Below are 112,158 nucleotides of genomic sequence, written 5' to 3'. Positions count from 1 at the left end.
GGCGGCCTCGACCGCCTCCGTGTCACCGCGACGGGCCTCCCGTCGCGTCAGGTCGTCACGGCCGGGCTCAGCCGGCCTTGACCGCCGCCGCCACGCCGGCCGCGATCCGGGCCACGTCGGTGTCGTCGCAGACGTACGGCGGCATGGTGTAGACGAGGTCCCGGAACGGGCGCAGCCACACCCCCTCGGCCACCGCGGCGGCGGTCGCCGAGGGCAGGTCCACCTCGTGGTCGAGCTGCACCACGCCGATCGCGCCGAGCACCCGCACGTCGGCCACCCCCGGGGCGTCGCGCAACGGCGCCAGGCCGGCCCGCAGCCCCTCGGCGATCCCCGCCACCCGTCCGGCCCAGTCACCGGCCCGCAGCAGGCCCAGGGAGGCGTTGGCGACCGCGCAGGCGAGCGGGTTGCCCATGAACGTCGGCCCGTGCGCCAGCACCCCGTCCGCGGAGATCGCGGCGGCCACCTCCGCGGTGCACAGCGCCGCGGCGAGGGTGAGGTAGCCGCCGGTGAGCGCCTTGCCGACGCAGAGCACGTCCGGCGTGACGCCGGCGTGCTCGGCGGCGAACATCCGCCCGGTCCGGCCGAAGCCGGTGGCGATCTCGTCGAAGACCAGCAGGATGCCGTGGCGCCGGGTCACCTCGCGCAGCACCCGCAGGTAGTGCGGGTGGTGGAACCGCATCCCGCCGGCGCCCTGCACGACCGGCTCCACGATCACCGCGGCCAGCTCGTCGGCGTGCCGCTCGACGGCGTCGCGGAGCGCCGCCTCGTACGCCGGGTCCGGCGGTGCGTCGAAGCCGGCCGGCGGCAGCGGCGCGAACACCTGCCGGGGCAGCACGTCGCCCCAGAGGTGGTGCATGCCGCCCTCCGGGTCACAGACGCTCATCGGGTGGAACGTGTCGCCGTGGTAGCCGCCTCGCCAGGTGCCGAGCCGGCGACGCTCCGGGCGCCCCACGGCGCGCTGGTGCTGGAGGCACATCTTCACCGCGACCTCGACGCTCACCGACCCGGAGTCGGCCAGGAAGACGTGCTCCAGGCCGTCCGGGGCCAGCTCGACGAGCGTCTCGGCCAGGCGTACCGCCGGCTCGTGGGTGAGCCCGCCGAACATCACGTGGCTCATCCGGCCGAGCTGGTCGGTCACCGCGGCGTCGAGCACCGGGTGCCGGTAGCCGTGGATCGCCGCCCACCACGACGACATGCCGTCGACAAGCTCCCGCCCGTCGGCCAGCCGCAGCCGTACCCCCTCGGCGCTCCGCACCACGAGCGGCGGGCTGGCCGGCGGCAGCGCCGCGTACGGGTGCCATACGTGCCGGCGGTCGGCGGCGAGGATCTCCTCGGGCGTCACGTGTGCTCCTTCGTGGGGTGCGCCCGGCCCGGTCAGCGTCCGGCGACCGCCCGGACGGCCGACCGGACCAGGGCCGGGCCCCGGTAGATGAATCCCGTGTAGAGCTGGACCAGGTCGGCGCCGGCGTCGAACATCCGGGTCGCGTCGTCCGGGTCGAGGATGCCGCCGACGCCGATCACCGGCAGCCGTCCTCCGGTCTCCCGGTGCACGAACCCGACCAGTTCCCGGGCCCGCCCGGTCAGCGGCCGGCCGGACAGGCCGCCGGCCTCGGCGCCGCGTGCCCGGTCGGCGGGGGCGAGCCCGTCGCGGCCGAGCGTGGTGTTGGTGGCGATGACGCCCGCCGCGCCCCGGTCGAGGCAGACCTCCAGCAGTTCGGCGACGGCCGCCTCGGTCAGGTCCGGGGCGATCTTCACAAGCACCGGCTTCTCCCCGACCAGCGCGGCGAGCAGCGCGTCCAGATGGGACCGGTCCTGAAGCGACCGCAGGCCCGGGGTGTTCGGCGAGGACACGTTCACCGCGAAGTAGTCGCCGTGGCCCGCCAGCGCCCGGTAGGAGGCGAGGTAGTCCTCGACGGCGTCGTCGAGCGGGGTCACCTTGGACTTGCCGAGCGAGATGCCCAGCGGCACGCCGAGCGGGCGCGGCAGCGCCGCCAGCCGGGCCGCCAGGGCCGCCGCGCCGGCGTTGTTGAACCCCATCCGGTTGACCACGGCCTCGCTGTCGCGCAGCCGGAACAGCCGCGGCCGGGGGTTGCCCGGCTGGGCGTGCGCGGTCACGGTGCCGACCTCGACGAAGCCGAAGCCAAGCGCCGGCCAGGCCGGCAGCGCGACCCCGTTCTTGTCCATCCCGGCCGCCAGCCCGACCGGGTTCGGGAACCGCACCCCGAACACCTCACGCGGCGAGGCCCGGAAGTAGACCCGCCGCAACCCCGCCAGCACCGCCGGCCGCCGCGACGCCCGGGCGAGCCGCCCGAGTGTCCACTCGTGCGCCACCTCCGCATCCCCGCCCCCGAGCGCGAACAACCGAGGCCGCACCACCTTCTCGAACATCACCCCGCGCCCTCCGGTCCGTTGATCATGAAGTTGACGGCGGCGGTGGAGATCCACATCGCCGCCAACTTCATGATCGACGCGGACGTGTGGGTGGTCACTCGTTGGCCCGGAGGGCGGCGTTCAGGTCCTGGAGGGGGCGGACCTGGAGGTCGCCGTTGATCCGCGCCTCGATGCCCATCACCGCCGCCGCCGCGCCGGGGACCGTGGTGACGCAGGGGATGTCCGCCGTGACGGCGGCGCTGCGGATCTCGTAGCCGTCCGAGCGGGCGCTCGCGCCGGAACCCTGCGGCGTGTTCACCACGAGCGCCACGTCACCGCCGAGGATCAGCGAGACCGCGTCCGCGCCCTCACCCGCCTCGTAGTGCTTACGGATCTGCTCGCAGGCGATGCCGTGCCGGCGCAGCACCTCGGCCGTGCCGGTGGTGGCGACGATCTCGAAACCCAGGTCGGCCAGGCGCTTGATCGGGAAGATCATGCCGCGCTTGTCCCGGTTCGCCACCGACACGAAGATCTTCCCGGCGGTGGGCAGCGACCCGTACGCGGCGGCCTGCGACTTGGCGAACGCCTGACCGAAACCGGTGTCGATGCCCATCACCTCACCGGTGGAGCGCATCTCCGGGCCGAGCAGCACGTCGATGCCCTTGCCCGACGGGGTGCGGAACCGCTTGAACGGCAGCACCGCCTCCTTGACCGCGATCGGCGCGTCCGGCGGCATGACGCCGCCGTCCCCGGTCGGGGGCAGCATCCCCTCGGCGCGCAACTCGGCGATGGTGGCGCCGAGCGCGATCCGGGCCGCCGCCTTGGCCAGCGGCACCGCCGTCGCCTTCGAGACGAACGGCACGGTACGGGAGGCGCGCGGGTTGGCCTCCAGCACGTAGAGCGTGTCGCCCTGGAGCGCGTACTGGACGTTGAGCAGGCCGCGTACCCCGACGCCGCGGGCGATCTCCTCGGTGTAGCGGCGCACCTCGGCCAGGTGCGAGCCGGCAAGCGTGATCGGCGGCAGCGCGCACGACGAGTCGCCGGAGTGGATGCCGGCCTCCTCGATGTGCTCCATCACGCCGCCCAGGTAGACGTCGCCGTCCGCGTCGACGAGCGCGTCCACGTCGATCTCGATGGCGTCGTCGAGGAAACGGTCCACAAGCACCGGGTGGTCGGGCGAGATGTCGGTGGCCCGACCGGTGTAGTCGCGCAGCGTGGGATCGTCGTAGACGATCTCCATGCCCCGGCCGCCGAGCACGTACGACGGCCGGACCAGCACCGGGTACCCGATCTCGTCGGCGATCGCCTTCGCCTCGTCGTACGAGGTGGCCATGCCGTGCGCGGGCGCGCGCAGCCCGGCCCGGGCCAGCACCGCGCCGAACGCGCCCCGCTCCTCGGCCAGGTGGATCGACTCCGGCGAGGTGCCGACGATCGGCACGCCCGCGTCCTTGAGCCGTTGGGCCAGGCCGAGCGGGGTCTGACCGCCGAGCTGCACCACCACCCCGACCACGCCGGGACCACCGGCCGCCTTGCCGGAGGAGTCCTCGGCGTACCAGACCTCAAGCACGTCCTCGAACGTCAGCGGCTCGAAGTAGAGCCGGTCGGCGGTGTCGTAGTCGGTGGAGACGGTCTCCGGGTTGCAGTTGACCATGACGGTCTCGTAGTCCACGTCCCGGAGAGCCTGGACCGCGTGCACGCACGAATAGTCGAACTCGATGCCCTGACCGATCCGGTTCGGTCCGGACCCCAGGATGAGCACCTTCGGCCGGGCCGAGGGCGCCACCTCGGTCTCCGCGTCGTACGTCGAGTAGTGGTAGGGCGTGGTCGCCTCGAACTCGGCCGCGCAGGTGTCCACCGTCTTGTAGACCGGCCGGATCCCCAGCCGGTGCCGCAGCGTCCGGACCCCGTCCTCGGCGGCCAGCTCGGGGCGCAACGCGGCGAGCTGCCGGTCGGACAGGCCGGTGCGCTTGGCCCGCCGCAGCAGGCCGGCGTCGAGCACCGGCGCGTCGACGATCTCCGCGCGCAACTCGACGAGCGCGGCGATCTGGTCCAGGAACCACGGGTCCATCCCGCCGGACGCCTCGGCCACCTCGGCGATCGACGCGCCCAGGCGCAGCGCCCGCTCGACGGTGTAGAGCCGGCCGTCGTGCGGCATCCGCAGCGCGGCAAGCGTGTTCTCCTTCGTGGCGCCCGCCGGGTCGGGGACGGTCCAGAAACCAGATGATTTGGTTTCCATCGAGCGCATCGCCTTGTTCAGCGCCTCGGAGAAGTTGCGGCCCAGGCTCATCGCCTCCCCCACCGACTTCATGGTGGTGGTCAGCTCCGGGTCGGCGCCGGGGAACTTCTCGAACGCGAACCGGGGGATCTTCACCACCACGTAGTCGAGCGTCGGTTCGAACGCGGCGGGCGTCTTGAGCGTGATGTCGTTGGGGATCTCGTCAAGCGTGTAGCCGACCGCGAGCTTCGCGGCGATCTTGGCGATCGGGAAGCCGGTGGCCTTCGACGCCAGCGCCGAGGAGCGGGACACCCGAGGGTTCATCTCGATCACCACGATCCGGCCGTCGACCGGGTTGACCGCGAACTGGATGTTGCAGCCGCCGGTGTCCACCCCGACCTCGCGCAGCACCGCGATGCCGAGGTCGCGCAGGTTCTGGTACTCCCGGTCGGTGAGCGTCATCGCCGGGGCGACCGTGACGCTGTCGCCGGTGTGCACGCCCATCGGGTCGACGTTCTCGATCGAGCAGACCACCACCACGTTGTCGTGCCGGTCGCGCATCAGCTCCAGCTCGTACTCCTTCCAGCCGAGCACGCTCTCCTCGATCAGCACCTCGTGCACCGGGCTCGCGGCCAGGCCCGCGCCGGCGATCCGGTCGAGGTCCGCGTCGGTGTGCGCCATCCCGGAACCGAGGCCACCCATGGTGAACGACGGCCGGATGACCACCGGCAGGCCCAGCTCGCCGACCGTCTCGCGCACCTCGTCCATGGAGTGGCAGACCCGCGAGCGCGGCACCAGCGCCGCCGGGTCGTCCAGACCCAGGCGTACGCCGGCCTTGGCCACGATCTCCTTGAACAACTGCCGGTCCTCGCCCCGGTTGATCGCGTCGATGTTGGCGCCGATCAGCTCGACGCCGTACTTCTCCAGGACGCCCGCGGAGTGCAGCGCGACCGCCGTGTTCAACGCGGTCTGCCCGCCCAGGGTGGGCAGCAGCGCGTCCGGGCGTTCCCGGGCGATGACCAGCTCGACGAATTCCGGGGTGATCGGCTCCACGTACGTGGCGTCGGCGAACTCCGGATCCGTCATGATCGTCGCCGGGTTGGAGTTGACCAGGCTGACCCGGATCCCCTCGCTGCGCAGCACCCGACAGGCCTGGGTGCCGGAGTAGTCGAACTCGCAGGCCTGTCCGATCACGATCGGCCCCGAGCCGATCACCAGGACGTGCTTCAGATCGGTCCGCTTGGGCATCACTTACCGCCTTCGATGAGCTCCGCGAAGCGGTCGAACAGGTAGTCCGCGTCGTGCGGGCCGGCCGCCGCCTCCGGGTGGTACTGGACGGTGAAGGCGGGCACGTCCTCGGCCCGCAGCCCCTCGACCACGTTGTCGTTGAGGCAGACATGGGAGACCCGGACCCCGCCGAAGTCGGTGTCGACCACCTGGTCCGGCACCACCGCTCCGTCTCCGGCACCCGGCACCCGCACCGCGAAGCCGTGGTTGTGGCTTGTCACCTCCACCTTGCCGGTGGCCCGGTCGAGCACCGGCTGGTTGATGCCGCGGTGGCCGTACCCGAGCTTGTAGGTGCCGAAGCCGAGCGCCCGGCCGAGGATCTGGCTGCCGAAGCAGATGCCGAACAGCGGGATCCGCCGGGTGAGCACCTCCCGCGCAAGTGCCACCGGGGCGTCGGCGGTCGCCGGGTCGCCCGGGCCGGGCGAGAGGAACACCGCGTCCGCACCGGTGGCGAGCAGGTCCTCGATCGTCGAACCGGCGGGCAGCACGTGGGTGGTGACGCCACGCGCGGCGAGCCGGCGCGGCACGTTGCGCTTGATGCCCAGGTCCAGCGCGGCCACCGTGAACCGGTGCTCGCCCAGGGCCTCGACCACGTACGGCTTCGCGGTGGTCACCTCGGCGGACAGGTCCGCGCCGACCATCGACGGCGCGCGGCGGACCCGCTCCAGCAGGGCGTCCGGATCGTCGTCGACGCTTGAGACGCCGACCCGCATCGCGCCGCGCTCGCGCAGGTGCCGGGTCAGCGCCCGGGTGTCCACCCCGCTGATGCCGACCACGCCCTCGGCGGCGAGCCGGTCCTCCAGGCCGCCGGTGGCCCGCCAGTTGGAGCCGATCCGGGCCGGGTCGCGCACCACGTAGCCGGCCACCCAGATCCGGCCGGACTCGTCGTCCTCACCGTTCACACCGGTGTTGCCGATGTGCGGCGCGGTCTGCACCACCACCTGGCGGTGGTAGGAGGGGTCGGTCAGGGTCTCCTGGTAGCCGGTCATGCCGGTGTTGAAGACCGCCTCGCCGAAGGTCTCCCCGACGCTGCCGTACGCCTCGCCGTGGAACGTGCGCCCGTCCTCCAGGACGAGAATCGCGTTTCTCCGCCTACTGCTCACTGCGCCCGCCTTCCGTTCGCGACTGCGGGACTCCGCTGCGCTGCGTTCCTCGCGCTCACTTGACAGCCTTTCCGTCCAGGACCGTCGGCTCGCCGCGCAGGAAGGTCGCCACGATGCGACCCGGCAGCGTCATGCGGGCGTACGGGGTGTTGCGACTGCGACTGGCCAGCTCGGCCGGCTCGATGACACGCCGGGCGGCCGGGTCGACCAGGGTCAGGTTCGCCGGCACGCCGGGCGCCGGGTCGAGCCCGTGCCCGTCCAGCCCGGCGATCCGGGCCGGGACGCGCGACATCCGCTCGGCGATGAGGTCCCAGCGCGGGCCGAGCACGTCGAGCGCGATGGAGAGCGCGGTCTCCAGGCCGAGCATGCCCGGCCGGGCGTACGCCCACTCGCACTCCTTGTCCTCCACCGCGTGCGGCGCGTGGTCGGTGGCGATGACGTCGATCACGCCCTCGGCCAGCGCGGCCCGCAGCGCGGCGATGTCCGCGGCGGTGCGCAGCGGCGGGTTCACCTTGAAGACCGGGTCGTAGCTGCTCGCTGGGCTCCAGTTGTTCGCGAGTGCGGGGCTCGCAAGCTCACTCCTCCCGCTCACGGCCTCGTCGGTGAGAAGAAGGTGATGCGGCGTCACCTCGGCGGTCACCCGCACCCCGCGCGACTTGGCCTGCCGCAGCACCTCGACGCTGCCGGCGGTGGAGACGTGGCAGACGTGCAGCCGGCTGCCCACGTGCTCGGCGAGCAGCACGTCCCGGGCGATGATCGCCTCCTCGGCGACGGCCGGCCAGCCGGTCAGCCCGAGGCGGGTGGACACCTCACCCTCGTGCATCTGCGCGCCCTCGGTGAGCCGGGGCTCCTCGGCGTGCTGGGCGATCACCCCGTCGAACGCCTTGACGTACTCCAACGCCCGGCGCATCAGCCGCGGGTCGGCGACGCAGTGCCCGTCGTCGGAGAAGATCCGCACCCGGGCCGCGGAGTCGGCCATCGCGCCCAGCTCGGCCAGGCGCTCGCCGGCCAGCCCGACCGTGACCGCGCCGATCGGCTGCACGTCGACCAGGCCGGCCTCCCGGCCGAGCCGCCACACCTGCTCGACCACGCCGGCGGTGTCGGCGACCGGCGACGTGTTCGCCATCGCGCAGACCGCGGTGTAGCCACCGAGCGCCGCCGCCCGGGAGCCGGACTCGACCGTCTCGGCGTCCTCCCGGCCCGGCTCGCGCAGGTGGGTGTGCAGGTCGACCAGGCCGGGCAGCGCGACCAGGCCGGTCGCGTCGACCACGACGGCGTCGGCCGCGCTCAGACCGGCGCCCACCTCGGCCACCACGCCGTCGCGGATGAGCAGGTCGGTCGGCTCGCCGCCGACCGGGCTGACGTTCTTGACCAGGTACGCGGTCACCGGTTGTTCCCTCCGAGCAGCAGGTAGAGGACGGCCATCCGCACGGAGACCCCGTTGGCGACCTGTTCGACGATTGTGGAGCGGGGCGAGTCGGCCACCTCGGGCGTGATCTCCATGCCCCGGTTCATCGGGCCGGGGTGCATGACGATCGCGTGCTCGGGCAGCCGGCGCATGCGCGGCCCGTCCAACCCGTACCGGCGGGCGTACTCCCGGGCCGACGGGAAGTAGGAGTCGCTCATCCGCTCCCGCTGCACCCGCAGCATCATCACCACGTCCACATTCGGTGCAACGGTGTCGAGGTCGTAGGAGACGTCGATGCCGGGGGCGAGCGCGGGCGCGATGTCGACCGGGATGAGCGTCGGCGGGCCGACGAGCGTGACCTTCGCGCCGAGCGTGCTGAGCAGCAGCACGTTGGAGCGGGCCACCCGGGAGTGCAGCACGTCGCCGACGATCGCCACGTGCAGGCCGGCGAGCCGGCCCAGGCGGGAGCGCATGGTGTACGCGTCGAGCAGCGCCTGGGTGGGGTGCTCGTGGGTGCCGTCGCCGGCGTTGACGACCGACCCGTCCACCCAGTCGGCCAGCCGGTGCGGGGCGCCGGAGGCGGGGTGCCGGACGACCACCGCGTCCGCGCCCATGGCCTGGAGGGTGAGCGCGGTGTCCTTCAGGCTCTCGCCCTTGGCCACGCTTGAGCCCTTGGCCGAAAAGTTGATCACGTCGGCGCTCAGTCGCTTGGCCGCCGCCTCGAACGAGATCCGGGTCCGGGTGGAGTCCTCGTAGAAGAGGTTGACCACGGTGCGTCCGCGCAGCGCGGGCAGCTTCTTTACCTCGCGGCCCGCCACGGTGGCCATCTCGGCGGCGGTGTCGAGCACAAGCGTGGCGGTGTCCGCGTCCAGGTCCGCGCCGGAGAGCAGGTGCCGGATCATGAGAGGGCCCCTCCGTACAGCCGTACCTCGTCCGCGCCGTCGGTTTCGGCGAGGGTGACCTTGACGTTCTCGGCAAGCGCGGTGGGGATGTTCTTGCCCACGTAGTCGGCGCGGATCGGCAGCTGGCGGTGGCCGCGGTCGACAAGGACGGCGAGCTGCACGGAGGCCGGGCGGCCGACGTCGCTGAGCGCGTCGAGCGCGGCCCGCACGGTGCGGCCGGAGAAGAGCACGTCGTCGACGAGCACGACCCGCCGGCCGTCGATCCCGCCCGGCGGCAGATCGGTCGGGCCGACCGCGCGGGTGGCGTGCCGGCGCAGGTCGTCGCGGTAGAGCGTGATGTCGAGCACGCCGACCGGGACGGTCACGTCCTCGAACGTGCTGATCCGGGCCGCGAGGCGGCGGGCCAGGGGCACGCCCCGGGTGGGGATGCCGAGCAACACGGTGTCGGCGGCGCCCTGGGTCTTCTCCAGGATCTGGTGGGCGATGCGGTCGACCACCCGCGAAACGTCGGGTGCGGCGAGGATCACCTTCACCGAGGGTTGTCGCGGCGGCGACGGATGGGCAGCCGGTGGGTAGGCCACAGCGGACCTCCTTCCCCGCCTCACGGGACGGGTCGTTAAAGGACGTCTATCGACTCCGGGCGGACCCTCGACGGGCCCGGACCGGGGCTTCACGCCACGTTACCAGCGGTCATCGGACCCGCCGTCGGCGGTCCTGACCTGCCGGTCAGCCCGGAGAAATGCGGACAAGCCACACCGGTGCCCGGACCTCGTGGACCGTAACACTTGACCACGTGTCGCAATCCCCGTACCGTCACGCTCCGTAGCGATAGCTGGGAGAACCCCGAGCAGCACTGGGAGTGTCCGAATGCCCTCTGAATACGCCAAGTCGCTGGGCGCCCGCCTGCGCTCCATCCGCCAGCAGCAGGGCCTGTCCCTGCAGGGGGTGGAGGAGAAGTCGAACGGGCGGTGGAAGGCCGTGGTGGTCGGCTCGTACGAGCGCGGCGACCGCGCCGTCACCGTGTCCCGCCTGGCGGAGCTGGCCGACTTCTACCGTGTTCCCGTCTCCGAGTTGCTGCCCGACGGCAGCGGGGTGCGCCACGAACCCACCAGCAAGATCGTGCTGGACCTGGAGCGGCTCTACGACGAGGCCTCCGAGGACCTCGCGTACGTCGCCAGGTACGCCCGCGCCATCCAGCAGCAGCGCGGTGACTACAACGGCCGGGTGCTCTCCATCCGCGCCGACGACCTGCGTGCCCTCGCGATCGTGTACGACGCCTCGCCGTCGGGCCTGATCGAGCGGCTCACCGAGCACGGTGTGCTTGTCGCCGACCCGCGCGCGTTCTTCGCCTCCTGACGACGCCCGCTGCCACGAAGGGTCCGTGCCGTCCGGCACGGACCCTTCGTCGTTCCTGCCCGCGGCGGCGCGGCCCCGCCCGGAACCTCAGCGGGTGGCGTACTCGGCGATCCGGCCGAGGATGCCGTTGAGGAAGCGGGGCGAGTCGTCGGTCGACATCTGCCGGGCCAGCTCGACGGCCTCGCTGATCGCCACCGCGTCGTCGATCTCGTCGACGTAGAGCAGCTCGTACACGGCGATCCGGGCCAGGTTGCGGTCGACCACGGGCATCCGGTCCAGCGTCCACCCCTCGGCGTAGCTGGCGATCGTCTCGTCGATCCGGTCGAGGTGCGCCGCGACGCCCTCGACCAGCCCGACCGCGTAGCCGATGTGGTCGGGGCGGGGCTGCTCGATCCGCTCCAGATAGCCGGCGAGCACCTCGACCGGAGGGCGGTCCCGCAGGTCGGCCTCGAAGAGCACGTCAAGCGCCCGCTTGCGCGCCTTGCGACGCGCCGGCATCTGCTGCTTCGGACCCTCGGCCATCAGGCTCGGCCGAGGTAACGGCCGTCGCGGGTGTCGACCTTGATTTTCTCACCGGTGGTGATGAACAGCGGCACCTGCACGGTGGCGCCGGTCTCGACGGTGGCCGGCTTGTTGCCGCCGGTGGACCGGTCACCCTGCAGCCCCGGCTCGGTGTAGGTGACCTCGAGCACCACCGAGGTCGGCAGCTCGATGTAGAGCGGCACGCCCTCGTGGGTGGCGACGGTCGCCTCGGCCTCCGGGAGGAGGTAGTTGGCGGCCTCACCGACGGTGCCGCCCATCACGGGGATCTGGTCGAACGTCTCCAGATCCATGAAGACGTAGTCCTCACCGTCGGCGTACAGGTATTGCATGGTGCGCTTGTCCACGGTCGCGGTCTCGACCTTGGTGCCCGCGTTGAAGGTCTTGTCGACCACCTTGCCGGACAGCACGTTCTTCAGCGTGGTGCGCACGAACGCACCACCCTTACCGGGCTTGACGTGCTGGAACTCGACGACGGCCCACAGCTCGCCGTCCAGGTTGAGTACCAGGCCGTTCTTCAGGTCGTTGGTGGAGGCCATTTCCTGCCTTGATCATCAATTGGCGGACGGACCTGGAAAGTCTACTCGCTGTGTCGAATCGGACTCGCACGCTGCGCCAGATGGTGCAGCGCCAGCCGGTAGCCGTCCACCCCGAGCCCGCAGATCACCCCGGTGGCCACCGCCGAGACCACCGAGTGGTGCCGGAACTCCTCCCGGGCGTGGATGTTGGAGATGTGCACCTCGACAAGCGGGCCGCGGAGCATGGCGCAGGCGTCCCGGACCGCGATCGAGTAGTGCGACCAGGCGGCCGGGTTGAGCACCACCGCCGCCTCCTCGTCCGCCGCCGCGTGCAGCCAGCCCAGCAGCTCGTGCTCGGCGTCGGTCTGCCGCACCACCACGTCCAGCCCCAGCTCGCGCCCGGTCCGCTCGCACCTGGCCACCAGGTCGGCGTAGCTGGTCACCCCGTAGACGTCGACCTGGCGGGTGCCGAGCCGGCCCAGGTTCGGCCCGTTGAGCACGTACACCCTCACGAGCTGATCTCCCGGTAGGCGGCGGCCAGCAGGTCGTCCGGCGGCGCCTCGAGCATCGCCGGGCGGGCGAGACCGTCGAGCACCACGAACCGCAGCCGGCTCCCCCGGGCCTTCTTGTCCACCCGCATCGCGGCGAGCAGCTCCGGCCAGGCGTCCGCCCGGTAGCCGGTGGGCAGGTCCAGCGCGGCAAGCACGCTCCGGTGCCGCCGGGCGTCGTCGGCGTCGAGCCGGCCGGCCAGCCGGGCCAGGGTCGCGGCGTAGACAAGCCCGACCGCGACCGCGTGGCCGTGCCGCCACCGGTAGCCCTCCACCTTCTCGATCGCGTGGGCGAGCGTGTGCCCGTAGTTGAGCACCTCGCGTACCCCGGACTCGCGCAGGTCCCCGGCGACCACGTCCGCCTTCACCCGCACCGCCCGCTCCACCAGCTCGCGCACCACCGGGCCGGTCGGGTCCAGCGCGGCGGCCGGGTCCCGCTCGACCAGGTCGAGGATCACCGGGTCGGCGATGAAGCCGCACTTGACCACCTCGGCCATCCCGGCGGCAAGCTCGGCCGGGGGCAGGCCGTCGAGCGTCGCCAGGTCGCAGAGCACGCCGGCCGGCGGGTGGAACGCGCCGACCAGGTTCTTACCGGCGGTCGTGTTGATGCCGGTCTTGCCGCCGACGGCGGCGTCGACCATGCCGAGCAGCGAGGTCGCCACCGGCACCCAACGCACCCCGCGCAGCCAGGTGGCCGCGACGAAACCGGCCAGGTCGGTGACCGCGCCGCCGCCCACCCCCACCACCGCGTCGGTACGGGTGAAGCCCGCCGCGCCGAGCCGGTCCCAGGCGGCGGCGGCCACGTCGACGTGCTTGCCCGCCTCGGCGTCCGGCACCTCCACCAGCAGCGGCGTCACGCCGTCGGCGCGGGCCCGCTCGGCGAGTCGCTCCGCGAGGGCCTTGAGCGGCGCCGCGTGCAGATAGGCCACCCGCTCGGCGCCGGGCAGCAGCGCGGGCGGCGGGTCGAGCAGGTCACGTCCCACAAGCACGTCGTACGGCCGTTCGCCGCCGACCGGGATCCGGGTCACCTCGTCCATCGCCGGCAGCCTAGTCCAGCGCCCGGCCGCATGCGGCGACTGTCCACTCCGTGATCGGTGCGGCTGGCGCTGCTCGGCGCGTTCCACCGCCGGTCAGGGCTTGAGCAGCGCGGCGATCTCGTCCGCCAACTCCTGCGGCGACCGCCCGTCGGTGACCACGGTCGCGGTCGCCACCTCGGCGTAGAGCGGGCGGCGTTGGTCCAGCAGGTGCTTGAGGGTGGCGCGCGGGTTCAACGCCAGCAGCGGCCGGCCGGCGCCCAACCCGACCCGCCTGATCGCGTCCGGCAGCTCCACCGACAGGTGCACCACCGTGTGGCCGATCAGCGCGGCCCGGTTCTCCTCGGCCAGGACCGCGCCGCCGCCGAGCGCCAGCACACCTGCGTGCGAGGCAAGCGCCGCCGCCACCGCGGCCCGCTCAAGCGTACGGAAGTGGTCCTCGCCCTCGTCGACGAAGATCTCCGGGATGGGTTTGCCGGCGAGGCGCTCGATGTCGGTGTCGGTGTCCCGGAAGTCGACGCCGAATGCCTCGGCGAGCGCGGCGCCCACCGTGGTCTTGCCCGAGCCGGGCGCCCCGACCAGCACGACCACCGGCCTGGTGCTCACTTGCGCCGCCCTTCGTTCGCGACTGCGGGACTCCGCTGCGCTGCGTTCCTCGCGCTCACTTGACCACCAGGCTGTCGAGGTAACCGGACAGGTTGCGGCGCATCTCGGCGATCGAGTCGCCGCCGAACTTCTCCACCGCCGCCTCGGCCAGCACCAGCGCGACCATGGCCTCGGCGACCACGGCGGCGGCCGGCACCGCGCACACGTCGGAGCGTTGGTTGATCGCGGTGGCCGGCTCACCTGTGGTCACGTCGATCGTGGCGAGCGCGCGGTTCAGCGACGAGATCGGCTTCATCGCCGCCTTGACCCGCAGCGGCTCGCCTGTGGTGATGCCGCCCTCCAGGCCGCCGGCCCGGTCGGTGATCCGGCGGACGCCGGTGGCGGTGGGCATGATCTCGTCGTGCGCCTCGGAGCCACGGGAGCGGGCCTGCTGCCAGCCGTCACCGATCTCGACGCCCTTGATCGCCTGGATCGACATCAGCGCGGTGGCCAGCCGGGCGTCGAGCTTGCGGTCCCACTGCACGTGGCTGCCCAGGCCCGGCGGCACGCCGTACGCGAGCACCTCGACCACGCCACCGAGCGTGTCGGCGGCCCTCTTCGCGGCGTCCACCTCGGCGACCATCCGCGCGCTCGCCTCGGCGTCGAGGCAGCGCAGCGGGTCGGCGTCGATGCGGGCGGCGTCCTCCGGCGTGGGCCGCAGGCCCGGCTTCACGGCCACCGGTCCCAGCTCCACCACGTGGGAGACGATCTCGACGCCGAGCGCCTGCCGCACCAGCGCCTTGGCGACCGTGCCCACGGCGACCCGGGCGGCGGTCTCCCGGGCGCTGGCCCGCTCCAGGATCGGCCGGGCGTCGGTGTGCCCGTACTTCTGCATGCCGGCCAGGTCGGCGTGTCCGGGGCGGGGACGGGTCAGCGGGGCGTTGCGGGCCTGGCTGGCCAGCTCGTCCGCGTCGACCGGGTCGGCGGCCATCACGGTGCGCCACTTCGGCCACTCGGAGTTGCCCACCCGGATCGCCACCGGGCTGCCGAGCGTCACCCCGTGCCGCAGCCCGCCGATGATCTCGATCTCGTCCTGTTCGAACGCCATCCGGGCGCCCCGGCCGTAGCCGAGCCGGCGGCGGGCCAGCTCGCCGCCGATCTCGGCGCTCGTCACCTCGATGCCGGCGGGTACGCCCTCCAGCATCGCAACGAGGGCGGGTCCGTGCGATTCACCTGCAGTCAGCCAGCGCAACACAGCGGTAAGTGTGTCACGGCGGGTGGTCACCGCCGTACGCCGGCCGCCGCGTCCCGCCCTGCGGACATGGTCGTCCGCGCATCGGCCGCCGTCTCGCTCCCGTCACGTCGCCGGCCACCCCGCGCCAACCGCCGGCCCCGCGAAGCCGCGAGGGTGTTAAGCGGGGGCCCCGCCTCTACCGGAGGCGTTAATAGGGGGCCCCGCCTTACCCTCAAGCGCGGCGCGCATCGCGGCGCGGGGGGCGGGGGCGCCGGTGAAGCGCTCGAACTGGCCGAACGCCTGGGCCAGCAGCAGGTCCAGCCCGGAGATCACCCGGCAGCCGGCGGCAAGCGCGCCCGCCGCCAGCGGCGTCGGCCACGGGTCGTAGAGCGCGTCGAAGAGCACCGTCTCCGGCCGCCAGTCGAAGTTCTCCGCGAGCGGGTCGGCGACCCCCTTCGGCACCGTGGAGATCACCAGGTCGGCCCGGGCGTGCGCGGGCGCGCCGTCCCACTCCGCGCCGGCAAGCGGCACGCCGGCGGCTGCCGCCACCGGACGCAACTCCTCGACCGCCTCGGGCCGGCGGGCCACCACCGTCACCTCGGCGGCGCCGATCCGGGCCGCCGCCGCGATCGCCGCGCGGGCGGTGCCGCCGGCGCCGAGCACCGTCACCACCGCCCCGGCCACGCAGCCGGCGCCGGTGAGCACCTCGACCATGCCTGTGACGTCGGTGTTGTCCGCATACCAGGTGCCGTCGGGTCGGCGGACGAGCGTGTTGGCGGCGCCGACCGCGGAGGCGACCGGCGAGACCTCGTCGGCAAGCGCGAGCGCCGCCTCCTTGCCGGGCATGGTCACCGACAGCCCGGCCCACTCCGGGCCGAGGCCCGCGACCAGGCCGGGCAACTCGTCCGCGCCGGCCTCGATCCGGGTGTACGACCAGTCGGTCAGCCCGGCCGCCGCGTAGCCGGCGGAGTGGATCGCCGGGGAGAGCGAGTGGGCGATCGGCCGACCCACCACGGCGGCCCGCATCAGGTGCAGTTCTCCCCGGTGAGCACCTTGTTGTCGCACATCTGCCGCTGCAACTTGCGGAAGTCGGCGTCGTCGGAGCCGTAACCCATGGTGCCCTTCTTGTCCACCGTCATGAAGAAGATCCAGTCACCGGGCGGCGGCTCCAACGCGCCCTTGAGCGCGGCCTCGCCGGGGTTGCTGATCGGGGTGGGCGGCAGGCCGGCGACGTTGTGCGTGTTGTACGGGTTCTTCAGGTCGTTGATCTCACTCTGGAGCAGGTCGTCGGAGTCCTTCGGGTCCTTGCCCTGCAACCGCAGGTAGTAGTTGATGCCGCTGTCGATGCCGAGGCAGTTGCACCCGATCTTGCCGCCGTAGACCCGGTTGTAGATCACCCGGGAGACCTTCGGCAGGTCGACCGCGTTGACCGACTCCGCCTCGGCGATCGAGGCGGTGATCAACGCCTCGTACGGGGAAATCTTGCGTTCCTTCTGCGCCCGGTCGACGAAGTCGAGCCCCTTGGTCACGCTGAGGAACTGCTCCACCATCAACGACAGGACCTGCTCGGCGGTGGCCTTCGGCGGGATCTCGTAGGTCGACGGGTAGAGGAAGCCCTCCAGGCTCTTCGCGCCCTTCTTGCCGTCCTCGCGCTTGAACCAGAAATCCGGGACGCCCAGCTTGACCGGGTCCTTCGCCGCCGCCTGGAACTCCTTGACCGGAATCTTGGTCTCTTCCGAGAGCTTCTGGTAGATGTTCAGCGTGATGGCGCCCTCGGGGATCGTCACGCCGTTGACCACCCGGCTCTTCGGATCGAGCATCAGGGTGATGACGTCCGCGGCCTTCATCTCCTTGCGGACCTTGTAGCGGCCCACCTGGATGTTCTTGCTGCGGGTGTTCGCGTCCGCGGCCTCCACGAACGCCTTGGTGCTCTTCACCACACCGGCGTCGTAGAGCGTGTTGCCGATGTCGGTGAGCGACTGGCCCGCCTTCACCTCGACCAGCGCCTCACCCGTGCCCGGGCCGCTGTAGTCGGGAGTGACGAAGTGATTACGGATCCGGTCGAAACCGACGTAGGCGCCGCCGCCGATGCCGCCCAGCAGGACGAGCGCCATCAGGAGCGCGAAGATCGTCTTGCCCTTGCCGCCGCCGGACTTGCCCTGCCGGCGGAGCACGGCGCCGCGCCGGTGCCGGCCCTTCTCACCCCTCTCCGCCTCGTCGAACCCCAGGTCAAGGTCGTCGATCATGCGTTCGCCTCCGCTGCGCGTCCAGCCAGCTCTGCAGAATCTCCACCGCGGCGGCCTGGTCGACCACCGCTCGTTGGCGCTTTCCCCGGACGCCCCGTTCAGCCAGCCTACGACTCGCGACGACGGTCGACATCCTCTCGTCCGTCAGCGTCACCGGAATCGGCCCCATCACATCCGCCAAACGGGTGGCGTAGGCGGAGACGTTCACCGCCGCCGGGCCGTGCTTTCCGGCGAGGTTGACCGGCAGCCCGACGACGATCCCCACCGCCTCGTGCTCGGCGGCCAGCCGCACCAGCTCGACCATGTCGGCGGGCACCGCGTCCGCCTCGGCGGTCAGGTCGCGGGCCAGGGTGACGAGCGGGGTGGCGAGAATGCCGTGCGGGTCGGACCGGGACACCCCGACCCGCACCTGGCCGACATCCACCCCCAGCCGGACACCACGCGCGAACTCAGCCATCTACCGCCACCCCTCCGGGAGGTACGGGCCAGGGCGGACCGGCAGGTCCGCCCTGGCGTCGAATCAGTACGCTCATGCCGTGCCAACCGGGCATGCCCTCACGGCCCTCGCTCCGCTCGGTGCGTTCGCTCATGCCGCGTCGGCGACCGCTTTCTCCACGGTGACCAGCAGGTTCGGCGCCTCGGTGGCGGGCAGCCCGCCGCCCTGGGCCAGGTCATCGCTGCCGCCGCCCCGGCCGGAGAACGCCGCCTTCACCAGATCCTTCGCGCTCAGGCTCCGCCCCCGGGCGGCCTGGTTGACCGCCACCACCAGGGACGCCTTGCCGTTGGACCGGGCGGCCACCGCGACCACCGCCGGTCGGGCCGCGTCGATCCGGCCCCGGATCTCCTGGGCCAGGGTCCGCACGTCGTTCGCCGCCGCGCCCTCGGGCGCCTCGGTGCCCACGTACGCGACCCCGCGCACGTCCTTGGCCTGCGCCGCGAGCGCGCCGGCCCCGCCGAGCACGAGCTGGGCGCGGAGCTTCTCCAACTCCTTCTCCGCGTCGCGCAACTGGGTGACGGTCTGCTCCACCCGGTCGGCGACCTGCTCGCCCGGCACCCGGAACATCTCGGCCAGGCGCGACACCAGCAGGTGCTCGCGGGCCAGGAAGCCGAACGCGTCCATGCCGACGAGCGCCTCGATCCGGCGTACCCCGGAACCGACAGACGCCTCGGAGAGGATCTTGACCAGGCCGAGCTGGGCCGACCGGGCCACGTGGGTGCCGCCGCACAGCTCCCGGGCGTAGTCACCGACCTCGACCACCCGGACCCGCTCGCCGTACTTCTCGCCGAACAGCGCCATCGCGCCGATCCGGCGGGCCTCCTCCTGGCTGGTGACGAACGCGTGCACCTCCAGGTCGGCCAGGAGCACCTCGTTCACCTGCTGCTCCACGTCGTGCAGCACGCTCGGCGCCACCCCGGTCGGGGTGTTGAAGTCGAACCGCAGCCGGCCCGGCGCGTTCAGCGAACCCGCCTGGGTCGCCGACTCGCCGAGGAAGTTACGCATCGTCTGGTGCACCAGGTGCGTGGCGGTGTGCGAACGCGAGATCGCCCGCCGGCGGGACACGTCGATCTCGGCGTACCCGGTCTCCCCGGCCCGGACCTCACCGCGTACCACCCGGGCCCGGTGCACGATCAGGCCCGGCACCGGCTGCTGCACGTCGAAGACCTCGACCTGACCGCCGCCGACCGTAATCAGGCCCTGGTCGGGCTGCTGGCCTCCGCCCTCGGCGTAGAACGGGGTGGTGTCGAGCACCAGCTCGACGGTGTCCCCCTCGACCGCCGCGCCGACCGACGCGCCGCCGGCCAGCAGCGCGCGCACCCGGGACTCCCGGTTCAGCTCGGAGTAGCCGGTGAACTCCACCGGCCCGCCGCCGTCGAGCACCGACCGGTACGCCGACACGTCGGTGTGCCCGGTCTTGCGGGCCTGCGCGTCGGCCTTGGCCCGGCCGCGCTGGTCGGCCATCAGCCGTCGGAAGCCGTCCGCGTCGACCTGTAGGCCCTGCTCGGCCGCGATCTCCAGAGTCAGGTCGATCGGGAAGCCGTACGTGTCGTGCAACTGGAACGCCTTGTCACCCGAGAGCGCCGGCCGCCCGGCCGACTTCGTCTCCGCGATCGCGGTGTCCAGGATCGTGGTGCCGGCGCGCAGCGTGGCCAGGAAGGCGTCCTCCTCGGCGTACGCGTACTGCGAGATCCGGCCGAAATCCTCGGCCACCTCCGGGTACGACGGCGCCATGCAGTCCCGCGCCACCGGCAGCAACTCCGGCAACGCCCGATCCTGGTAACCCAACAGCCGCACCGACCGGATCGCCCGGCGCATGATCCGGCGCAGCACGTAGCCACGCCCCTCGTTCGACGGGGTCACCCCGTCGCCGATCAACATCAACGCGGTGCGCACGTGGTCGGCGACCACCCGCAGCCGCACGTCGTCCGGATGCGACTGGTTGGCCGCGTGCCCGGAGTGCGCGCCGTACCGCTTGCCGGTCAGCTCGGCCGCCCGGTCCAGGATCGGCTTGACCTCGTCGATCTCGTAGAGGTTGTCCACGCCCTGCAACAGCGAGGCCATCCGCTCCAGGCCCATGCCGGTGTCGATGTTCTGCGCCGGCAGGTCGCCGAGGATCGGGAAATCCTCCTTCCCGGCGCCCGGACCGCGCTCGAACTGCATGAACACGAGGTTCCAGAACTCCAGGTAGCGGTCCTCGTCGACCTCCGGACCACCCTCGCGGCCGTACTCCGGGCCACGGTCGTAGTACAGCTCCGAACACGGGCCGCACGGGCCGGGGATGCCCATCGACCAGAAGTTGTCCGCCTTGCCCCGGCGCACGATCCGCTCCGCCGGCACGCCCGTGGCACGCCAGATGTCGTACGCCTCGTCGTCGTCGAGGTAGACAGTCGCCCAGATCCGCTCCGGGTCCAGCCCGAAGCCGCCCGCCTCGACCGACTTCGTGGCCAGATCCCAGGCCAGCGGAATCGCCCCGGACTTGAAGTAGTCACCGAAGGAGAAGTTGCCGTTCATCTGGAAGAACGTGCCGTGCCGGCTGGTCTTGCCGACCTCGTCGATATCCGGCGTCCGGATGCACTTCTGCACACTCGCCGCCCGCTGGTACGGCGGCGTCTGCTGGCCCAGGAAGTAGGGCACGAACTGCACCATGCCCGCGTTGATGAACAACAGGTTCGGGTCGCTGATGGCGGGCAGCGGAGCGGACGGCACCACGGCGTGCCCGTTCGCCTCGAAGTGGGCGAGGAACCGCCGCTTGATCTCCGCCGTCTTCATCGCTGGTGCTCCTCCGGGAAACTCTCTCGGTCACCGATCCGCGGGTCCTCCCGCAGCTCGGCGAACTCGTCGTCGTACGCCTCGCCGCGGGCGAAGGCCTCGTGGATCTCCTGCTCACGCTCGGCCATCGAGACCCGGACGTCGTCCACGAAGGCACGCACCGACTCGACCAGGCCACCGGCGGACTCGGACAGCCCGCTGGCGATGCCCGCCGGGGTGTACGCCTGCGCCGTCCGGGTGGCCTTGCGCACCACCAGGACGCCCACGGCCAGGCCGATGCCCAGCCAGAACAACCGCCTCATGCTCTCATCCTCCCGCGTACGCCGGTCGGGGTCAGCGGTTGCCGCGCTTGGCGGCCCGACGCTGCTGCTTGATGGTGTCGCGCACCTCGCGCTCGGTCTCGGCGTGCCGGCGCGCGGAGGCGGCCTTGCGCACGCCGTAGCCGAACGCGGCCACCTTCACCAGCGGGTTCGCGGCGGCGGCGGAGACCACGGTGGCCAGGTTCGCCACGTTCGCGGTGACGTTCTGCGCGTGGCTGGTCATGGTGTCGACCTTGGCGAGCTGGAGGTTCACTCCGTCCAGCGAGGTCTGCACCTGTTCCAGCGCGGTGTTGACGTTCTTCACCGTGGTGTTCACGTCACCGAGCAGCGGCCCGGTGCGGTCGTTCAGGTCACCGATCATGCGGGTCGTCGCGTCCACGGTGTGTCGCAGCCGCAGGATCGGCACCGCCAGCACGAGCACAAGCATCAGGAACGCACCGGCCGCGATCAGCGCAGCGATCTCTCCACCACTCACGCGTATGTCCTCCTCAAGCAGTGTCCCGGGACACGACGTCCCGGAACGCGCGACCGTTCCTACCCTTTTCGCGCCACACCGACCCGGTCACCGGGCGCGGGCGGGCGCGCCAGCCCCAGACCCTACCGTCCGTGATGGAAGTCGGCTCATGACGGTGAGGGGGTCGGCTCGCCGAGGGGGTCGTCGGTCAGGGTCGGGTACGGATCCTCACCAGTGAGTGACGGATCGGTGGTCGGGGTCGGCCCGGTGCGCTCGTCGTCGATCGCGTTGCGCACCTTCACCGACACCAACGAGCCGGCGCACGTCCCCGCTTCGGTCGCGGGCGGCGCGGACGGCGCCGGTTCCCCGTCCACCGGCGGCGGCGTGCAGGTGGGGTCGCGTACCCACAGGTCGAGCGTGAGTTCGTCCCGACGCCAGCAGGTGTAGCTGCCCTCGACCTTCTCCTCCGGGCAACGGTCGACCTTCCAGCGCCGCCAGCCGTCCTTGGCCAGGGCACGGTCGTAGACGGCGACGGTCTGCTTCCACCCCTGCTCGGACTCGACCGCGCGTTCCCGGAGCCGGCAGTCCTGGAGGCACCAGCGGCTGCCACTGACGTTGTCGACAGTCTTCGTCGCCGCCCAGGACGGCACGTCGAGCGCGTCGAGGGTGTCGAAGACCGGGTCGTGGCTGAGCGTCCGCATCCCGAAGTAGAGCGGCACCGCGCCCAGCAGCACGAGGCTGACCAGGGCGAGGACACCCATCCGCAGCCGACGTCGCTCCCGCATCTGCCGCCGCAGCTCGGAGCGGGCGCCGCGCGGGCCGTCCGCCTCCGGCTCGTCCTCGGCCACTACCGGGCCGGCCGGTCGCGGCACCGGCCCGTCGCCCGCGTCGGGCCGTGCCCCCACCGGCTCCCCCGGCGGTACGACCGCAGCCGCCCGCGCCACCACCGGCGCGCCGCTTGTCGGCGCTCCGGCAGCCGGCGCACCGGCGGCAGCGGGCCGGCCCGGCTCCGCCGTGGGCGGGACGGCCCGCCCGGTCGTCCGCTCGTCCGGCGCGGCCGGACGCGCCACGCCCGCAGCCGCCCGGGCCACCACCTGCCCGGCAGCCGCGCGCGGCCCCGGCGCTGCCGCCGGCCCGGGTGCGCCACCGGGCGGGACGCCGCCGTCGGGCCTGGCCGGACCACGCCCGTCGCCGGTGGGCCGTACCGTGGCGGCGCCCTGACCAGGTGCGGCACGTCCGGCGGCGGGCGGGCGACCGCCGGCGCGCGTCGGGTCGTCGGCCGCGCCGTGACCACCGGGGCCACCGCCGACCGGCATGCCACCGCTGCGTTCCGGGTCGCCGTGCGGCCCGAACCCACCGGGGCCCATCGGCGGTACGCCGGCACGAGCCGGACCACCACCGGCACGGTCACCACCCACCGGCGGCACGCCGGGGCGCGCCGCGCCTCTGGCCGGGCCGGGCTGGCCGGCTCGGACCGGCGGCACGGCCGGGCCGGGCTGCTCGGGGCGTACCGGCGGCACGGCGGCGCCGGCCCGGGCACCCGGACCGCGGTTGGCGCCGCTCGGGCGTCCGGCCGGCTCCTCGACCGGCGGGCCGGACGGACGGCGAGCGGCCGGCATGGCGGGATCGGTGTGCGACGTGCGGCCGGCCTGCCGCAGCCAGTCAGCGGGGCGTTCCGGCCGCTGCGGGCGGGATTCACCCGCCTCGTCGACCGCCCGGCGCGGAGTCCGGGCCGGGTCGGTGGCGGATTCGGCCTCGCCAGGCGCGGCCCCGCGACCACGGGCCGGGGCGCGGCGCGGCGCGGGCGAGCCCGCGCCCTCCACCTGGCCACCGGAGACGGGCGCGGTGGCGCCGGGAAGGGCCGGGGCATTTCCGCTGCGCGGCACGACCACCGGCCGGTCCGGCTCCACGGCGGCTCGATGGCCGGCGCCCGGACCAGGCCGGGCGGGGTCGACCGCGCCGGCCGGCGAACGGTGACCACCGGCGGGCGGCGCCTCGTCGGGCCGGGACCGCCGACCAGCGTTCATGCCGGCCGGCGCATCGTCCCGCCGTGCACGCCGACCCACCGCCGCACCCGGCGGCATGCCGGCCGGCGCATCGTCCGGCCGCGCGCGCCGGCCCGCTCCGGAAACCGGCCGGATGCCACCGGAGTCGTCAGAGGCGTCGGGCCGCGCACGGCGTCCACCGGGGCCAGGCCGGACCGCCGGGTCGACCGCGGCCTGGTGCGCGTCCGTCGCCTGCGCGCCGTGCCGGCCGCGCGGGGTGGGTGGCGTCGCCACCCGGGTGCCGTCCGCATCACCGGCCGGCGGCCGACCCGGAGCCGGGTCGCCCGGGCCGCGGTCGGGCACAAGCCCTCCGGAGCCCGGACCGCCCGGGGGCGTGACCCGGGGACCGGCCGGTCGGCCGGGGACCGGCGGTTGCTGGCCGGTGGGGCCGTCCGGGCCGCGGCGGGGCGGCGGACCACCCGGCCGGGGCGCCTCGGGCACTCCGGGCCAGGGGCCGTCCACCGGACGACGCGGGCCGGTCGGATCGGAGCCTGCGGGGTGGCCGGGCGGGGACCCCTCGGGGCCGCGCCGTGCGACCGGGGCACGGGGGTCGGCGCCCGGAGGCGTCTGCGGGCCGGAACGACCGGCGCCCGGAGGAAGATCCCCGCCGGGACGGCCGACGCCCGGAGGCATCGCGGCTCCGGGCGGCATCGCCGCCCCGGTACGACCGGGGGGCGGCCCCTCGGCACCGGGACGGCCGCCGCCCGGGGGCGGCGCCGCGCCGCGCCGACCCACCTGTGGCATCGTCGCCTCGGGTCGGCCGGTGGGCTCTGGTCCCCCCGGGTGGGGGCGGCCGGGAGCCTGCGGCGCGGGACCGGCCTGGCCGGCCGCCGGCGACGGACCCGGGCGGCCTCCCACCGGAGGCTGCGGACCCGGCCGAACCGGTCCCGGTGGCTGCGGACCCGGCCGAACCGCCGCCGGTGGCTGCGGACCCGGCCGGACCGCCGCCGGCGGGTGCGAACCTGGCCGAGGCTCGGCCGGTGGGTGCGGACCTGGCCGACCGGGGGCCGGAGGCGGTGGGCCCGGCCGACCGGCGGGCGGGGGCTGCGGGGCTCGCCCGCCGGTTGCCGGTGGCACACCGGGGCCGGGCCCGGGCGGGCCCGCCGGCGCCGCGTCCGGGCGGGGCGGACGGCCCGGCTCCGGCGCGGGGGCACCGGGCCGTGGCGACGGGCCGGCCGGCGCTTCCCCGTCCGGGCCCAGCTCGCCGCGCTGCTGCTTGGCCGTACGCAGGTCGTCGATCCAGCCGAACTCCTCGCCCGGCACCGCCTGCTCCGGCTCGGCCTCGCCCCGACCGCGCCCCCACCGCCGGCCCTTGGCCCGCGGGTCACGCCGCTCGTCGGGGCCGTCCGCCGACCGATCCGGACCACGCGCCATCACTGCTGACCCCCCTCGGCGGCGTCGCCGCCGCCCTTGTTCGCCCCGCCGGCCGGCTCGGTGCCGTCCGCCCGCGCCCCGGTCGCGGCTGCCGGCGCGCCGGCCTCCCCCCGCGTCACCGGTGCGGGCAACCCGCGGACGATCCGGCGCAGCACCGGCAGCCGGGTGGCCACCGTCCGCTCCGCGCCGTGCCCACTGGGCCGGTAGTAGTCGGTCCCGACGAGATCGTCCGGAGCGTACTGCTGGGTGACCACCCCCCGGTGGTCGTCGTGCGGATAGCGGTAGCCCGCCCCGTGCCCGAGGCCGCGCGCTCCGGCGTAGTGGGCGTCGCGCAGCCCACGCGGCACCGGACCGCCGCGACCGGCGCGTACGTCGGCGACGGCGGCGCCGATGGCGGTGGTGGCCGAGTTCGACTTCGGGGCGGTGGCCAGGTGGATGACCGCCTGGGCGAGGTTGAGCTGCGCCTCGGGCAGGCCCACGTACTCGACCGCGTGCGCGGCGGCGGTGGCCACGGTCAGCGCGGCGGGATCCGCCATCCCGACGTCCTCGCTGGCGAAGATCACCATTCGGCGGGCGATGAACCGGGCGTCCTCGCCGGCCACGAGCATCCGGGCCAGCCAGTGCAGCGCCGCGTCCACGTCCGAGCCGCGCATGCTCTTGATGAAGGCGCTTGTCACGTCGTAGTGGGCGTCGCCGTCCCGGTCGTAGCGGACCGCCGCCACGTCGACCGCCTGCTCGGCCACGGCGAGGTCGATCCGCCGGGCGCCGGTGGCCGCCGCGGTGGCCGCCGCCGCCTCCAGCGCGGTGAGCGCCTTGCGGACGTCGCCGCCGGCGAGCCGGACCAGATGGTCCTCCGCCTCCTCGGTCAGGACCAGCGCGCCGTCGAGCCCACGCTTGTCGGTCACCGCGCGGCGCAGCAGCCCGCGGACGGCGTCGTCGTCGAGCGCCTGGAGCGTGAGCAGGACGCACCGGGACAGCAGCGGTGAGATGACCGAGAAGTAGGGGTTCTCGGTGGTCGCCGCGAGCAGCGTGACCGTGCGGTCCTCGACGGCGGCGAGCAGCGAGTCCTGCTGGGTCTTGCTGAACCGGTGCACCTCGTCGATGAAGAGCACGGTCGGCGGACCACCGGAGCGGCGCTGTCGGCGGGCGGTCTCGATCACCGCGCGAACGTCTTTCACACCAGCGGTCAGCGCGGACATCGCCACGAAACGCCTGTCGGTGGCGCGGGCCACGAGGTGGGCGATGGTGGTCTTGCCGCTGCCGGGCGGACCCCAGAGAATGACCGACATCGGTGCCGCACCCTCGACCAGCTGCCGCAACGGCGCGCCGGGGGCGAGCAGATGGTCCTGCCCGACCAGCTCGTCGATGCCGGCCGGCCGCATCCGCACCGGCAGCGGAGAATCCGCCCGGGTGGCGGTGAACCCGTCGCCGCCGCCGAGAGCCGCGGGCGCGTCGGGCGCTCCGGCGGGCTCGCCGAGGGTGAAGAGGGCGTCGGATTCCATCACGAGAACAGTACCGGGCCGGGCCGACGACGCCGGAATCGCGCCGCCGACCCGGCCCAGGTGGTCGTTTCCGGTCAGCCGCGACCCGGACGGCGACCCCGGTACCAGCGGCCACCACCACCGCCGCGCGGGCCGGAGCCGACCCCGGCCAGGTAGAGCGAGAGCAGCAGGAAGCCGATCAGCATGAGGGTTGAGGTGCTGAACAGATCGGGGGCGCCGAGGTCGGTGTTCATGAAGTCGAGAAGCAGCGCGAAGCCGAACACGATGGCCGCGAGAATGGCGAGCATGTCGTTCCTCCGGTGGGGGTTCCCATTGGGTCGGCGACGGATGTACCCGATCGGTCTGTTCGTCAATCTCCACGGTGGAACGGGTCGGTGGCGAGAATCGCGTACCGCGCCGAGTCCCGCCAGCGACCCCGCACGAGCAGGTGGTCGCGACTCACCCCCTCCGGCCGCAGGCCGGCCTTCTCCAGCACCCGCCGGGACGCGGCGTGGTCGGGTCGGGTGGTCGCCTCCAGCCGGTGCAGGCCCACCCGGTCGAACGCGAGACCCAGCAGCAGTCGCGCGATCTCCGTGCCCAGGCCGGTGCCCGAGCTTGCGGTACGCACCGCGTAACCGATCTCACCGCGCCGGTGCTCGACCGATGTCACGGTCAGCACACCGAGGCCGACCAACCGGTCGCCGTCGACAGCCGCGAGACGGTACGCCGGGCGCGGGTCGCCGCCGGCCGTCTCCCGCCACGCCGACAGCGCGGCGCGAACCGCGTCGAGGGTGGGCGTCTCGTCGTCCAGCAGCCCGTCGGCCACGGCCGGCTCGGTAAGCAACGCGTACAGGGCGGGCGTGTCCGCGTCGGTCCACTCGCGCAGCACGCAGCGTGGTCCGGGCAGGCGGACCGCCCGGACGGAGCGGATGGGGGTCATGACCTCTCCTCTCGTAGGCTGGCGGCATGATCGCTGCCGACCAGGTGCTGGCCGGACGGGACGAGCTGCTCGCCGCGACCGGCCACCACCCGTACGTCCGGCACGCGCTCCGGCGCGACCAGGCCGTGCGGGGGTGGCGACACGGGGGCGCGGTCGGTTGGCTGCTCCCGCCGGGTGAGTGGTCGGCCGGCGGCGCGGTCGGCACGCCCGGCCCGGCCCTGGACCTCTTCGCCGCCCTGTGGGCGGACGGGACGCTGCGGCCCGGCCAGGCGGTGAACCTGCCACGCGTCACGGCCGCCGAGGTGGCCGCGCGTCTGCCGGTGAACCGGACGGGCGAGTGGGACTTCCTCTGGACCACCGAGCCGCCCGCGCGGCAGCCGGGACAGGATCGGGTGGTCCGGCTCACCGAGACCGACCACCCCGCGCTGGCCGCGCTCGTCGAGGAGGCGTTCCCCAGCACCACCTCCCGGCCGGGCGATAAAGGCATCGTCGACTGGTACGGCATCCGGGACGGCGACCGCCTCATCGCCTGCGGCGCCGACCGCAGCCGGGGCGACATCGGCTTCCTGGCCGGGCTGACCGTGACGCCCGGGCATCGCGGCCGGGGCCTGGGCGCGGCGCTGACCGCCGGGATGACGCACGCCCTGTTCGCCCGGTACGACCGCGTGGCGCTTGGCGTCTACACCGTCAACGTGGACGCGATCCGGCTCTACCGTCGCCTCGGCTTCACCGGCACCGCGCCACGCACCACGGTCTACCTGGGCTGAGGCCCGCCACGCCGGCGCGCGGCTCGACGGCGCGCGGCGGGAACCGGTTGGCGACGTGGCAGCGGACCGACGAACGGGGTGAGGTGACGCGACGGAGGCCGCCGGGTAGGCGTGCGTGTCGCTACAAACTTGATGGCACGGATGGATCGGGCGCTGCCCGCTCCCCCGGTGCCTGGCGTGAGTCGTTCGTGCCATCAAGTTTGTAGCCTCCGGTGACCTCGTCGCCCCGGCGGCATCCGTCAGCGGGACCGGCCTGCGGCCCCAGCCCCGGCCCCAGCCCCGGCCCCAGCCCCGGCTCCGGCTCCGGCCCCGGCGTCAGTCCCCGTCCCGGCGGATGGTGCCCTCGCTGGAACGGCAACCGGACCGGGCCCGGCGGGACTCCCGTCGGGACCGGTGGCGAGGACCGGACCTACCCCGGGCCCGGCAGCCTCGGACTCGGCAACCCCGGGTCCGGCAGCCCCGGGTCCGGCAGCCCCGGGTCCGGCAGCCCCGGGTCCGGCAGCCCCGGAGCGCGCGGCGGCCCGGCTGGCGCGCCAGGCCGGCAGGTAGAGCGGCGCGGCCACGGCGAGCATCACGGCGCCGACAAGCATGGCGACGCTGATGCTCGTGGCGTCCGCCAGCGCGGTCAGCACCACCGCGCCGAGCGCTCCGGCCGGCTGGGCCATCATCGAGTTCAGCGACAGCACGCTGGTCCGGTACGGCCCGTCGACCTGGCGGTGCAGCAGCCCCATGTGCAGCGGGTTCGACGCGCCGTGCACGGTGTAGCAGGCCAGGTACGCGATGAGCACGCCGACCGGCCCGGCCAGCAGGCCCATGCCGACCACTGTCACGCCCTGGAGCACGCGCATCAGCGCGGCGGCCGGGGCGGCGCCGAGGCGGCGCAGCAGGAACGGGGTGAGCGCGGCGCCGGCCGCGTTGGCCAGCCAGGCGGCCGAGCCGGCGGGGCCGAGCAGCGCCGCCGCCCGGTCGGCGTCACCGAGCACCTCGGACAGCCGGACCGGCAGCAGCGACTCGAACGTGACCATGCCGAAGCCCCAGAACAGCTCGACCGCGACCAGGGCAAGCAGGACCCGGTTGCGGCGCAGCAGGCCGACGGCGTAGCCGACCATCCGGGGCGCCTCCACCACCGAGGCGCGCAGCGCGGCCGAGCCCGAGGCCGGGCGCTGCTCGGCCATGAGCGCCAGCAGCGCCACGATCGAGACCGCCTGGAGCACGACTGCGACGAGCACCGGCAGGGTCAGCGCGCTGATCGGACCGATCGGGCCGAGCGCGACCAGGCCGCCGCCGAGCAGCGCGCCGGCGCCGATGGCGACGCCGATGACGGTGCCGGCCCAGCCGAGGCCGCGCTCGTACTCGGCATCCGGGTCGGCGGCAAGCGTGGCGTCGACGTACCAGGACTCCAGCGGGCCGCTGTCGAGCGCCCGGTAGACCCCCTGCAACGCCCAGACCAGGAAGAACATCCAGAACGAGTCGGCCACCGCCATCAGCGTGAGGGAGGCCAGGGCGACCACCCAGGCGACAAGCAGCACCGGCTTGCGGCCGAGCGCGTCGGCGAAGCCGCCGGTGGGCAACTCCAGCGCCAGCACGACCAGGCCCTGCGCGGTGGCGACCAGACCGATCTGGGACAGCGTGAGCCCGCGCTCCTGCATCAACAGGATCATCACGGTCATGAGCAGGCCGCTTGGCAACCAGCGCAGGCCGTAGAGGGTGAGGTAGCGGAACCGGATCTGGCGTACGGACAGGACGCTCACGGCTTCTCCTCGGTGGTCGACATGACCGGGCCCAGCGGGAAGGCGGCGAGGTAGAGCTGCACCAGCTCGGCGTCGGGATCGTCGGGGTCGGTTTCGTCGCGGTGGCGCTCGAAGACCGCGAAGACCTCCGCCTTGATCGCCTCGAGGCGGGTGGCCGGTATGCGCATGAAGAAGTCGCCCATGCCGAACGCGTCGCGCCAGTCCGCCGACCACTCGTGCCGCCGGGCGGACCACCGCTCGGCGTGGTGCGCGAAGAAGCGGAAATAGTCTGCCTCGATCCACTCGATCGCGGCGCGCGCGTCCGGGTCGTCGTCGAAGTCGCTGCTCTCCCAGTTGGTCACGTCGTGCGCGGCCCGCCAGAACCGCTGCCGCGCGGTGCCCAGATTCGGGTCTTCGACCACCATGCCCACCTCGGCGAGCTGGCGTAGGTGGTAGCTGGTCGCGCCGGTGTTGGTGCCGAGCAGCTCGGCCAGCCGGGTCGCGGTGGCCGGCCCGTTCACACGCAGCGCGCCGACCAGGCGCATCCGCATCGGGTGGGCGAGCACCCGGACCTGTTGGTGGTCGAGCCGCACCTGACGCGGCTCGGGCTTCTCCGCACGTTCCATGAGTGCACAATAACTGTGCACACTTTCTGTGCACAAGACTCATGCAAAGAAATTGTGCAACCAGGGTCGGTCAGGCGAACAGCTCGGCGACGCCGCGCAGGCGGGTCCGGAGCAGGCCGGCGGCGCGGGTCGAGTCGAGGCGTACCTCGACCGGGCGGCGCAGGCCGGCGGCGACCGTGGTGGTGGTCCGCAGCCCGGCCGGGTCGACGCCGAGCCGGCGGGCCAGCAGCCGCCCGATGTCGGCGCGGCTGGCCTCGTCCGGGCCGGCCACGTTGAGCGGGCCGGCCAGGTCGGTCGGCAGCAGCTCCAACACCGCCGCGGCCAGGTCGGTGACGTCGACCGGGCAGCGGATCTCGTCGCTGAACAGCGTCGCCCGACCGACGAGCGCGTCCCGGCACCGCCGGATCTGCTTGCTCCCCTCCCCCAGGATCAGCGAGGTCCGCACCAGCAGCCCGCCCGGGTCCACCGCCCGCACCGCCGTCTCGGCCGCCGCCTTCGCCGCCCCGTACGGGTACACGGGCGTGGGCGCCTCGTCGTCAGCGTACGGCTCGGGCCGCCCGGCGTGCAGCGCGTCGCTTGACAGGTGCACCAGCCGCGCGCCCACCTCGGCGGCGGCGGACGCGACATGGGCCGCCCCGTCGGCGGTGACGGCCCAGTCGTCGAAGCGGTACGGGGTGCTGACCACCGCGTCGGGGCGTACCCCGGTCAGCAGCGCGCGCACCGCGGCCCGGTCGGTGACGTCGAGCCGGCGCGACGCGACGCCCGCAACCGCGACGGCGGCCGAGTGGTGGGTGCCGACCACCCGGTGCCCGGCGGCGACCGCCTGCCGGCACACCTCCCCGCCCAGGAACCCGCTGGCGCCCACCACGAGCAGGCGCATCAGGTCGGGTCGGCCACCGGCGCGGCCGGACCGGCGGTGCCGGCGTGCGGGGCGGCCGGGGCCTTCGGCTTGGCGTCGATGCCGGCCTCGGCGCGCTGCTGCCCGGTGATCGGGGTGGGCGCGCCGGTCAGCGGGTCGAAGCCGCCACGGGTCTTCGGGAACGCGATCACCTCGCGGATCGAGTCCGCGCCGGCCAGCAGCATGCAGACCCGGTCCCAGCCGAACGCGATGCCGCCGTGCGGCGGGGCGCCGTACTTGAACGCCTCAAGCAGGAAGCCGAACTTGTCCTGCGCCTCGTCGGCGGTGATGCCGAGCAGGTCGAACACCCGCTGCTGCACGTCGCCCCGGTGGATACGGATCGAGCCGCCGCCGATCTCGTTGCCGTTGCAGACGATGTCGTACGCGTAGGCGAGCGCCCGGTCCGGCGCGGACTCGAAGCGGTCCACCCACTCCGCGTTCGGCGAGGTGAACGGGTGGTGCACGGCCGTCCACCCACCCGCTCCGCCGTTCTCCTGGTCGGAGGTCCGCTCGAACATCGGCGCGTCGACCACCCAGCAGAACGCCCACGCGCTCTCGTCGACAAGCCCGGCCCGCTTGGCGATCTCGACCCGGGCCGCGCCGAGCAGCTCCTGCGCCTCCCGCGTGTTCGTGCCGGCGGCGAAGAAGACCGCGTCGCCGGGCTTCGCGCCGACCGCGTCGGCCAGGCCGGCCAGGTGCGCCTCGGAGAGGTTCTTCGCCACCGGGCCGCGCGCCTCGCCGGTCTCCGCGTCGAGCACCACGTACGCCAGGCCGCGCGCGCCGCGCGCCTTGGCCCAGTCCTGCCAGCCGTCCAGCTCCTTGCGGGTCTGCGACGCGCCGCCCGGCATGACCACCGCGCCGACGTAGCCGCCCGCGTCGATCGCGCCGGCGAACACCCGGAACGCGGTGCCGCGCAGGTAGTCGGTCAGCTCGGTCAGCTCGACGCCGTAGCGCAGGTCAGGCTTGTCGGAGCCGTACCGGGCCATCGCGTCGTGCCAGGTGATCCGCGGGATCGGCCGGGTGATCTCGTGGTCGGCCAGCTCGGACCAGAGCTTCGCCACGATCGCCTCGCCGAGGTCGATCACGTCGTCCTCGGTGACGAACGACATCTCGATGTCGAGCTGGGTGAACTCCGGCTGCCGGTCGGCGCGGAAGTCCTCGTCCCGGTAGCAGCGGGCGATCTGGTAGTAGCGCTCCATCCCGCCGACCATGAGAAGCTGCTTGAACAGCTGCGGGGACTGCGGCAGCGCGTACCAGCTGCCCGGCTGGAGGCGCACCGGGACCAGGAAGTCGCGGGCGCCCTCCGGGGTGGAGCGGGTGAGCGTCGGGGTCTCGATCTCCAGGAAGTCCCGCTCGTGCAGCACCGTGCGGGCGAGCTGGTTGGCCCGGGAGCGCAGCCGCATCGCCTTCGCCGGGCCGCCGCGGCGCAGGTCGAGGTAGCGGTACTTCAACCGGATGTCGTCGCCGGCCTCGACCTGGTCGTCCACCGGCAGCGGCAGCGGCGCGGCCTCGGAGAGCACCTCCAGCGCGGCGGCGGTCACCTCGACCTCGCCGGTCGGCAGCTCGGGGTTCTCGTTGCCCTCGGGCCGGCGGGTCACCTCGCCGGTGACCTTCACGCAGAACTCGTTGCGCAGCGCGTGCGCGTCCTCCTCGCGCAGCACCACCTGCACGACGCCGGAGGCGTCGCGCAGGTCGACGAAGACGACACCGCCGTGGTCGCGCCGGCGGGCCACCCAGCCGGCGAGCGTCACCGTCGAGCCGGCGTCCGCGGCGCGCAGGCTTCCGGCATTGTGGGTACGGATCACGGCTGGTGTCTCCTCATCGTTGGGCTGCCCCCGCATTCTGTCAGCTCCGCGGAGCGCCCCCCGCGCCACCCGCCGATCATCGCGGCTCGGCCGGAAGTAGGTGGTTGACCCGGATGTCGTCCTCGGCGAGCGCCCGGGCCCGTTCCTCCACCACCCGGTCCCCGCCGGTGAGCCGGCCGCCGTGCTGGCGCAGGTGCTCCTCCCACGTCGGCACCTGATAGACCTCGACGAAGCCGTGTGCCCGCTCACCGGCCCGGAACAGCCCCCAGCGGATCGCGCCGGTGCGCCGGCGGGACCGGCCGACCGCCCGCATCGCCTCGACGAACTCGGCCTGCCGCTCCGGGCGCACCGTGTACGAGACGGTGACAAGCACCGGGCCGTCACGCGGCGGCGCCTCCAGCACCAGGTGCGGCTCGGGCCAGAACATCGCCGGGTCCCGGTTCACGCTCCGGGTCTCCCGCAGCGGCCAGAGCAGCACGCTCAGCGCGCCGGCCGCCATCACCACGGCGGCCACGGTGAGCGCGCCGACCAGGCCGGTGACCTCACCGAGCGCGCCCCACGCGACCGCGCCGAGCGCCTGCCCGCCGGCGAAGACCATCTGGAAGACCGACAGGCCGCGGGCGCGTACCCAGCCGGGCAGGAACAGTTGCATGGCCGCGTTCACGCTCGACAGCACCGTCATCCAGGCCAGCCCGGCGGGCAGCAGCGCGACCACCGCGACGGCCGGCACCGGCACCAGCGCGAGCACGGCGAGCACCGCCGCGTAGAGCAGCCCGGCCAGGAGCAGCAGCCGGTTGTTGGTGAGGGCCAGGCGGATCCGGGGCAGGACCAGCGCGCCCGCCACCGCGCCGACGCCGAGCGCGCCGAGCAGCACGCCGTACCCACCGGCGCCGAGACCGAGCCGGCGGCTCGCGACGAGCGGCAGCAGCGCCCACAGCGCGCTTCCCGGCACCACGAAAAGGGCCGCCCGCAGCAGGATCCGGCGGACCACCGGGGAGTGCCGCACGTACCGGCCGCCGGCGCGCAGCGCCGCGGTGAACCGCTCCGGCGTGGCGTCGCGGTCCCGGCGTTCCGGGCGCCAGCGCAGCAGCGTCACCGCGAAGACGGCGAACGTGGCCGCGTTGACCGCGAAGACCACAGGCACGCCGGCCTGGGCCACCAGCACACCGGCCACCGCCGGCCCGACCGAGCGGGCCAGGTTGACGCTTATCGAGCCGAGCGCCGAGGCGGAGACGATCTGCGACCGGGGCACCAGCTCGGGGATGACCGCCTGCCAGGCGGGCAGCGTGAGCGCCTGCCCGACGCCGAGGCCGAAGGTGAGGGTGAGCAGCAGCGCCGGCGGCATCCGGCCGAGGGCGGTCAGCACGGTGAGCAGCGCCCCGACGGCGGCCAGGAAGCACTGCACGGCGATCAGCAGCCGCCGCCTGTCGAACGTGTCGGCGAGTGCGCCGGCCGGCAGCGCCAGCATCAGCACCGGCAGCATGCTTGCGGTCTGCACGAGCGAGACGAGCGTCGCCGCGCCGGGCCGGTCGACGAGCAGCCACTGGGCGCCGACCGTCTGCATCCAGATGCCGATGTTGCTGGCCAGCACCGCCAGCCACAGGCTGCGGAACGCGGCCGACCGCAGCGGCGCCCAGGCGGACGGCTGCCGTTCGCCCGCGTCGCCCGCGTCGCCCGCGTCGGTCACGTCGGTCGGGGAGGCGCTCACCGGCCGGTACCTACCCTGTTCACGGCCACACACTCCCACCCACCTTCCGGCCCGGTCCCACCCGGGTCCCTCACACCCGGGTCCGGTACACGCGGAACGGGCCGCCGGTCACCCGGCGGCCCGTTCGTGAGGTGCGGATCAGAAGACGCTCACGCCGTAGACGCTGAGCGGCTCGGTGACCGGCTGGAAGTAGGTCGTGCCACCGGAGGAGCAGTTGCCGCTGCCGCCGGAGGTGAGGCCGAGCGCGGTGGTGCCGCTGAACAGCGAGCCGCCGCTGTCGCCGCCCTCGGCGCAGACGTTGGTGCGGATCAGGCCGGAGACGCTGCCCTCGGCGTAGTTGACCGTCGCGTTGGTGGCCGAGACGGTGCCGCTGCGCAGGCCGGTGGTGCTGCCGGAACGGCGGACCGACTGGCCGACGTAGGCGTTACCGGCCGAGGTGATGTCCTGGTAGCTGCCGTTGTAGAGGTAGACGTTGCCGGCCGCGTTGGCCGAGTTGCTGTGCCGGACGATGCCGTAGTCGTTGCCCGGGAAGCTGGTGCCGGCCCGGGTGCCCAGGACGGACGTCTGTCCGGAGTTCGAGTACCAGGTCGAGCCCAGGTTGGTGCAGTGCCCGGCGGTGAGGAAGTAGTAGGTCGAGCCGCTGCGCACGTTGAAGCCGAGCGAGCAGCGGTAGCCGCCGGTGTAGATGGCCTGGCCGCCGGAAATCCGGGTGGTCAGGGTGCCGGCCTCGGCCTCGATCCGGACCGCGCCACCGGTGCGGGCGGCGGCGGCCTTGACCCGCTCCAGCTTGGCGCCGGTGACGGTGCTGTCCACCGAGACGACGACCTGGTTGGTCACCGCGTCGGTCCACCAGGCGGTGCCCGGGATCTTGGCGGAGCGCTCCAGCTCGCCGGTGGCGGCCTTGAGCTGGTTGGCGCCGCGGGTGACGAGCTTCGGGGTGGCGCCGGCGGCGTGCACCTGGCGGGCGGCAGCGGCGTCGGTCACCGTGACGACCATCTTGCCGCTGGCGTCGGCGTACGTGCCGGCGGCGCGGTCGCCGAGCGTGGCGGCGAGGGTGGCGGCGGCGTCGGGCGAGGCGGGGGCGGGGGCGGCCTGGGCGGGCGCGCCGAGCAGGGAGCCGGTGACCAGGGTTCCGGCCACGGCGACGGCGGCGGCGCGACAGAGCGTGGACCTCGTGGGTCGCATGTGACAACCTCCGAACGGGGGTGAACGGGCGCTGTGATGGGGACACGCCCGAGGACAGCCCGGCCGACCTGGGGAAACCGTCCGGGCTGACCAAAGTATTCACATATTTAAGATCGTAAGCAAGACGCAAGTTTGCCCGGATTCGCACCGCCACCCGATGTAACGCCAAAGCAACAACATCGTCACCAGGTGTCAGACCCCCGCCACCCCGACCCCCGCACCACACGGGTGATCATGAGGTTGGCGGCACCAGCAGAGATCAACACCGCCGCCAACCTCATGATCACCGGATTGCCTTCGGGGGTTAGCGGGTGGGGGTCAGGCGGGCGGCGCGGGCGGCGCGGCGCTCCTCGAACCGGGACGCCTGGGTCTCCAGCGTGTCGAGCTGGGCGGCGATCTGCTCGCGGGCGGCCTCGCCGTCGCCGTTCAGACCGGTCACCTCGAACAGGTTCCACTGGCGCAGCACCGGCACCACCACCTCGTCCCGGTGCTGGCGCAGGTCGTAGATGCCGGCCAGGGCGATCGCCACCGACTTGCGGGCGAAACCGTCGATGCCCACCCCGGGCATCTGGAAGTCGGCGAGCACGTCGGCGACCGCCCGCATGGCCTGGCTGGGCGCCAGCTCGAACGACGCGGTGAGCAGGTTGCGGTAGAAGACCATGTGCAGGTTCTCGTCCGCCGCCACCCGGGCCAGCAGCGCCTCGCAGGCCGGGTCGCCGGTGGCCCGGCCGGTGTTGCGGTGCGAGATGCGGGTGGCCAACTCCTGGAACGACACGTACGCGAGCGAGTGCAGCACCTCGTCGTCGTGCACGTTGTGGTAGCCGGCGGACATGTGCACCATCCGGGCCCGCTCCAGCGCCACCGGGTCCACGGCCCGGGTCACGGTGAGGTAGTCCCGGATCGCGGTGCCGTGCCGCCCCTCCTCGGCGGTCCACCTGTGCACCCAGGTGCCCCACGCGCCGTCCCGGCCGAACAGCGTGGCGATCTCGTGGTGGTAGGAGGGCAGGTTGTCCTCGGTGAGCAGGTTGACGATCAGCGCGGTGCGGGCCGCGTCGGGGATCGTCGAGTCCTCCGGCGACCACGCCTCGCCGCCGAGCGGACCGTCGAACGTGCGACCGGCGCTCCACGGCACGTACTCGTGCGGGAACCACTCCTTGGCCAGCGACAGGTGCCGGTCGAGGTTCTTCTCCACGACCGGTTCGAGTTCGGTGAGCAGAGCGGTCTGACTGAGCACGGACACGACGTTCTCCCTACGGTGGCGTAACTTACGCCACCGTAGGTGCAATCGGCGTCAGACGCCAGTTCCGGCGACCAGCGGCGCGAGGTCCGCCCGGGGCGGGGTCCACTCGCCCGCCGCTGCGGGCGCCTGCGCACCGGACCGGATGTCCTTCACCTCGTCGCCGTCCGCGCCGGGGAACCAGACGTACGGGATGCCGCGCCGCTCGGCGTACCGGATCTGCTTGCCGAACTTCGCCGCGGACGGCGACACCTCGGTGGGTACGCCCCGCGAGCGCAGCGCCGCCGCGACCGCGTCGCTTGCCGCCCGGTCCTCCTCGGCGGTGACCGCGACGAGCACGCAGGTCGGCACCGACCGGGACACCGACAGCGCGTCGGCGCCGAACAGCAGGCCGAGCAGCCGGGTCACCCCGATCGAGATGCCGACGCCGGGGAAGCGGACGTTGCCGGAGCTGGCCAGGTTGTCGTAGCGGCCACCGGAACAGACCGAGCCGAACCGCTCGTAGCCGACCATCTGCGTCTCGTAGACGGTGCCGGTGTAGTAGTCCAGGCCCCGGGCGATCCGCAGGTCGGCGACGCAGAGCCCCGGCGCGTGCGCGGCGGCGGTCTCCACCACCGCGGTCAACTCGGCGATGCCCTCGTCGAGCAGCGGATCGCGCACGCCGAGCGCGCGCACCGCGTCGGCGAAGGAGGCGTCCGGCGCGGAGATCTCGGCCAGCGCGAGCACCGCCTTGGCCTGCGCCTCGCTCGCTCCGGCGGTCTCCGCGAGCAGCTCGGCCACCTTCGCCGGGCCGACCTTGTCGAGCTTGTCCACGGTGCGCAGCGCGGCCTCCGGGTCGGTCAGCCCGATGCCCCGGTAGAAGCCCTCGCAGATCTTGCGGTTGTTCACCTGGATCCGCACCGGCGGGATGGGCAGCGACCGCAGCGCGTCGCCGATCACCAGCGGCATCTCCGCCTCGTAGTGCGCCGGCAGCGTGTCCCGGTCAACGATGTCGATGTCGGCCTGGAGGAACTCCCGGTAGCGCCCCTCCTGCGGGCGCTCCCCCCGCCACACCTTCTGGATCTGGTAGCGCCGGAACGGGAACTGGAGCTTGCCGGCGTTCTCCAGCACATAGCGGGCGAACGGCACGGTCAGGTCGAAGTGCAGACCGAGCGAGTCGTCCCCGGCCGGCCCGTCGGCGTCGGCCTGCAACCGGCGCAGCAGGTAGACCTCCTTCGAGGTCTCCCCCTTGCGCAGCAACTGGTCGAGCGGCTCGACCGAGCGGGTCTCCAGCGGCGCGAAGCCGTACAACTCGAACGTGGCGCGGATCCGATCAAGCACGAACTGCTCGATCATCCGCTGCGCCGGCGTCCACTCGGGGAAGCCGGAGATGGGCGTGGGCTTGCTCATGGCGTACTCCTTGGAAACCCGCGCGGCGCGCGGGCCGGGCTAGAGGCCTCGGGTGGGCGCGGCCGGGCGCGCGGACCCCGCCACCTCGACGAGGTACGGGTTTGTCGCGCGCTCGCGGCCGACTGTGGTCGCGGGGCCGTGGCCGGGCAGGACGACTGTGTCGTCGGCGAGCGGGAGGACCTTGTCCCGGAGGCTCGCGAGCATCCGGGGCATGTCGCCGCCCGGCAGGTCGGTGCGGCCGATCGAACCGGCGAAGAGCACGTCACCGGAGAGGCAGATCTGCTCCGCCTCCCAGGGCGAGCCGGCGCCGGGCAGCCGGAACAGCACCGACCCGCCGGTATGGCCGGGAGCGTGGTCGACGGTGATCTCCAACCCGGCCAGCGACAGCGTCGCGCCGTCGGTCAGCTCGGCCACGTCGTCCGGCTCGGTGTACGGCAGCCGCCCGCCGAACAGCGCGGTGAGGTCCATGGAGAGCGCCTTGGTCGGGTCGGCGAGCATCTCGCGGTCCGCCGGGTGCACGTAGGCGGTGATGCCCCGCGCGCCGCAGACCGGCGCGACCGAGAAGGTGTGGTCGAGGTGGCCGTGGGTGAGCAGCACGGCGGCCGGATGCAGGCGGTGCTCGGCGAGCACGGCGTCGAGCCGGTCGATCACCCCGATGCCGGGATCGACCACCACGCACTGCTCCCCCGGCCCGGTCGCCACCACGTAGCAGTTGGTGCCGAAGGCGTCCGCGGGAAAGCCGGCCACGAGCACGTCCGTCCCCTCTCCGTCCGGTCGTCGTCGTCGCTCAGCAGCCTAGTCGCACCGGCGAGCGGGTTTCTGCCGCCACCGGCCCCGGGCGTCCCAGCGATCCCAGTGACAACATCCGATAAGCACGGGCGGACCTCGTACACCACATTCACAGTCGCTACCCGTACACTCTGGCGGGCGTGTGGCGTGGCGCACCCCGATCAGCAGCGCGGGCGGTGCCGGCGACGCCGACGACGATCAGTGCAGAGGAAGGGGAGCACCTGTGGCTTCCAGCAGGGACCGGCAGCGCAAACTGGCGCGGGCCAAGCTCGACCGGCAACTCGCCCGGCGGGCCGCGACCGCGAAGCGTCGCCGGCAGATCCAGGCCGGGGTGGGCGCCGCGGTGGTGCTCGTGCTGATCGTGGCCGGCTCGGCCTGGGCACTCGGCGCGTTCGACTCGGAGCCGGACAAGCAGGCCGCCGAGGACACGTGCCTCTGGACCCCGCAGAACGCCGCCGGGAACGCCAACCTCAAGGACGTCGGCACCCCGGCCACCCGGGACCTGCCCACCTCGGGCACCCGGCCGATGACTGTCACCACGAACCAGGGTGGCCCGATCACCGTCGAACTGGACCAGGCCGCCGCCCCCTGCGGCAGCGCGAGCCTCGCCCACCTGGCCGGCCGGCAGTTCTTCGACAACACCAAGTGCCACGAGATCACCACCGAGGGCGCGCTGCGCTGCGGCGACCCGAGCGGCACCGGGATCGGCGGGCCGACCTACACGTTCTACGACGAGAACATCCCCACCGCGCCCGAGCCCAGCCCGTCGGCCTCGCCGGCGCCGGGCGAGCCGCCGGCGTACCCGAAGGGCACGGTCGCCCTGGTCGGCAACCCGCCGGGCACCAACGGCAGCCAGTTCCTGATCTTCTTCAAGGACGCCAACCCGGCCAAGCCGGCCTACAGCATCGTCGGCAAGGTCACCGCGGGGCTCGACGTGGTGGAGAAGATCGGTGCCCTGCCGACCGTGGACAATGGCAGCGGCGCCAAGGTCAAGCCGAAGACGGACGTGGTGATCCAGAGCCTCACCGTCGGCGAGCCGAACGCCTCGCCGCCCGCTCCGAGCGAGCCGGCGAGCAGCCCCAGCGCCGGATGACCCGCCGTTGAGTGGGCGTTGATCCACCTTTGACTCGGCGGCGCCCGACGCCGTCCCCCCGAACATCCAGCAGGTGAGGAGTGACCGTGACGTCCACGAGAGACCGCCAGCGGGCGGCGGCGCGGGCCCGGCTCGAACGGGAGATGGCCGAGCGGGCCGGAAAGGCCCGCAAGCGCCGGCAGACGCAGGCGATCGTCGGCGCCGCGGCCGTGCTTGTGCTCGTCGTGGCCGGCACCGTATGGCTCGCCACCTCGCTCGGCGACGACGACGACAAGCCGGGCGGCGAGGCCGCCGCCGGCTCCGCCCAGTGCGCCTACACCGAGGTGCCCAAGGAGGGCCGGCCGGCGCAGATCAAGGACGTCGGGCTGCCGCCGGCACAGCAGGCGAACAAGGGCAGTCAGACGATGACGATCGACACCAACCTGGGTCCGATCACCGCCAAGCTCGACCGTGCCGCGGTGCCCTGCACCGCCGGCAGCTTCACCCACCTGGCAAGCAAGGGCTTCTTCGACAACACCAAGTGCCACCGGCTTGTCACCGAGGGCATCAAGGTGCTCCAGTGCGGCGACCCGAGCGCCACCGGCAAGGGCTGGCGGGACACCGACGGCACCGGCGGGCCGAGCTACAACCTGGCCGAGGAGAACCTCCCCACCGACAAGCGCCCGCCGTACCCGGAGGGCGTCATCGCGATGGCCAACTCCGGCCAGCCCGGCAGCACCGGCAGCCAGTTCTTCATCGTGTACGGCGACAGCCAGCTCGACCCGAACTACACCGTGCTGGGCACCATCACCGGCGGCATGGACGTGGTGAAGCAGGTCGCCGCCGCAGGTGACGACGGCGCCTTCGCCAAGCAGGCAGGCGGCGGTCACCCGAAGAAGGAGATCGTCATGACCAAGGTGACGATGAGCGACATCGAGGGCTGACCCGGAGTCGACGAGAAACGCCCGCCGGTCGGACCGGCGGGCGTTTTCCGTGCGCGGGCTCTCAGGCCCCGGAGGTGACCCGGTACGCGTCGAAGACCCCGTCGACCCTGCGCACCGCGGCCAGCAGGTGCCCCAGGTGCTTCGGGTCGGCCATCTCGAAGCTGAACCGGCTGACCGCCACCCGGTCCCGGGTGGTGGTCACCGTCGCGGAGAGGATGTTCACCCGCTCCTCGGAGAGCATCCGGGTGACATCGGCGAGCAACTTGTGCCGGTCGAGCGCCTCCACCTGGATGGCGACCAGGAACGTGGAGGCAGATGTGAGCTTCCAGCTCACCTCGACCACCCGCTCGGTCTGCGCCCGCAGGTCCTCGGCGTTGGCGCAGTCGTCGCGGTGCACGCTCACCCCACCGGAGCGGGTGACGAAGCCGAACACCGAGTCCGGCGGCACCGGCGTGCAGCAGCGGGCCAGCTTGATCCAGACGTCGCTGACGCCACGGACCACCACGCCCGGGTCGGCGCTGCTCTGCCGGCTACGCGGCGGCCGGGTGGCGACGGCGGTCTCGGCGATGTCCTCCGCCGCGCCCTCCTCGCCGCCGTAGGAGGCCATCAGCTTCTGCACCACCGACTGCGCGGAGACCTGACTGTCGCCGACCGCCGCGTAGAGCGAGGCCACGTCCGCGAGGTGCAGGTCCCGCGCGATGGCCATCAGCGCATCCGAGGTGAGCATCCGCTGCAACGGCATGCCCTGCTTGCGCATCGCCTTGACGATCGCGTCCTTGCCGGCCTCGATCGCCTCCTCGCGCCGCTCCTTGTTGAAGTACTGCCGGATCTTCGTCCGCGCGCGGGGGCTCTTGACGAAGCCCAACCAGTCCTGCGTCGGGCCGGCCGTGTCGGACTTCGACGTGAAGATCTCGATCACGTCGCCGTTGGACAGCGTCGACTCCAGCGGCACCAACTTGCCGTTGACCCGCGCGCCGATGCACTTGTGCCCGACCTCGGTGTGCACCGCGTACGCGAAGTCCACAGGCGTCGACCCGGTCGGCAGCGGGATGACGTCGCCCTTCGGCGTGAAGACGTACACCTCCTGGCTGGACAGGTCGAACCGCAGCGCGTCCAGGAACTCGCTCGGGTCGGCCGCCTCGCGCTGCCAGTCCAGCAGTTGCCGCAGCCAGGTCATCTCGTCGATGTGCGCCGGCGGGCCCACCACCTGGGTGCCCTTGTGCTCCTTGTACTTCCAGTGCGCGGCGATGCCGAACTCGGCGGTGCGGTGCATCGCGTAGGTGCGGATCTGCATCTCCACCGGCTTGCCGGTGGGCCCGATGACAGTCGTGTGCAACGACTGGTACATGTTGAACTTGGGCATGGCGATGTAGTCCTTGAACCGGCCCGGCACCGGCTGCCAGTTGGCGTGGATGACCCCCAGCGCCGCGTAGCAGTCGCGCACCGTGTCGACCAGGATCCGCACACCCACCAGGTCGTAGATGTCGTTGAAGTCGCGACCCCGCACGATCATCTTCTGGTAGATCGAGTAGAGGTGCTTCGGCCGGCCGGTCGTCTCCGCCTTGATCTTGGCGGCCTTCAGGTCGGTCGACACCTTCTGCGTCACCTGGCGCAGCAGCGCCTCACGCTGCGGCTGGTGCTCCCCGATCAGCCGGTTGATCTCCTCGAACCGCTTCGGGAACAGCGTGCCGAAGGCCAGATCCTCCAGCTCCCACTTGATCGTGTTCATACCGAGGCGGTGCGCCAGCGGCGCCAGGATCTCAAGCGTCTCCTTGGCCTTCTGCTCCTGCTTGGGGCGGGGCAGGAAGGTGAGCGTCCGCATGTTGTGCAGCCGGTCGGCCAGCTTGATCACCAGGACCCGGGGGTCCTTCGCCATGGCGACCACCATCTTGCGGATGGTCTCCGCCTTGGCCGCGTCGCCGAGCTTGACCTTGTCGAGCTTCGTCACGCCGTCGACGAGCAGCGCGACCTCGCCGCCGAAGTCGGCGCGCATCGCGTCGAGGGTGTACTCGGTGTCCTCGATCGTGTCGTGCAGCAGCGCCGCCACGAGCGTGGTGGTGTCCATGCCCAGGTTGCCGAGGATGGTCGCCACGGCGAGCGGGTGGGTGATGTAGGGGTCGCCGGACTTGCGGTATTGCCCCGAGTGCCAGCGCGCGGCGGTGTCGAAGGCGCGCTGAAGCAGCCGGGCGTCGGCCTTCGGGTGGGCATCGCGGTGGGCGGAGATCAGCGGCTCCAGCACCTCGCTCACCTGCGAGGTCTGCCAGGGCGCGTTGAACCGGGCCAGGCGGGCGCGCACCCGCCGGCCGGTCGGCGCGTTGGAGAGGGCGAAACCGCCGCTTGTCGAGGGGTCACCGTCGGTCGGGAACGGCACCACCACCCCGTCGTCGTCGGCCGTCGCGTCAGGCGTGCCGCCGTTCGCCCCGGCGGGCGTGTTGCCGCCGTGCTCGGTCACCGAGCCGTCCGCGTCGCCTGTCGGGTGCACCGTGCCCTCCACCGGAGGGACGACATCGTTGGACACCGGCCTCCTCACCGTTCGCCGGGGATGCGCCGGCCGTCCGGCCGACGTCTGGTCCAACCGACCCGGGGGTCGGTGTTGTTCCGCGCCGGCCACCGGGACTGCGCCCCGGCGGCTTCGCCAACCGGACGGTCACCCACCCGGTCAGGCAATGGGCAATCCTACCGGTACGCAGGGTGCGCCGCCGCTCCACCGGACGCCCCGTACCGGCGGACCGACCGGGTGCCGGCGGCTCAAACGGTCAACAGGGCATGGACCGGGCGTGGGGCGAGCCGCTCCCGGCCCTTGAGGAAACCCAGCTCCAGCAGGACGGTGAAGCCGGCGACCGTGCCGCCGGCGCGCTCCACCAGGTCGAGCGTCGCCTCGGCGGTGCCGCCGGTGGCGAGCACGTCGTCGAGCACCAGCACGCGGTGGCCGGCGGTGAACGCGTCCTGGTGGACCTCGAGCGTCGCCTCGCCGTACTCAAGCGCGTAGAAGGCCGAGTGGGTCGCCCGGGGCAGCTTGCCGGCCTTGCGCACCGGCACCACGCCGACCCCGGTGGCGTACGCGACGGCCGCGGCGAGCACGAAACCGCGCGCCTCGATGCCCACCACGGCGTCGAACGAGTCGGGCCCGTGGTAGGCGATGATCCCGTCGATCACCTCACGGAACGCCACGCCGTCGGCGAACAGCGGCATCAGATCCTTGAACATGACCCCCGGCTTGGGGAAGTCCGGCACGTCGAGCGTCCGGCTGGCGACCAGCCGGGCGACCTCCGGGCCGCTGTCTCCCCGTACGCCTGCGGTGTGGGTCTCCGTCACGGTACGTCCCATGTCCTCTCGAAACGACGACGGCGTCCGCCATGCCGTGACAACAGCATGACGGACGCCGTCCGGTCGGTTCCGTCCGGGCTGTGCGGTCAGCGGCGCTTCGCGCCACCCGGCCGGTTGCCTCCGCCGGGGCGACCGCCCCGGGCGCCGCTGGGGCGCTTGCCGGCCGGCCGGGAGCCGACCTTCGGGGCGGCGCCGGCCAGAGCCGGGTCCGCGTCCGTCTCGACCGGCTGGTCACCGGCCGGCGCGGGGCGCGGGGCGCCCTTCGGGGCGACCTCGCCCCGGGAGACGGCCGCCCGGCGGGCGTGCACCCGCTTGTTGTGCGCGCTGATCCGCGGGTCCTGGTTCTTCAGCAGCACCAGCAGCGGGGTGGCCAGCAGGATCGAGGTGAGGAACGCCACCGCCATGCCGACGAAGAGCACCAGGCCGAGGTCCTTCAGGGTGCCCGCGCCGAGCAGGCCGGCGCCGATGAACAGCAGGCCGCCGACCGGGAGCAGCGCCACCACCGAGGTGTTGAGCGACCGCATGAGGCTCTGGTTGAGCGCCAGGTTCGACGCCTCGCCGTAGGTGAGGTTGTTGTTCGCGGTGATGCCCCGCGTGTTCTCCTGCACCTTGTCGAAGACCACCACCACGTCGTAGAGCGCGAAGCCCAGGATGGTGAGGAAGCCGATGATCGTCGACGGGGTGACCTCGAAGCCGACGAGCGAGTAGATGCCGGAGGTGAGGACCAGGTTGGTGAGCAGCGAGATGATCGCGGCGACGGCCATCCGCCACTCGAAGCGCAGCACCAGGTAGACCGTCACCACGGCGAGGAAGATCAGCAGACCGAGGAACGCCCGCGAGGTGACCTGACTGCCCCACGCCTCGGAGACCTGGCTGCCGCTGATCTGGTCGGGCTGGATGCCGAACTCCTCCGCCATCGCGGTCTTGGCCGCGTTGGCCTGCTCCTGGCTGAGCTGCCCGGTGCGCATCTCGTAGGTCTCGCCGCCGGCGCCGCCGACCTTCTGCGCGGTGACGACCTCGACGCCGGGCGCCTCCTTGGCCAGCGCGTCGTCGACGACCTTCTCGGCCCGGTCCAGTGTGCCGACGCTTGCCGGCACCTGGAACGAGTTGCCGCCGGCGAACTCGATGCCGAGCTTGAAGCCGTTGAGCGCGAAGCTCAGCACGGCGATCAGCACAAGCGCGCCGGCCACGCCGAACCACAGCTTGCGCTTGCCGACGATGTTGAGATCGGCCTCGCCACGGTAGAGCCGGGCGGCCAGACCACTCTTAGCCATCTCAGGCCTCCTTGACGCGCGGGTTGCGGGCGGCGCCCGACTCGGCCGACCGGGCCGGCAGCGCCCGGCCCAGACCGCTGACCCGCGGGGACATGAACGCCCGGGTGCGGGCGAACATCGTCATGATCGGGTGGCGGAAGAGGAACACGACGACCAGGTCCAGCACGGTCGCCAGGCCGAGCGCGAAGGCGAAGCCCTTCACCGCGCCGACCGACACGATGTAGAGCACCACGGCCGACATCAGCGTGATGGCGTTCGCCGAGATGATCGTCCGGCGGGCCCGGATCCAGGCCCGCGGCACCGCGCTGCGCGGGCTGCGGCCCTCGCGGATCTCGTCCTTGAGCCGTTCGAAGTAGATGACGAACGAGTCCGCCGCCACACCGAGCGAGACGATCATGCCGGCGATGCCGGCGAGCGTGAGCGTGAACCCGATCGACCGGCCGAGCACCACGAGCGCGCCGAAGACAAGCAGCGCGGAGAGCACCAGGCTGAGGAAGATGACCGAGCCGAGCAGCCGGTAGTAGAAGAACGAGTAGATGATGACAAGCAGCATGCCGATGCCGGCCGCGAGCAGGCCCGCCTTGAGGTGGCTGTCGCCGAGCGTCGCGGTGACGTTCTGGCTCTCCTGCGGCTCGAACGTCACCGGCAGGGCGCCGTAGCGGAGCTGGCTGGCGAGCGCGTTCGCCGACTTGTTGTCGAAGCTGCCGGTGATCTGCGAGTCACCTGTCAGCACGCCCTGGATCTCCGGCGAGGAAACGATCTCGTTGTCCAGCACCACGGCGACCCGGCACTTGCCGTCCTGGCCGAGCGCGGTCTGGTCGCACGCCTGACCCTCGTTGTTGAACGACTCGCGGGTCAGCGCGGTCCACTTCTCCTGACCCTTGCCGGTGAAGTTGAGACTTACCACCCAGGAGCTGGTCTGGTCGAGCTGGGCGGAGGCGTTCTTGACGTCGGTGCCCAGCACCTTGGCCACGTCGAGCAGGTATTTCGCGCCGGACTCGCAGGCCACCGCCTTCTGCTTCTCGTCCTTGATCGAGGCGGCCGGCCGCTTGTCGAGCTGGGCGCAGGTGATGGTGGGGACGTTGAACTGCATCTCCACCGGCAGCACCGCGACCTCCTGCGGGGTCAGCGTGCCGAACGGCTTGAGCTTGTCCCCCAGGGACGGGTCGGTGGCGAGGTCGGCCGGGGCCTGGAGGCCCGAGGCGGCGGTCCACGCGGCGGCGCCCACCTTCTGCTGCACGGCCTGGCGCTGCTGCTCGATGCTCTGCGGCACCGGCTCGGCGCTGGCGCTCGGGCTCGGCGCGGCGGCGCTCGGCGAGGCAGACGGCGTGGCGCTGGCGCTCGGCGCGGGGGCCATGCCGCCCTGCCCACCGGCGCTCGGCGACGCGCTGACCTTGGCGCTGCCGGACGGCTTCGGCGAGGCGCTGCCGGACGGCTGGGCGCTGCCGGACGGCGCCGGGGTGGCGCTCGGGCTCGGCGGCGGCGCGGCAGCCGCGCCGCTGCCGTCGGTCGCCTTGAGCACCTTGCGGAAGCGCAGCTCGGCGGCGCTGCCCACGTCGGTCAGGTCACGGTTCTCGCCGGGCAGGGAGATGACGATGTTGCGGTTGCCCTCGGTGACCACCTCCGCCTCGGCCACGCCGTAGCCGTTGACCCGGCTCTCGATGATCTGGCGCGCCTCTTCGAGGTTCTCCGAGGTCGGCGGCTTGCCGTCCACCGTGTTGGTGGCCTCCAGCGTCAGCCGGGTGCCGCCGATGAGGTCCAGGCCGAGCCGGGGCTCCAGCCGATCCTTCCAGCCACCACTGGCGCCACCCGAGAAGAACACCAAAAGATAGAGGACGACGAAGATGAACCCGAGCACGGCGAGCTGCCGTCCGGGGCGCATCTGTCCCTGAGGTGGTGCCACGGCTGTCCTGTCTCCCTGTACGGTCGCGCCGCTTCCACGGCGGCGACACCTGTCGGGCCGGGGGTGTCCGCCCGACTGCTCCGGCGGGCCGGGGCCGGTGACCGGCACGCCGACCCGAGCGCGACGCGGGGGCATCGCGCGGGCCTGGCCGCGTGCCGGCGTCGGACGCCGACCCAACTATCCACTTGTGGGGGTGTTTCCGCTGCCCCGTTCGGGGCGGATGGTCAGTCCTTGACCGACTCGGTCTCGTCGCTGATCGTCTCCGCCTCGGGCGCCTCGGCCCGCTTGACCACCCGGGCCACGGCGGGGCGGGCGTAGCGGGTCTGCACGCCCGGGGCGACCTCAAGCAGGACCGTCTCGTCCTCGATCGCGGTGACCGTGCCGTGCAGGCCGCCGATGGTGACCACCTCGTCGCCGGGGGCGAGGCCGGACTGCATCTGCTCCGCCTCGCGGCGGCGCTTCTGCTGCGGACGGATCATCATGAAGTACATGACGACGAAGAGCAGAGCGATCATGAGGATCGGCGTCAGACCGCCGGCTCCCCCGCCACTCGCTGCTGCGTAAAGCACGGTGTCGACCTTCCGGTTGGCCTCCGCCGACCCCGGGGGGCGCCGCAGCGGAGGCGGATTCTCACGTCCTGTACAGACCGCGGCGAAGTCTAGTCCCTGCTCCTGAGAAGACCGAATGCGACACAGATCACGAACGGATCACGCCTGGTCGGTCTGCGTCGAGAACAGGTCGGGCCCCGGAGGGGTGTCCGCACCAAATGTACCATTCGGGGGAATGCGGCCCAGATGGTGCCAGGCGGCCCCGGTGGCCACCCGGCCCCGGGGCGTACGGGCCAGCAGACCGGCCCGGACCAGGAACGGCTCGCAGACCTCCTCGACCGTGTCCGGCTGCTCCCCCACCGCCACGGCCAGGGTGGAGACCCCGACCGGGCCACCCCGGAACGAGTCGACGAGCGCGGTCAGCACCGCCCGGTCGAGCCGGTCCAGGCCGAGCGCGTCCACGTCGTAGACGGTGAGCGCGGACCTGGCGGTCTCCACCGTGACCACCCCGTCGGCGCGCACCTCGGCATAGTCGCGGACCCGGCGCAGCAGCCGGTTGGCGATCCGCGGCGTGCCCCGGGACCTTCCGGCGATCTCCGCCGCGCCGTCGGGCGTGATCGGCACGCCGAGGATCCGCGCGGACCGGTGCAGCAGCGTCTCCAGGTCGGCCGGCGAGTAGAAGTCGAGGTGCGCGACGAAGCCGAACCGGTCCCGCATCGGCCCGGTCAGCAGACCGGCGCGGGTGGTGGCGCCGACAAGGGTGAACGGCTCCACGTCGAGCGGGATGGCGGTCGCGCCCGGCCCCTTGCCCACCACCACGTCGACCCGGAAGTCCTCCATGGCGCTGTAGAGCAGCTCCTCGGCCGGCTTGGCGATCCGGTGGATCTCGTCGATGAAGAGCACGTCGCCCTCGGCCAGGCTGGTCAGGATCGCGGCCAGGTCGCCGGAGCGCTCGATCGCCGGGCCGCTCGTCACCCGGATCCCCGAGCCCAGCTCGGCGGCGACGATGTTGGCCAGGCTGGTCTTCCCGAGGCCCGGCGGGCCGGACAGCAGGATGTGGTCGGGTGGGGAGCCGCGCCGCATCGCGCCCTGCAACAGCAGGTCGAGCTGGTCGCGGACCCGGTCCTGGGCGATGAACTCGGCGAGCCGCTTCGGCCGGACGCTCGCCTCCGCGTCCAGGTCGGTGTCGCTGACGTACGCCGAGACCAGGTTGTCACCACTCATCGGGTGCGGCCCAGGAGGCGGATCGCCTGCTTGAGCAGGACCGGCACCGGCGGGGTCGCCCCGTCGACGGTCTCGGCGACCGCGACCACCGCCTGCTCGGCCTGGGCGGCCGACCAACCGAGCCCGACAAGCGCCTGACGCACCTGCTCCGGCCAGGCCCCGGCGGTCACGCCGCCCGCGCCGTCCGGGCCGATCGCCACCGGGCCGATCCGGTCCCGCAGCTCCAGCACAAGCCGCTCGGCGCCCTTCTTGCCGATGCCCGGCACCCGGGTCAGCGCGGCGAGGTCGGCGTTGGCGATCGCCTTCCGGACCGCGTCCGGGGTGTGCACGGCGAGCACGGCCTGGGCCAGCCGGGGGCCGACGCCGCTCGCGGTCTGGAGCAGCTCGAACAACTGCTTGGCGTCGTCGTCGGCGAAGCCGTAGAGGGTGAGTGAGTCCTCCCGGACCACCAGGCTGGTGGCCAGCCGGGCCGGCTGGCCGACCCTCAGGTCGGCGATGGTGCCGGGGGCGCACTGCACGGCGAGGCCGATGCCACCCACCTCCACCACCGCGTGGTCCGGACCGGTCGCGGTCACCGTGCCGCGCACGCTGGCGATCATCGCATGCCTCCTCGTCGGGCCCGCTGCGCCGCGGCGGCCAGCTTGGACCGGGTGCCGCCGCGCCACACGTGGCAGATGGCCAGCGCCAGGGCGTCGGCGGCGTCGGCCGGCCGGGGCGGCTCGTCAAGTCGCAGCAGCCGGGTCACCATGGTGGTCATCTGGGCCTTGTCCGCCTGGCCGGAACCGGTCACCGCCGCCTTCACCTCGCTGGGGGTGTAGGTCGTCACCGGCAGCCCGGCCCGGGCGCCGGCGAGCACCGCGACGCCGCTTGCCTGCGCGGTGCCCATCACGGTGCGCACGTTGTGCTGGCTGAACACACGCTCCACCGCCACCGCGTCCGGCCGGTGCTCGGCGACCAGGTCAGCAAGCGTTCGGTCCAGATGCAGCAGGCGCAGCGGCAACTCGTCGGCGGGATCGGTGTGGATCACGTAGTAGGCGACCAGGGTGCAGGGACGACCGGGCACGCCCTCGACCACGCCGACCCCGCACCGGGTCAGCCCCGGGTCGACGCCCAGCACGCGCACGCCGCCTCCTCCCCGAGCCGCCAGCAGTACGTGTGTTCGACACACCCTACCGATGCGACCCGGCGGCCGGACGGGCGGACACGCCGGGGGCGATCGGTGACGCACGGCACCACACACTGAAGCGGTCGAGTATGTGTCGAGGCCCCATGTGCCCGGGGCCACACGCCTCGTAACTTCGGCGCTATGACGGCAGAACCCGTGGCGGTCCCCCACGTCGTACACGTCGACCTCTCCGGTCGCACCGCCCTGGTGACCGGCGGTGGCAGCGGGATCGGGCGGGCCTGCGCCCTGCGGCTGGCGGCGGCCGGCGCGGCGGTGCTGGTGCTCGACCGCAACGTGGAGGCGGCCAAGGCGGTGGCCGCCGAGGCGGGCGGCCGGGCCGAGGGCGTCGACCTGGCCGACCCGGAGGCGGTGGACCGGCTCGACGTCGACGCCGACATCGTGGTGAACAACGCCGGGTTGCAGCACGTCGCGCCGGTGCAGGACTTCCCGGTGGAACGCTTCGAGTACATCCAGCGGGTGATGGTGGAGGCGCCGTTCCTGCTGATCCGCCGGGCGCTGCCCCGGATGTACGCCAACGGCTGGGGCCGGATCGTCAACATCTCCTCGGTGCACGGGCTGCGCGCCTCGCCGTACAAGGCGGCGTACGTCTCGGCCAAGCACGCCCTGGAGGGCCTGTCCAAGGTGGTCGCGCTTGAGGGCGCCGCGCACGGCGTGACGGCCAACTGCATCAACCCGGCGTACGTGCGGACCGCGCTCGTGGAGAGCCAGATCGCCGACCAGGCGGCAAGTCACGGCATCGGCGAGGACGACGTGGTGGAGAAGATCATGCTGGCCCGGGCGGCGATCAAGCGGCTGATCGAGCCGGAGGAGGTGGCCGAGCTGGTGGCGTACCTGTGCGCGCCGCCCGCCGCGTTCCTCACCGGCGCCTCGATCGCCCTCGACGGGGGCTGGACGGCCAACTAGTGGCGCCGCGCACAATGTCGGTCATGTCGTCGCCGGTCGAGTTCCTGGAGCTGCTGGCGCGCGAGGCCGCCGCGGTCGAGTTCGAGGGCCCGCTCGTCGCCGCGCGCGCCGCCGGCCTGCCCCCCGACCGGCTGGCCGAGCTGGAGCAGGCGAAGGTGGTGGCGCTGCGGGTCCGGGCGCTGCTGGAACGCCGGCGTCGCCGGGAGACCGAGCTGTCCGGCCTGTACGACACCGCGAGCGACCTGGCCGGCCTGCGCGACCTGGACGACGTGCTGCGCGCGATCGTGCACCGGGCGCGGATCCTGCTCGGCACCGACGTGGCGTACATGACGCTCAACGACGACGAGCGCGGCGACACGTACATGCGGGTCACCGACGGCTCGATCTCGGCCCGGTTCCAGCGGCTGCGGCTGGAGATGGGCGACGGGTTGGGCGGGTTGGTGGCGCAGACCGGCACCCCGTACGTGACCTCGAACTACCAGGAGGACGAACGGTTCCGGCACACCGGGGAGATCGACGGCGGGGTGGGTGAGGAGGGCCTGGTGGCCATCCTCGGCGTGCCGCTGCGGCTCGGGTCGAGCGTGATCGGCGTGCTCTACGCGGCCAACCGCTCCGCCCGCCCGTTCGCCCGGGAGGAGGTGTCGCTGCTGGTCTCCCTGGGCGCGCACGCGGCGGTGGCGATCGACACCGCCCGGCTGCTGGCCGAGACCCGCGCGGCGCTCGCGGAGCTGTCCGCGGCGAACACCACGATCCGGGCGCACAGCAGCTCGGTGGAGCGGGCCGCCGCCGCGCACGACCGGATGACCGCGCTCGTGGTCCGCGGCGGCGGGATGGAGGACGTGGCGGCGGCGGTGACCGAGGTGCTCGGTGGGGCGCTGCTGGCGCTCGACGCCGAGGGGCGGCGGCTGGCCCGGGTGGGCGAGATCGAGGAACCGGACCGGGCGGACATGGTGGAGGCGATCGCCGCCTCGCGCACCGAGGGGCGCAGCGTGCGCCGCGGCCCGCTCTGGTACGCCGCCGTGGTGGCCGGCGCGGAGAACCTGGGCGCGCTCGTGCTGCGCCCGGACGACGAACTGGTCGACGCCGACCAGCGGATCCTGGAGCGGGCCGCGCTTGTGACGGCGTTGCTGCTGCTGTTCCGCCGGACGGTGGCCGAGGCGGAGGGGCGGGTCCGGGGCGAGCTGCTCGACGACCTGATCGCCAGGCCGTTGCGGGACACCGACGCGCTGCGCAGCCGGGCCCGCCGGATCGGGGTGGACCTGGACGCCCCGCACGTGCTGGTGGCGGTCGGCGACGACGCGTTCGCCGAGACCGGCTCGGCCCGGCAGCGGGTGCTGTCCTGGGCCACCACGTACGCCTCGACCCGGGGTGGGCTGGCGGCGGCGCGCGACGGGCGGGTGGTGCTGATGCTGCCCGGGCAGGACGCGGGCGGCGCGGCCCGCGCGGTGGCCCGGGACCTGTCCCGGTTGACCGGCCGGCCGGTGACCGCCGGGGCGAGCGGGCCGTCGACCGGGCCGGCGTCGCTCGCGGTCACGTTCGCCGAGGCGGAGCGCTGCCTGACCGCGCTCGGGGCGTTGGGCCGGGCCGGGCAGGGGGCGAGCACGGCGGAGCTGGGGTTCGTCGGGTTGCTGCTGGGCGCGGTAGGCGACGCCGGTGACCGGGACGTGAGCCGGTTCCTCACCGCCACGGTGGGGCCGGTGGTCGACTACGACGCCCGGCGGGGCACCGCGCTGGTGCGGACGCTTGAGGCGTACTTCGGGGTGGGCGGCAGCCTGGCCCGGGCGGCCGAGCTGCTGCACGTGCACGTCAACACCGTGACCCAGCGGCTGGAGCGGGTCGGCCACCTGCTGGGCGCCGACTGGCAGAAGCCGGAACGGGCGCTTGAGGTGCAGCTCGCCCTGCGCCTGCACCGGCTGCGCGTCCCGGCCGACTAGGCGGACCCGGCCAGCTCAGCGGGCGCAGACCCCGGCCGGCTCGGCGCGCGGCGGAGCCGGCCCGGCCGGCTCAGCGGGCGCGCAGGCCGTCCAGGACCGCGTCCACGATCCGCTCGGGCAGGATCCGCTCGTCCCACTCGGGGTGCCAGGGCAGCATCCGCTGGGTCAGGATCGGCGCGGTGAGCAGCGCCATGGCGACGTCGATGTCGAGGTCGGCGCGCAGCTCGCCGCTGTCGATCGCGCGGCGCAGCACCTCGCGCATCGCCTGCCGCCGGGGCTCGATGATCGCCTCGTACGCCGCCCGGTGGGCGGAGCTGCGGCTCACCTCGGGCACCAGACACGGCATGATCTTGCGGACCCGCGGGTCGACGTGCTGGCCCACGGCGCTCACAAGCAGCACCAGGTCGTCCCGGACGGAGTGCCCGCCGGTGCGCGGCGGGGCGCCCTTGAGCCGGCCGAGCGCGTCCACCAGCAGCGCGTCCTTGCCCGGCCAGCGGCGGTAGATGGTGGCCTTGCCGACCCCGGCCCGGGCCGCGATCGCCTCGATGGAGAGCGCCTCGACGGTGCTGCCCTCGGCGAGCAGGTCGAGGGCGGCCTCCACGATCGCCTCGTCCGCGCGGGTGCTCCGCGGTCGCCCGGGCGACCGCGGAGCATCCGTCGTGGAAGTCATGTCAGACATTGTCCACGAACCTATGCGGTTCCGGCCAACTCCGGCTCGGTGGCCGGCGCGGCGTCGGGCACCGCGACCGGGCGACCGGGCATCCAGCGCACCACGATCACCACGCCGAGCGCCGCAGCCAGCGCGGAGACTCCGGCCGCCCAGTGCATCGCGGACATGAAGGAGTCGTTCACCGCGTCGATCAGCCCTGGCGCGGCCGGACCGACCTGGTCGGCGACCGCGTACGCCCCGGAGACCGACTCCCGGGCCGCGTCGCGGACCGGGGCGGGCAGCGCGGACAGCGCCGGGCTGACCTGGTCGCGGTAGACCGCGGAGAGCACCGAGCCGAGCACCGCCACGCCGAGCGCACCGGCCACCTGGCGGATCGTGTTGCTGACCGCCGAGCCCACGCCGGCCTTCTCCCGGGGCAGCGCGGACATGATCGACTCGGTGGCCGGCGGCATGATGTTCGCCATTCCGGCGCCCTGGAGGAAGCCCAGCGCCGAGAAGATCCAGATCGGCGTGTCGGCGTCGATGGAGGCGTACCCGGCCAGCGCGACGACGGTGAGCGCCAGGCCGACCGCCGCGACCGCCCGGCCGCCGTAGCGGCGGACCATCGCGGCGCTGCGCGGGGCGAAAATGAGCTGTGCCGCCGCGAAGGGCAGGAAGAGCAGGCCGCTCTCCAGCGGGCTGTAGCCGCGGACCAGCTGAACGTAGAACGCGCCGAAGAACATCACGCCCATCGCGGCGAAGAAGATCAGCCCGACCAGGGCCACCGGTGCGGCGAACCGGGGCACCCGGAACAGCCGCACGTCGAGCGACGGGTGGTCGCTGCGCAGTTCGTGGGTGACGAACCAGGCGAGCGCCGCGAGGCCGCCGGCGATCGAGACCCAGACCTGCGGCCGGCCGAAGCCGTGCTCGCCACCGTCGATGATGCCGTAGGTCAGCGCGACCAGGCCGATCACGGAGAGCAGCACGCCGAGCAGGTCCACCCGGCCGGGGGCGGGGTCGCGGGACTCGGGGACCAGGAGCGCGACAAGCAACACGCCGACCGCCACCACCGGCACGTTGATCAGGAAGACCGAGCCCCACCAGTAGTGCTCCAGCAGCGTGCCGCCGAGCACCGGGCCGATGGCCACGGCGAGACCGACTGCGCCGGCCCAGACCCCGATCGCCCGCCCGCGCTCGCGGGGGTCGAAGACGTTGGAGATGATCGAGAGCGTGACCGGCATGATGGCCGCGCCGCCGACGCCCATCAGCGCCCGGGCGGCGATCAGCTGCGCCGGGTCCTGCGCGTACGCGGAGAGCAGCGAGGCCAGGCCGAACAGCGCCAGCCCGAGGATCAGGAAGCGTCGGCGGCCGAGCCGGTCGCCGAGCACGCCGAAGGTGAAGAGCAGGCCGGCGAAGACAAGCGTGTAGGAGTTGATCGCCCACTCCAGCTCGCCCTGGCTGGCGCCGAGGCCGCGCACCGGGTCGGCGAGGGTGCGCAACGCGACGTTGAGGATGGTGTTGTCGAGGACGACCACGAGGAGGCTGATCACCAGCACCCCCAGGATCGCCCACCTCCTCGGGTGTCCGGTGTTCTCGTGCAGTTCCATGGTTGGGACTCCCCCCGCTCACCCGCATCAAGTACGACACGGGGCAAACTCGTAACGATGCCGAGCGTAGGTGAGCGATTTTCGATACGGAACTGGTTCGTATCGAATGTGTGCCAGGTCACGTTAAGCGGGGCCCCCGCCTCTACCGGAGGCGTTAAGCGGGGGCCCCGCCTTGCAGGCAGGCGGCGGTGGCTTCGGTGAGGGTGGTGAGGCGACGCGGGGCGGGGGCGGGTGGGAACGGCTCGATCCAGCCGGGCCCGGCGGCGAGGACACGCAGTCCGGGGGTGTCCCGCCCGAGCCGGACCAGGCGGTAGGCCCGGCCGGTCAGCGGGCTCTGCGCCCACACCACCACCACCCGCGGTCGGACCCGGGCCACGGCGCTTGCCAACGCCGTCCAGGGCAGGGCCGGGCCGAGGTGCAGGCTGTCCAGCCCCCGCTCGCGCAGGGCCGCCGCGAGCGCGTGCAGGCCGAGGCAGTGCAACTCCTGCTCGGCGCCGGCGAGCAGGACGCGGCCCGCCCGCCGCGCCGGGCCCGGTTCGCGCGCCAGCACGTCCAGGCCGGACCGGACGCCCTCGGCGAAGGCGTGTTCGACGGCCACCTCGGCGGGGCTGCGGCCGGGCAACGTTGCGAGCAGGGGCGCGCAGACCCGCTCCCACAGCGGCGTCACGCCCCACCGGTCCGCCGTCTCCACGACAAGCGCGGCTACCCGGCCGTCGTCCAGGTCCTCCGCGGCGAGCGTGAGCCGCTTGCGCGCGTCCTCGACGGCGTCGGCCGGCATCGGATCGGTCCTCCCCACCAGACGAACCCTCCCGGTAGACGGTCTCTACCGGGAGGGTTCGTCGGAACGGGACGGTCTGGATGCACCGACCCGTCGGGTCAGCGGGCCTCGCGGGCCTGGCGTACGGCGGCGGTCAGCCGCGGCTTCATCCACCGCGCGACCGGCCGCTCGACGAACCGGTGGATCAGCCACGCGCCGAGCAGCAGGCCGGCGAAGACGGCGCCGATCAGCAGCCATGGGGACAGGTGGTCCTGGGCGCGCTGGATCAACGCGATCCCGAGGGTCTGGTGGATCAGGTAGAGCGGGTAGGTGAGTGCGCCCGCCGTGGCCACCCAGGACCAGCGGACCCAGCCGAACCGGCCGAGGGCGACGGCCGCCATGATGACGAGGAAGAACACGACGATCGCGGCGGACGGCAGGTAGCCGACGTCACGGGCGCGGGCGAGGCCGGGCAGCCGGGTGAGCGCCACCAGGCCGGACAGCCCGACGATCGACCAGAGCAGCAGGTTGGGGCCGAAGCGGTGGATGAGGTAGAGCGCGACGCCGGCGATGAAGTAGCTGGAGTGGTTCGCCGCGGTCACCTGGGTGAGCCACGAGTTGCCGAACTTCGGCACCACGAGTGAGGCGACGGTCCAGAGAGCGCAGAAGGTGACCACGCCGCGGTAGCTCAGGCCGCGGGCGACCAGGATCGCGAAGAGCAGATAGAAGATCATCTCGACGGTGAGCGTCCAGTAGGACAGGTCGAGATGACCGACGCCGAGGAAGTCCTGCATCATCGTCAGGTTGGCAAGCACCTGACGCGGCTCGGGTCGGCCCTCGCGCGGCACCAGCAGGAGCACGCCGGCGGCGAGCAGGACCGCGAACCAGTACGACGGGTAGAGCCGCACCACGCGGGAGACGAAGAAGTCGCCGACGGTCCGGCCCCACGCGCTCATGCAGATCACGAAACCGCTGATGATGAAGAACAGTTGCACGCCGAGGAAGCCGTACTTGGCCGCGCCGTGCACCGGCCCGAAGATCGCCCCCGCCGACGGGTCCTGCCACGCGCCGAGCTTGTCCCCGACGAGGTGGTACGCGACCACCATGACCGCCGCGCCGAGGCGCAGCCCGTCCAGGACCAGCAGCCGCGGCCGGCGCGGGGCGGGCGCCCCGGCGGCGGGCGTCTCAGCGGCGGGCGTCGCGCCGGCCGGTTCGACGGGCGGGCCGGGCTGGGCCGGAACCGGTGCGAGGCGGTGGTCCGTCGCCTGCGTCATCGACGTCTCCTGGGGAACGGGGTGGTGGGGGGCGGCCGGTTCGACGGGCCGGGTCATGCCGGTACGCGCTCCGGCGAGATCGACGCCGGTGGGACGGCGGCGCGTCGCCGGTGCCACAGCCAGAGCCCGGCGAGCGCGAACAGTACCAGCGTGGAGCCGACGTAGGCATCGAGCGCCAGCGCCTGCGCTGCGCCCTCCAACTTGCCCGACTTCCAGATCAGGCCCAGCGGGATGACCTCACCGGTGCGGATGCGCCCCGGCCACATGAGGAACGGCAGCACGGCGGCCACCGCGACCAGGGCGGCGAGCACGCGCGTCGCACCGCCGGCGCGCCGCACCACGTCGACGAGCACCAGCACCATCGGGCCGATCCAGAGCCAGTAGTGCGACCAGCTCACCGGCGAGACGACGAGCATGGTCAGGCCCACCACGACCATCGCCATGGTCTCCTCGCCCTGCCGCTGGAGCGCGACGGCCAGGGCGAGCGCGCCCACCGCGACCACGACGACGGAGATCAGCCACCAGATGTTGTTCGGCTCGTTGATGTCGAGCACGCGGGCGACGGCGCCCTGGAGGGACTGGTTGCCGCCGTAGCGCGGGCCCAGCGTCATCAGCACCCGGCTGGAGTCGAACGCCCGGCCGGTGAGCCAGTAGTCGTACGAGCCGCCCGGCTGGATGATCACGCCCAGCAGGGTGAGCACGGCGAAGGTGGCCGACGCCACGACGGCCGCCCGGATCCGGCGGGTCAGCAGCAGGTAGACCACGAACAGGCCGGGCAGCAGCTTGAGCGCGGTGGCCGCGCCCACGCCGATGCCCTTGAACCGGCTCCGGTCCGGCCGGGAGAGGTCCGCCACGACCAGCAGCAGCACGAAGATGTTGATCTGGCCGAGGCTGAGGTTGCGCTGGAGCGGCTCGGTCCAGAGCAGCAGGGCGAGCGCCGCGGCGGCCAGGCCCAGCCGGCCGCGGACCCCGCGGTGACCGAGCATCCCTGTGGTGAGGTAGAGCGCGCCGAGCATGGCCAGCAGCCCCAGGGCGTTCCACGCGTACAGGGACGTGCGGGGGTCGAGCCAGGTCAACGGCGTGATGAACGGCAACGTCACAGGCGGGTAGGTGTAGGGCAGACCCAGCGAGGTGTAGCCGAGCTGGTAGACCGGCTCGCCGTCCAGGAAGGCGTGCGCGGCGCCGAGGTACATCTGGAAGTCGATTTTGATCAGCGGATGGGCGCGTACGAAGGCGACGTATGCCGCGACTGAGCCCACAAGCGCCAGCAGGCCCGGAATGAGCAACCAGTTCGGGAGGGTGACCTGCGGCGGCGCCGGGCGATCGGGCGGGGTCTCGGTGGCCAGCCGGCGGATACGCTGGATGATCATAGTGGCTTGGATCGTAGCCTAGCCCGGACGGCGCGGGGTACCGCCGTCCGGCCGCTCCGGACGGCCTCAGTCCGGGAACGTGACGACCCAGCGGGCGCCCTCGCCGCGCGCCAGCCGCGCCAGCGCCGCGGGCGCTTCCGACAGCGGCACCGTGCCACTGACGAGCGGGGTCAGGTCGAGGTCGCCGGCGGCGAGCGCGGCGGCCAGCTCCGGCACCTCGCGGTCCGGGTCGGTCGAGCCGTAGACCGAGGAGCGCAGCGTGCGCGCCGAGTGGAAGATGTCGAGCGCGGACAGGCTGAGCAGGTCGTCCCGGGCGCCCATGCCGACCACGGTGACCGCTCCCCCGCGCCGCGTCGCCCGCCAGGCGGCGCGGATGGTGACGGACCGGCCGACGCACTCGAAGGCGTGGTCCACCCCGCGCCCGCCGGTGCGGGCCCGGACCTCCGCGCCGAGCGTGTCGTCGGAGCGCAGGAAGTCGGTGGCACCGGCGGCGAGGGCCAGCTCCCGCTTGGCCTCCACCACGTCGACGGCGAGGATCGGCGCCGCGCCGCCCCGCCGGGCCGCGGTGAGCACGGCCAGCCCCACCCCGCCCAGCCCGATCACCGCGACCGACTCACCGGCGGCGACCCGGGCGGTGTTGCGGACCGCGCCGGCGCCGGTGAGCACCGCGCAACCCAGCAGCGCCGCCTGGGCCGGCGGCAGCCCGGACGGCACCGGCACGGCCGCACGCTCCGGCACCACCACCTCCTCGGCGAGCGCGCCGAGCCCGAGCGTGACGTGCAACGGCTCCCCGGCCGCGGTCTGCCCGCGCGCCACCGACGGGGCGGCGTTCGCGGCGCAGAGCCACGGCTCGCCGTGCCGGCAGTGCCAGCAGTCGCGGCAGGCGGGCGCCCAGTTGAGCACCACGGGCGTACCCACGGCCAGCCGTACGCCAGGCCCGACCCCGGCCACCACGCCTGTCGCCTCGTGTCCGAGCACAAGCGGGTACGCGGGCGTCAGCGTGCCGTTCACCATGGCCAGGTCGGAGTGGCAGAGGCCGGCGGCGCGGATCCGGACCCGCAGCTCACCCGGGCCGGGCGCGGGCAGGCGCACCTCCTCGACGGCCGGGGTGGCGTCCCGGCCGCGGACGACGAGCGCCCTCATCGCCGCGTCGCCGTCAGCTCGGTGCACAGATCCATGACGTCCCTCGGGTGGAAACCAGCGGTGGGAGTTGGCACGCTACCCGAGCGCTAGTTTGGGTGCCGACGTCGAGCCGAGGAGGCACCGTGGACTTCGCACTCTCCGACGAGGAACGCGCGATCCGGGACACCGTCCGGACGTTCATGACCCGCGAGGTGATGCCGCTGGAGCCCGAGGTGCTGCGCCGCGAACGCGCCCACCGGCCCGGCCTGGACCGCTCCGAGCTGCGCGAACTCCAGCTCAAGGCGAAGAAGTTCGGCTTCTGGGGGCTGGCCACCCCGGAGGAGTACGGCGGGATGGCGCTGCCGGCGGTCATGCAGTCGCTGATCTGGACCGAGCTGGGCCGTACCTTCGTGCCGTTCCGCTTCGGCGGCGAGGCGGACAACATCCTGTTCCACGCCACCGAGGAGCAGAAGCGGGAGTTCCTGCTCCCCACCATCGCCGGGGACCGGATCTCCTGCTTCGCCATCACCGAGCCGGGGGCCGGCTCGGACGCGGCGAACATCAGGATGCGCGCCCGCCGCGACGGCGACGACTGGGTCCTCGACGGCGAGAAGACGTTCATCACCAACGGCAACGACGCCGACTTCGCCATCGTGGTGGCGGTGACCGACCCGGAGAAGGGCGCCCGGCACGGTGGCGCGACCGCGTTCCTGGTGGACCGCTCGATGGGCTGGCGGTCGGAGTTCATCCAGACCATGGGCGAGGGCGGCCCGGCCGCGCTCGTCTTCGACGGCGTACGGGTGCCGCACCGCAACATCCTCGGCGAACCCGGCCAGGGCTTCACGCTCGGCATGGAGTGGATCGGCAAGGGCCGCTACACCATTCCCTCGCACGCGATCGGCATCGCCGAACGGGCCCTCCAGATGGCGATCGACCACGCCAACACCCGGGAGACGTTCGGTGCGCCGATCGCCACCAACCAGGCGATCCAGTGGATGATCGCCGACTCGGAGACCGAGCTGGAGGCCGCCCGCTGGCTGGTCCTGCGATCGGCCTGGACCGTCGACGCGGGCCTGGATCCCCGGCACGCCTCCTCGATGGGCAAGCTCTACGGCGCCGGCATGGTCAACCGGGTGGTGGACCGGGTGCTCCAGATCCACGGCGGCATGGGCTACACCCGCGAGCTGCCGATCGAACGCTGGTACCGGCAGGTGCGGCTCTACCGGATCTTCGAGGGCACCGACGAGATGCAGCGGCTGATCATCTCCCGGGACCTGCTGCGCGGTTACACGAAGATCGGCGGCCACCTGGCCTGAGCGCGCCGGTTCAGCCGGTCAGCGCGTCCAGGGCCAGGTCGACGTCCGCCTCGGTGGTGTAGAGGTGGAACGAGGCGCGCACCCGGCCGGCCCGGACCGCCGCCCGCACCCCGGCCCGGGCCAGCTTCTCCTGCGCGCCCGCCACCTCGACGGTGACGATCGCGCTGTCGCCGGGCGGGCGGCCCAACCCGGTCAGGAAGCGGTTGGCGAGCGCCACGTCGTGGTCCCGCACCTCCGCCAGGTCGAGATCGGCGAGCAGTTCCAGCACCGGGGCCGCGCCGGCGTAGCAGAGCCAGGACGGGGAGATGTCGAACCGCCGGGCGTCGTCGGCCAACCGCATCGGCGTGCCGTAGTAGGAGGCGTGCGGGTCCTGGCCGGCGTACCAGCCGGCGGCGTCCGGGCGCATCCGCTCACGCAGCGCCGGCGCCAGGTAGGCGAAGGCCGAGCCGCGCGGTGCCATCAACCACTTGTACGCCCCCACCAGCACCGCGTCCGCCCGGTCCGCCGCGAACGGCAGCCAGCCGCACGCCTGGGTGGCGTCGACCACCACGAACGCGCCGTGCGCCCGGGCCGCCGCGACGATCTCGTCGTACGGCGCGACCGTGCCATCGGCGGACTGCACCACGCTGAACGCCACCACGTCGGTGCCGGCGTCGATCGCGTCGACAAGCCCGGCCAGCGGGACGGTGCGCACCCGCACGCCGCGTTCCTCCTGCACCAGCCAGGGGAAGAGGATCGAGGTGAACTCGCCCTCCGGCACCACCACCGTGGCGCCCGGCGGCAGCGCCGCCGCGATCGGCGCGGCGAACTGCGACACGGCGGCGCCGATGCTCACGTCGGCCGGGTCGACGCCGACCAGCCGGGCGAACGCGGCCCGGGACCGGCCGACCGACTCGTCCCACACCTCGAACGAAACCGCACCGTTACGCCATTCGGCGAGCACCTGCTGCACGGCCGCCCACACCGGATCGGGTGGCAACCCGTAGCTGGCGGTGTTCAACCATCCCGGCTCCGGCTGCCACAACTTCTGTGCCTGTTCCAATTCCATACACCGACGCTAGCCGCAGTCGCCGTTTTCCGTGGACCCCCAATCCCACCCCCGTGGCCCCACCTCTCCCGCTCACCTCCCTCACGCCGAAGAGGGCTCCGGTGGCGGGGGCGATCATGAGGTTGACGGCATCAGCGGAGATCAACACCACCGTCAACCTCATGATCGCCCGCTGTCGTCTAAGTGCGGGGGTTGGGTGGGGTCGTTTCTTCGATCTTGGACTTGTGGTGCCATGAAATGTCGGTTTCGGGATGGTATCGGAGGAGCCACAAGTCCAAGATCGGGGTGACCGTCCGAGATCTTGGAAGGTGGCGGGTGTCGCAAGCACCCCGGAAACCGCGGCTACATCGCCCGCCGCCGCGTCTGAGGCCGTGCCGCCGGGGAACAACCGGCACCCTGCGGCGGGGTGCACCCGCGGCGCGAGGTTCAGCGTCGGGCCGGGCCGGGCCGGGCCGGGCCGGGCCGGGCCGGATCAGACGGATCAGACAGATCAGGCGGATCAGGCGGATCAGGCGGTGGAGCCGGCCAGGGGGCGCTCGGCGTCGGGTGGGGCCGCCGTGCCTGACGCGGGCTCGTCGTCGACCAAGCTGGCCTCGTCGAACGGCCGGTCACCGGCCAGTACGGCACGGGCCTGGTCACGGTCGAACTCGCCGGTCCCGGTGCCGACCAGGACGGTCGCGACGGCGTTGCCGGCGACGTTGGTCAACGCCGGGCCCCGGACATGAACCGGTCGATGCCGACGATCAGGCCAACGCCGTCGACCAGGTCCGGCCGGTGTGACTGGAGGCCGCCGGCCAGGGTGGCGAGCCCGGCGCCGGTCACCCCGGCCGCGGCCCTCGGGGTGGAGGCAGGTCCGCGAGCGCCGTCGCCATCTCCGCCCGGACCCGGGACAACGGCCAGCCGGCCAGGTCAGGCAGGCCGTGCCGGTCCCGCAGCCGCCGCACCGCCGTCAGGCCGACCAGGTAGCCGCAGCGCCGGGGCAGGTCGCCGCGCAGCGGCGAGTCCCGCATGAGGAAGTACGCGGCGTGGTGCTCCGGGTCGGTCGCGTCGAGGTCGGCGCGCACCCGGCCCAGGATCTCCGGCCAGCGGCGGCGGCACTCGTCGAGCCACCTCCGCTTGTCGGGCCGGCCGAACCAGAGGTACGCCTCAAGCGGGCGGCCGGGATCGAGTTCGGCGGTGACCTGGGTGGCCAGCCCCTCGGCGAAAAGCTGGTTCGCCACCCCGTGCGGGGGCCAGTCGCGGATCCCGGCCCGGCGGTCGTGCACGACGTGCGCGACCTCGTGCCGCACCAGCAGCCCGTCGTCGTCCGGCGGGCCGAGGCGTTCCACGGCGAGGAAGAGCGCGTACCGGCCGCCCAGGTCGTCGGCCCAGCCGTTGGCCCGGCCCAGCCCGACGAGCACCACGCACTCGACCGGTCCGCCCTCGCCGGCCCAGCCGAGCGCGCCGGCCGCGTCCGCGACGCCGGCGGGCAGCAGGTCGCGTACCGCCTCGGCGCGTGCGGCCAGGTCGGCGACCCGGTCGCGGAGCCCGGCCACGGCGGCGGTCACGTCCGCCGGGTCGGACCAGTCGCCGTCACGGTCGAGCGCCCGGAACACGTCCGGGTGCCGGGCCCGGTAGCCGGACCGCCACAGCTCCGGCCAGTGTTCGGCCGGCGCGGACCGGCACTGCCGGAGGCAGGCAAGCGCGTCGGGCACCAGGTCACGGACGTGCAGCAGGTCGGTGGGCGGCATCCCGGCAATGCTGCCCGATCCCCGCCGGCCGCGCACGGTCAGCTCACGTTCGCCGGGCCCAGGACGCTCTTCAGGTCGCCCATCAGCGCGGTGGTCGCGGCGACCCGGAACGGGCCGAGCCGCAGCGTGGTGGTCTTGCCGCCGTTGAGCAGCTTGATGTGCACCTCGGTGTCGCCGGGGTGCAGCACCAGGGTCTCCTTGAGCCGTTCGACGAGCGGCGGGGTGCAGCGGTGCACCGGGATGGTGAGCGTGACCGGCTTGTTCGCCGGATTGCTCGTCACGTCCGGCATGGACATGTCCATCGCCATGATGCGGGGGGTGTCGTCGCGGCGGTCCACCCGGCCCTTGACCACCACGATCGCGTCCTCGGCGATGTACTGCCCAATCACCTCGTAGGTGTTGGGGAAGAACAGCGTCTCCACGCCGCCGGCCAGGTCCTCCAGGGTGGCCGAGGCCCAGGCGCGGCCCTGCTTGGTGACCCGGCGCTGCACGCCGGAGAGGATGCCGGCGAGCGTGACGACCGCGCCGTCGGGCACGGTGCCCTCCTCGGAGAGCGCGGCGATGGTGGTGTCGGCCGCCGCGCCGAGCACGTGTTCCAGGCCGAACAGCGGGTGGTCGGAGACGTACAGGCCGAGCATCTCGCGCTCGAACGCCAGCTTGTCGCGCTTGTCCCACTCCCCGTCGCCGATGACCGGCATGACCGTGGTGCTGCCGCCGGTGTCGGCGTCGCCGAAGCCGGCGCCGAAGAGGTCGTACTGGCCGACCGCCTCCTTGCGCTTGACGTCGGCGTACGCGTCGATGGCGTCGGCGTGCACCGCGAGCAGGCCCTTGCGCGGGTGGCCGAGCGAGTCGAACGCGCCGGCCTTGATCAGCGATTCGATTGTCTTCTTGTTGCAGGCCACCGCGTCGACCTTGGACAGGAAGTCGTAGAAGTCGGCGTACTCGCCCTTCTCGTCGCGGCACCGCATGATCGACGCGACCACGTTCGCGCCGACGTTGCGCACCGCGCCGAGGCCGAACCGGATCTCCTTGCCGACCGGGGTGAACGGGCCGGCGGAGGTGTTCACGTCCGGCGGGAGGACCTGGATCCGCATCCGGCGGCACTCGGACAGGTAGAGCGCCATCTTGTCCTTGTCGTCGCCGACGGAGGTGAGCAGCGCCGCCATGTATTCCGCCGGGTAGTGCGCCTTGAGGTAGGCGGTCCAGTAGGAGACCAGGCCGTACGCGGCGGAGTGGGCCTTGTTGAACGCGTAGCCGGCGAACGGCACCAGGACGTCCCACACGGCCTGGATGGCGTCGTCGGGGTAGCCGTTCGCGCGGCAGCCGTCCCGGAACGGGACGAACTCCTTGTCCAGGATCTCCTTCTTCTTCTTGCCCATCGCCCGGCGCAGCAGGTCGGCCTGGCCGAGCGTGTAGCCGGCGAGGATCTGCGCGGCCCGCTGCACCTGCTCCTGGTAGACGATCAGGCCGTGGGTGGGGGCGAGGATCTCGCGCAGCGGCTCCTCGAGCGCCGGGTGGATCGGGGTGATCTCCTGGAGCCCGTTCTTGCGCAGCGCGTAGTTGGTGTGCGAGTCCACGCCCATCGGGCCGGGCCGGTAGAGCGCCAGCACGGCCGAGATGTCCTCGAAGTTGTCCGGCTTCATCATCCGCAGCAGCGAGCGCATCGGCCCGCCGTCGAGCTGGAACACGCCGAGCGTGTCGCCGCGGGCGAGCAGGTCGTACGCGGGCTTGTCATCGAGCGGCAGGCCGAGCAGGTCGAGCTGGGTGCCGTGGTTGAGCCCGATGTTCTTCACCGCGTCGTCGATGATGGTCAGGTTGCGCAGGCCGAGGAAGTCCATCTTCAGCAGCCCGAGCGACTCGCACGTCGGATAGTCGAACTGCGTGATGATGACGCCGTCGGCGTCGCGCCGCATCAGTGGGATGTGCTCGATGATCGGCTCGGCGGACATGATCACGCCGGCCGCGTGCACGCCTGTCTGCCGGATCAGCCCCTCGATGCCCTTGGCGGTCTCGATGACCTTCTTGACGTCGGGGTCGGAGTCGTAGAGGCCCCGGATCTCGCCTGCTTCGGCGTAGCGCGGGTGCTTCGGGTCGAAGATGCCGGACAGCGGGATGTCCTTGCCCATCACCGCCGGTGGCATGGCCTTGGTGATCCGGTCGCCGACCGCGTACGGGAAACCCAGCACCCGGGCCGAGTCCTTGATCGCGGCCTTCGCCTTGATCGTGCCGAACGTGGCGATCTGCGCGACCTTGTCCTCGCCCCACTTGTCGGTCACATACTTGATGACCTCGCCGCGCCGACGCTCGTCGAAGTCGATGTCGACATCAGGCATCGAGACGCGCTCGGGGTTGAGGAACCGCTCGAAGATCAGGCCGTGCGGGATCGGGTCCAGGTCGGTGATGCCGAGCGCGTACGCGACGAGCGAGCCGGCCGCCGAGCCTCGGCCCGGGCCGACCGCGATGCCCTGGTTCTTGGCCCACTGGATGAAGTCGGCGACCACGAGGAAGTAGGACGGGAAGCCCATCTGGATGATGACGCCCAGCTCGTACTCCGCCTGGACGACGTGTCCCTCCGGGATGCCGCCGGGGAAGCGGCGCTTGAGCCCGGCGAACGTCTCCCGGCGGAACCAGGACTCCTCGGTCTCGCCCTCGGGGACCGGGAACCGCGGCATCAGGTTGTGGAACGTGAACATCCCGGTCGGGTCGACCTTCTCCGCCACCAGCAGCGTGTTGCGGCAGCCCTCCAGCCAGGCGTCGGAGTTGTCGACCGCGCGCATCTCGTCGGCCGACTTGATGTAGTAGCCGCTGCCGTCGAACCGGAACCGGTTCGGGTCGGACACGTTCGCCGCCGTCTGCACACAGAGCAGGACGTCGTGCGCCTCGGCCTGCGCCTCGTGGGTGTAGTGCGAGTCGTTGGTGACCACCGGCGGGATGCCCAGCTTCTGGCCGATCTCCAGCAGCTCGTTGCGCACCCGGTGCTCGATCGGGATGCCGTGGTCCATGATCTCCAGGAAGTAGTTGTCCTTCCCGAAGATGTCCTGGTATTTCGCCGCCGCCTTCAACGCCTCGTCGAAATGGCCGAGGCGGAGCCGGGTCTGCACCTCGCCCGACGGGCAGCCGGTGGTCGCCATCAGCCCGGACGCGTTCTCGGCGAGGATGTCGGCGTCCATCCGGGGCCACTTGACGAAGAAGCCCTCGGTGTACGACTTGCTGGTGAGCGTGAACAGGTTGTGCAGGCCGACCTTGTTCGCCGCCCAGATCGTCATGTGCGTGTAGCCGCCGCTGCCGGAGACGTCGTCGCTCTTCTGCTCCGGGCGGCCCCACCGGACGCGCTTCTTGTGGTGGCGGGACTCGGGCGCGACGTACGCCTCGATGCCGATGACCGGCGTCACCCCGGCCGCCATCGCCTGCTTGTAGAAGTCGTTCGCGCCGTGCATGTTGCCGTGGTCGGTCATCGCCACCGCCGGCATCTCCTGCCGGCTCACCTCGGCGAAGAGGTCCTTGAGGCGGGCCGCACCGTCGAGCATCGAGTACTCGGTGTGTACGTGCAGATGCGCGAACGAATCGCCCATGCGTGGCGCCCCCCGGGTTGTGGATCAAGCTGCGTCGGAGCCGACCGACCCACCCTACCGAGGTGATCTCACCGGCTCCACCGTCCGCGCCGAGGGTGGTCGGCGTCTCTGCGGAGGGTGGTGTGTGTGACGCACGATGCTGTGCTCTATTGCAATGGTGTGTGGCACACAGTATCGTGTGACGCATGGTCAGCGACGAGGTTCTCCGAACGCATCTCCAGGAGTTGCGACGCGGCACGATCGTGGTCGCCAGCCTGGTCGCCCTGCGCCGCCCCGACTACGGCTACGCCCTGCTGCAACGGCTGGCCGCGCACGGCTTCGCGGTCGACGCCAACACGCTCTACCCGCTGCTGCGCCGCCTGGAGGACCAGGGGCTGCTGACGAGCGAGTGGAACACCGAGGAGAGCCGACCGCGCAAGTTCTACCGCACCAGCGACGACGGCGAGACGGTGCTGAACCGCCTGCTCGACGACCTGACCGCGGTGCGGACGTCCGTCACCGAGCTGATCGAAGGAGTGGGGCGATGAGTTCCCTGACCGACCGCTATGTGGCGGCCACCCTGCGGACCGTGCCGGCGCAACGCCGCGACGAGATCTCCACCGAGTTGCGCGCCGCCATCGCGGACATGATCGAGGGCCGCACCGACGGCGGGCAGGACCCGGCGACCGCCGAGCGCGAGGTCCTCACCGAACTGGGGGCGCCCGACCAGCTCGCCGCGCGGTACACCGACCGCATCCTGCACCTGATCGGCCCCACCTACTACCTGCTGTGGTGGAACCTGCTGCGCCGGCTGCTCACGTACATTCCGGCCACGGTCGGGGTGGTGGTGGGGGTGGTCGCCGCCGCGACCGACCGCCCCGGCGGTCCGATCGGCCCCGCGATCGCCGCCGCGGTGCAGACCACGGTGCAGATCGCGTTCTGGACCACCCTGGTCTTCGCCGTGCTGGAACGCACCCGCACCCCGCTGGACCTGCCCGCCTGGACGCCCGACAGGCTCCCCGAAGCGCCCGTCGAGCGGGACACCCGGCTTCCCGAGACCTGCGCGACCATCGCGATGGTGTTGTTCCTCGCCGGCTTCCTGATCTGGCAGCACTTCCACTCGTGGGTGGCGGGTGTGGACGGGCGGGACATTCCACTGCTCGACCCCGCGCTGTGGCACGGCTGGCTGCCGGCGCTGCTCGCCGTGCTGCTGCTCAGCGTGCTGTTCGAGGTCGTCAAATACCGGATCGGTCGATGGACCTGGCCGCTGTTCGGCCTCAAGACCGTCCTCGATCTGGCGTTCTGCCTGCCGCTGCTGTGGCTGCTGTGGACCGACCGGCTGCTCAACCCGGCGCTGATCCGAAGGTTCGAGTGGCTCCGCGACGAGGGAAACCTCGACACCCTCGTCACCATCACCATCGCCAGCATCGTCCTGGTCACCCTCTGGGGACTGGTCGAGACCGCGGTGAAGACCTACCGCGCCACCCGATGAGACCTGGTCCCGGTCCGGCGCACACGGGGGCACCGGACCGGGACCACACCGTCGACTCCACCGGGGCACGTCATCCAATCGGGTGCCTGCGGCGGCACAGAAAACTCATATAACTTCAAAACGGTCATTCCTCACATAATCTCTTGTTCGGGATGAAAGGTTCCACCGACAGGAGGTAACACCTGCATGAAACGCCAACTGACCGCGGGCGCCGTAGTGGGCGCGGCCGTGCTGGCCGCCGGCCTGCTCAACGCCGCGCCGGCCTACGCCGCCGACTGCCTGGACACCGTGGCCTGCCCGACCGATGTCACGTTCGACATCGCCCCGGGCGCTCTGAACATCACCGTGCCGGACAACGCCACGCTGACCACTCAGGCGCCCTCCGGCACGCCCACCACGTGGTGGGCGTACGGCTCGTTGGGCGACGTCACGGTGACCGACCTGCGCGCGAGCGACCCCGCCAACTGGGTGGTCTCGGTCGCGAGCACCGACTTCACCCACAGCACCACCGGCCCACTCATCGCCAGCTCCGACGTCTACTACTGCTCGGGCCCCGCCACCTCCAGCGACGGCGTCGGCGACTTCAACCCCGGCCAGGCCGGCCCCTGCACCGCGCCGCCGCCGCCGGTGGGCGACGCGCTGGGCACGTCGCAGACGGCGTTCACCCACACCTCCGGCGTCGGTGTCAACGACGCGACGTGGACGCCGTCGCTCAGCGTGCAGATCCCGCTGGACGCCATCGCCGGCACCTACGCCGGCGTCATCACGCACACCGTCACCTGAGCGTATGGCAGCACGATCCCGCCGTACGGTCGCCGCGCTCGCGGCACTCACCGTCCTGCTGGGCACGGTCGTCGCCGGTGCCCCCGCCTCGGCCGACGGCCACGGGGACACCGACGACGACCGCCCGCCCCCCGGGGCCCGGGCCGACGGGCGCATCGGCGTCCAGCTCCTCGATGCCACCAGGGGCCGCAAGGACGACCCGCGCGCCAGCATCTACCTCATCGACCACCTGAACCCGGGCGCGCGGATGACCCGCCGGTTGGCGGTGACCAACACTTCCAGCGGTCCACAACGGATCATGCTCTCCGTCGGCCCCGCCGAGATCAAGGAGAACGAGTTCGTCCCCGCCGACAACCCGCAGGCAAACGAGTTGCCCGAGTGGGTGACCGTCAACCGCGCGACGTTCGTCGCCCCGCCGGACAGCACCACCGAGCTGCGCGCGACGGTCACCGTACCGCCGAACGCGTCGCGCGGTGAGCGCTACGGCGCCATCTGGGCGGCCGTCGCCTCCCGGTTGAAGGACCCCAAGGGAACCGAGGTCGAGCAGGTCCACCGGGTGGGCATCCGGATCTACCTGGACGTCGGGCCGGGCGGGGACCCACCCTCCGACTTCACCATCGGCGAGCTTCTCCCCGGCCGCACCGACGGCGGCAACCCGGTGGTGCGCGCCACCGTCCACAACACCGGTGAGCGGGCCCTGGACATGACCGGGAAGCTCTGGCTGTCGGACGGGCCGGGCGGCCTCACCGCCGGGCCGTTCCCCGCCGAGCTCGGCACCACCGTGCCGATCGGGGGCAGCGCCCAGGTGCAGGTGCCGCTGGACCGGCAGCTACCGAACGGGCCCTGGCGGGTACGCCTGCGTCTGGAGAGCGGCCAGGTCCACCGGGAGGTCACCGGCACCCTCACGTTCCCGGACGGCCGCAACGCCTGGGGTGCCCCGGCCAGCACCGACGACTCCCGTCGGTGGATTCTGCTCCTCGCCGGCCTGGTCGCGCTGCTCCTGGCCGTCCTGCCCTTCCTCGTCTCCTCCGCCCTGCGCGCCCGCTTCCGCCGGCAGCCGGCGATTCGTTGACCGGCGGGTGGCGAGCGGCGGTCGCTCAGGCCGCCGCCCGCCACTCCCGCGCCAACAGGGCGTAGACGACCTCGTCGGTCCACTCCCCCTTGACGAACTCGTTCTCCCGCAGGTGCGCCTCGGGCCGCATGCCCAGCCGCTCCAGCACCCGGGCCGACGCGGCGTTGCGGGCGTCCAACCGGCCGACGATCCGGTGCAGACCCAGCCCGTCGAAGCCCAGCCGCAGCAACTCCCGGGCCGCCTCGGTGACGTATCCCCGCCCGGTGCGGTCCGGGTGGGCCACGTACCCGATCTCGCCCTGCCGGTGCTCCCGGCTGGTCCAGGTCAGCAGCACGTCGCCGACGACCACGCCGGTGTCCGCAAGCGTGACGGCCAGGTTGAGCACGTCACCCGGCGCGCGCAGCGCGGTGCGCCGCACCAGCCGGCCGATCGCCGCCCGCGCGGCGGCGTCGTCGTAGGGCTCGTGGTAGAGAAAACGGGTGACCTCCGCACGGCCCCGGTAGTCACGGACCACGGCGAGGTCGTCGGCGGTGAAGGCGCGCAGCAGCAGGCGCTCGGTGCGCAACGGCAGATCGGGTACGAGCACTCCGGCAGAGTACGGGCACGTCAGCGCCCCGGTCAGCCCGGTTTCGCCGAGCCTCGCGTCAGCGGGTTGCCTGCGCTCCAAGGAACACGGACCATGCCTCCGGAGTGAAGGTCAAGGCCGGGCCCTGCTGATCCTTGCTGTCCCGGACCGCCACCACACCGGGGAGGTTGTCGGCAACCTCCACACAGTTGCCCTGGGCTCCACTCCTGGTGCTCTTGCGCCAGGTCGCTTCCGTCAGATCAATCACGGTGTCTCTCCTTGATCCGCTGATCGAAGTGGAAACCGTTGCCTTCACAAACTTCCTGAAGGTCTGCCAGTGCGCGCCGCCGCCGCTCACGGCTGGATTTCACAGCCTGCCGAAGTGCCTCCGTCACGGTCTCCTGCTTGGTCCGGGTGCCGAGCGCGACAGTCGCTTCCGCAAGAAGATCCTCGTCGAGATCAAGCAGTGTCTTGGCCACTACAGACACCCCCAAAAGGTAACCTCCGGACAGCCCGGATAGTCACGGACCACGGCGAGGTCGTCGGCGGTAAAGGCGCGCAGCAGCCGGCGTCAGCGCGTCGCGGCTGGCTTCGAGTGAGAGACGAACGCCTGCCAGGCGGCCGGCTCGAAGACCAGCACGGGACCGCGCTGGTCTTTGCTGTCCCGGACGACAACGGCACCCGGGAGATTGTCGGCCACCTCGACGCAATTCCCGCCGTTGGTCCCCGACTTCGTCGACGTACGCCACCGGGCGTTTGTCATGTCCATGTCAGTGCCGCTTCCTTGATCAGCGCCAGAGAAAGCTTCCGGGGCAGGGCGTCCCGGACGATGATTTCCCAGGTCCGTTCGAGCGTAGCAATCTCGGCCGCACCGCTGACCGTCTCCGAACGGACCTGGTTGTCGACGTGGCCGAGGGTGGAGTCATCCGGCATGCTCGCCAGGATGAAGCCGCCTTGCAGCCCAGGATAGAGACCGGTCTCTTCGGGTACGACATGTATTCGAACGTGCGGTAGCTCAGCCGCCGCAGCGAGGTGTGCCAACTGTTCCCGCATGATCGCGCGGTCGTCGTTCGCGGTCCGGCGCAGGACGGCCGCGTCGAGCACCGCCACGAGGCGGGGCGGGTTCTCCTGGTTCAGGATCGCCTGACGTTCGATGCGGGAGCGGACCCGCTGGTCTATCTGCTCGACGGTGAGTTGCCCGCCCGCGTGCAGGATGGCTCGCGCGTACGCCTCGGTCTGCAGCAGTCCGGGCACGAAGGCGGGTTCGTACCAACGCAGAGCCGTCGCCTGCTCCTCGACGCTGATCCATTCGCGAAGCCAGGGCGGGGCCATGTCCAGGACCGAGAGCCGGTCGAGCAACCGGCCGAAGATGCCACCGGTCCGCAACGCCCTGTCGATCGCCGCCGCGTAGTCCGTCGTGGGCGGCCTACTGCCCGTCTCCACCGCGCTGACATGCGTCCCGGAGTAGCTGATCAACCGGCCGAACTCCTCCTGGTTGAGGCCCCGTGTGGTTCGCGAGCGACGCAACTCGTCAAGCAGGATCTCCGCCGCGGTCATGGTCACCATCCCCAAACCTCCTCCAACCCGCCGCACCTTTTCCTCACCACTCTCACCAGCGGAGATGCTTCTCGCCGCTGTCACTCCACAAGGGCCCGATCGCTTCTGCGGCCCGGCATTCGCGACGCAGAGTTTCACACACGGTACCGACAGTGAAGGTCGGCGACCGACATCAGCAGCCCTTTTCGGAGGTGGACATGGGTCGGTGGAAGTGGTTCCAGCGGCAGGTTGAGCCCGTCGACGTGGTGGAGCGTCCGGCGTACGGCCATCGGGCTGGCGCGTACGGCGACCACGCGGAGCGCGCCGAGCCGCCGTTCGCGGTCATCCTGGCCAGCTACGTGATCGACCTTCACCACCGGGCCGTGTGTCCTCGGTGCCGACCCGACGGGGGTTGCGAACGGCTCGCGCGGGCCGTGGAGACGCTGCGGGTGTGGCGGGACCGGAAGCGCGGATGACGCCGCGATCCGGTGATCTGCTCCACGTCACCCGGGCCGCCTCGGTCCAGTTCGTCCGGCCGATCATGTTCCGCGTCATCCGGACGCTCGACTGGACCACGTACGACGGGTGGGCCTGGTTTGACGGCTACGAGGTGAACGTTGCCGGCGACGCGGTCACGCGGCGGACCATCTTCGTCCGCCCGGCGGCCCTGCGGCGGCTGTCGGCCGCCCGTCCGCCGGCCGGGACGAGGGCGCGCGCCAGTACGCCGTAGTGACGGCATCCCGGGACTGGGATACCGCCACTACGCCGAGATGGTGTCGATCATGCGCCCGAACCCGGCGCACGGGTCAGCCGACCGCGGCCATGACCTCGTCGGAGACGTCGAAGTTGGCGTAGACGTTCTGCACGTCGTCGCAGTCCTCAAGCACGTCGATCAGCTTGAAGATCTTGCGCGCGCCGTCCTCGTCGAGCGGCACGTTCACGCTGGGGACGAGCGAGGACTCGGCCGACTCGTACTCGATGCCGGCGTCCTGGAGGGCGGTGCGCACCGCGAGCAGGTCGCCCGGCTCGGAGATCACCTCGAACGCCTCGTCGAGGTCGTTGACCTCCTCGGCGCCGGCGTCCAGCACGGCCATCATCACGTCGTCCTCGCTGGTGCCGGCCTTGGGCACGATCACCACGCCCTTGCGGGAGAACATGTACGACACCGAGCCGGCGTCGGCGAGCGAGCCGCCGTTGCGGGTAAGCGCCGTGCGCACCTCGGTGGCGGCGCGGTTGCGGTTGTCGGTGAGGCACTCGATAAGCATCGCCACGCCGCTCGGGCCGTAACCCTCGTACATGATGGTCTGCCAGTCGGCGCCGCCGGCCTCCAGGCCGGAGCCGCGCTTGACCGCGCGGTCGATGTTGTCGTTCGGGACCGAGTTCTTCTTCGCCTTCTGGATGGCGTCGAACAGGGTGGGGTTGCCGGCCGGGTCGCCGCCGCCGGTGCGGGCCGCCACCTCGACGTTCTTGATCAGCTTGGCGAACATCTTGCCGCGCTTGGCGTCGATCACGGCCTTCTTGTGCTTGGTGGTCGCCCACTTTGAGTGGCCGGACATCTGATACCTCCGTAAGTGATCCACGCCCTGCGTCGGCAACCCCCGCCGGAGCCGAACCCGGCAATCCTACCGAGGCCACGGCCGACAGGCACCCACGGGCGCTCGGTCAGGCGGCGGCCCGGACCAGGTCCACGAAGAGGCGGTGCAGGCGCAGGTCGCCGGTCAGCTCCGGGTGGAACGAGGTGGCCAGCAGGTTTCCCTGACGGACCGCGACGATCCGGTCGGCCGCCGGGCCGTCGGTCACCCGGCCGAGCACCTCGACCCCCGCGCCGACCCGCTCGACCCACGGCGCGCGGATGAACACCGCGTGGAACGGCTCGCCGTCGACCCCGGCGAGCGCCACCGGCGCCTCGAACGAGTCGACCTGTCGGCCGAACGCGTTGCGCCGGACGGTCATCTCGATGCCGGCGAAGCCGCGCTGGTCGGGGCGGCCGTCCAGCACCTCGGTGGCCAGCATGATCATGCCGGCGCAGGAGCCGTAGACAGGCATGCCGCCGGCGATCCGCTTGTCGATCGGCTCGCGCATCTCGAAGATGTCCACCAGCTTGCTGATCGTGGTCGACTCGCCGCCGGGCACCACCAGGGCGTCGACCGCGTCCAGCTCGCCCGGCCGGCGCACCGGCCGGGCGTCGGCGCCCACGCCCGCAAGCGCCGCGAGATGCTCGCGCACGTCGCCCTGAAGGGCCAGCACACCGATCACGGGTACGGTCACGCGTCGCTCCTCTCGGGCTGCGGTGTTAGGCGGGGGCCCCGCTTAACCGGGGGTGTTAAGCGGGGGCCCCGCCTCTACCGAAAGCGTTAAGCGGGGCCCCCGCCTTACACCTCACCAGCCGCGCTCGGCCAGGCGGTGGGGCTGGGGGATCTCGTCCACGTTGATACCCACCATCGCCTCGCCCAGACCGCGCGACACCTTCGCCAGCACGTCGGGGTCGTCGTGGAAGGTGGTCGCCTTGACGATCGCGGCGGCCCGCTGGGCCGGGTTGCCGGACTTGAAGATGCCCGAGCCGACGAAGACGCCCTCGGCGCCGAGCTGCATCATCATGGCCGCGTCCGCCGGGGTGGCGATGCCGCCGGCGGTGAACAGCACGACCGGCAGCTTGCCGCGCTCGGCGACCTCCTTGACCAGCTCGTACGGGGCCTGCAACTCCTTCGCCGCGACGAACAGCTCGTCGGCCGGCAGGGTCTGGATCCGGCGGATCTCCTGCCGGATCCGCCGCATGTGGGTGGTGGCGTTGGAGACGTCCCCGGTGCCCGCCTCACCCTTCGAGCGGATCATGGCGGCGCCCTCGGTGATCCGGCGCAGCGCCTCGCCCAGGTTCGTCGCGCCGCAGACGAACGGCACGGTGAACGCCCACTTGTCGATGTGGTTGGCGTAGTCGGCCGGGGTCAGCACCTCGGACTCGTCGACGTAGTCCACGCCTAGCGCCTGGAGGACCTGCGCCTCGACGAAGTGGCCGATCCGGGCCTTGGCCATCACCGGGATGGAGACGGCCGCGATGATGCCGTCGATCATGTCCGGGTCGCTCATCCGGGACACGCCGCCCTGGGCGCGGATGTCGGCGGGCACCCGCTCCAGCGCCATCACGGCCACGGCGCCGGCGTCCTCGGCGATCTTCGCCTGCTCGGGGGTGACCACGTCCATGATCACGCCGCCCTTGAGCATCTCGGCCATGCCGCGCTTCACGCGGGCGGTGCCGACGGTGGCGTCGGTGGTCGGGGCGGGGGAATCAGACACGGTTCATCGCTCCTCGGCGTGCTGTGACGGGCGTGCTGTGACGGTGGCTGCGCAGAATGCTACGACCGGCGCGACGCCGCTCCGACAGCCAATCGGCCCCCCGGTGGACTGCGCTGTGGCCGCCGTCACGGCCCCGGCACGCTCAACCGGTGGTGACGTCCGCGCGCGGGACCACCGTGGGGTCGTCGATGTCGAAGTAGCGGGGCCACTCCCGCCCCCGCCCCATCCGGAACAGCCGCACCACCGGTCGGCCCCGTGCCGACCGGGCGTCCCGGACCAGGTCGGTGTGCACCTGCCGGGCCAGCGCCAACCGCCGGCTGGCCGCGATCACCGCGCCGCTGGCCGGGTCCGCCGGGTCCAGCCGCACCGCGCGCAACTGCCGGGTGAGGTCGTTCTCGGCGGCCTCGCGCTCCTCCGGGACGGCGTCAAGCGCGATCCGGGCCGCCGCGTACAGCTCCACGCCGTACCGCTGCTCGGCCAGGACCGCGGCGGCGGCGGCGCGGCGCAGCAGGTGCGCCTCCAGCGCGCGGGACGCCGACTCCGCGCGGATCTGCAGCCGCTGCACCCGGCCGGCGGTCCAGATGAGGTACGCCGAGACCAGCCCGACCGCCAGGACCGCGCCCACCACCCACCACATGCCCGGCATCGTAGTGCTGCTCCTCATCCCGGCCGGCCTGGTCAGCCCAGCCCCGCCCATTCCTGGTCCATGACCCGGCCGTCGGTGGCCTCGATCGCGGCTGCGTATACCTCCAGAACGCGGCGGGCAACCACGGGCCAGTCGAAATTTGCCGCCACCTGGTCGCCCCAGCCGGTCAGCCCGGCCCGCAGGCCGTCGTCGTCGAGCAGCTCGGTCAGCGCGGCCCGGAGCGCCACCGCGTCCCCGGTCGGGAAGAGCCGGCCGGCCCGGCCGCCGTCGAGCACCCGGCGGAACGCGTCCAGGTCGCTGGCGACCACCGTGGTCCCGGCGGCGAGCGCCTCGGTGAGGATCATCCCGAAGGACTCCCCGCCGGTGTTCGGCGCGACGTAGACGTGCACGCTGCGCAGCATGCGCGCCTTGTCCGCCTCGGAGACCAGACCGAGGAACGTGACCCGGTCCCGCAGGTCGGCCGGGAACCGGCCGTACAACTCGTCGGCGTCGCCCGGCCCGGCCACCAGCAGGCGCAGCCCGGGACGGCGCGGGGCGAGCGCGACGAACGCTTCGCACAGGATCGGGAAGCCCTTGCGCGGCTCGGTGAACCGGCCCAGGAAACCAAGCGTGCCGCCGCGGCCCGGCGCGCACTCCCCCGGCCAGTCCGGCAGTGGCGGCACCCCGGCGAACTTCGCCACCGCCACCCCGTTGGGGATCTCCACCGCGCCGCCGTCCATGTGCTCGACCTGCACCTTGCGGGCCAGCGCGCTCACCGCGATCCGGGCGGTGATCCGTTCGAGGAGGATCTGCAGCACGCCCTGCGCCGCGGAGAGCACCCGGGACCGGGTCATCGCGGTGTGGAAGGTGGCCACCACCGGCCCCCGGGCGCAGAGCACCGCGAGCATCGACAGGCTCGGCGTGAGCGGCTCGTGCACGTGCAGCACGTCGAAGTCGCCGCGGTTGATCCACCTGCGTACCCGGGCGGTGGAGACCGGGCCGAAGGCGATCCGGGCCACCGACCCGTTGTAGGGCAGCGGCACGGCCCGCCCCGCCGACACCACGTACGGCGGCAGCGCCGCGTCCTCGTCGGCCGGGGCCAGCACGCTCACCTCGTGGCCGAGCCCGAGCAGCGCCTCGGCCAGGTCCATGACGTGGTTCTGCACCCCGCCCGGGATGTCGAAGGAGTACGGGCAGACGATGCCGATCCGCATGGCGTCCCCCTAGACCGTCCCGGTGGCGGCCGGTGGCTGCGCCGACGTCGGCGCCCCGCCCGGCCCCTGGTCCAGCCACATCCGCTGCAACATGTGCCAGTCTTGCGGATGCCGGGCGATGCCCGTGGCCAGTCCGTCGGCAATCCGCTGTGTCACCACACGGACCCGGGCGTCAAGCGGTGCGCTGTCCGGGTCCGGCAGCTCCAGCGGACCCGCGATCGAGGCGTGGGCGGCGTCCGGCTCGTACCACATCGACGCCACGTAGAGCGGCGCGCCGGTGCGCAGCGCCAGCAGCGCCGGGCCGGCCGGCATCCGGGTCCGGCCGCCGAAGAAGTCCACCTCCACGCCCCGGGCGGACAGGTCCCGGTCGGCGAGCAGCGGCACCACGTAACCGGCGCGCAGCCGGTCCACAAGCACGTCGAACGCCGGCCGCGCGCCGCCGCGGTTGGGCAGGATCTCCATCCCCAGCCCTTCCCGGAACCCGACGAACCGCTCGTAGACGCCGTCCGGAAGCCGCTCGGCCACCGTGGTCATCGGCCAGCCGGTGGCCGCCACCCAGGCGCCCGCGGCGTCCCAGTTGCCGGCGTGCGGCAACGCCACCACGGCCCCCCGCCCAGCCGCCACGTCGGCGGCGAGCAGGTCCGCGCCGCCGAGGCGGAACCCGGCGAGGATCTCCGCCCGGCTCAGGCTCGGCAGCCGGAACGCCTCCAGCCAGTAGCGGGCGTACGAGCGCAGGCCGGCGCGGACCAGCGCGTCCAGCTCCGCCTCGGGCAGCTCCGGGCCGACCACCCGGCGCAGGTTGGCGCGCAGTCGACGCGTACCCCCGCCGTTGCGGCGGTGGGCGCGGTCGGCGCCCGCCCGGAAGGCCGTGGCCGCGACGGGCCGGGGCAGGGCGCGGATCAGGCGCCAGCCCGCGACGAAGCCCGCCTCGGTGAAATTCACTCCGCGCCGACCCGCTGGGCCTGCCGGTACACGTGGATCATCCGCTGCCCCACCGTGAAGATCGAGACGGCGGCGAGCAGCCAGAGCGCGACCTCCAGGGCCGGGTCGAGGCCGAGACCGGTGAGCACGCCGCCGACGCCGACGATGAGCAGCCGCTCGGTGCGCTCGGCGACGCCGACGTTGGCGCTCATGCCGAGCCCCTCGGCACGGGCCTTGACGTAGGAGACCAGCCCGCCGGCGGCCAGGCAGAGCAGCGCGGCGGCCACCCCGGAGTATTGGTGCTGGGTGGCCAGCCAGTAGGCGACCGCGCCGAACACCGCGCTGTCGGCGACCCGGTCCATGCTCGAGTCGAGGAACGCCCCGAACCGGGTGGAGCCGCCGCTCATCCGGGCCATCGTGCCGTCGAGCAGGTCGGTGAGGGCGAACACCGTGACGATCAGCGCACCGGCGACCAGATGGCCACGCGCGCCGAAGCCGAACGCGCCGACAAGCACGCCGACGGTGCCGGTCACGGTGACCGCGTTGGGGGACACACCCGCGCGGAGCAGTCCGCGCGCGATCGGCTCCACGATGCGGGTCATGCCCGCACGGGCCGTCACTTGGAAGATCTTCGCCATGGCGGTCCCACGATAACGGCCGGCAGCGGCCGGGGACACAGCCGGGCGTGCGACCCGCCCGGCGGGCCTTGTGCCGGCACCGGCGCGGGTGTGAGATCGAGCGTGAGGGTGAGCCAGCTCACCGCACCACCGGTCCCCGTGCCCGTCCCGCGGGGGACCACCGGAAGATATCGCCGCGGCGCCCACCGGGGTCCGCTCCCCCGTCGCCCGCGGCGGTCGCCACCACCACCGGTTGAGGGAGGTGCGCCGCGATGGCGCAGAAAAATCACGAGAAGGGTGTCACCGGCGGCGCGCCGGTGGTGACCGAGCCCGGCAGGGTTCGCAACGTGGTGCTCGTCGGGCACTCCGGAGCCGGCAAGACCACCCTGGTCGAGGCGCTGCTCGCGGCCAGCGGCACGATCGGCCGGGCCGGCGCCGTCACCGACGGCACCACCGTCTGCGACCACGACCCGGCGGCCGTACGCCAGCAGCGCTCGGTGAGCCTGGCCTGCGCCCCGCTGCTCCACCGCAACGTCAAGGTCAACCTTCTGGACACGCCCGGCTACGGCGACTTCGTCGGCGAACTGCGCGCCGGGCTGCGCGCCGCCGACGCGGCGCTGTTCGTGGTCTCCGCGGTGGACGGGATGGACGCCGCGACCGCCGCGCTCTGGGAGGAGTGCGCCGCGGTGGACATGCCGCGCGCGGTGGCGGTGTCCCGGCTGGACCACCCGCGCGCCGACTTCGACGAGGCGGTGGCGCTCTGCCAGCGCGTCTTCGGCGACAACGTGCTCCCGCTCTACCTGCCGATGCTCGGCGACGACGGCGAGTCGGTGGCCGGCCTGATGGGGCTGATCACCCGCCGCGTGTTCGACTACTCCGCCGGGCTGCCGCCGGCGGTGCGCGAGCCGGACCCGCAGCACCTGCCGGCCATCCAGGAGTCCCGGGACGAGCTGATCGAGGGGATCATCGCGGAGAGCGAGGACGAAACCCTGATGGACCGCTACCTCGGCGGCGAGGAGATCGACCCCGAGGTGCTCATCACCGACCTGGAGACGGCTGTCGCCCGCGGCCACTTCTACCCGGTGGTGCCGGTCTGCGCGGAGACCGGCGTCGGCCTGGACGCGCTGCTCGACGGCCTGGTCGCGGCGTTCCCGTCGCCGCCGGAGCACGACCTGCCGGCGGTCACCGGCCTCGACGGCTCGCCCCGCCCGCCGCTCACCTGCGACCCGGACGGCCCGCTCGTCGCCGAGGTGGTCAAGACGACAGTGGACCGGCACGTCGGGCGGGTCTCGCTGGTCCGGGTCTTCTCCGGCACGCTCCGCCCCGACCAGGTGATCCACGTGTCCGGGCACGGGCTGGCCGAGCGCGGCCACCCCGACCACGACGCCGACGAGCGGGTCGGGCACGTCTACAGCCCGCTCGGCGCGACCCTGCGCGAGGTGCCGGCCTGCGTCGCCGGCGACCTCTGCGCGATCACCAAGTCGGGCAGCGCGGAGACCGGCGACACCGTCTCCGCCAAGGACGAGCCGCTGCTGATCGCGCCCTGGGAGATGCCGGAGCCGCTGCTGCCGGTGGCGATCGTGGCGCGCAGCCGGGCCGACGAGGACGCGCTGGCGCGCAACCTGTCCCGGCTTGTCGCCGGCGACCCGACGTTACGGCTGGAACGCAACCCGGAAACCCACCAACTGGTGCTCTGGTGCATGGGCGAGGCGCACGCCGACGTGGTCCTCGACCGGCTGCGCGGCGGCGGCGTCGAGCTGGACACCGAGCCGGTGCGGGTGGCGTTGCGCGAGACGTTCACCGCCGCCGCCCGGGGCCACGGCCGGCACGTCAAGCAGTCCGGCGGCCACGGCCAGTACGCCGTCTGCGACATCGAGGTGGAGCCGCTGCCCCGGGGCGCCGGCTTCGAGTTCGTCGACCGGGTGGTCGGCGGCGCGGTCCCGCACAACTACATCCCGTCGGTGGAGAAGGGCGTCCGGGCGCAGATGGAACGCGGCCTGGTCGCCGGCCACCCGGTGGTCGACCTGCGGGTGACGCTCGTCGACGGCAAGGCGCACAGCGTCGACTCGTCCGACGCCGCGTTCCAGACCGCGGGCGCGCTGGCGCTGCGCGACGCCGCCGAGAAGGCGCAGCCGACGCTGCTGGAGCCGGTCGACGAGATCATCGTCCGGATCCCCGACTCCTCCGTCGGCGCGGTCATGGGCGACCTGTCCGGCCGGCGCGGCCGGGTGCTCGGCACCGAGCCGGACCCGGACGCCGAGGGCCGCACCGTGGTCCGCGCCGAGGTGCCCGCCACCGAGTTGCTGAGGTACGCGGTGGAACTGCGCGCGATGACCGCCGGCACCGGCACGTTCCGGCGCGAGTTCGCCCGCCACGACCCCATGCCCACCCACCTGGCTGACCAGGCCCGCAAGGAGGCCACGACCCACCCCTGACCCGGTGTCAGGGGCGGACGGCGGGGATCGGGGGCATCGGCCAGTGGGGGCGGTCGGCGTCCCGGCGGGCGGCCGAGCGGACCGCCGCGAGCTGCCGCTCCACCTCGGCGAAGTGGTCCGGTTCGAGCGGGCCCCGGGCCAGCGCGGCGGCGTTCTCCTCGACCTGGGCGACCGTGCGGGCACCGGGGATCGGCACGGCCCGGTCGCTGCGCGCCCAGATCCAGCCGAGCGCGCCCTGCGCCAGGGTGCGACCGTCGGCGGTGAGCGCGCCCCGGACGGCGGCCACCCGGCGCAGCCACTCCGGGGCCGGCCGGCCGCTGCGGAACCACTCCAGCCAGTTCGGCGCGAGACCGCGTACGTCGTCGCGGGGCAGCGTCGACTCCGGCGTGTACTTGCCGGTGAGCAGCCCCATCCCGAGCGGTCCCCGGGCCAGGCTGGCCAGGTCGTGCTTGTCGCAGGCGGCAAGCATGGCCGGGGCGTCCCGGAGCACCGACAGCGCGTGCTGCACGGCGGCTGTGCCCTTGGCGACCTGGGCGAACGCGGCGGCCCGGTCGGTCCGGTCGGTGCTCCACCCGTACGCCCGGATCAGGCCGTCGGCGACCAGGTCGTCGAGCGTGCCGACCAGCGCCTCGGCGCGGGGCAGCGGCAGGTCACCCAGGTGCAGCTGATAGAGGTCGATCCGGTCGGTGTCCAGCCGGCGCAACGAGTCGACCACCGCCCGCCGCAGGTACTGCGGCGAGGCGTTCTCCCCGGTGGCCTGCCGGCTGCGCTCGTCGAACGTGTAGCCCCACTTGGTGGCGACCACCGCCTCGTCGCGCCGGCCGGCCAGGGCCCGCCCCAGCACCCGCTCGCCGTGCCCGGCCCCGTACGTGTCGGCGGTGTCGAAGAGCGTCACCCCGAGGTCGAGTGCGCGGCGGACCGCCCGCACCGACTCGTCGTCGTCGACCGCCCCCCAGCCCAGTGGGCGGGCGCCCTCGGCCCACGGGCCGCCGATCGCCCAGCACCCCATGCCGAGGGCACTCACCTCGATGCCGCTTCGGCCCAGCGACCGCGTGCTGACTGCCATCGCCGCATCCTGTCACCTTCCCGGCACCCGCGTGCGGGATCGTCACCCCCGGTGCCGAGGGCCGGCGCGGAGGGTCAGCGGACGTACGCCAGCAGCACCGGCGCGTCCTGCCCCGGCCAGGCGCCGGTGAGCCGGCCCACGGCCGTGACGTCGGCCGTGACCTCGGCGGGGACCTCGGCCGGGACGGGCCGCCGGACCAGGGCCAACTCGACATCCCCGGCCCGGATCAGCGTCGGGTCGCCGTCCACCACCTCGTCGACCGGGCCGGCCGGCAACGCCCGCCCGGTGCGGCTGCCGGACAGGGACATGCTCGGCTCACGCACCTGCCGCTCGCCGTCGACCTCGAAGTATTCCTCCGCCTGGCCGGCGTCGGCGAGCACCGCGGCGGCCAGCGCCGGCGGGTAGACCGGGTCGCCGGTGGCGTCGTACACCCAGCGGCGGCCCAGCACCGAGTGCTCCACGGTGCCGACCAGGAACCGGTCCGCGCCGGCCAGCGGGGTGCCCCGGTAGGTAAGCGGCACCTGGAGCACCGGCCCCTCGCCGGCCCGCACGAGCAGCGTCTCCATGCCGACCGCGCCGGCCGGGTCGTCGAACCGGTAGGCGGCCTGCCGGGTGACCGGAGCGCCGGCGTCGCCAGCGAACCACGACCGGCCGGGCAGCCAGTCGACGAGCAGTTCCAGCTTCGAGGGGCGCAGTTCCGCGCGATGCAGCAGGGCCATGCGCAAGATCGTACTGTCGGGGGGCTGTCGCGGCGGCCCGCTCCGGTCAGGCCGGCCAGGCCTTCGCGAACAGGTCGCGGGTGTCGGTGAGCAGTTGCGGCAGCACCTTGGTGCGGCCGATAACCGGCATGAAGTTGGCGTCCCCGCCCCAGCGGGGCACCACGTGCTGGTGCAGGTGCGCGGCGATGCCCGCGCCGGCCACGCCACCCTGGTTCATGCCCAGGTTGAACCCGTGCGCGCTGGACACCCGCCGGACCACCCGCATGGCGTCCTTCGTGAACGCGGCCAGCTCGGCCGTCTCCGGCGCGTCCAGCTCGGTGTAGTCGGCCACGTGCCGGTAGGGGCAGACCAGCAGGTGGCCGGGATTGTACGGATACAGGTTGAGCACCGCGAACACGTGCCCGCCCCGGGCGACCACCAGACTCTCCTCCGGCGGGCGGCCCGGGGCCAGGCAGAACGGGCAGCCGGTCGGCTTCTCGTACCCGCCCTCGGGCCGGTCCTCGCCGGAGATGTAGGTCATCCGGTGCGGCGTCCAGAGCCGTTCCAGCCCGTCCGCCAGGCCATCGTCCGCGTGCCGCTCCACCCCTGTCACAGAGGCGATCCTACGATCCGCGCCATCTCCCCGCCGAACCGCGCCACCCGGGCAAGCGGGTGGCGTACCTATACCGGAGGCGTTAAGCGGGGGCCCCGCCTTACACCTCGGCGGTGGGAGCGCTGTTGGTGCGGGACTCGACCACCTCGCGGATGTGTGCCGCCGCCTCGGCCAGCGGCACCCCGTTGCGCTGCGAGCCGTCCCGGTAGCGGAAGGAGACCGTGCCGGCGGCCACGTCGTCGTCGCCGGCGATCACCATGAACGGGATCTTCTGCTGCTGGGCGTTGCGGATCTTCTTCTGCATCCGGTCGTCGCCCAGGTCGACCTCGGCCCGGATCCCGTGCCGGCGCAGCGTCCCCGCGAACTCCTCCAGGTAGTCGCCGTGCGCGTCGCGGATCGGGATGCCGACCACCTGCACCGGCGCGAGCCAGGCCGGGAACGCGCCCGCGTAGTGCTCGGTGAGCACGCCGATGAACCGCTCGATGGAACCGAACTTGGCGCAGTGGATCATCACCGGCTGCTGCCGGGTGCCGTCGGCGGCCTGGTATTCCAGCCCGAAGCCCTTCGGCTGGTTGAAGTCGTATTGAATCGTCGACATCTGCCAGGTGCGGCCGATGGCGTCCTTGGCCTGCACCGAGATCTTCGGGCCGTAGAACGCCGCGCCGCCCGGGTCGGGGACCAGGTCCAGGCCGGTCTCCAGCGCGCACCGCTCCAGCACCTCGGTCGCCGTCGCCCAGTCGGAGTCGGTGCCGACGAACTTGTCCGGCCGGCTGTCGTCACGGGTGGACAGCTCCAGATAGAAGTCGTCGATGCCGAAGTCACGCAGCAGGCTCAGCACGAAGCCCAGCAGGTGCTTGATCTCGGCCGGCGCCTGCTCCCGGGTGCAGTAGGAGTGCGAGTCGTCCTGGGTGAAGCCGCGCACCCGGGTCAGCCCGTGGACCACTCCCGACTTCTCGTACCGGTAGACCGACCCGAACTCGAACAGCCGGATCGGCAGTTGCCGGTAGGACCGCCCGCGCGACCGGTAGATCAGGTTGTGCATCGGGCAGTTCATCGCCTTGAGGTAGTAGTCGCTGCCCTCCATCTCCATCGGCGGGAACATCGTGTCCTTGTAATAGGGCAGGTGTCCCGAGGTGTGGAAGAGACCTTCCTTGGAGATGTGCGGCGTCCCGACGTACTGGAAGCCCTCCTCGATGTGGCGGGTGCGGACGTAGTCCTCCATCACCCGCTTGAGCACGCCGCCCTTGGGGTGGAAGACGGGCAGGCCGGAGCCGATCTCGTCGGGGAAGCTGAACAGGTCGAGGTCCGCGCCGAGCTTGCGGTGGTCGCGCCGCGCGGCCTCCTCCAACAACTTCAGGTACGCCTTCAGCTCGTCCCGGGTCGGCCAGGCGGTGCCGTAGACCCGCTGGAGCTGCGGGTTCTTCTCCGACCCGCGCCAGTAGGCGGCGGCCGAGCGCATCAGCTTGAACGCGCCGATCAGCCGGGTGTTCGGCAGGTGCGGGCCGCGGCACAGGTCCGACCAGCAGACCTTCTCCTCGGTCGCGGCGAGGTTGTCGTAGATGGTCAGCTCACCGCCGCCCACCTCCATCACCTCGGAGGAGTCCAGCCCCTCGCCCTTGACCTCGATCAGCTCCAGCTTGAACGGCTCGGCGGCCAGCTCGGCGCGGGCCTCGTCCAGGTTGGCGAAGCGGCGGCGGCGGAACCGCTGGCCGGACTTGACGATCTCCTGCATCCGCTTCTCGAGCTTCGCCAGGTCCTCCGGCTGAAACGGCTTGTCGACGTCGAAGTCGTAGTAGAAGCCGTTCTCGATCGGCGGGCCGATGCCGAGCTTCGCGTCCGGGAAGACGTCCTGCACGGCCTGCGCCAGCACGTGCGCGGTGGAGTGACGCAGCACCTCCAGGCCGGCCGGGCTGCTCAGCGCCACCGGCTCGACAGTGGTCTCCTCGGCCGGCGTCCAGTCCAGGTCGCGGAGCTGCCCCCGCGGGTCGCGGACCACCACGATCGCCTTCGGCCCGGTGGTGGGCAGGCCGGCCGCGGCCACCGCGTCGGCCGCCGTGGTCCCGGCGGCGACGACGACGGGGTCGGCCACGACGGGGGTACGGGGTGCGGACACGGTGACTCCTGTCGTCGACGGTACGGATCTGCCGGTGAGACCGGCCCCTGCGATGCTATCGGTCGCCCGGACCCGCGCCGCCGCCGACGCCGGGCCCCGCCCGGCACGAGTTCCGCCAGGCGTTGAACCTTTCCGCCGCCGGGACCGAACTACCAGGTGGGGCCGGAGCCGGTACCGACCCCAGTCGAGAAGGATGGGGACGACCATGAGGATGACCCGTCAGGGCCGGTGGGCGGCGTCGCTGCTGGCCGCCGCACTCGCCGGAGCCGTGGTGTGGCCGGGCCCGGCCAGCGCCGCCGGCGTGACCGTGACGACCTCCCCCGGCGAGGTGCACCAGGGCGACGCGATCGAACTGTCAGTGGTGGTGCCCGCGGACCGACCCGGGACCCGGACCACGAAGATCGAGCTGACCATGCCGGCGGACGCCCCGATCGGCGAGGTCTACCCGCTGTCCGTGCCGGACTGGGCGCCGACCATCACCACCCGCGATCTGGACCAGCCGGTGGCGGGCATCCACACCTCCGAACTGAACCAGGTGACCGAGGCCGTGACCTGGCTGCGGGTGCCCGGCGGCGGCACCGGCGCGGCCCGGCTGCCGCTGGGCATGGGGCCGATGCCGGCCACCGACCTGCTCACCTTCAGCGTGGTGCAGACGTACGCCGACGGCACGGTGGTCCGCTGGACGGACCCGACCGGCGGCGCGCACCCGGCGCCGACGGTGCCGTTGCTGCCGCCGCTGCCGGGCACCGCCACGCACGGCGGCGACGCCGGCGCGGCCGACGGAGGCCACGGCGGCCACGGCGCTCCGGGTGACGCCCAGGGCGGCACGGGACCGGGCGAGGTCACCGCCACGGCGCCCGCGGCCGACGACGGGCCGAGCGCGGACCTGCTGCTCGGTGGCGGCCTGCTCGCCGGCCTGACCGGCGGCGCCGCGATCGGTTGGCTGCTCAGCCGTCGCAGGCGCACCACGCTGGCGCTCCCGTCCGACCCCGGCCCCACCGACCCCACCGACTCCGCCGCCCCCGCCGCTGCCTCCTCTTCCGTCTTCGACGCCCCCGCCCCCGCCCCCGCCCCCGCCGCCTCCGCCGATCGCGCCCCCGACGACGACTCCCCCGGTGACGGCCACGCGTCCCAGGCGACCGCGTCGGGCAAGCGTGCTCCCGCCGACGAGCCTGTCTCCACCGGGGCTGCACGGTCGCGCACATGATCACTTGCGATCGACGACGAAGACGAGTCCTCGCAGGAGAGCGTTCGACTCATGCCACACGGCCGTCTCCGAGTGCCCGCACCCTGCACCGCCGACATCATGAACACCGGGAGCGCCGGCGGGATCCGCCCTCAGGCCTACGCCAGAGATCTTGGAAGCAAAACGCCCCTCCAGGGGCCATTTGCCTCCAAGATCTCGGTTGGTGCCGCCTTTACATGGGCCACGCCGGGTGATCATGAAGTTGACAGCACTGATCGACCGTTTTGCCCCGGCCAACTTCATGATCGCCGCGGGCCGGGAACCATGGCGTGAGTTGACCAAGGACTTTGGAGTGCGGGGCGGGGGCGGGGCGGGGGCGGGGTGGGGTGGGGTGGGGGGCGTCAGGGGGTGGGGGTGGTGAGCCAGGTCGGCAGTGGCTCGCGGGCCGTGAGCCAGCCCTCGGGGACGCCGCCGGGGGTGCCGACACCTGTGTACGCGGCCACGATCCCGCCGACGATCGCCGCCGTGGTGTCGACGTCGCCGCCCGCCTCCACGCAGGCGCGGATCGCGGCCGGGTAGTCGTGCAGCAGCGTGGCGGCGACCCAGAGCGTGAACGGGACGGTGTCCGGCGCGGTGACCCGCGAGCCGTTGCCCACCGCGTCGGCCACCTCGCCGGTCGGGTGACCGAGCAGCGCGGCGGCCCGGCGTACGCCCCGGTGCACCTCGCCGGCCGGGTCGAGCGCGCCGGCCACGGCGCCGAGCAGGCGGGGCGGCTCGGGCCGGTCGCCGTCGAGGCGGGCCCGGGCGGCCAGCGAGGCGGCCACCGCCACGGCCACCGCGCCGGCGATGCCCTCCGGGTGGGCGTGGGTCACCTCGGCGCAGGCGCGGGCCTGCTCGGCGGCGCGCCGGATGGAGTCGGCGTGCCAGGCCCCGAGCGGAGCCACCCGCATGGCCGCGCCGTTGCCGAGGGAGCCCTGCCCGTCGAACGCCGACGCGGCGGCCACCGGCCACGGCGTGCCGGCGCGGATCAGCCGCAGGACGGTCACCGCGCCGGGGCCGTATCCCCGGCGGGGCTCGTAGCGTTCGGCGAAGGCCAGCGCCAGCCGGTCCCGGTCGACCCGGTCGCCGGAGGCCAGCTCGGCCACCACGGAGCAGGCCATCTCGGTGTCGTCGGTCCACTCCCAGGGTGGCGCCGGCAGCCGCCCTGCGGCGAGGTCGGCGGGGCGCCGGCCGGGGACGGAGAACTGGGAGCCGAGGGCGTCGCCCACCGACAGGCCGGCCAGCGCGTCGCGGGCGAACGTCAGGCGGGTGTCGGGAAAGAGGATGAACGTCATCGCCGTTCCAGCTTGCCGCGTTCGCCGGACCGCCGCAACGCGATCGACTTGCCACGCCGAGTACGGTGCTGACGTGGCAACCGTCCTGCTGGTCGAAGACGACCACGTCGTGCGTGGCGCGATGCTGCGGTCGCTCACCGACCGGGGCCACGCGGTGCACGCGGTGGGCACGGCGTTGGACGCGTTACGCCGGGTCGCCGCGGAGACGCCCGATCTGGTGGTGCTCGACCTGGGCCTGCCGGACCTGGACGGCTCGGACGCGCTGCGCATGCTGCGGGGCATCACCGACGTGCCGATCATCATCGCCACCGCCCGCGACGACGAGCAGTCGGTGGTCCGGTTGCTGCGGGCCGGCGCCGACGACTACATGGTCAAGCCGTTCACCGGCGCGCACCTGGATGCCCGGATCACCACCGTGCTGCGCCGGGCCGGTCGGGCCAGCCGTACCGTGCAACCGGCCGTGCACACGGTCGGCGGCCTGCGGGTGGACGTGGGTGAGCGCAGCGCGGTGCTGGACGGGGAGGCCCTGGCCCTGACCCGCAAGGAATTCGACCTGCTGGCGTATCTCGCCGCTCGTCCCGGCCGGGTAGTGTCCCGGCGGGAGCTCTTGGAGGAGGTATGGCGGCAGCCATCGGTCGGCGAGGACCAGACCATCGACGTTCACCTGTACTGGCTCCGCCGCAAAATGGGCGAGTCCGCGGCGAAACCACGCTACCTGCGCACCGTGCGGGGGGTCGGCTTCCGGCTGGTGGCGCCGGACTGAGGCCGGTGCTGGCCTGGCTCACCGCCGGCATGTGCAGCCTGGTCGCGTTCGCCTTCCTCATTCCGCTCGGCCTCACGCTGTCCGACCAGTCCCGCGAGGAGAAGCTGTCCGACGCCGCCCGGCGCGGCGCGCTGGTGACCGGCGCGCTTGCGGTCAGCACCGACCCGGAGGTGGTCAAGCGGGCGGTGGCGGCAAGCGGTGACGACCCGGCGCTGCGTCCGGTGGTGCACGGCGTCGGCGCCGACGAGTCGGCCGGTCGCGCCGACGAGTCCGCGCTTGCCGACGCCGCCGCCCAACGGCGCTCGGTGGTGACCGAGGTGGACGGTGGGGTGCTGCGGCTGGACCCGGTGGTGCTCGGTGACCGGGTGGCCGTGGTGGAGGTCTTCGTACCCGACAGGGTGCTCGACGCCGGCTCCGGCGGGCGGTGGCTGCTGCTGCTCGCGGTGGCGATGGCCCTGGTCGGCGCCGCGGTGATCGTGGTGGACCGGGTGGCGGCCCGGGCCGTGGACGCCACCGGCGACCTGGTCAAGGCGGCCCTCGCGGTGGGCGACGGCGAGTTGGGCGTACGGGTGGAGCCGGGCGGCCCGCGGGAGCTGGCCGAGGCCGGGCACGCGTTCAACCGGATGGCGGAACGGTTGGTGGCGCTCCGCGCCGACGAGCACGAGCTGGTCGCCGACCTGTCGCACCGGCTGCGTACCCCGTTGACCGCGCTGCGGCTGGACGCGGAGGCCCTGGAGTCCGACGACACGAGCATCGGCACGTTCAGCGAGGCGGAGCTGGACCGGCGGCGCGGCATCCGGCGGATCCGGCAGGCCATCGTCACGCTTGAGGGCGAGGTCGACCAACTCATCAAGACGACCCGCAAGGCGGTCAGCCAGGAGACGGCGCCGGCGTCCTGCGACGTCAGCGAGGTGGTCCGGGACCGGATGGTCTTCTGGTCGGCGCTTGCCGGCGACCAGAACCGGCCGCACCGGGTGGTGGGGGCGCAGCTACGGATCCCCGCGCCGGTGCCCCGGGCCGAGTTGGCCGCCGCGCTGGACGCGGTGATCGGCAACGTCTTCCGCTACACGCCGCAGGGCACCGCGTTCGAAGTGGCGGTGAGCCGCCGGGACGGCTGGGTGGCGATCCGGATCGACGACGCCGGGCCGGGCATCGCCAACCCGGACCGGGCCCTGCGCCGGGGCGAGAGCGACCAGGGCTCCACCGGGTTGGGGCTGGACATCGCCAAGCGCGTCGCGTTGCAGGCGAACGGTTCGGTGAGCCTGGACCGCGCCCGGCTCGGCGGGGCCAGCGTGGTGATGCTGCTTGCCGATCCGGACGCGGCGCCCCGTCAGGTGAACCGGTTCGGGCTGGTCGGCCGGATGGCCCGGGAGGCCCGGGAGCCGCGTGCCGGGCGGCGCTGGCCGCGTCCGCGCTGACGCCGTGGCTGTGGGCCGGCGCAAGTTCTCCTTAGGACTCTTTTAACGACGGCCTGCGCGACGGCGCGGAATGTCAGGATCTCCGACAGAACCCATCAGTTCCGTCGGCCGGGACGCCCCGTAACATCTTCCGGCCGTCGGATCCGTGCGCGCGGCGGGAGTTCGGTCCCCCCACACCTCGCTCCCGTCGCGCGCCGCTCTCGGTGTCAGTGTCAGCCGGTCGTCAGGTACGCGTCGATCTCGGCGCTGATCCGGGCCGCCTCGGCCGGCGCCAGGAACGCGGCGGCCACCGCGTCCCGGGCCAGCGCGGCCACCCCGCCCGCATCGAGGTTCAGCAGCCGGGCGGCGACCGCGTACTCGTCGTTGAGCGTGGTGCCGAACATCGGCGGGTCGTCGGAGTTGATGCTGACCGGGACGCCGGCGGCGACCAGTTGCGGCAGCGGGTGCTCGTCGAGGCTGGCCACCGCCCGGGTCCGCACGTTCGAGGTCGGGCAGACCTCGAGCGGGATCCGCCGTTCGGCGAGGTGGGCCAGCAGCGCCGGGTCGAGCGCGGCGGAGATGCCGTGGCCGATCCGCTCGGCGCCCAGGTCGCGCAGCGCGTCCCAGATCGTCTCCGGGCCGGTGGTCTCGCCGGCGTGCGGCACCGAGCGCAGCCCGGCCGCCCGGGCCTGGTCGAAGTACGGCTTGAACTGGGGCCGGGGCACCCCGATCTCGGGGCCGCCGAGGCCGAAGCTGATCAGCCCGTCCGGCCGTTCGTCGAGCGCGATCCGCAGGGTCTGCTCGGCGGCCGGCAGCCCGGCCTCGCCGGGGATGTCGAAGCACCAGCGCAGCGCGATGCCGAAGTCGGCCTCGGCCCGCTTGCGGGCGTCCTCGATCGCCTCGCAGAACGCCGGCGCGGGGATGCCGCGGTGCACGTGCGAGTAGGGCGTGACGGTCAGCTCGGCGTACCGGACCTGCTGGCGGGCCAGTTCGCGGGCCACCTCGTGGGTGAGCAACCAGACGTCGTCGGCGTCCCGGATCAGGTCCACCACGCTCAGGTAGACCTCGACGAAGTGGGCGAAGTCGCGGAACGCGAAGTAGTCGGCGAGCGCCTCGGGGTCGGCCGGGACGGGGCTGCGTCCCTCGTGCCGGGCCGCCAGCTCGGCGACGATCCGGGGCGAGGCGGAGCCGACGTGGTGCACGTGCAGCTCCACCTTGGGCAGTCCGGCGATGAAGGTGGGCAGGTCGGTCACGGGTTCTCCTCTGCGCGGGCGCCGGCGCGGGCCACCACGAAGATCCGGCGGAACGGGAAGTGCACCTGACCCTGCCGCACCGGGTACGCCTCGGCCAGCTCCGCGCCCAGCTCGGCGCGGAAGTCGGCCCAGCGGGCGGCGTCCAGCGCGGCGCGGACCGGACGCAGGGCCGTGCCCTCCATCCAGGCCAGCACCGGGTGGTCGCCGCCGGCGGCCGGCAGCAGGTGCACGTAGGTAGTCTCCCAGGCGTCGACCGCGCAGTGCGCCCCGGTCAGCAGCGTGGCGTAGTCGACCGGGTCGTCGACCGGGGCCTCACGCAGCAGCCCGGTGAGCGGCTCGCGCCAGCGGCCCCGCCCGGCGACCTCGCGCAACGCCAGGTGCGACGGCGCGGCGAAGTTGCCCGGCACCTGGAACGCCAGCCACGCGCCGGGTGGCAGCTCGGTGGCCCAGCGGGCGAGCAGGTCGCGGTGCTCGGGCACCCATTGGAGCACCGCGTTGCCGACGAGCACGTCCACGTCTGGGGCCGGCCGCCAGTCGCGGACGTCGCACACGCCGAAGGTGACCGGGGCGTCCAGGGCGGCGGCCCGCGTGATCATCTCGGGCGAGGAGTCCAGGCCGGTGATCCGGCTGCCGGGCCAGCGGTGGGCAAGCGTGGCGGTGAGTGTGCCGGGCCCGCAGCCGAGGTCGACCACGGCGCGCGGGCGTTCGGCGCCGACCCGGGCGAGCAGGTCGTGGAAGGGTCGGGAGCGCTCGTCGCCGTAGCGCAGGTAGGTGCTCGGATCCCACATGGCATTCTCCAAACCGTACGTACGTCTTGTTAGAGACGGTACGGCCCGGCGCGCGAACCGGCAACCCGCTCACTAGGCTCGACCGGATGGAACAGCGCAACTTCGACCGGCTCGGCCGGCACGTCGGCATCATCGGACTCGGCGCCTGGCAGCTCGGCGCCGACTGGGGCGACGTCAGCGAGGACGCGGCGCTCGACGTGCTGGCCGCCGCGGTGGACGCCGGGGTCACCTTCCTGGACACCGCGGACGTGTACGGCGACGGCCGCAGCGAGCAGCTCATCGGGCGGTTCCTTCGCTCCCGCCCGGGGCACGGGCTGACCGTGGCCACCAAGATGGGCCGCCGGGTGCCGCAGACGCCTGAGGCGTACACGCTCGACAACTTCCGGGCCTGGACCGACAGGTCCCGGGCCAACCTCGGCGTCGACACGCTCGACCTGGTGCAACTGCACTGCCCGCCCACCGCGGTCTTCGCCGACGACCGGGTCTTCGACGCCCTGGACACGCTCGTCGCCGAGGAGCGCGTCGCCGGATACGGGGTGAGCGTGGAGACCTGCGACCAGGCGCTCACCGCCATCGCCCGACCCGGCGTGGCAAGCGTGCAGATCATCCTCAACGCGGTCCGGCACAAGCCGCTGGACGCGGTGCTGCCGGCCGCCGCGGCGGCCGGCGTGGGCATCATCGCCCGGGTGCCGCTGGCAAGCGGCCTGCTCTCCGGCCGGTACGACGAGCACACCACGTTCCCGGCGAACGACCACCGCACCTTCAACCGGCACGGCGAGTCGTTCGACGTCGGCGAGACGTTCGCCGGCGTCGACTACGACCTCGGCCTGGCCGCGGTGCGCCGGCTCGCGCCGCTGCACGGCGACGACCGCACCATGGCGCAGTTCGCGTTGCGCTGGATCCTCGACCAGCCCGGCGTGACCGTGGTGATCCCCGGCGCCCGCTCCGCCGAGCAGGCGCGGCGCAACGCCGAGGCGGCCGGCCAGCCGCCCCTGACCGGGGCGGAGCTGACCGCGGTGCGGACCACCTACGACGAGCTGATCCGGCCGCGGGTGCACGACCGGTGGTGACCGGTCCGACCCGGCCCGCCGGCGCGGCGTCACAGGCGTCGCGCGCCGGCGGGCATGCTGGATCGGGGCGTACGTCGGCGGAGGGGACGCGATGAGGGGTTGGTTCCGGCTCACCATGGGGCTGGTGGCCGTGGTGCTCGGTGCGCTCTGGACCGTGCTGGGGCTCGGCTACGTCGAGGGCAGCGCGCTTACCGACGAGCGGATCTGGACGGTGGTCGGCCCGGCGCTCGTCCTGATCGGACTCGTCGCGCTCTGGTGGGGCATGCGGGCACGCCGCTGAACCTTCGCGGGCCGGCGCATGGAGAAGCCCCGCCTCCCGGTGGGATGCGGGGCTTCGCGCGCCGACCCGCCCGGCCGGCGCTCCGTCAGCTCAGATGGGGCGGACCTGCTCGGCCTGCGGACCCTTCTGACCCTGGGCGATCTCGAACTCCACCCGCTGGTTCTCCTCCAGCGAGCGGTAGCCGCTGGACTGGATGGCCGAGAAGTGGACGAACACGTCAGCACCCCCGCCGTCGACGGTGATGAAGCCGAAGCCCTTGTCAGCGTTGAACCACTTCACGGTTCCCTGCGCCATGTGCAACTCCTTCTAAAACTGGCGGCCGAGCACGCCGTGCGGCCGATTGGCCGTTTTCGAGCAGCGGCGCCTGAGGTGGCCCCCCGTGCGGGGAACGTCTCTCAACCCACGCGTCTCGCAACAGCGTGAGAAAGCAAACCACGTACGCAAAAACTTCGCACAGCCTACCGGACGAAATTCTCCGACATGTGACCTGAAGCTTGCCCGGGATCACGCGGAGGACCCCTCCCCCACGGTGTGGGAAAGGGGTCAATATCCGTATCTGATCAGTCCGGCCAGTGCCCGGTCAGCCGCCGTACGCCGACCGCGCCGCCCCGGTCCACGGCCGCGCGGACCGCCGAGAAGATCGCCCCCTGGAGGGCCGCGGCGGCGATCACCTCGCCCCAGTGCCGGTCCTCGTCGGTGGCGCTCGGCGCGTCGTCGTCGCCCGCCGCCAGCTTCCAGACCTGCCGGAAGACCATGCCCGCGACCGCACCGGCGGCCAGGCCGAGCAGCACGCCCACCGGCCGGTACGCCGCCTTGCCGATCCTGCCGCTCACCTGCGCCTCCCTCGGATCACCAACAGCACCACCACGGTCGCCACCGCGCCGGCCGCGACCGCCGCCCACGGCACCGGGCTGCGCCCGACCGCGCCGCCGGAGCCGTGCGCCTGCGCCCGGACCAGCCGGACCCGCTCCGCCGCCCGCCCGCGCGCCCGCGCCACGGTAAGCGCCGCCTGCTCGCGCATCCGCGCCTTGGCCTGCTCGGCGGAGTGCCGCACCAGCGCCTTCGGATCGGCCCGGGCCGCCAGCAGCTCCATCGTCTCACCGAGTTCCACCCGGGTCCGGCGGATCTCCTCCCGGAGCGCCGCCACATCCCCCGACCCGTTGCCGGTTCCGTTGCCGCTCATGCCCGCCTCCCGTCCTTCACCGCGGCGGTGACCGTGTCGACGTCCGCGCGGACACTGCGGACCGCCGCCTCCGGCACCGGCGGGACGGCACGGCTGACCTGCTTCTTGCCCACGAGCGCCAGGATCCCGGCGAGCAGGAACAACGCCACCGCCACGATCAGGGCGGCCAGCCACGCGGGCATGACAAGCGCCAGCAGCAGGATCACGGTGGCGACGAGCGCGCCGGCGCCGTAGAGCGCCATCACCCCGCCGCCGCCGAACAGACCGATCCCGATCCCGGCGTGCTTGCCCTTCTGGGTCAGCTCCGCCCGGGCCAGGGCCAGTTCGTCCCGCATCAGGCGGGTGACCTGCTCGGTGGCCCGTTGCACCAGTTCGGCGGTGGACGGCTCGTGCCCGGTCTGGGACGCGCTGCGACTCGCGACGTCAGCCATGCTGTCCTCCTTTCGTCATCACCGCGCTGTATGCCCGGAGTCGCCGCCCGTCAATCCTGCGCGGAGCGGCCGGTCGGCCCGGCCGCGCGTCGCCGGAGCCCGGCGTCGGGCGGCCGGAGTCCGGGGCGTGGGCAGCAGGTCCCCCGGAACACCGCCGATCAAACCCACTCGGCCCGAGACTCCGCGAACGGCCCGACCCGCCGCGTACCGTCCCTGCCGGGACAACGCGCCGGGCGGCGCCGGGGTCACGGACCCCACCGGGCGCGCGGAACCCCCGGCGCCGCGCGGACGGCCGGGGGCTCCGATCGGGTACGCGCTCAGCGCCGGGCCTCGGCGTGGTCCTCCCGGCCCACGAACACCTCGCTGCGCGCCTCGCCGTCGTCGCTGCCGCCGAAGACCCGCGCGTCGTCGGGTGCCTCGGTGTCGGCCGGCCGGCGGACCGGCCGGCGCGGCTGCGCCACCTGCCAGGGCAGCGATCCGGTCGCCTCGCCCACCTCGGTGCGCAGCCGGGGCAGCGCGGTCGGGCGGTGGTCGCGGACCCAGGCCACCAGGTTCTCGCGGACCAGGCAGCGAAGGTCCCAGAGGCTGCCCGCGTCGGCGGCGCTCACCAACGCGCGGACCTTGACCATGCCGCCGGTGGCGTCGGTCACCTGGAGCACGCAGACCCGGCCGTCCCAGAGGTCGGTGCCCTCGCAGAGCCGCCGCAGCTCCTCCCGCATGGCCTGCGCCGGGATCGCCCAGTCCAGGTCGAACTCGGCGGTGCCGAGCACCTTCGCCTCGGTGCGGGTCCAGTTCTGGAACGGCCTGCTGGTGAAGTACGAGGTCGGCAGGATCAGTCGGCGGTCGTCCCAGATCTGCACCACCACGTAGCTGAGCGTCAACTCCTCGACCCGGCCCCACTCCCCCTCGATCACGACCACGTCGTCGAGGCGGACCGCGTCGCTGAAGGCGAGCTGGAGGCCGGCGAAGACGTTGCCGAGCAGGCTCTGCGCGGCGAGCGCGGCGACCGCGGCGATCACACCGGCGGAGGTGAGCACGCCGGCGCCGACACCGCGTACGGCCGGGAACGTCATGAGCATCACGCCGACGGCCAGGATCACGATCACCGCGATGGTCAGCCGGCGCAGCAGCACCACCTGGGTGCGCACCCGCCGGGCGTGCCTGTTGTTCGGCACGTCCATCCGGAACCGGGCCAGCGCGGTGTCCTCCGCCACCACGAGCAGCGAGGCAACCAGCCAGGCGAGCGCGGCGATCATGGCCAGCACCAGCGTGTGCAGGACGAACCGCCGCCACGGGCTGCCCACCGCGTAGAGCGTGGTGAACCGGACCGCGAGCTGCACGCCGACCACTGTCGCGGCGACCTGGAACGCGCGGTGGGAGTGCTCGGTCAGCTCGGTCATCAACTGCGAGCGGCGGCCGAGCCGGCGGGTCACCCGATGCACGACCTGGACCAGCACCAACGCGACCGCCGCCGCAGCGAGCGCGGCGGCGACGGTCACCAGGTAGCTCTGCACGACATCTCTCCCTCCGCCCGGCGGAATCGGGCAAAGGCCCAATGGTGCCCGGCGGTCCGGATATCGACCAGGCTCTCAGACCTTGCGGTAGCGGGACTGGAAGAAGCAGTAGACGCCGAACGCGGCGATCCCGAGCGCCATCAGCGCCAGCAGCCACGGGCCGTACGCCTGGTCGCGCAACGTCCGCAGGGCGGCGTCCAGGCCGCGCGCCTTCTCCGGGTCGTACTTCACGGCCGCGACCACGATGAGCAGGCCGGCGATGGCGAACACCGCGCCCCGGGCGGCGTACCCGGCCATGCCGAGACGACGGGTGAGCTGGTGCGTCTTGCGGCTCATCTCGCCGGTCTTGAGGTTGCGCTCGAACTTCTTCTTCAGGCCGTAGATCACCATGCCCACGCCGACCGCGGCGAGCACCAGCCCGGCCAGGCCGACCAGCCACCGGCCGCCGTCGGAGGCCATCAGCTTCTCCGTGAGCTGCTGCTGCTGGTTCGAGGAGTTGGCGCTGGCGTCCCGGACGACCTTGATCGCGGTCCAGCCCAACCAGACGAAGACGATCACGCGGACGACCGAGGCGATCCGCTCGAAGGTCCGCTCCTTGCCGGACTTCGACTGGTGGCCGACAAGCGCCTCGCTGGCCTGCCAGATCGCCATGGCGAAGAGGCCGACGGCGATCGCGACCAGGACGAACTTGCCGAGCGGCTGCTCGCCGAGCGTACGCAGGGCACCGTTCTGGTTGCCCTCCTCCCCGGACTTGCCGAAGGCGATCTGCAACGCCAGCCAGGCGAGGAGGAGGTGCACGATTCCATAGCCGATGAAACCGGCGCGGGTCAGCAGTTCGAGCCACCGGCTGTTCTTGGCCCGGGAGGCGGTGGCTCCGGCGTTTCGGGTGACAGACATGCGCCCTCAATCTCCCGACGTGCGGTTTTCCAAACGTCACCGCCCGCCGGCGGACGCCCCGTCGAAAGGGATCAGCCGTTGGGGTTGCGGGCCACCCGGAGCACGACCTGCTGGTCGGTGACGTCGTCCAGGCTGACCTGGAAGCCGCCGACCTCGGTGGCCTGCTGGCCGACGGTGAGCGAGAGCTGCTCGCCGGCCACCTCGACGGTGACCTGGTCGCCCTGCGCGCCGACCAGCTTCGCCTCGACGCCGAGGATGGTGGCGCTGGCCTCCACCCCGCGGTCGAAGGTGATGGTGCAGGCGTCCAGGCCGCAGTCGGTGTCGGCGCCGTTCGAGCTGCATCCGGCGAGCAGCGCGGCGCCGAGGGCGAGACCGGCGAGCATCCCGGCGGCGCGTCGGGCGGGGGTCGGAGCGAGGGTGGCTCGTCGGTTCGTCACCTCCCCAAGGGTACGGCGCACCGGCCACCGCCCCCTTCCGTGCGCGCTAGGGTGCGGGAATGGCTTTTGATGTTGCCCGGGTGCGGGGCGGATACCCCGCGCTGGGCGAGGGTTTCGCGCACTTCGACGGCGCCGGTGGCACCCAGACCGCCGCCGGGGTGATCGAGGCGGTGGCCGACGCCATGCGTACCGCGACGGGCAACCGCAGCACCGCCTTCGCCCCCGGCCGGCGCGCGCTGGAGCTGGTCGCCGGCGCGCGGGCCGCGGTCGCCGACCTGCTCGGCGCGGACCCGGCGGGCGTGGTGCTGGGGCCGAGCGCCACCGCGCTCACCTACACGCTTGCCCGCACGCTCGGCGCGGGCTGGCGGCCGGGCGACGAGGTGGTGGTGTCGCGGCTGGACCACGACGCCAACGTCCGCCCCTGGGTGCAGGCCGCCGAGGCGGCCGGGGCGACCGTGCGCTGGGCCGAGTTCGACCGGGGCACCGGCGAGCTGCCCGCCGGCCAGTACGCCGACCTGGTCACCGCGCGCACCCGGCTGGTCGCGGTGACCGCCGGCAGCAACGCGATCGGCACCGCGCCGGACGTGGCGGCGATCGCCAAGACCGCGCACGCCGCCGGCGCGCTCGTCTGCGTGGACGGGGTGCACTCGGTGCCGCACGGCCCCACCGACCTGGCCTCACTCGGCGCGGACGTGCTCGTCACAAGCGCGTACAAGTGGTCCGGGCCGCATCTGGCGGCGATGGTCGCCGACCCGTCGTGGTGGTCGACGCTGCGCCCGGCGAAGCTGGTTCCCTCGGCCGACGGGGTCCCGGACCGCTTCGAGTACGGCACCCCGAGCTTCCCGCTGCTTGCCGGCGTGGCCGCCGCGGTGGACCACCTGGCCGGTCTCGACCCGGCCGCGTCCGGCGACCGCCGGGAGCGGGTACGCGCCGGCCTGGCCGCCGCCCAGGCGCACGAGGAGGCGGTCTTCGACCGGCTGCTCACCGGGCTGACGTCCCGGCCGTTCGTCACCGTCTACGGCGCACCGGCCCGGCGCTGCCCCACGGTGTCGTTCCGGGTGGCCGGCCAGGCTCCGGCCCGGACCGCCGCGGCGCTCGGCGAGGCGGGCTTCTGCCTCTCCTCCGGCGACTACTACGCCTATGAATACTTCCAGGCCATGGGCCTGCGCGACTCCGGCGGCGCGGTGCGGGCCAGCGTCTACCACTACAACACGGCTGACGAGGTGGACCGGCTGCTGGCCGAGGTCGACCGGCTGGCCGACGACGAGAGGACGATGGTCAGGTGAGCTTCCTGGTCGAGGAGAACCCCGCCAAGCACCGCTTCGAGATCCTGGTCGACGACGCGCTGGCCGGGTTCAGCGCGTACCTGCCGCGCGGCGAGGTGCTGGTCTTCACGCACACCGAGGTCGACGACCGCTACCAGGGGCAGGGCGTGGGCGCCGCGCTTGTCGGCGGCATGCTGGACCAGATCCGTGCCCGCGGCGGCCGGGTGGTGCCCCGGTGCCCGTTCGTCGCCGCGTTCGTCGAGCGCCACCCGGAGTACGCCGACCTCGTGGTCGACGCGCCCTGAGACCCGGCCCGGCCGGGGGACCTCCCCACCCGGCCGGGCCGGGAGTTCACCGGGTCCCGGCCAGCAGCTCGGCGGCGGCCCGCGCCGCCGCCGCGGTGGCGCCGTGGGTGGCCAGGTGCACCCGGCCGGTCGCCAGCTCGGGCACGCCCAGTTCGACCACCACCGCGTCCGGGCGGGCGGCGAGCGCCCGGGCCACCGCGTCCCGCATCCACCCGTGCCGGTGCAGGTCCCGCACGACGAGCACCAGCGGCCGGTCGGCCGGGCCGGTGGCCGGGTCGGCGGGGACGGCGTCGGCGGCGTACCGGGCGGTGGTGGTGCCGGGCGACAGGTGGGTCAGGGGCGCGGCGATGCCCCACGGCGTCTCCTCACCGATGGCGATGTTGCGGGGCGGCGCGAACTCGACCACGTGCGCCGGCCCGGCCAGCGGCAGCAGCCCGGCGTCGCCGGTGACCCGAACCGCCCGGCGGGCGGCGACCAGGCCGATGGGTGACTCGCCGGGAGACGCCGGGCCGGCGCTCCGGCGGGCGCGGGTGGCGACGCTCCACGCGGCGAGCTGACCGACCCGCTTGGCCGCCTCGGCCAGGCGTTCCTCGGGCAGTTCCCCGCTCACCACCGCGGCGACGATCGCGTCGCGCAGCTCGCGGGCGTCGGCCTCGGTGGCGCGCTCCCCGCCCACGCAGATGGCGTCGGCGCCGGCGGCGAGCGCGCGCACCGCCGCGCCGGTGAAGCCGTACCTGTCGGACACCGCGCGCATCTCCACCGCGTCGGTCACCACCACGCCGCCGAAGCCCAGTTCCTCGCGGAGCAGCCCGCCCAGGATGCGCGCGCTGAGCGTGGCCGGCAGGTCCTGGTCGAGGGCCGGCACCAGCAGGTGGCCGGTCATCACCGCCTGCGCCCCCGCGGCCACCGCGGCGCGGAACGGGGCCAGCTCCACCGCGTCGAGGCGGGCCCGGTCGCCGCCGATGCGGGGCAGGTCGTGGTGGGAGTCGACCCGGGTGTCACCGTGCCCGGGGAAGTGCTTGGCGCAGGCGGCGACGCCGCCGGCCTGGAGGCCGCGCACCCAGGCGGCGGTGTGGCGGGCCACGAGCTCCGGGTCGGCGCCGAAGGAGCGCACCCCGATGACCGGGTTGGCCGGGTTGGAGTTGACGTCGGCGTCCGGGGCGTAGTCGAGCGTGACGCCGACGGCGGCGAGTTCGGCGCCCAGGTCGCGGGCGACCTCCTCGGTCAGCGCCGGGTCGTCCACCGCGCCGAGGGCGAAGTTGCCGGGTCGGGAGCTGCCCCGGGCCGACTCGATCCGGGTGACGTCGCCGGCCTCCTCGTCGATGGCCACGATCACGTCCGGCCGCTCCGCCCGCAGGCTCGCGGTGAGTGTCGCGACCTGTTCGTGGTCGATGACGTTGCGGGCGAAGAGGACCACCGAGCCGAGCCCTTCGCCGAGCCAGCGGCAGACCCAGGGTGGTGGGACGGTGCCAACGAACCCGGGTTGCAGGACGGCGGCGGCGAGCGCCGCCAGGTCTCCGGTGGCTCCCATGTTCCGCTCGCTCATGTGCTGTCGTTCCCCCGTCTCCCCCACGGACCCGCCACGACCGACGGGTGCTCACATGGTCACACCGCGCAGCTAAATAGTCAACAATCCTTACTGTTAGCCGCTGGCGTCGCCGGCGCGGCCCGTGGGAGAGTTCAGCCATGTTCGCCCTGCCGCTCGCCGACGCCACGAGCGCCGCCGACATCCCCGGCGTACGCCTGCTCGGCCTGGTGGTCGGCGCCCTGTTCCTGCTGATCGCGATCCGGGCGATGTTCCGCCGCTGACGGCCCGGAACGCCGCGCGCCGCTCAGTCGGCGTCGGTCGCCGCCACCCCGCGCAGCAGCGTGTCGACAAGGGCGGTGACCAGCTCCTGGGCGGGGGCCCGCGACGCGTCGGCCGGGCCGATCAGGCGGCCGAGGACCAGGTCGTGACAGACGCCGACGAGCAGCGTCGCCGCCGCCTCCGGACTGGCCGTCGCCGCCACCCGGCCGAGTCGCTGCTCGGCCCGCAGATAGTCGGCGAACCCGGCCCGGACGCCGGGGTCGCCGGCCGGCAGCGCGGGCAGGCCGGCGAGCCGGGCCAGCAGCTTCGGCTGGGTGGTCAGCCCGGCGAGGGCGGGCAGGATCGCGGCGTGCAGGGCCAGCGCCCGGTCCAGCCAGGCCCGGACGTTGCCGGCCAGAGGGCCGTTCCCCGGCTGCGGGACGGCGTCGCCGAGCGCGACCTCGACCGCGCGCACGTGCGCGTGCAGCGCGTGGGCGAGCAGTTCCTCCTTGTCGGCGAAGTGGTTGTAGAGCACCCCGTCGGCGACGCCGGCCTCCCGGGCGATGTCGCGGACGGTCAGCCCGGCCGCCCCGCGACCCGCCATCAGGCGTACGGCGGCGGCGATCAGGTGCTCGCGCAGGCTCTGCTCACCGCCGCGCAGCGCGGCGGCTCTCCTCGGTGCCATCATCGCGATCCTAGGTGACCGCGCTGCCGGCGCCGGCCCCCCCGACCGCTGCCGGCGCCGGCAGCGGTCGCAGCCGGCCCTCAGCCGGGTCGCCGGGCGGTCACCAGCCAGGCCGCTAGGCGCAGCCGGACGCCGTGCGGGCTCTCGTACGGGCGCATGGCCGCCACCAGTTCGTCCCGGACCCGGTCGCCGACGGCCGGGTCCAGCGGCGCGAGCCGGTGCTGGACCGGCCCCCAGCCGGCCAGGAATCCGCCGGCCTCGGCGGCGTCCCGGCCCCAGGCGCCGGCCACCAGCCGGGGCGCGCAGTCGACGTCGACGAGCCCGGCGTCGGTGAGCACCGCGCGGGTCACCGCCGGGTCGGCGAGCGACAGCGGCCCGCCGTCGGCGGCGGGCTCGGCACCGGCCGGCGGCGGCAGCGCGGCGACGGGCGCGAGCGCCGCGCCGAGGTCACCGCGACGCCAGTCGTCCAGGCAGACGAAGGCCAGCCGCCCGCCGGGGCGCAGCGCCCGGGCCAGATTGGCGAAGGCGGCGACCGGGTCGGCGAAGAACATCACCCCGAACCGGCTCAGCACCACGTCGACGCCGCCGGGGATGAACGGGTACGCCTGGGCGTCGGCGCGGAGGAAGTCGACGTTCGACACCGCCTCGGCGACCGCCGCGGCCCGGGCGGCGGCAAGCATGGGCGCCGACAGGTCGACCCCGAGCGCCGTCCCGGTGGCGCTGCGGCCGGCGGCCAGGCGGGTGAGCTGGCCGGTGCCGCACCCGACGTCGAGCACCCGGTCACCGGGCGCGACGGCGGCGAGCAGCAGTTCGTTGAAGCCGCCGTTCACCGCGTCGTAGCGGCGGCGGTGTTCCGCCCAGTGCCGGCCCTCGTAACCGTTCCAAGCCGCCATCAGTGCGAACATGTTGGCCCGGTGCACGATCTGTCCGTCGTCGCGGACGGCGGCGAGCATCGCCGCGCACCGCTCCACGGCAGTCAACCCGACCGACCGGGCTGTGGTCAGTAGTTCGCCGGGTAGGTCGATCAGGTCGTCGCGTTCGCGGCGTACCGGCCGGCAGGTGATCACGACGGTCCCGCCGGGCCGTAGAAGGTGGTAGCTGGCGGCCAGGATCGAAGCGAACCCGTCGAGCAAGCGGGACCATCCCGCATACGCGAGGTTGCCGCTTTCCCGGTCCCCATAGTGGTGGTCCCGCTTGCGTATCCCGGTACTCGTTGTCCGCACGAGGCCGTGGGTCCCGCGCCCGTACGGCGGTGAGGTGAGCACGAGTCCCACCCGGCCGACCGCGGACGCGGGAACCAGGTCGAGCAGACCGGTGGCGTCCCCGGTGAGTACCGCCGCCGTGCCGGCCGCCCCCTTCGACGCGGCGAAGGCCCTGTTGGCCTCGGCCAATGCGGCGTAGCGGGGCTCGATGTCGATCCCGATGCCCTGCCGGCCGAGGTGCATGGCCTCGACCAGCGTGGTGCCCGCCCCGCACATGGGGTCGAACACCAGGTCACCCGGCTCGCTGTACGAGCTGATCGCGTGTGCGGCGAGATGAGGCAGCATCTTGGCCGGGTGGCTGGAAGTCTGTGGGACATAGCGGCCCCGCCGCTGGTCACGGGCGGGTATCTGGCAGGTCAGCCAGACCGAGGTGATCGGTAGGGCATCATTCATCGGCGCCGCCGGTGTGCACGCTTTTGGCCAGGAGCAGAACATCGGTGTGGATGTTCAGCTGCACCTGCTGGCCACGACGGGGCTGCCGGTCGGCCGCCACGATGTGTTGCAGGTACGCCAGTCCGGACCGCTTCGCGGCGATGACGACGTCGACCGGCAGGGTGACGTCTCCGTGTGGTAGCAGCACCGCCACGCAGCCGCCCGGCAGGAGGCTGGCGCGGCAGCGGCCGAAGAACTCGACCGGCTGGGTGTCAGGGACCGGCCAGCCGGTGACGATCAGCGTCGCCGGCTCGCGGCCCCAGCCGACCGTGCGGGCGACCTGAAGGTGACTGCGCCGGTGAGCCGCGATGACCGCGCGGGCCAGCTGCGGGCCCTCGGCCAGGTCGATGACCAGATCAGATGGGTGGGTGAGGTTGTGGACCAGCCGCACGCCCATCGCGTTGGACATGGTCTCACCCTGATCTGGGGCGGGGACCGGCCACAGGGTGATCGGCACGGGCAGGTCGCCGTGCACCACGTCCCCCACGGGGACCGGCGCGCGGCGATGGATTCTGTCGGTCATGGGATCGGTGGCCCCCGGACCGGCGGGCGTACTGACGATTCCCAGTGCGCCGGTGACAGGCCGATCGAACCCGCCCCCGCCCTGACAGGACCGGTCAGCCTGGTCCGTCTGACAGGCCGGTCAGCGGGCGCGTGGGCCGTCGGCGCGGCGGTGCACCTGACACGACCGGACACGACCTGTCTCGTTCTGACAACCGCTCGTGATGTCAGGTCGAGCTGTCCCAATCGGATGCCTCGGGGCCGTCGCATAGGGCGAAGGCCCCTGTCGAGGGGGACACCACCATGGCAACGACCACCCGCACGACAAGGGCCGGATCAGCGCTGGCCAGCGCCGAGACGGCGTTCGATCTACTGACCTGCGAGCCTGCACCGTTGGTGTTTGACGCCCGGCCTGTGCCGGGCCTGCCGGATGCGACGATGCCGCTGGACGCGCTGCGCAAACTGCTGGTGTACGAGCGCTACGACAGCGACACCACCGACGAGCTGTGGCGGCAGCTGGCCCGCCACGCCCGCGAGTGGGGACCGGCGTGGGTCGTCGGGGCGATCGGCGTGGCGCTGCCCGCGCTGACGCACCTCGCGGCCAAGATCAGCCGCGGCTACGCCCGGCACGCCGACGACGTGGACTCCGAAGTCCTGGCTGGTTTCCTGCACGCACTGCGCACGGCGGACCTGGCCCCGCCCCGGCTGTGGCTGCGGCTGTGCTGGGCGGCCTGGCGTGCAGGAGTCGCTGTCGTCAAAGCCGACGACGGCGAGGAGCTGCCGCTGGACCTGTCCACCGGCTCACGGTCACCGCAGATGCCTTACGGGCACCCGGACCTGCTGCTCGGCCGGGCGGTCGCCGCCGGCCTCATCCCCGCCGACGCCGCCGAGGTGATCAGCGCGACCCGCTTCGGTGACGCGCTGATCGAGCACCTGGCCGCCGAACGGGGCGTCACCGCGTCGGTCCTGCGGATGCGTCGCCGTCGCGCCGAGCGCGTGGTGGCCGCGGCCGTCACCCGAGGGGACCTTTCCGGCGCGGCCCGCTCGCCCAGCCGCCGGGAGGCCGCCGTGGCGGCCTGACCGCACCCAGCCCTTACCGGGACACGACCGCGCCAGGTTCGCCCTGGGGCGGTCGTTCGTGTGCACAGCCACGCGCCACTACGTCGAGGCGGTGTCCCTTCTCAGCCTGCGATTCAGCTGACGGACAAGCCAGACCGGAGGCAAACTGCCGTGACGCCACTATCGGAGGGTGGCAGACTGACCCGGTGACCGACCGGGCGCCGACCTTGACCGAGCGCGAAGACCGCTGGGTCCTGCCGTTTCGAGGCCTCACCGTCACACAGATCCAAGTCGACTTCGCGCTCGGCCTCAACCTCGATGACCGAGGCACGGTGAGGATCAACAACACCGCCACGTTGGCCTGGGTCAACATCGCCGACCGGCCTGACAAGGTCGAACTGGACCCCGAACGGCAGGACGTCGCCGCCGGTCTCGCACTGTTCAATACGGAAGTGAGGTCGGCAGTCGCGTTCAAGTCCGGAGCTCTGCGCATCGTCTTCGGCACCGGCCGCAAGCTCACGGTCGATCCCGATCCGCGCTATGAGGCATGGACCGCAACCGGGCCCAACGGCATGCTTTTCGTCAGCCTGCCGGGCGGCGACCTCGCCGTATGGCCCCCAAAGCCATGATCGGAACAGCTGCGGACAGCCACACAGTGATCTGAGTGTCGCGATCTGACACGCCCCCTACAGCATGACCAGCCGTGACCCTGACCTCAACCACCAGCCCGCCGGAGCAGCTGCGCTGAGAAACACACATTGGTCGGGGCAACAAATCAGGAAGCGGTGCAGGTCAACTGAGACAGGACAGGCGGTGGCGAAGCGTGCTGACTGGTGGTGACAGCACGTGACAGGTGCTCGCCGGGTTCGATCGGCCTGACAGCCGAGATCTGGGCGGTGCATGTCATCCACGGCATGCCCGCCCGGTGGGGGCCACTCCTTCCGGCGAGGCCCACGGTCCGGCACGGCTGGCGCGGCGTACTGACACCGCAACCCTTCGCTTACTGGCGAGGAGGAGCGCCCCCACCGGGCCACACCGGTCTTGCGCCTTGGTCCCCACCGCGGCGGCCCGCAGATTCCTTGTGGAGCGCTGCCATGCACACGACTATGTCAATTCTGTCCGATCTCGCCGCCGCGCCGCAGCCGATGGCGGCCAACAGCATCCCTCAGGTCATCGACGGCATCACCGGCTGGATCATGGGCATCATCGCGCTGGTCGCGACGATGTTCCTGGTCATCGGCGGCTTGCGCTACATGGCCGCCGGAGGTGACCCGGCGCAGGTCGAGCAGGCCAAGGGCAACTTCAAGTCCGCGCTGATCGGCTACGCCCTCGCAGTGCTGTCCCCGGTGGTCCTGCAGGTGCTGCAGGACATCATCGGCGGCTGAGGCGGCTACCGGTCATGGTCATCTGGCTGATGAACGGCCTGGTCAACTGGCTCGCCGAGAGGGTCGTCGACCTTCTCGGCGCGCTGTTGGCCTTCCTGACATCCTCGATCTTCCTGTCACCGGACGTCACCGTCCTGCCGCAGGTGCAGGCGATCGCCGCCAAGAGCGCGCTGGTCGTCAACGCCTGCTTCGTGCTCGCGATCATCGCCGCGGGCATCACCACGATGGTCGGTGACTCGGTCGAGACCCGCTACGGCATCAAGGAACTGATCCCGCGCCTCGTCGTCGGATTCGTCCTGTCCGCGTTCTCGGTCCCGCTGACAGCGACTGTCGTCGACATCGCCAACGCCCTGACGGTGTCGCTCGTCGGGGCGTCCGCGCCGACCACCGATGCGGTCAACTTCTCCACGGTTCGCATCCGCTCGGCGATGGCTGACGAGAGCGCCGCGCTCTTGGTCGCCGTCATCGGACTGCTCATCGTCGTGTTGATGTTCATGCTCGTCGGCAGTTGGCTTGTGCGGGTCGCAGTGCTGGTCATCCTGGCCGGGGTCGCGCCGGTGGCGCTGGCCTGCTACGCCACCCCGTGGACGCAGGGTGCCGCCGGCCTGTGGTGGCGCACCCTGCTGGGGTGTGTCGCCACGCCCACGCTGCAGGCGGTCGCGTTTACGGTCGGCATCAACCTGCTGATCGATCCGGAGCAGAACCTGCCGATCCTGCTCGGTCTGCCCGGGTCGGACACGTTGAACCTGATGCTCGTCATCGTCGTGCTCTGGGTCACGATCAAGATCCCCAGCATGATGCGCCGCTACATGCCGGGCCGGGGCTCGCCGAACATCGGCGGAATCGTGCTGCGCACGGTGATCATCCAGGGCCTCACCCGCAATCTGCCGCTCGCGCGCCGAGAGCGGCAGATGCGGATGCCCGATCTTGAATCACGTCGGCTCAGGCTCACCTGGCGGCCTTCGGAAGGCTCCGTGCGGCGACCTCCGACGCACAGGACCGGCGTGGTACGGTCTGGCAGTGGAGTGGGCGGTGTTCTGGCGCATCGTCGAAGGCGCCCGGGCTGAGGTGGGCGCCGACACCGAACGCGTCGCCCAGGTGCTCCTCCGCAGCCTTCACGCGTTGACTCCGGACGAAATCGAACAGTTTGAGGAACTCTGGTTCCAGGCACAGGACGAGCTCTACCGCTGGCCGATCCGGGACGCTGCGACACTCCTGTTGGGCCTCTTGGACGACGATGACTTTCTCTCGGTGCAGGACTGGATCCTGTCGCACGGGCGGCAAACCGTCCAGCGCGTCCAGGACGACCCTGACAGCCTTGTCGAGTTGGCACCCGACCGGCGCAACGCTCGGATCGACTGGTTCTGCGGCCTCCCGCTCGAGGCGCACATCGCCGCAACCGGGGCTCCGTTCGCTATAGACGGGCCTTCCGGATCAGACACACCCGTCGGAACTCCGGCCGACCTGACCGACGAGACCCGCACGCGGCAGCGATTTCCCAGACTCACGGCATACCTCGACAGCAATCCGTGGATCGAGCGCCCGTGGGAACGCGCGACCAGCTGACCGCCGCACGCACTCGACGGGGGCTTTCGATCGCCCGCCGGACGTTACCGGATACTGCCTTAATGATCAGGTTCCGGTTCGGGCTGCACCCACTGAACGAGGTGTCGCCGTGGGGCAGTGACCAGCCGAGGCTCCACTGGTTCGGGCTCACCGAGGGCTGGTACTGGCTCGAAGCAAGCGGGCAAGAGCTGCTGTGCCGCACCCGGGAAGTTCACCCGCACCCCTACATCGACTACTACCTGGCCCGGCTCTGGGAAGACGTCATTGCCCTTACACCTAAGGTGCTGGAGCCGGTGCCCGACGACCTGCAGCCATTCATTGCCTCCGGCCCCGCGCAGTGGACGTGTGACCCGCTCGAGTTCGTGACCGAACCGGATGACGAACGGATCGACGACGGGAACGCGGATGTGCCCGACCATCCGGTCGTCACGGCCGCGATCTGGCACGGCGAGCACCATCTGGACTTCGGTTACCTGCGCAATCCTCCCAAGCTCAGGCTCTGGCGTACCATCCGCGGCGATCGCGACGAGATCACCATGGATTGGCGGCACGAGGACGACGGCGAGCTCGGTTTCACCGCCGACCCCACAGTCCGGCTCAGCGTCCCGACCACCGCATACCTCGAGGCCGTGCACACCCTCAACCGCGAGCTGATGGACGCCATGGGGCAGCGGGTCGAGGAGTTGAAACGCCGCGGCGGGCTACCTGGCGTGGACCTTGACCTCGTCCATCTGCGGCGGGAACACGAAGACCGGCGGCATTGGCTCGCCAGGAACCTCGACCGCTGTCCGAAGACCGACTGGAACGTTGTCCGCCAAGGTGCCCGCCAGCTGCTCAGTGACGTTCAACGGGCCGACGCCCCAAACCGCTAGGCACTCCTTCGAGCACCTGACCGGGACAGCAACCGCTCATCGGCACGTCCGGACGGAGCTCAGGCCAGCTCGGCGGGACACTGGGTAGCGCACCTCGCGGCAGATGCGTGCACGAGGTTGGCCTCGACACAGCGTGAGGCCGTCCGTTCCTGAGATACGCCGTCGGCGCCGCAATGCCGGATGATCCCTGCGTGGAAATCACCCAACTGCTCCAGGCGGGAGTGACCAAACCGCACCCAGATCAGGCGGCCAGTGCCACCTGGCTGGCCATGGTGTACGCCAGCACCAGGGCAGTCGGCGGTGTGGTCACAACCTCGGTCGAGGAGCCGACGACCGGCCGAAACCACTACAGGGTCGGTGTGCGACTTCGTGACGGCAGGCCCTTGAGCATCCTCTTCAACGCTGCGGCATTCCTGGTCGCTGGAGCCGAACGACAAGATCCCCACATGGTCAACGCGGTGTTCGTTGACGTCCCCGGCGGTGAGATCTACCGCCGCGCAGCGCTGCGTCTCGCTACCACGGCAGAGCTAAATCAGCCGCTTGAAGACCGACACCTGCGTCTTCTTACCGGAGAAGAACGCCAGGATGTCGCCTACCACCAACCGAGTCGGCTCGGTGACCTGCTCTTCAACTGGTTCGACTGAGCTGCCCCTCCGCGCTGACCATGCGGCAGAAGCGGATGCCGGCATGTGTCGATGTCAGCACCGCGCAAGCCGAAACCGGCCCGTGGACGGTCCGCTAACTCTCCGGCGAGTCCCAAGGTGCAGTGATCGTGAAGCTGTGGTCGATCGCCCTCATCAAGGCGGTCCCTTGCCGGCCCAGGTCGGCCCGTTCAGCCCATCTGGCCAAGGCGTCCAGGAAGCCGATGAGGTCACGCTGCACGCCCATCAGTAGCTGCGGCAGCGCATGACGCGGGAGGTCGACTGGGCTTGACCCGATTCGACGGACGGGGTCGATGTGGTGATCTTATCTAGGCTGCCAGCCGTTGTGGCTGGGTGGTGCGGTGGGCGGTTTCGTAGGTGGCTGGGCTGAGGTAGCCCAGTGAGGAGTGTCGGCGGCGGGTGTTGTACCAGCCTTCGATGTACTCGAATATGGCTTGGCGGGCGGCGGTGTGGGTGGGCCACGGCTGTCGGTGCAGCAGCTCGGTTTTGATCGTGGCGAAGAACGACTCGGCGACCGCGTTGTCCCAGCATTGCCCGCGGCGGCTGGTGGACAGGCGGATGCCGTGCGTGGCGGCGAGGCGGGCGTGTTGGGCGCTGGTGTACTGACCGGTTTCAACCAGTCGTTGCAACACATTTGTCCTGAGTGGACGATAACAGATCGTTAAGGGCCTCGCCGGGCGTTCTCCACCCGAGTGCCTTGCGC

At 72.8% G+C, this 112,158-nt stretch carries 110 protein-coding genes; 29 read left to right on the top strand and 81 right to left on the bottom strand.

Features of this window, described 5'->3' with window-relative positions; translation table 11 throughout:
* Positions 1 to 67 precede the first annotated feature (67 nt).
* The 7 genes from SM450_RS24785 to pyrR all read right to left on the bottom strand — a co-directional run bounded on the left by SM450_RS24785 (position 68) and on the right by pyrR (position 9,866).
* Positions 68 to 1,342 (bottom strand): adenosylmethionine--8-amino-7-oxononanoate transaminase, encoded by a 1,275-nt coding sequence (locus tag SM450_RS24785; protein WP_474622168.1) that lies wholly within the window; start codon positions 1,340 to 1,342, stop codon positions 68 to 70.
* A 32-nt stretch (positions 1,343 to 1,374) separates the two neighbouring features.
* A complete protein-coding gene (locus SM450_RS24780) occupies positions 1,375 to 2,391 on the bottom strand; it encodes a quinone-dependent dihydroorotate dehydrogenase (RefSeq protein WP_474622167.1) in 1,017 nt (338 codons plus the stop codon).
* A gap of 94 nt (positions 2,392 to 2,485) precedes the next feature.
* Positions 2,486 to 5,833 carry a carbamoyl-phosphate synthase large subunit gene (carB, locus tag SM450_RS24775; protein ID WP_474622166.1) on the bottom strand — a complete coding sequence of 1,116 codons (3,348 nt, stop codon included), beginning with the start codon at positions 5,831 to 5,833 and terminating at the stop codon, positions 2,486 to 2,488.
* Positions 5,833 to 6,975, bottom strand: coding sequence for a glutamine-hydrolyzing carbamoyl-phosphate synthase small subunit (carA, locus tag SM450_RS24770; RefSeq protein ID WP_474622165.1), 1,143 nt, complete (start codon positions 6,973 to 6,975; stop codon positions 5,833 to 5,835). Before carA ends, carB begins: the two co-directional genes overlap by 1 nt.
* 55 nt (positions 6,976 to 7,030) lie before the next feature.
* A complete protein-coding gene (locus SM450_RS24765) occupies positions 7,031 to 8,362 on the bottom strand; it encodes a dihydroorotase (RefSeq protein ID WP_474622164.1) in 1,332 nt (443 codons plus the stop codon).
* Entirely contained in the window at positions 8,359 to 9,285 is a 927-nt protein-coding gene (locus tag SM450_RS24760) for an aspartate carbamoyltransferase catalytic subunit (protein ID WP_281583728.1), read from the bottom strand. Before SM450_RS24760 ends, SM450_RS24765 begins: the two co-directional genes overlap by 4 nt.
* Positions 9,282 to 9,866 carry a bifunctional pyr operon transcriptional regulator/uracil phosphoribosyltransferase PyrR gene (gene pyrR, locus SM450_RS24755; RefSeq protein ID WP_474622163.1) on the bottom strand — a complete coding sequence of 195 codons (585 nt, stop codon included), beginning with the start codon at positions 9,864 to 9,866 and terminating at the stop codon, positions 9,282 to 9,284. The genes SM450_RS24760 and pyrR overlap by 4 nt, the downstream gene beginning before the upstream one ends.
* Positions 9,867 to 10,152: 286 nt before the next feature.
* On the opposite strand from pyrR, the gene bldD reads away from it, so the two are divergent.
* Entirely contained in the window at positions 10,153 to 10,641 is a 489-nt protein-coding gene (gene bldD / locus SM450_RS24750; protein WP_013285505.1) for a transcriptional regulator BldD, read from the top strand.
* Positions 10,642 to 10,728: 87 nt separating this feature from the next.
* Here the strand turns inward: bldD and nusB are convergent, their stop codons facing one another.
* The 16 genes from nusB to SM450_RS24670 form a co-directional block, all read right to left on the bottom strand.
* Positions 10,729 to 11,139, bottom strand: a complete 411-nt coding sequence (gene nusB, locus SM450_RS24745; protein ID WP_474622182.1) for a transcription antitermination factor NusB — start codon at positions 11,137 to 11,139, stop codon at positions 10,729 to 10,731.
* Between the two features lie 23 nt (positions 11,140 to 11,162).
* A complete protein-coding gene (efp, locus tag SM450_RS24740) occupies positions 11,163 to 11,720 on the bottom strand; it encodes an elongation factor P (protein ID WP_474622162.1) in 558 nt (185 codons plus the stop codon).
* 41 nt (positions 11,721 to 11,761) lie between these two features.
* Positions 11,762 to 12,211, bottom strand: a complete 450-nt coding sequence (gene aroQ / locus SM450_RS24735; RefSeq protein WP_474622161.1) for a type II 3-dehydroquinate dehydratase — start codon at positions 12,209 to 12,211, stop codon at positions 11,762 to 11,764.
* Complete coding sequence (aroB, locus tag SM450_RS24730) at positions 12,208 to 13,284, bottom strand: 3-dehydroquinate synthase (RefSeq protein WP_474622160.1); 1,077 nt, start codon at positions 13,282 to 13,284, stop codon at positions 12,208 to 12,210. Before aroB ends, aroQ begins: the two co-directional genes overlap by 4 nt.
* A gap of 93 nt (positions 13,285 to 13,377) precedes the next feature.
* Positions 13,378 to 13,887 (bottom strand): shikimate kinase, encoded by a 510-nt coding sequence (locus SM450_RS24725; protein ID WP_474622159.1) that lies wholly within the window; start codon positions 13,885 to 13,887, stop codon positions 13,378 to 13,380.
* Between the two features lie 55 nt (positions 13,888 to 13,942).
* Positions 13,943 to 15,121 (bottom strand): chorismate synthase, encoded by a 1,179-nt coding sequence (gene aroC / locus SM450_RS24720; protein WP_474622158.1) that lies wholly within the window; start codon positions 15,119 to 15,121, stop codon positions 13,943 to 13,945.
* 156 nt (positions 15,122 to 15,277) lie between these two features.
* The gene (locus tag SM450_RS24715) at positions 15,278 to 16,126 is read right to left on the bottom strand and encodes a shikimate dehydrogenase (protein ID WP_474622157.1); all 849 of its coding nucleotides are present in this window, start codon (positions 16,124 to 16,126) and stop codon (positions 15,278 to 15,280) included.
* Positions 16,126 to 17,346 (bottom strand): endolytic transglycosylase MltG, encoded by a 1,221-nt coding sequence (mltG, locus tag SM450_RS24710; protein WP_474622156.1) that lies wholly within the window; start codon positions 17,344 to 17,346, stop codon positions 16,126 to 16,128. Before mltG ends, SM450_RS24715 begins: the two co-directional genes overlap by 1 nt.
* The gene (gene ruvX, locus SM450_RS24705; protein ID WP_474622155.1) at positions 17,330 to 17,803 is read right to left on the bottom strand and encodes a Holliday junction resolvase RuvX; all 474 of its coding nucleotides are present in this window, start codon (positions 17,801 to 17,803) and stop codon (positions 17,330 to 17,332) included. The genes mltG and ruvX overlap by 17 nt, the downstream gene beginning before the upstream one ends.
* 129 nt (positions 17,804 to 17,932) lie before the next feature.
* Positions 17,933 to 20,614 (bottom strand): alanine--tRNA ligase, encoded by a 2,682-nt coding sequence (gene alaS / locus SM450_RS24700; RefSeq protein WP_474622154.1) that lies wholly within the window; start codon positions 20,612 to 20,614, stop codon positions 17,933 to 17,935.
* Positions 20,611 to 20,916, bottom strand: a complete 306-nt coding sequence (locus SM450_RS24695; protein ID WP_474622153.1) for a hypothetical protein — start codon at positions 20,914 to 20,916, stop codon at positions 20,611 to 20,613. Before SM450_RS24695 ends, alaS begins: the two co-directional genes overlap by 4 nt.
* Positions 20,917 to 20,947: 31 nt before the next feature.
* Entirely contained in the window at positions 20,948 to 21,409 is a 462-nt protein-coding gene (locus SM450_RS24690; protein ID WP_181567772.1) for a DUF948 domain-containing protein, read from the bottom strand.
* Positions 21,410 to 21,555: 146 nt separating this feature from the next.
* Positions 21,556 to 22,173 carry a hypothetical protein gene (locus SM450_RS24685; RefSeq protein ID WP_474622181.1) on the bottom strand — a complete coding sequence of 206 codons (618 nt, stop codon included), beginning with the start codon at positions 22,171 to 22,173 and terminating at the stop codon, positions 21,556 to 21,558.
* Positions 22,174 to 24,806: 2,633 nt separating this feature from the next.
* Positions 24,807 to 26,309, bottom strand: a complete 1,503-nt coding sequence (locus SM450_RS24680; RefSeq protein ID WP_474622152.1) for a replication-associated recombination protein A — start codon at positions 26,307 to 26,309, stop codon at positions 24,807 to 24,809.
* A 74-nt stretch (positions 26,310 to 26,383) separates the two neighbouring features.
* Positions 26,384 to 26,596: a hypothetical protein gene (locus SM450_RS24675; RefSeq protein ID WP_018785054.1), complete on the bottom strand. Its 213-nt coding sequence runs from the start codon at positions 26,594 to 26,596 to the stop codon at positions 26,384 to 26,386.
* Positions 26,597 to 26,658: 62 nt separating this feature from the next.
* Positions 26,659 to 27,228, bottom strand: coding sequence for a GNAT family N-acetyltransferase (locus tag SM450_RS24670; RefSeq protein WP_474622151.1), 570 nt, complete (start codon positions 27,226 to 27,228; stop codon positions 26,659 to 26,661).
* Between the two features lie 26 nt (positions 27,229 to 27,254).
* Between SM450_RS24670 and SM450_RS24665 the strand changes: the two genes are divergently transcribed.
* Entirely contained in the window at positions 27,255 to 27,995 is a 741-nt protein-coding gene (locus SM450_RS24665) for a GNAT family N-acetyltransferase (RefSeq protein ID WP_474622150.1), read from the top strand.
* A 239-nt stretch (positions 27,996 to 28,234) separates the two neighbouring features.
* Here the strand turns inward: SM450_RS24665 and SM450_RS24660 are convergent, their stop codons facing one another.
* The 9 genes from SM450_RS24660 to SM450_RS24620 form a co-directional block, all read right to left on the bottom strand.
* Positions 28,235 to 29,746 carry an MFS transporter gene (locus SM450_RS24660; protein ID WP_474622149.1) on the bottom strand — a complete coding sequence of 504 codons (1,512 nt, stop codon included), beginning with the start codon at positions 29,744 to 29,746 and terminating at the stop codon, positions 28,235 to 28,237.
* Complete coding sequence (locus SM450_RS24655) at positions 29,743 to 30,351, bottom strand: winged helix-turn-helix domain-containing protein (RefSeq protein ID WP_474622148.1); 609 nt, start codon at positions 30,349 to 30,351, stop codon at positions 29,743 to 29,745. The genes SM450_RS24660 and SM450_RS24655 overlap by 4 nt, the downstream gene beginning before the upstream one ends.
* 70 nt (positions 30,352 to 30,421) lie before the next feature.
* Positions 30,422 to 31,231 (bottom strand): SDR family oxidoreductase, encoded by an 810-nt coding sequence (locus tag SM450_RS24650; RefSeq protein WP_474622147.1) that lies wholly within the window; start codon positions 31,229 to 31,231, stop codon positions 30,422 to 30,424.
* Positions 31,231 to 33,054, bottom strand: coding sequence for an aspartate--tRNA ligase (aspS, locus tag SM450_RS24645; RefSeq protein ID WP_474622146.1), 1,824 nt, complete (start codon positions 33,052 to 33,054; stop codon positions 31,231 to 31,233). Before aspS ends, SM450_RS24650 begins: the two co-directional genes overlap by 1 nt.
* Before the next feature lie 76 nt (positions 33,055 to 33,130).
* A complete protein-coding gene (locus SM450_RS24640; RefSeq protein ID WP_474622145.1) occupies positions 33,131 to 34,762 on the bottom strand; it encodes an MFS transporter in 1,632 nt (543 codons plus the stop codon).
* A 138-nt stretch (positions 34,763 to 34,900) separates the two neighbouring features.
* Complete coding sequence (locus SM450_RS24635) at positions 34,901 to 35,947, bottom strand: S1 family peptidase (RefSeq protein ID WP_474622144.1); 1,047 nt, start codon at positions 35,945 to 35,947, stop codon at positions 34,901 to 34,903.
* Between the two features lie 304 nt (positions 35,948 to 36,251).
* On the bottom strand, positions 36,252 to 37,187 hold the full coding sequence (locus SM450_RS24630) for an acyl-ACP desaturase (RefSeq protein ID WP_474622143.1): 936 nt from the start codon (positions 37,185 to 37,187) through the stop codon (positions 36,252 to 36,254).
* 51 nt (positions 37,188 to 37,238) lie between these two features.
* On the bottom strand, positions 37,239 to 38,573 hold the full coding sequence (gene hisS, locus SM450_RS24625) for a histidine--tRNA ligase (protein WP_474622142.1): 1,335 nt from the start codon (positions 38,571 to 38,573) through the stop codon (positions 37,239 to 37,241).
* A 39-nt stretch (positions 38,574 to 38,612) separates the two neighbouring features.
* Entirely contained in the window at positions 38,613 to 39,326 is a 714-nt protein-coding gene (locus SM450_RS24620; protein WP_474622141.1) for an MBL fold metallo-hydrolase, read from the bottom strand.
* 259 nt (positions 39,327 to 39,585) lie between these two features.
* Here SM450_RS24620 and SM450_RS24615 point away from each other — a divergent pair, with 259 nt between their 5' ends.
* Positions 39,586 to 40,455, top strand: coding sequence for a peptidylprolyl isomerase (locus SM450_RS24615; RefSeq protein ID WP_474622140.1), 870 nt, complete (start codon positions 39,586 to 39,588; stop codon positions 40,453 to 40,455).
* An 86-nt stretch (positions 40,456 to 40,541) separates the two neighbouring features.
* Positions 40,542 to 41,378, top strand: a complete 837-nt coding sequence (locus SM450_RS24610; protein ID WP_474622139.1) for a peptidylprolyl isomerase — start codon at positions 40,542 to 40,544, stop codon at positions 41,376 to 41,378.
* A 61-nt stretch (positions 41,379 to 41,439) separates the two neighbouring features.
* Here the strand turns inward: SM450_RS24610 and SM450_RS24605 are convergent, their stop codons facing one another.
* The 8 genes from SM450_RS24605 to ruvC form a co-directional block, all read right to left on the bottom strand.
* Complete coding sequence (locus SM450_RS24605) at positions 41,440 to 43,896, bottom strand: RelA/SpoT family protein (protein ID WP_474622138.1); 2,457 nt, start codon at positions 43,894 to 43,896, stop codon at positions 41,440 to 41,442.
* Positions 43,897 to 44,126: 230 nt separating this feature from the next.
* Positions 44,127 to 44,693 carry an adenine phosphoribosyltransferase gene (locus tag SM450_RS24600; protein WP_474622137.1) on the bottom strand — a complete coding sequence of 189 codons (567 nt, stop codon included), beginning with the start codon at positions 44,691 to 44,693 and terminating at the stop codon, positions 44,127 to 44,129.
* A 98-nt stretch (positions 44,694 to 44,791) separates the two neighbouring features.
* Entirely contained in the window at positions 44,792 to 45,979 is a 1,188-nt protein-coding gene (gene secF / locus SM450_RS24595; protein ID WP_474622136.1) for a protein translocase subunit SecF, read from the bottom strand.
* 1 nt (position 45,980) lies between these two features.
* Positions 45,981 to 47,882 (bottom strand): protein translocase subunit SecD, encoded by a 1,902-nt coding sequence (gene secD, locus SM450_RS24590; RefSeq protein WP_474622135.1) that lies wholly within the window; start codon positions 47,880 to 47,882, stop codon positions 45,981 to 45,983.
* A 224-nt stretch (positions 47,883 to 48,106) separates the two neighbouring features.
* Complete coding sequence (gene yajC, locus SM450_RS24585; protein ID WP_474622134.1) at positions 48,107 to 48,451, bottom strand: preprotein translocase subunit YajC; 345 nt, start codon at positions 48,449 to 48,451, stop codon at positions 48,107 to 48,109.
* 138 nt (positions 48,452 to 48,589) lie between these two features.
* Positions 48,590 to 49,654 carry a Holliday junction branch migration DNA helicase RuvB gene (ruvB, locus tag SM450_RS24580; protein WP_474622133.1) on the bottom strand — a complete coding sequence of 355 codons (1,065 nt, stop codon included), beginning with the start codon at positions 49,652 to 49,654 and terminating at the stop codon, positions 48,590 to 48,592.
* Complete coding sequence (ruvA, locus tag SM450_RS24575) at positions 49,651 to 50,253, bottom strand: Holliday junction branch migration protein RuvA (RefSeq protein WP_474622132.1); 603 nt, start codon at positions 50,251 to 50,253, stop codon at positions 49,651 to 49,653. The genes ruvB and ruvA overlap by 4 nt, the downstream gene beginning before the upstream one ends.
* Positions 50,250 to 50,777, bottom strand: coding sequence for a crossover junction endodeoxyribonuclease RuvC (gene ruvC / locus SM450_RS24570; RefSeq protein ID WP_474622131.1), 528 nt, complete (start codon positions 50,775 to 50,777; stop codon positions 50,250 to 50,252). The genes ruvA and ruvC overlap by 4 nt, the downstream gene beginning before the upstream one ends.
* 183 nt (positions 50,778 to 50,960) lie before the next feature.
* Here ruvC and SM450_RS24565 point away from each other — a divergent pair, with 183 nt between their 5' ends.
* Together SM450_RS24565 and SM450_RS24560 are read left to right on the top strand one after the other, a co-directional pair.
* The gene (locus tag SM450_RS24565; protein ID WP_474622130.1) at positions 50,961 to 51,743 is read left to right on the top strand and encodes a 3-hydroxybutyrate dehydrogenase; all 783 of its coding nucleotides are present in this window, start codon (positions 50,961 to 50,963) and stop codon (positions 51,741 to 51,743) included.
* A gap of 14 nt (positions 51,744 to 51,757) precedes the next feature.
* Complete coding sequence (locus SM450_RS24560) at positions 51,758 to 53,677, top strand: helix-turn-helix domain-containing protein (RefSeq protein WP_474622129.1); 1,920 nt, start codon at positions 51,758 to 51,760, stop codon at positions 53,675 to 53,677.
* A 70-nt stretch (positions 53,678 to 53,747) separates the two neighbouring features.
* On the opposite strand, the gene SM450_RS24555 is transcribed toward SM450_RS24560, so the two are convergent.
* The 6 genes from SM450_RS24555 to SM450_RS24530 all read right to left on the bottom strand — a co-directional run bounded on the left by SM450_RS24555 (position 53,748) and on the right by SM450_RS24530 (position 60,477).
* Positions 53,748 to 54,356, bottom strand: coding sequence for a TetR/AcrR family transcriptional regulator (locus SM450_RS24555; RefSeq protein WP_474622128.1), 609 nt, complete (start codon positions 54,354 to 54,356; stop codon positions 53,748 to 53,750).
* 11 nt (positions 54,357 to 54,367) lie between these two features.
* On the bottom strand, positions 54,368 to 55,933 hold the full coding sequence (locus SM450_RS24550) for an MFS transporter (RefSeq protein WP_474622127.1): 1,566 nt from the start codon (positions 55,931 to 55,933) through the stop codon (positions 54,368 to 54,370).
* A 154-nt stretch (positions 55,934 to 56,087) separates the two neighbouring features.
* Positions 56,088 to 56,711, bottom strand: coding sequence for a transcriptional regulator (locus SM450_RS24545; protein WP_474622126.1), 624 nt, complete (start codon positions 56,709 to 56,711; stop codon positions 56,088 to 56,090).
* A gap of 98 nt (positions 56,712 to 56,809) precedes the next feature.
* Positions 56,810 to 57,964 carry an acyltransferase family protein gene (locus tag SM450_RS24540; RefSeq protein ID WP_474622125.1) on the bottom strand — a complete coding sequence of 385 codons (1,155 nt, stop codon included), beginning with the start codon at positions 57,962 to 57,964 and terminating at the stop codon, positions 56,810 to 56,812.
* A gap of 53 nt (positions 57,965 to 58,017) precedes the next feature.
* Positions 58,018 to 59,334 (bottom strand): glycosyltransferase 87 family protein, encoded by a 1,317-nt coding sequence (locus SM450_RS24535; RefSeq protein ID WP_474622124.1) that lies wholly within the window; start codon positions 59,332 to 59,334, stop codon positions 58,018 to 58,020.
* Between the two features lie 66 nt (positions 59,335 to 59,400).
* The gene (locus tag SM450_RS24530) at positions 59,401 to 60,477 is read right to left on the bottom strand and encodes an alcohol dehydrogenase catalytic domain-containing protein (protein WP_474622180.1); all 1,077 of its coding nucleotides are present in this window, start codon (positions 60,475 to 60,477) and stop codon (positions 59,401 to 59,403) included.
* Between the two features lie 122 nt (positions 60,478 to 60,599).
* Between SM450_RS24530 and SM450_RS24525 the strand changes: the two genes are divergently transcribed.
* A complete protein-coding gene (locus SM450_RS24525; RefSeq protein ID WP_474622123.1) occupies positions 60,600 to 61,772 on the top strand; it encodes an acyl-CoA dehydrogenase family protein in 1,173 nt (390 codons plus the stop codon).
* Between the two features lie 10 nt (positions 61,773 to 61,782).
* On the opposite strand, the gene SM450_RS24520 is transcribed toward SM450_RS24525, so the two are convergent.
* The 4 genes from SM450_RS24520 to dnaE form a co-directional block, all read right to left on the bottom strand.
* A complete protein-coding gene (locus SM450_RS24520; protein WP_474622122.1) occupies positions 61,783 to 62,820 on the bottom strand; it encodes an aminotransferase class V-fold PLP-dependent enzyme in 1,038 nt (345 codons plus the stop codon).
* Positions 62,821 to 63,328: 508 nt separating this feature from the next.
* Positions 63,329 to 63,526, bottom strand: a complete 198-nt coding sequence (locus tag SM450_RS24515; RefSeq protein WP_474622121.1) for a hypothetical protein — start codon at positions 63,524 to 63,526, stop codon at positions 63,329 to 63,331.
* A 112-nt stretch (positions 63,527 to 63,638) separates the two neighbouring features.
* Positions 63,639 to 64,550, bottom strand: a complete 912-nt coding sequence (locus SM450_RS24510) for a hypothetical protein (protein ID WP_474622120.1) — start codon at positions 64,548 to 64,550, stop codon at positions 63,639 to 63,641.
* A gap of 38 nt (positions 64,551 to 64,588) precedes the next feature.
* Positions 64,589 to 68,122 carry a DNA polymerase III subunit alpha gene (gene dnaE, locus SM450_RS24505; protein WP_474622119.1) on the bottom strand — a complete coding sequence of 1,178 codons (3,534 nt, stop codon included), beginning with the start codon at positions 68,120 to 68,122 and terminating at the stop codon, positions 64,589 to 64,591.
* A gap of 185 nt (positions 68,123 to 68,307) precedes the next feature.
* Here dnaE and SM450_RS24500 point away from each other — a divergent pair, with 185 nt between their 5' ends.
* The 4 genes from SM450_RS24500 (at position 68,308) to SM450_RS24485 (ending at position 71,448) form a co-directional block, all read left to right on the top strand.
* Positions 68,308 to 68,649 carry a PadR family transcriptional regulator gene (locus SM450_RS24500; RefSeq protein ID WP_281583772.1) on the top strand — a complete coding sequence of 114 codons (342 nt, stop codon included), beginning with the start codon at positions 68,308 to 68,310 and terminating at the stop codon, positions 68,647 to 68,649.
* The gene (locus tag SM450_RS24495) at positions 68,646 to 69,593 is read left to right on the top strand and encodes a permease prefix domain 1-containing protein (protein WP_474622118.1); all 948 of its coding nucleotides are present in this window, start codon (positions 68,646 to 68,648) and stop codon (positions 69,591 to 69,593) included. Before SM450_RS24500 ends, SM450_RS24495 begins: the two co-directional genes overlap by 4 nt.
* Positions 69,594 to 69,779: 186 nt before the next feature.
* Positions 69,780 to 70,376, top strand: a complete 597-nt coding sequence (locus SM450_RS24490) for a hypothetical protein (RefSeq protein WP_282292644.1) — start codon at positions 69,780 to 69,782, stop codon at positions 70,374 to 70,376.
* A gap of 4 nt (positions 70,377 to 70,380) precedes the next feature.
* Positions 70,381 to 71,448 (top strand): COG1361 family protein, encoded by a 1,068-nt coding sequence (locus SM450_RS24485; RefSeq protein ID WP_474622117.1) that lies wholly within the window; start codon positions 70,381 to 70,383, stop codon positions 71,446 to 71,448.
* A gap of 25 nt (positions 71,449 to 71,473) precedes the next feature.
* On the opposite strand, the gene SM450_RS24480 is transcribed toward SM450_RS24485, so the two are convergent.
* From SM450_RS24480 to SM450_RS24460, 5 genes are all read right to left on the bottom strand, one after another.
* Positions 71,474 to 72,034 carry a GNAT family N-acetyltransferase gene (locus tag SM450_RS24480; protein WP_474622116.1) on the bottom strand — a complete coding sequence of 187 codons (561 nt, stop codon included), beginning with the start codon at positions 72,032 to 72,034 and terminating at the stop codon, positions 71,474 to 71,476.
* A gap of 58 nt (positions 72,035 to 72,092) precedes the next feature.
* Positions 72,093 to 72,281, bottom strand: coding sequence for a DUF397 domain-containing protein (locus SM450_RS24475; protein WP_474622115.1), 189 nt, complete (start codon positions 72,279 to 72,281; stop codon positions 72,093 to 72,095).
* Positions 72,274 to 72,492, bottom strand: coding sequence for a type II toxin-antitoxin system VapB family antitoxin (locus SM450_RS24470; protein WP_474622114.1), 219 nt, complete (start codon positions 72,490 to 72,492; stop codon positions 72,274 to 72,276). Before SM450_RS24470 ends, SM450_RS24475 begins: the two co-directional genes overlap by 8 nt.
* Positions 72,493 to 72,584: 92 nt before the next feature.
* A complete protein-coding gene (locus SM450_RS24465; RefSeq protein ID WP_474622113.1) occupies positions 72,585 to 72,782 on the bottom strand; it encodes a DUF397 domain-containing protein in 198 nt (65 codons plus the stop codon).
* Positions 72,773 to 73,570 (bottom strand): helix-turn-helix domain-containing protein, encoded by a 798-nt coding sequence (locus tag SM450_RS24460; protein ID WP_474622179.1) that lies wholly within the window; start codon positions 73,568 to 73,570, stop codon positions 72,773 to 72,775. Before SM450_RS24460 ends, SM450_RS24465 begins: the two co-directional genes overlap by 10 nt.
* Before the next feature lie 197 nt (positions 73,571 to 73,767).
* Here SM450_RS24460 and SM450_RS24455 point away from each other — a divergent pair, with 197 nt between their 5' ends.
* Complete coding sequence (locus SM450_RS24455) at positions 73,768 to 74,025, top strand: hypothetical protein (protein WP_474622112.1); 258 nt, start codon at positions 73,768 to 73,770, stop codon at positions 74,023 to 74,025.
* Positions 74,022 to 74,279, top strand: coding sequence for a hypothetical protein (locus SM450_RS24450; RefSeq protein WP_474622111.1), 258 nt, complete (start codon positions 74,022 to 74,024; stop codon positions 74,277 to 74,279). Before SM450_RS24455 ends, SM450_RS24450 begins: the two co-directional genes overlap by 4 nt.
* Positions 74,280 to 74,355: 76 nt before the next feature.
* Here SM450_RS24450 and SM450_RS24445 read toward each other — a convergent pair whose 3' ends face one another.
* The 7 genes from SM450_RS24445 to pgsA form a co-directional block, all read right to left on the bottom strand.
* Positions 74,356 to 75,105, bottom strand: coding sequence for a YebC/PmpR family DNA-binding transcriptional regulator (locus tag SM450_RS24445; RefSeq protein WP_474622110.1), 750 nt, complete (start codon positions 75,103 to 75,105; stop codon positions 74,356 to 74,358).
* Positions 75,106 to 75,211: 106 nt separating this feature from the next.
* The gene (gene pdxT / locus SM450_RS24440; RefSeq protein WP_474622109.1) at positions 75,212 to 75,817 is read right to left on the bottom strand and encodes a pyridoxal 5'-phosphate synthase glutaminase subunit PdxT; all 606 of its coding nucleotides are present in this window, start codon (positions 75,815 to 75,817) and stop codon (positions 75,212 to 75,214) included.
* Positions 75,818 to 75,928: 111 nt separating this feature from the next.
* Entirely contained in the window at positions 75,929 to 76,840 is a 912-nt protein-coding gene (gene pdxS, locus SM450_RS24435; protein WP_474622108.1) for a pyridoxal 5'-phosphate synthase lyase subunit PdxS, read from the bottom strand.
* Positions 76,841 to 76,982: 142 nt separating this feature from the next.
* The gene (locus SM450_RS24430; RefSeq protein ID WP_474622107.1) at positions 76,983 to 77,486 is read right to left on the bottom strand and encodes a hypothetical protein; all 504 of its coding nucleotides are present in this window, start codon (positions 77,484 to 77,486) and stop codon (positions 76,983 to 76,985) included.
* A gap of 32 nt (positions 77,487 to 77,518) precedes the next feature.
* Positions 77,519 to 78,679: a glycosyltransferase family 4 protein gene (locus tag SM450_RS24425; protein WP_474622106.1), complete on the bottom strand. Its 1,161-nt coding sequence runs from the start codon at positions 78,677 to 78,679 to the stop codon at positions 77,519 to 77,521.
* A gap of 9 nt (positions 78,680 to 78,688) precedes the next feature.
* Positions 78,689 to 79,621 (bottom strand): phosphatidylinositol mannoside acyltransferase, encoded by a 933-nt coding sequence (locus SM450_RS24420; RefSeq protein ID WP_474622105.1) that lies wholly within the window; start codon positions 79,619 to 79,621, stop codon positions 78,689 to 78,691.
* Positions 79,618 to 80,238: a phosphatidylinositol phosphate synthase gene (gene pgsA / locus SM450_RS24415; protein WP_474622104.1), complete on the bottom strand. Its 621-nt coding sequence runs from the start codon at positions 80,236 to 80,238 to the stop codon at positions 79,618 to 79,620. Before pgsA ends, SM450_RS24420 begins: the two co-directional genes overlap by 4 nt.
* Positions 80,239 to 80,489: 251 nt before the next feature.
* Here pgsA and SM450_RS24410 point away from each other — a divergent pair, with 251 nt between their 5' ends.
* Positions 80,490 to 82,652: an elongation factor G-like protein EF-G2 gene (locus SM450_RS24410; RefSeq protein WP_474622103.1), complete on the top strand. Its 2,163-nt coding sequence runs from the start codon at positions 80,490 to 80,492 to the stop codon at positions 82,650 to 82,652.
* A gap of 7 nt (positions 82,653 to 82,659) precedes the next feature.
* Here the strand turns inward: SM450_RS24410 and SM450_RS24405 are convergent, their stop codons facing one another.
* The 4 genes from SM450_RS24405 to thrS form a co-directional block, all read right to left on the bottom strand.
* Positions 82,660 to 83,718, bottom strand: coding sequence for an aldo/keto reductase (locus SM450_RS24405; protein WP_474622102.1), 1,059 nt, complete (start codon positions 83,716 to 83,718; stop codon positions 82,660 to 82,662).
* Between the two features lie 74 nt (positions 83,719 to 83,792).
* Positions 83,793 to 84,437, bottom strand: coding sequence for a CG0192-related protein (locus tag SM450_RS24400; RefSeq protein ID WP_474622101.1), 645 nt, complete (start codon positions 84,435 to 84,437; stop codon positions 83,793 to 83,795).
* 46 nt (positions 84,438 to 84,483) lie between these two features.
* On the bottom strand, positions 84,484 to 85,029 hold the full coding sequence (locus SM450_RS24395; RefSeq protein ID WP_474622100.1) for an HIT family protein: 546 nt from the start codon (positions 85,027 to 85,029) through the stop codon (positions 84,484 to 84,486).
* Between the two features lie 100 nt (positions 85,030 to 85,129).
* Complete coding sequence (gene thrS, locus SM450_RS24390; RefSeq protein WP_474622099.1) at positions 85,130 to 87,142, bottom strand: threonine--tRNA ligase; 2,013 nt, start codon at positions 87,140 to 87,142, stop codon at positions 85,130 to 85,132.
* A 205-nt stretch (positions 87,143 to 87,347) separates the two neighbouring features.
* Between thrS and SM450_RS24385 the strand changes: the two genes are divergently transcribed.
* Positions 87,348 to 88,349 carry a DUF1775 domain-containing protein gene (locus SM450_RS24385; RefSeq protein ID WP_474622098.1) on the top strand — a complete coding sequence of 334 codons (1,002 nt, stop codon included), beginning with the start codon at positions 87,348 to 87,350 and terminating at the stop codon, positions 88,347 to 88,349.
* 380 nt (positions 88,350 to 88,729) lie between these two features.
* Here SM450_RS24385 and SM450_RS24380 read toward each other — a convergent pair whose 3' ends face one another.
* The gene (locus tag SM450_RS24380; protein WP_474622097.1) at positions 88,730 to 89,662 is read right to left on the bottom strand and encodes an ADP-ribosylglycohydrolase family protein; all 933 of its coding nucleotides are present in this window, start codon (positions 89,660 to 89,662) and stop codon (positions 88,730 to 88,732) included.
* Between the two features lie 73 nt (positions 89,663 to 89,735).
* Here SM450_RS24380 and SM450_RS24375 point away from each other — a divergent pair, with 73 nt between their 5' ends.
* Together SM450_RS24375 and SM450_RS24370 are read left to right on the top strand one after the other, a co-directional pair.
* The gene (locus tag SM450_RS24375; protein WP_107160748.1) at positions 89,736 to 90,425 is read left to right on the top strand and encodes a response regulator transcription factor; all 690 of its coding nucleotides are present in this window, start codon (positions 89,736 to 89,738) and stop codon (positions 90,423 to 90,425) included.
* Between the two features lie 29 nt (positions 90,426 to 90,454).
* Complete coding sequence (locus tag SM450_RS24370) at positions 90,455 to 91,843, top strand: HAMP domain-containing sensor histidine kinase (protein ID WP_474622178.1); 1,389 nt, start codon at positions 90,455 to 90,457, stop codon at positions 91,841 to 91,843.
* Positions 91,844 to 92,055: 212 nt separating this feature from the next.
* On the opposite strand, the gene SM450_RS24365 is transcribed toward SM450_RS24370, so the two are convergent.
* The gene (locus tag SM450_RS24365) at positions 92,056 to 93,075 is read right to left on the bottom strand and encodes an adenosine deaminase (protein WP_474622096.1); all 1,020 of its coding nucleotides are present in this window, start codon (positions 93,073 to 93,075) and stop codon (positions 92,056 to 92,058) included.
* Complete coding sequence (locus SM450_RS24360) at positions 93,072 to 93,863, bottom strand: trans-aconitate 2-methyltransferase (RefSeq protein ID WP_474622095.1); 792 nt, start codon at positions 93,861 to 93,863, stop codon at positions 93,072 to 93,074. Before SM450_RS24360 ends, SM450_RS24365 begins: the two co-directional genes overlap by 4 nt.
* Before the next feature lie 86 nt (positions 93,864 to 93,949).
* Here SM450_RS24360 and SM450_RS24355 point away from each other — a divergent pair, with 86 nt between their 5' ends.
* Positions 93,950 to 94,933 carry an aldo/keto reductase gene (locus tag SM450_RS24355; protein WP_474622094.1) on the top strand — a complete coding sequence of 328 codons (984 nt, stop codon included), beginning with the start codon at positions 93,950 to 93,952 and terminating at the stop codon, positions 94,931 to 94,933.
* Between the two features lie 91 nt (positions 94,934 to 95,024).
* Positions 95,025 to 95,213: a hypothetical protein gene (locus tag SM450_RS24350; protein WP_474622093.1), complete on the top strand. Its 189-nt coding sequence runs from the start codon at positions 95,025 to 95,027 to the stop codon at positions 95,211 to 95,213.
* Between the two features lie 90 nt (positions 95,214 to 95,303).
* Here SM450_RS24350 and SM450_RS24345 read toward each other — a convergent pair whose 3' ends face one another.
* The 7 genes from SM450_RS24345 to SM450_RS24315 form a co-directional block, all read right to left on the bottom strand.
* Positions 95,304 to 95,507 (bottom strand): cold-shock protein, encoded by a 204-nt coding sequence (locus SM450_RS24345; protein WP_088962828.1) that lies wholly within the window; start codon positions 95,505 to 95,507, stop codon positions 95,304 to 95,306.
* Positions 95,508 to 95,773: 266 nt separating this feature from the next.
* Positions 95,774 to 96,046 carry a DUF4235 domain-containing protein gene (locus SM450_RS24340; protein ID WP_474622092.1) on the bottom strand — a complete coding sequence of 91 codons (273 nt, stop codon included), beginning with the start codon at positions 96,044 to 96,046 and terminating at the stop codon, positions 95,774 to 95,776.
* Positions 96,043 to 96,396, bottom strand: coding sequence for a DUF3618 domain-containing protein (locus tag SM450_RS24335; RefSeq protein WP_474622091.1), 354 nt, complete (start codon positions 96,394 to 96,396; stop codon positions 96,043 to 96,045). The genes SM450_RS24340 and SM450_RS24335 overlap by 4 nt, the downstream gene beginning before the upstream one ends.
* A complete protein-coding gene (locus SM450_RS24330) occupies positions 96,393 to 96,827 on the bottom strand; it encodes a phage holin family protein (protein WP_474622090.1) in 435 nt (144 codons plus the stop codon). Before SM450_RS24330 ends, SM450_RS24335 begins: the two co-directional genes overlap by 4 nt.
* A gap of 317 nt (positions 96,828 to 97,144) precedes the next feature.
* Complete coding sequence (locus tag SM450_RS24325) at positions 97,145 to 98,341, bottom strand: mechanosensitive ion channel family protein (RefSeq protein ID WP_474622089.1); 1,197 nt, start codon at positions 98,339 to 98,341, stop codon at positions 97,145 to 97,147.
* Between the two features lie 75 nt (positions 98,342 to 98,416).
* Positions 98,417 to 99,238, bottom strand: coding sequence for a DUF1206 domain-containing protein (locus SM450_RS24320; RefSeq protein WP_474622088.1), 822 nt, complete (start codon positions 99,236 to 99,238; stop codon positions 98,417 to 98,419).
* 71 nt (positions 99,239 to 99,309) lie between these two features.
* Positions 99,310 to 99,675: a hypothetical protein gene (locus SM450_RS24315; protein WP_474622087.1), complete on the bottom strand. Its 366-nt coding sequence runs from the start codon at positions 99,673 to 99,675 to the stop codon at positions 99,310 to 99,312.
* A gap of 59 nt (positions 99,676 to 99,734) precedes the next feature.
* Between SM450_RS24315 and SM450_RS24310 the strand changes: the two genes are divergently transcribed.
* Both SM450_RS24310 and SM450_RS24305 read left to right on the top strand, forming a co-directional pair.
* Positions 99,735 to 100,961 (top strand): cysteine desulfurase-like protein, encoded by a 1,227-nt coding sequence (locus SM450_RS24310; RefSeq protein ID WP_474622086.1) that lies wholly within the window; start codon positions 99,735 to 99,737, stop codon positions 100,959 to 100,961.
* A complete protein-coding gene (locus tag SM450_RS24305) occupies positions 100,958 to 101,245 on the top strand; it encodes a GNAT family N-acetyltransferase (RefSeq protein ID WP_281583802.1) in 288 nt (95 codons plus the stop codon). The genes SM450_RS24310 and SM450_RS24305 overlap by 4 nt, the downstream gene beginning before the upstream one ends.
* Positions 101,246 to 101,291: 46 nt before the next feature.
* On the opposite strand, the gene SM450_RS24300 is transcribed toward SM450_RS24305, so the two are convergent.
* Entirely contained in the window at positions 101,292 to 102,791 is a 1,500-nt protein-coding gene (locus SM450_RS24300) for a glycoside hydrolase family 3 protein (protein ID WP_474622085.1), read from the bottom strand.
* A gap of 140 nt (positions 102,792 to 102,931) precedes the next feature.
* On the opposite strand from SM450_RS24300, the gene SM450_RS24295 reads away from it, so the two are divergent.
* Positions 102,932 to 103,054 carry a hypothetical protein gene (locus SM450_RS24295; RefSeq protein WP_474622084.1) on the top strand — a complete coding sequence of 41 codons (123 nt, stop codon included), beginning with the start codon at positions 102,932 to 102,934 and terminating at the stop codon, positions 103,052 to 103,054.
* 23 nt (positions 103,055 to 103,077) lie between these two features.
* Here the strand turns inward: SM450_RS24295 and SM450_RS24290 are convergent, their stop codons facing one another.
* The 3 genes from SM450_RS24290 to SM450_RS24280 form a co-directional block, all read right to left on the bottom strand.
* Positions 103,078 to 103,716 (bottom strand): TetR/AcrR family transcriptional regulator, encoded by a 639-nt coding sequence (locus SM450_RS24290; protein ID WP_474622083.1) that lies wholly within the window; start codon positions 103,714 to 103,716, stop codon positions 103,078 to 103,080.
* A gap of 80 nt (positions 103,717 to 103,796) precedes the next feature.
* Positions 103,797 to 105,371 carry a methyltransferase domain-containing protein gene (locus SM450_RS24285; protein WP_474622082.1) on the bottom strand — a complete coding sequence of 525 codons (1,575 nt, stop codon included), beginning with the start codon at positions 105,369 to 105,371 and terminating at the stop codon, positions 103,797 to 103,799.
* The gene (locus tag SM450_RS24280; protein ID WP_474622081.1) at positions 105,364 to 105,819 is read right to left on the bottom strand and encodes a hypothetical protein; all 456 of its coding nucleotides are present in this window, start codon (positions 105,817 to 105,819) and stop codon (positions 105,364 to 105,366) included. The genes SM450_RS24285 and SM450_RS24280 overlap by 8 nt, the downstream gene beginning before the upstream one ends.
* 530 nt (positions 105,820 to 106,349) lie before the next feature.
* Here SM450_RS24280 and SM450_RS24275 point away from each other — a divergent pair.
* The 7 genes from SM450_RS24275 (at position 106,350) to SM450_RS24245 (ending at position 111,437) form a co-directional block, all read left to right on the top strand.
* Positions 106,350 to 106,991, top strand: coding sequence for a hypothetical protein (locus SM450_RS24275; protein ID WP_474622080.1), 642 nt, complete (start codon positions 106,350 to 106,352; stop codon positions 106,989 to 106,991).
* Positions 106,992 to 107,176: 185 nt separating this feature from the next.
* Entirely contained in the window at positions 107,177 to 107,599 is a 423-nt protein-coding gene (locus SM450_RS24270; RefSeq protein ID WP_474622079.1) for a DUF6188 family protein, read from the top strand.
* Between the two features lie 477 nt (positions 107,600 to 108,076).
* The gene (locus SM450_RS24265; protein WP_474622078.1) at positions 108,077 to 108,355 is read left to right on the top strand and encodes a pilin; all 279 of its coding nucleotides are present in this window, start codon (positions 108,077 to 108,079) and stop codon (positions 108,353 to 108,355) included.
* A gap of 14 nt (positions 108,356 to 108,369) precedes the next feature.
* Positions 108,370 to 109,422, top strand: a complete 1,053-nt coding sequence (locus tag SM450_RS24260; protein WP_474622077.1) for a conjugal transfer protein TrbL family protein — start codon at positions 108,370 to 108,372, stop codon at positions 109,420 to 109,422.
* Positions 109,376 to 109,921, top strand: a complete 546-nt coding sequence (locus SM450_RS24255) for a DUF4240 domain-containing protein (protein WP_474622076.1) — start codon at positions 109,376 to 109,378, stop codon at positions 109,919 to 109,921. Before SM450_RS24260 ends, SM450_RS24255 begins: the two co-directional genes overlap by 47 nt.
* A 62-nt stretch (positions 109,922 to 109,983) precedes the next feature.
* Positions 109,984 to 110,793, top strand: a complete 810-nt coding sequence (locus tag SM450_RS24250) for a DUF5984 family protein (RefSeq protein ID WP_474622075.1) — start codon at positions 109,984 to 109,986, stop codon at positions 110,791 to 110,793.
* A 191-nt stretch (positions 110,794 to 110,984) separates the two neighbouring features.
* Positions 110,985 to 111,437 carry a hypothetical protein gene (locus SM450_RS24245; protein ID WP_474622074.1) on the top strand — a complete coding sequence of 151 codons (453 nt, stop codon included), beginning with the start codon at positions 110,985 to 110,987 and terminating at the stop codon, positions 111,435 to 111,437.
* A 326-nt stretch (positions 111,438 to 111,763) separates the two neighbouring features.
* On the opposite strand, the gene SM450_RS24240 is transcribed toward SM450_RS24245, so the two are convergent.
* Positions 111,764 to 112,087, bottom strand: coding sequence for an integrase core domain-containing protein (locus tag SM450_RS24240; protein WP_474622073.1), 324 nt, complete (start codon positions 112,085 to 112,087; stop codon positions 111,764 to 111,766).
* Between the last annotated feature and the right edge of the window lie 71 nt (positions 112,088 to 112,158).

Source organism: Micromonospora marincola (genome assembly GCF_056150385.1).
The sequence above is the reverse complement of the archived record's forward strand: the minus strand, read 5'-3'. Positions and strand labels throughout refer to the sequence as shown.

What these genes read in the sequence shown, in the direction of transcription:
- SM450_RS24260 (WP_474622077.1), top strand. Translation starts at nt 108,370, where the DNA reads ATGGTCATCTGGCTGATGAACGGCCTGGTCAACTGGCTCGCCGAGAGG.
- bldD (WP_013285505.1), top strand. Translation starts at nt 10,153, where the DNA reads ATGCCCTCTGAATACGCCAAGTCGCTGGGCGCCCGCCTGCGCTCCATC.
- SM450_RS24455 (WP_474622112.1), top strand. Translation starts at nt 73,768, where the DNA reads ATGGGTCGGTGGAAGTGGTTCCAGCGGCAGGTTGAGCCCGTCGACGTG.
- SM450_RS24555 (WP_474622128.1), bottom strand. Translation starts at nt 54,356, where the DNA reads ATGTCTGACATGACTTCCACGACGGATGCTCCGCGGTCGCCCGGGCGA.
- SM450_RS24265 (WP_474622078.1), top strand. Translation starts at nt 108,077, where the DNA reads ATGTCAATTCTGTCCGATCTCGCCGCCGCGCCGCAGCCGATGGCGGCC.
- SM450_RS24460 (WP_474622179.1), bottom strand. Translation starts at nt 73,570, where the DNA reads ATGACCGCGGCGGAGATCCTGCTTGACGAGTTGCGTCGCTCGCGAACC.
- SM450_RS24310 (WP_474622086.1), top strand. Translation starts at nt 99,735, where the DNA reads ATGGCTTTTGATGTTGCCCGGGTGCGGGGCGGATACCCCGCGCTGGGC.
- SM450_RS24360 (WP_474622095.1), bottom strand. Translation starts at nt 93,863, where the DNA reads ATGTGGGATCCGAGCACCTACCTGCGCTACGGCGACGAGCGCTCCCGA.
- SM450_RS24425 (WP_474622106.1), bottom strand. Translation starts at nt 78,679, where the DNA reads ATGCGGATCGGCATCGTCTGCCCGTACTCCTTCGACATCCCGGGCGGG.
- SM450_RS24275 (WP_474622080.1), top strand. Translation starts at nt 106,350, where the DNA reads ATGCCGCTGGACGCGCTGCGCAAACTGCTGGTGTACGAGCGCTACGAC.
- secF (WP_474622136.1), bottom strand. Translation starts at nt 45,979, where the DNA reads ATGGCTAAGAGTGGTCTGGCCGCCCGGCTCTACCGTGGCGAGGCCGAT.
- SM450_RS24445 (WP_474622110.1), bottom strand. Translation starts at nt 75,105, where the DNA reads ATGTCCGGCCACTCAAAGTGGGCGACCACCAAGCACAAGAAGGCCGTG.
- SM450_RS24330 (WP_474622090.1), bottom strand. Translation starts at nt 96,827, where the DNA reads ATGGCTGACGTCGCGAGTCGCAGCGCGTCCCAGACCGGGCACGAGCCG.
- SM450_RS24405 (WP_474622102.1), bottom strand. Translation starts at nt 83,718, where the DNA reads ATGGCAGTCAGCACGCGGTCGCTGGGCCGAAGCGGCATCGAGGTGAGT.
- SM450_RS24385 (WP_474622098.1), top strand. Translation starts at nt 87,348, where the DNA reads ATGAGGATGACCCGTCAGGGCCGGTGGGCGGCGTCGCTGCTGGCCGCC.
- SM450_RS24535 (WP_474622124.1), bottom strand. Translation starts at nt 59,334, where the DNA reads ATGATCATCCAGCGTATCCGCCGGCTGGCCACCGAGACCCCGCCCGAT.
- pgsA (WP_474622104.1), bottom strand. Translation starts at nt 80,238, where the DNA reads ATGGCGAAGATCTTCCAAGTGACGGCCCGTGCGGGCATGACCCGCATC.
- SM450_RS24520 (WP_474622122.1), bottom strand. Translation starts at nt 62,820, where the DNA reads ATGGAATTGGAACAGGCACAGAAGTTGTGGCAGCCGGAGCCGGGATGG.
- SM450_RS24350 (WP_474622093.1), top strand. Translation starts at nt 95,025, where the DNA reads ATGAGGGGTTGGTTCCGGCTCACCATGGGGCTGGTGGCCGTGGTGCTC.
- SM450_RS24545 (WP_474622126.1), bottom strand. Translation starts at nt 56,711, where the DNA reads ATGCCGGCCGACGCCGTCGAGGACGCGCGCAAGCGGCTCACGCTCGCC.
- ruvB (WP_474622133.1), bottom strand. Translation starts at nt 49,654, where the DNA reads ATGAGTGGTGACAACCTGGTCTCGGCGTACGTCAGCGACACCGACCTG.
- alaS (WP_474622154.1), bottom strand. Translation starts at nt 20,614, where the DNA reads ATGAAGACGGCGGAGATCAAGCGGCGGTTCCTCGCCCACTTCGAGGCG.
- ruvX (WP_474622155.1), bottom strand. Translation starts at nt 17,803, where the DNA reads ATGGCTGAGTTCGCGCGTGGTGTCCGGCTGGGGGTGGATGTCGGCCAG.
- SM450_RS24490 (WP_282292644.1), top strand. Translation starts at nt 69,780, where the DNA reads ATGAAACGCCAACTGACCGCGGGCGCCGTAGTGGGCGCGGCCGTGCTG.
- dnaE (WP_474622119.1), bottom strand. Translation starts at nt 68,122, where the DNA reads ATGGGCGATTCGTTCGCGCATCTGCACGTACACACCGAGTACTCGATG.
- SM450_RS24355 (WP_474622094.1), top strand. Translation starts at nt 93,950, where the DNA reads ATGGAACAGCGCAACTTCGACCGGCTCGGCCGGCACGTCGGCATCATC.
- SM450_RS24485 (WP_474622117.1), top strand. Translation starts at nt 70,381, where the DNA reads ATGGCAGCACGATCCCGCCGTACGGTCGCCGCGCTCGCGGCACTCACC.
- SM450_RS24655 (WP_474622148.1), bottom strand. Translation starts at nt 30,351, where the DNA reads ATGGAACGTGCGGAGAAGCCCGAGCCGCGTCAGGTGCGGCTCGACCAC.
- SM450_RS24500 (WP_281583772.1), top strand. Translation starts at nt 68,308, where the DNA reads ATGGTCAGCGACGAGGTTCTCCGAACGCATCTCCAGGAGTTGCGACGC.
- SM450_RS24345 (WP_088962828.1), bottom strand. Translation starts at nt 95,507, where the DNA reads ATGGCGCAGGGAACCGTGAAGTGGTTCAACGCTGACAAGGGCTTCGGC.
- SM450_RS24280 (WP_474622081.1), bottom strand. Translation starts at nt 105,819, where the DNA reads ATGTCCAACGCGATGGGCGTGCGGCTGGTCCACAACCTCACCCACCCA.
- SM450_RS24540 (WP_474622125.1), bottom strand. Translation starts at nt 57,964, where the DNA reads ATGACGCAGGCGACGGACCACCGCCTCGCACCGGTTCCGGCCCAGCCC.
- SM450_RS24650 (WP_474622147.1), bottom strand. Translation starts at nt 31,231, where the DNA reads ATGCGCCTGCTCGTGGTGGGCGCCAGCGGGTTCCTGGGCGGGGAGGTG.
- SM450_RS24450 (WP_474622111.1), top strand. Translation starts at nt 74,022, where the DNA reads ATGACGCCGCGATCCGGTGATCTGCTCCACGTCACCCGGGCCGCCTCG.
- SM450_RS24510 (WP_474622120.1), bottom strand. Translation starts at nt 64,550, where the DNA reads ATGCCGCCCACCGACCTGCTGCACGTCCGTGACCTGGTGCCCGACGCG.
- SM450_RS24565 (WP_474622130.1), top strand. Translation starts at nt 50,961, where the DNA reads ATGACGGCAGAACCCGTGGCGGTCCCCCACGTCGTACACGTCGACCTC.
- SM450_RS24295 (WP_474622084.1), top strand. Translation starts at nt 102,932, where the DNA reads ATGTTCGCCCTGCCGCTCGCCGACGCCACGAGCGCCGCCGACATCCCC.
- aroB (WP_474622160.1), bottom strand. Translation starts at nt 13,284, where the DNA reads ATGGACGAGGTGACCCGGATCCCGGTCGGCGGCGAACGGCCGTACGAC.
- hisS (WP_474622142.1), bottom strand. Translation starts at nt 38,573, where the DNA reads ATGAGCAAGCCCACGCCCATCTCCGGCTTCCCCGAGTGGACGCCGGCG.
- SM450_RS24430 (WP_474622107.1), bottom strand. Translation starts at nt 77,486, where the DNA reads ATGCCGGGCATGTGGTGGGTGGTGGGCGCGGTCCTGGCGGTCGGGCTG.
- mltG (WP_474622156.1), bottom strand. Translation starts at nt 17,346, where the DNA reads ATGATCGACGACCTTGACCTGGGGTTCGACGAGGCGGAGAGGGGTGAG.
- SM450_RS24495 (WP_474622118.1), top strand. Translation starts at nt 68,646, where the DNA reads ATGAGTTCCCTGACCGACCGCTATGTGGCGGCCACCCTGCGGACCGTG.
- SM450_RS24250 (WP_474622075.1), top strand. Translation starts at nt 109,984, where the DNA reads ATGATCAGGTTCCGGTTCGGGCTGCACCCACTGAACGAGGTGTCGCCG.
- SM450_RS24320 (WP_474622088.1), bottom strand. Translation starts at nt 99,238, where the DNA reads ATGTCTGTCACCCGAAACGCCGGAGCCACCGCCTCCCGGGCCAAGAAC.
- SM450_RS24400 (WP_474622101.1), bottom strand. Translation starts at nt 84,437, where the DNA reads ATGGCCCTGCTGCATCGCGCGGAACTGCGCCCCTCGAAGCTGGAACTG.
- SM450_RS24715 (WP_474622157.1), bottom strand. Translation starts at nt 16,126, where the DNA reads ATGCGGGCCGCCGTGGTGGGTCGGCCGATCGCCCACTCGCTCTCCCCG.
- SM450_RS24680 (WP_474622152.1), bottom strand. Translation starts at nt 26,309, where the DNA reads ATGGAATCCGACGCCCTCTTCACCCTCGGCGAGCCCGCCGGAGCGCCC.
- SM450_RS24635 (WP_474622144.1), bottom strand. Translation starts at nt 35,947, where the DNA reads ATGCGACCCACGAGGTCCACGCTCTGTCGCGCCGCCGCCGTCGCCGTG.
- SM450_RS24550 (WP_474622127.1), bottom strand. Translation starts at nt 55,933, where the DNA reads ATGGAACTGCACGAGAACACCGGACACCCGAGGAGGTGGGCGATCCTG.
- SM450_RS24695 (WP_474622153.1), bottom strand. Translation starts at nt 20,916, where the DNA reads ATGAGGCGGTTGTTCTGGCTGGGCATCGGCCTGGCCGTGGGCGTCCTG.
- efp (WP_474622162.1), bottom strand. Translation starts at nt 11,720, where the DNA reads ATGGCCTCCACCAACGACCTGAAGAACGGCCTGGTACTCAACCTGGAC.
- SM450_RS24760 (WP_281583728.1), bottom strand. Translation starts at nt 9,285, where the DNA reads ATGATCCGGCACCTGCTCTCCGGCGCGGACCTGGACGCGGACACCGCC.
- ruvA (WP_474622132.1), bottom strand. Translation starts at nt 50,253, where the DNA reads ATGATCGCCAGCGTGCGCGGCACGGTGACCGCGACCGGTCCGGACCAC.
- SM450_RS24300 (WP_474622085.1), bottom strand. Translation starts at nt 102,791, where the DNA reads ATGAGCGAGCGGAACATGGGAGCCACCGGAGACCTGGCGGCGCTCGCC.
- SM450_RS24665 (WP_474622150.1), top strand. Translation starts at nt 27,255, where the DNA reads ATGATCGCTGCCGACCAGGTGCTGGCCGGACGGGACGAGCTGCTCGCC.
- SM450_RS24465 (WP_474622113.1), bottom strand. Translation starts at nt 72,782, where the DNA reads ATGGACATGACAAACGCCCGGTGGCGTACGTCGACGAAGTCGGGGACC.
- SM450_RS24560 (WP_474622129.1), top strand. Translation starts at nt 51,758, where the DNA reads ATGTCGGTCATGTCGTCGCCGGTCGAGTTCCTGGAGCTGCTGGCGCGC.
- SM450_RS24335 (WP_474622091.1), bottom strand. Translation starts at nt 96,396, where the DNA reads ATGAGCGGCAACGGAACCGGCAACGGGTCGGGGGATGTGGCGGCGCTC.
- SM450_RS24285 (WP_474622082.1), bottom strand. Translation starts at nt 105,371, where the DNA reads ATGAATGATGCCCTACCGATCACCTCGGTCTGGCTGACCTGCCAGATA.
- SM450_RS24370 (WP_474622178.1), top strand. Translation starts at nt 90,455, where the DNA reads ATGTGCAGCCTGGTCGCGTTCGCCTTCCTCATTCCGCTCGGCCTCACG.
- SM450_RS24290 (WP_474622083.1), bottom strand. Translation starts at nt 103,716, where the DNA reads ATGGCACCGAGGAGAGCCGCCGCGCTGCGCGGCGGTGAGCAGAGCCTG.
- SM450_RS24530 (WP_474622180.1), bottom strand. Translation starts at nt 60,477, where the DNA reads ATGAGGGCGCTCGTCGTCCGCGGCCGGGACGCCACCCCGGCCGTCGAG.
- SM450_RS24380 (WP_474622097.1), bottom strand. Translation starts at nt 89,662, where the DNA reads ATGACGTTCATCCTCTTTCCCGACACCCGCCTGACGTTCGCCCGCGAC.
- SM450_RS24685 (WP_474622181.1), bottom strand. Translation starts at nt 22,173, where the DNA reads ATGCGGGAGCGACGTCGGCTGCGGATGGGTGTCCTCGCCCTGGTCAGC.
- SM450_RS24670 (WP_474622151.1), bottom strand. Translation starts at nt 27,228, where the DNA reads ATGACCCCCATCCGCTCCGTCCGGGCGGTCCGCCTGCCCGGACCACGC.
- nusB (WP_474622182.1), bottom strand. Translation starts at nt 11,139, where the DNA reads ATGCCGGCGCGTCGCAAGGCGCGCAAGCGGGCGCTTGACGTGCTCTTC.
- SM450_RS24675 (WP_018785054.1), bottom strand. Translation starts at nt 26,596, where the DNA reads ATGCTCGCCATTCTCGCGGCCATCGTGTTCGGCTTCGCGCTGCTTCTC.
- SM450_RS24410 (WP_474622103.1), top strand. Translation starts at nt 80,490, where the DNA reads ATGGCGCAGAAAAATCACGAGAAGGGTGTCACCGGCGGCGCGCCGGTG.
- carB (WP_474622166.1), bottom strand. Translation starts at nt 5,833, where the DNA reads ATGCCCAAGCGGACCGATCTGAAGCACGTCCTGGTGATCGGCTCGGGG.